Source organism: Plantactinospora sp. GCM10030261, assembly GCF_042666615.1.
GTDB lineage: Bacteria > Actinomycetota > Actinomycetes > Mycobacteriales > Micromonosporaceae > KBS50.
Map to the genome: position 1 here is coordinate 1 of NZ_JBHTDD010000028.1, position 87,498 is coordinate 87,498.

Sequence of the window (87,498 nt, forward strand, 5' to 3'; positions counted from 1 at the left end):
GACTGACGACCATCTGCCCTAGATCGACGGGAAGGGTGGGGTGGGGGGTGGGGAGGGGAGGGAGGGTGGGTTACCACGCGAAGCCGGCGGCGTACGGGACGAAGGCCAGCACCTGCTGACCGCTGGTGTTGGGGTGGAAGTAGTCCCAACCGGAGAGCTGGCCGAGCGTGAACGGGTAGTTGAACACCGCGTTGTTGTCGAAGTCGCAGTACGGGCCGTACGCGGCGCAGGCCTGCGCGAGCTGGGTGTTGTAGTCGATGACCCGCTGCCGGACCCGGGTGCGTCGGTCTACATCGGACTGGCTGGTGGAGGTGGGGTTGGCCAGCATCGACTGGCAGATGCCGAACAGCGACCAGGCGGTCCGGGCGCTGCCGCTGCCCTTACCGACGGCCCAGAGGCGCTGGATGTCCGGCACGCTGATGAGGTACACCCGGGCGTTGGGGAGCCCGGACTTGAGCCGGTTGAGCGCGGCGTCGATGTTGGCTCGGTAGGTGCTCACCGGCGTCATGCTCGACTCCGAGCTGGTGCAGGCGTCGTTGGCGCCGATCAGGATCGTGACGTACCCGACGCCCTGGCTGACGGCAGTGCCGGCCTGCCCGTACATGTCGGCGGACTTGGCGCCGCTGCGGGCGTCGTTGTAGTTGCGTCCGTTGATCGCCGGGTTGACCGCACGGATCCGCAGGTAATGGCTGTTGACCGAGGAGTAGTCGCCGGTGCTGAAGGACCGGGAGGTGCAGTCGACGTACCAGCCGCAGGCGTTGAAGCCGCGGGTGATGGAGTCGCCCAGGCTGGCCATCGAGGCCGGCGGTGGGCCGGGATCGGCGGCCGCCGCGGGGGCGGCGCCGACGAGCGTGGCGGTGGCGGTGAGGACGACGGTGGTGGCGAGCGTGGCGAGGGTGACCAGCGCGCGGCGGAGGTGGGTCATGGGGACCTCCGAACAGGAGGGACGGGTGTCCGCCGATAATATCGATGACGATCGCTGTTAACAATCGCCGGGCGGCGTCACGGCCGCGTTGCGTCACGGGGGCGGGGCGGCGCATCTTATCGAGCCGGATCGACCGTCACAACTGTGACAGCAAGAGTCATCTGAGAAATATTTTCGTAACGGCAATGTATTGAAGATCGTCGTAAAGCTGGGAATACTCTCTCTCACTCGGCGGGCACCCCCGGCTTCGCCGAACGGGCGTGTCCACCCCCGGCACGTCCCCTCCACCCCCCAATGGGAGGCTCTGCATGAGACCCACGAGGTCCACGCTCCGTCGTCTTGCCGTCGTCGCGGCCGCTGGCGCCATGGTGGCCGGCACCCTGGCCGGCGCTCCCGCCCAGGCGGCGGCCCCGACCGCGTCCCCCGACGCGGCGGCGACGCTCGCCGAGAAACTCGGTGCCCGCTCCGCGGGTTCGTACGCCGGTGCCGACGGCAAGATGGTGGTCACCGTGACCGACGCCGCGGCGGCCCGCCAGGTCCGCGCCGCCGGCGCTACCCCCAAGCTGGTGTCCCGTGGCGCGACGAAGCTCCGCGACGCCATGACGTTCCTCGACGCCAACGCCAAGGTGCCGGGCACCGCGTGGTGGACCGACCCGACGACCAACCAGGTCGTCGTCGCCGTCGACAGCACCGTGACCGGCGCCAAGCTGGCCAAGGTCAAGGCAGCTGTCAACCGGCTCGGCGGCACCGTCCGCATGGAGTCGGAGGCCGGCGTGCTGAGCACCAGGATCTCCGGTGGCCAGGCGATCTACGCCGGTGGCGGCGGGCGCTGCTCGCTCGGCTTCAACGTGCGCAGCGGCAGCACCTACTACCTGCTGACCGCGGGGCACTGCACCAACATCGCCTCGACCTGGTACACCAACTCGAGCCAGACCACCGTGCTGGGCACCCGGGCCGGCAGCAGCTTCCCCGGCAACGACTACGGCATCATCCGGTACACGGGCAGCGTGTCCCACCCGGGTAACGTCTACCTCTACAACGGCAGCTACCGGGACATCACCGGGGCCGGCAACGCGTACGTCAACCAGTCCGTCCAGCGCAGCGGCAGCACCACCGGGCTGCGCAGCGGCTCGGTCACCGCGACAAACGCCACGGTGAACTACGCCGAGGGTTCGGTCTACGGCCTGATCCGCACCAACGTCTGCGCCGAGCCGGGCGACAGCGGAGGCTCCCTGTTCAGCGGCAGCACGGCGCTCGGCCTCACCTCCGGCGGCAGCGGCAACTGCTCCTGGGGCGGCACAACGTACTTCCAGCCCGTCACCGAGGCGCTCAGCGTCTACGGGGTGAGCGTCTACTGACGAAGAGGGCCCCTCCTGCCGCCTCCGTGCGGGAGGTGCCCCGCTCGACAACGGTTCCGGGTGACGGCGCCGGCGGTCCTCCGCCGGCGCCGTCACCGTCTCGTTGACCGGGACCGGCCAGGCCGCCGAGGAACTGGCCCGGACGCCGGAGCCCGTGCCGCCCACCGAGCGGTCAGCGGCCGACGGCGAGCCGCGGGTGCGGCAGCTGCCGCCGGTCGAGGAGCCGTGACCGGACCGCGCCGACAGCCGCCCTGCCCGTACCGGAGGCGATAACAAGGGGTCCTTCCTCGGCTGACAGAATGCGGAGCAGTCGTACCATGTGAGGAGCCCTTGTCGTGATCCGTACCCATGACGCCGGAAGCCTGCGCGCGACGGACGCCGGCACCTCGGTGACCCTCGCCGGATGGGTGGCCCGCCGGCGTGATCACGGCGGGGTGATCTTCGTCGACCTGCGGGACGCCTCGGGCGTGGTGCAGGTGGTGTTCCGCGAGGAGGACGCGCACGCGCTGCGCAACGAGTTCTGCGTGCGGGTCACCGGCGAGGTGACCCGCCGCCCCGCGGGCAACGAGAACCCGGACCTGCCGACCGGCGAGATCGAGGTCACGGCGAGCGCGCTGGAGGTGCTGTCCGAGGCCGCGCCGCTGCCGCTGCCGATCGACGACCAGGTCGAGGCCGGGGACGACATCCGGCTCCGGTACCGCTATCTGGACCTGCGCCGCTCCGGCCCGGCGAACGCCGTGCGGCTGCGGTCGCGGGCCAACCAGCTCGCCCGGGGGGCGCTGCACGCCCGCGACTTCCTGGAGATCGAGACGCCGACGCTCACCCGGTCCACCCCGGAGGGTGCCCGCGACTTCCTGGTCCCCGTGCGGTTGCAGCCCGGCAGCTGGTACGCGCTGCCGCAGTCACCCCAGCTGTTCAAGCAGCTGCTGATGGTCGGCGGCATGGAGCGGTACTACCAGATCGCCCGCTGCTACCGGGACGAGGACTTCCGGGCCGACCGGCAGCCGGAGTTCACCCAGCTCGACATCGAGATGTCGTTCGTCACCGAGGACGACGTGATCGAGCTTGGCGAGGAGATCGTCGCCGCGCTCTGGTCCGACCTGGCGGGCCACGAGATCCCCCGGCCGATCCCGCGCATCACCTGGCACGACGCCATGGCCCGGTACGGGTCCGACAAGCCCGACCTGCGGTACGGCGTCGAGCTGACCGAGCTGACCGACTACCTGCGTGGCACCGCGTTCCGGGTGTTCGCCGGGGCGATCGACGCGGGTGGCTACGTGGGGGCTGTGGTGATGCCCGGTGGTGCGGCGCAGAGCCGTAAGGAACTGGACGGCTGGCAGGACTGGGCCAAGGCGCGTGGCGCTCGCGGCCTCGCCTACGTGGTGCTGGACGCCGAGACCGGCGACGCCCGCGGGCCGGTGGCCAAGAACCTGTCGGCCGAACATCTGGCCGGCCTGGCCGACGCGGTCGGGGCGAAGCCGGGCGACGCGGTGTTCTTCGCCGCCTCGGCCGAGCGGCGGGAGGCGCAGGAACTGCTCGGCGCGGCCCGGGTGGAGATCGCCAAGCGGGCCGGTCTGGTCGACGAGAGCGCCTGGGCGTTCTGCTGGGTGGTCGACGCGCCGATGTTCGAAAAGACCGACGAGGGTGGCTGGACCGCCGTTCACCACCCCTTCACGTCGCCGAACGACGAGTGGGTCGACCGGTTCGAGGAGGCGCCGGACCGCGCCCTGGCTTACGCGTACGACATCGTCTGCAACGGCAACGAGATCGGCGGCGGCTCCATCCGTATCCACCGGGGTGACGTGCAGCGGCGGGTGTTCGACCTGCTCGGCATCACGCCCGAGGAGGCGAGGGACAAGTTCGGCTTCCTGCTGGAGGCGTTCACGTACGGCCCGCCGCCGCACGGCGGCATCGCATTCGGCTGGGACCGGGTGTGCATGCTGCTCGCCGGCGCTGACTCGATCCGCGAGGTGATCGCGTTTCCGAAGACCCGGGGCGGGTTCGACCCGCTGACCGGGGCGCCGACGCCGATCACCGCCCAGCAGCGGATCGAGGCCGGTATCGACGCCAAACCCAAGCCGCCGGCCACGCCGCACACCGGCACCGCCGGCCCCGCCGCCCCCGTAACGGACCCCACCTGACCCACCAACCTCAACCCCGACGGCTCCTCCTCGGGTTGATCAAGAGATTTGCGTCATAACTCCGGGCGTGTCGAGACGCAAACCTCTTGATCAACCGGGCTCGACGTGTTCGGTGCGCCGGTAGGGTGCCGACGGGAGGGAGGGGCCGGTGACGGTTCTGGTGGTGGGGGGGAGCGGGTACCTCGGTTGGACCACCACCGCCGACGGGGCGGCCCACGTCGCGGCCGGCTCCATCGAGGTGGGCGCCCGGCTGGTGCACCTGTCGTCCGACGCGCTGCACGCCGGGCGGCCGGAGCCGTACGCCGACGACGAGCCGCCCACCCCCGTGCATCCCTACGGCGCCGCCAAGGCGGCGGCCGAGACGGCGGTCCGGCTGGTGGACCCCGGCGCGGTGCTCGTGCGTACCTCGGCGATCATCGGTGACGAGCGAAGCAAACACCTCCAGCTCTGCCTGGCCGCGCTGGACGGCGACGCCGTCCTGTTCAGTGACGAGGTCCGCTGCCCGGTCGCGGTCGACGACCTCGCGGCGGCGGTACGCGAACTGGCGGCCTCCGACCACGCCGGGCCGATCAACGTGGCGGGTCCCGACGCGGTCAGCCGCGTGGAGCTGGGACACCTGGTGGCCCGCCGGTACGGCGTTGACGCCACCCGGTTGCGTAGTACCACGATCGCCGAGGCGGGGCTGGTGCGGCCGGGCGAGGTCCGGCTGGACAGCGCTCGCGCTGTCGGCCTGCTGACCATCCGGCTGCGCGGCGCGGTCGAACTGCTCACTGTCTGATCCACCCGCCGGTTGACCCGGCCACCGGGCGCGGTGCCACCCGGTGGACCGAGATGGGCAGGGCTCCGTTGGCGGTCACAGACAGCGTGAACGACACGGCGGGCCTGTCCGGTGACGCGATTCGTCCTCTTCGCGGTCGATGCCGGCGCGTCAGAAACCCCTATGCACAGCTCTTGTGCAAAGAAATCATGCACAATTATTATGGACTCATGACTGCGAGGAGAGACCGGCAACGGGTCGTGCATCTGAGTCCGGCACAGATCAAGGTGCTCGCGCACCCGCTGCGCGCCCGGCTGCTCGGCGAGTTGCGGACCGACGGGCCGGCCACCGCCACGCGGTTGGCCGAGACGCTGGCCACGAACACCGGCGCCACGAGCTACCACCTGCGCCAACTCGCCGAGGTCGGGCTGGTCCAGGAGGATGTCGACCGGAGTGTCGGCCGGCAACGGTGGTGGCGTGCCGCGCACGACGTCAGCTCCTGGCGGTCCACCGGGTTCGACGACGACCCGGACGCCAGCGCCGCGTCCGACTGGCTGCAGACCTACCAGCTACGCCAGCTGGTCGAGCGGGCCGAGGCGTGGATCGCCGCCCAGCACAGCGAGCCGCCGCGCTGGCGGGAGGCGGCCCAGCTCAACGACATGATCCTGCGGCTGTCGGCCGACGACCTCCGCGACCTCAACGAGGAACTCACAGCCGTGGTGGAGCGGTTCCGCGGTAGGGAACCGTCGACGGCCGTCGACGTGCGCACCGTCCAGGTCTACTACCTCACCGTTCCACGCCCCGGAGGCGACCGGTGACCGCGCTGTCGGTACGCCAGATCCGGTTCCGCTACCTGGCCCTGCACGGGTTGCGTTGGTTGCCGACGGGCCTCAGCATCCCGGTCGGTGTGCTGCTGATGGGCGAGCGTGGGCTGTCGCTCGCCCAGATCGGCATGGTCATCGCCATGCAGGGAATCGTCGTACTGGCCCTCGAACTGCCCACCGGTGGCCTGGCCGACGCGCTGGGCCGAAAGCCCGTGCTGCTCGCTGCCGCGACCGCGTCCGTCGCCGCGCTGGTGCTGTTCTCGGTGGCCGACTCGATGGCCCTGTTCGTGGTCGTCTACCTGCTACAGGGCGTCTTCCGGGCGCTCGACAGCGGACCGCTCGACTCGTGGTTTGTGGACTCGACACTGGCCGTCGACCCGGGCGCCGATATCGAACGCGGCCTGGGCGCTGCCGGAGCTGTCACCGGACTGGCCATCGCCGGCGGAGCGTTGCTCAGCGGGGGACTGGTGGCCCTCGGTCCGATCGGGCCGGCCAGTGCGCTCACCGTACCGGTCCTGCTGGCCGCGGGGCTGCAGGGCGTCGGCCTGCTGGTGCTCGCCGTCCTGTTGGTGGAGGAGCGGCCGGCGCGCGGGGTCAACGCCCTGCGTGCGTCGGTCCGCGACGCCCCGCGGGCCATCGTCGGAGCCCTCGGGCTGCTGCGCCGCTCCCGGGTGCTGCTCGCGCTGGTCTCGGTCGAGCTGTTCTGGGGCTTCGGCATGGTGACCTTCGAGACCCTGCTGCCGGTGCGGCTCGCCGAGGTGACCGGTGGTTCCGACGCCGCGGCCGCCCTGCTCGGTCCGGCCGGTGCGGCGGCCTGGCTCGCCTCGGCGGCCGGCGCCGCGGTGGCACCGGCGCTGGGCCGGCGCGTCGGGGCGGCACCAGCCGCCGCGGCCCTCCGGGTGGCACAGGGCGGCACGGTGGTCGGGATGGGCCTGCTGGCGGGTCCGGCGGGGGTGCTCACCGCCTATCTGGCCTGCTATGTCACGCACGGTGCCTCGAATCCGTTGCACCAGGGGCTGCTGCACCGGCAGGTGGATGGTCCGCACCGGACCAGCGTGTTGTCGTTGAACTCGATGGCGGCACAACCGGCCGGCGCGCTGGGCGGGGTGGTGTTGACCGCGCTCGCTGGGGGCACCAGCGTCAGTACCGCGATGATCGTCGGGGCGGTGGTGCTCGCCGTGGCCGCGCCGCTGTACCTGCCCGCCTGGTTCGCCGGCAGGCAGGCGCCGGCGGACAGGAAGGAAGGCCCGCTCGTGCGTGCCGAGAGGTGACAGGCGACCCGTCCACTACCGGAGGCTGATCGAGCTGCGCGGGATGATCTCGGTGAACCCGAGCCGCTCGTACAGCCGGGCGGCCCGCGGATTGTGCGTGTAGACACCGAGCGCGACCCGATCGAACCGGGTGAACAGGGCGCGGCTCATCCCCACCGTGAGGGCCGCGCCGAGGCCCCGGCCGCGCAGTTCCGGGTCGACGGCGAGACCGGCGAGGAAGCCCACGTCCCCCCGCGGTCCATGGTGGAGATTGACGGAACGTGGCGTTGGGTACATCCGGGCCGACACTGGCTCTCACCTCGACGGAGGACTGACATGCTCGCCATCGCCGCGGCGATCGTATTCGGATTCGCTCTCCTGATCGACCTGTTCAACACCGACCTCGGCGCGCCGGACCTGTTCAACTGGCACACCCTCGTGCTGATCGGCCTGTTGCTGCTCGCGCTCTACCTGGGCGGGGTCGGTCGCGGCCCCGGTGGTGGCGGTGGGGGTGGCGGCCGCTGGTACCGGGGTCGACGGCCGGGGCGCGGCTGACCTCCTCGGCCACCACGACCCGGTCGAGGTGCCGCGTGCGGCGGGACCCGGTCGCCCCCTGGGCACCGGCTCGCCGCGCGCGGCCATTGGCGCGTTCTCGGCCGTACGAACCGGGCCGGTAATCTCGTTCCGATGGACTCCGACGCCCTGTTTCCTCTCGCCGAGCCCGGCGGCGTGCGTGGCACGCCGTCCGGGCCGTCGGGCGTCGACGGACTCTCGACGGCCGGCCCCGATTCGCCGCTTCCGGTGCGGATGCGTCCGCTCACCCTGGACGAGCTGGTGGGCCAGGAACACCTCTTGGCTCCGGGCGCACCCCTGCGTCAGCTGGTAACCGGTTCGGCACCCATGTCGGTCATTCTCTGGGGCCCGCCGGGGAGTGGCAAGACCACCATCGCGCATCTGGTGGCCGGGGCGACCGAGCGTGAGTTCGTGGCCATGTCGGCGCTGTCGGCGGGAGTGAAGGACGTCCGGGGGGTGATCGACGCCGCTCGGCGCCGCCGCCGGGCGGGTGGCTCGCCGACCGTGCTGTTCATCGACGAGGTGCACCGGTTCAGCAAGACCCAGCAGGACTCGCTGCTCGCCGCGGTGGAGGACCGGACCGTGACGCTGTTGGCGGCAACGACCGAAAACCCGTACTTCTCGGTCATCTCCCCGCTGCTGTCCCGCTGCGTGTTGCTCACGCTGCAACCGCTCGGCGAGGACGCGGTGCGGGGGCTGCTCCGTCGCGCGGTCGCCGACGACCGCGGTCTCGGCGGGGCGGTGACGCTCACGCCGGACGCGGAGGACCATCTGGTACGCCTCGCCGGCGGTGACGTGCGCAAGGCGCTGACCGCGCTGGAGGCGGCGGCCGGCTCGGCGTCGGCGCGGGGCAACTCCACGATCGACCTGGCGGTCGCGGAGCAGGCGGTTGATGTCGCCGCCGTCCGTTACGACCGGGCCGGCGACGCACACTACGACGTGACCAGCGCGTTCATCAAAAGTATGCGTGGCTCGGACGTGGACGCCGCGTTGCACTGGTTGGCCCGGATGCTGGTCGCCGGCGAGGACGCCAGGTTCATCGCCCGCCGGATCGTCATCTTCGCCAGCGAGGACATCGGGATGGCGGATCCGACCGCCCTCGGCGTGGCCACCGCGGCCGCCCACGCGATCGAGTACGTCGGGCTGCCGGAGGCACAACTCAACCTTGCCCAGGCGGTGATCCACATGGCGACCGCGCCCAAGTCCAACTCGGCGACCGTGGCGATCGGAGCGGCGATCGCTGATGTCCGGGCCGGCCGTGGGGGAATGGTGCCGGCGGCGCTACGGGACGGTCACTATCCGGGCTCCAGGGGCCTCGGTCACGGTCGGGGCTACCGTTATCCGCATGACGACCAGCGGGGCGTGTTGACCCAGCAGTACCCGCCGGACGACCTGGTGGGTGTCGACTACTACCGGCCGAGCGACCATGGCGCCGAGCGCGCGGTGGCTGGCCGCCTGCCATTGTTGCGGGGGATCATCCGGGGCGCGCCGGCGCCCGGGCGGGACGGTCGAGCCGGCGCCGACCGTCGGCCCGGCGCCAGCGACCGGGTTGGAGCCGACGGCAGCCGCCGAGCGCGTGCCGGCGACGGGACCGGCACCGGTGCCACAGTCGGTGGCGACCGGGAGCCGGACAGTGGCAGTCGGGCGGACGTCCCGTCGACGAACGACGTCTCGCCGACGAACACCGCGGACCGCGTAGCGGTCGACGAGGGCGGCAACGCCGCCCCGGGGGAGGATCAGCAGTGACACGGCGTGCCGATCGGCCGGATGACGGCGCTGAGGAACGGCGGAACCCGGGCAAGGGACGTCGGTGGGGTCGTGGGCGGGCCGAGCAACCCGGCGCGGACGAGGTCCCGGGCGAGGAACTCGGCTGGATCGACGACCTACGGACGGCACGACGACAGCGTGGCGACCTTGGACCGGGCGGCGACGGCGGTGACCCCGGCCGCGCCGCGCCGAGTGGTCGGGATGAGCACGCGGCCCGACATGGTGGTGGGGACGAGCACGCGGCCCGGCACGGTGGTGGGGACGAGCACGCGGCCCGGCACGGTGGTGGGGACGAGCACGCGGCCCGGCACGGTGGTGGGGACGAGCACGCGGCCCGGCACGGTGGTCGGGACGAGCACGCGGCCCGGCACGGCACGGCTGGGGAGGGGCGTACCCGCCCGCCCGCGCCGCCCCCGGGCCGGCGCCCGCACTCGCAGGGCAATGAGAATCGACCCGTCGACGCCGCCCGGCCACCACATCCGGTGCCGCCCCCCGCCGCCCCGCCGGCTCCCCGTGGATCGGTTCCCGTGGGCCGGCCGGGCGGCCCGCCCGGTCGCGGTGCGGGCCCTCCCGATCACCGGTCGATGGACGACACCACCTCGGTTTTCGGTCAACCCGATCCGCGGTCCGGCCGGCCCGGCGTCGATCCCCGGGTCGGTCGTCCCGGCTCCGCACCTCGGCCCGGCGTCGATCCCCGGGCCGGCCGGCCGGGCGGGCCGGACCGATCGCCTCCCGGGTCCGGACGTCCCGCGTCCGGTGCCCCCGTCGGCCCGGTGCCTCCCCAGCGTCCGGCGCGCGCGATGCCGCCCGATGCTGATCGCGCGGCTCCGCATCCCGGTACGAATCGGGGCGGGCCGCGTGACAGCGGTCCCGACATGCCGCCCGGCCGGGTAGCGCCACCCGGCGCGGGGCGGGGTGCGCCGCATGATGGCCGGGGCGGGCCGCGGGACGGTGGCCGGCCCACCCCGCCCGGCGCCGGACGAGCTGTTCCGCCCGGAGGTGTGCCGCCCAGCCCTCGCTCGGTGTCGGAGGGTCCCAACCGTCCGGTTTCTGGTGGTCCCAGCCGTCCGGTTTCCGGTGGGCCGGTGCGTCCGGCGCCGCCGGCGGGCCCGGTGTCCGGGGGGGCGGCGGGTCCGGTTTCCGGGGGGCCGACCCATCCGGTGCCCGGGGGGCCGGCGCGTGCGGCCGGGGGGCCGGTGCGTCCGGTGTCGGGCGGGCCCACGAACCCGGGCTGGTCGGCGCCACCTCGCCAGCCAGGCGCTCCGGCGGGCGCCCAGGTGGGCCCGGATGGAACTCCTCGGGCCCCGCGCGGCGCCCCCGGCCCGGGCCGTCCGGGTCACCCCGGTCCCGGCCAGCCCGGGGGCCGCGCGGCGGTGCCGCTCGCGCCGCCCGGCCCGCCGCGTTCCGGCCCGCCCACCGCGCCGTCCGGCCCGCCCACCGCGCCGTCCGGCCCGCCCACCGCGCCGTCCGGCCCGCCCACCGCGCCGTCCGGCCCGCCCGCCGCGGCGGCCGCGGTGCCGGTCCGGCCCAGCTCCGGTCCGGTGTCCGGGGGACCGGCGCCGGTCGGGTCCGCACGGGTCCGCCCGGGCGCGGTCGCGTCCCCGGAGGGGGAGCCGGGCGCCCCGCCGACGTCTCCCGGACCGGACGGGCGCAGCCGCCCGCTGTCGGCCGGGGTGGACGCGGTCCGTGGCGCGCCGTCCGAACTACGCCACCAGATGCGCACCCGGCGGCGGCTCCGGCTGGGCGTCCTGATGCTGGTCAGCCTCCTGCTGTTGGCCGCGCTGCCGGTCTACTTCGGTATTCGTGCCAATGCCAACGACCCGGTGTTCGACTCGCTCGACGAGCTGGCCGTGCCGGGCTGGGGCGCCATCGCTTCGGAGGACGCGGTGAGCGGCAACCGGTGGTGCTGGATCGACTGCCGGCTCCGGGAACGCACCAGCCAGTCGGAACGGGAGCCCGACGAGACCAACCAGGTGTACGTGGTCGCCCTGTCGGACGCCGGCTGGCGGCCGTGGCAGGCCCCGTTGTGCCCGGAGGCCCAGGTGGAGGGGCACTACAGCTGCTGGAAGCGCGACGAGTTGACCCTCGATCTGTGGGTCCGCAAGCCGACGTGTGCGGTGCCCACCCCGACGGATGTGCCGCTCGACGGGCAGGTGCAGCCGCCTCCGGCCGCCGGCCCCGACTGCGTCGGTTCGCAGGTTTCGATCAAGGTGCGAAACGCCGTCGATGACGACCGGACCAGACCGCAGCCGACCACCGACCCGTCGCTCACCGGCGTCGACCCGGATCCCCTTCTCACTGACGATCCACTCCAGGATCTGACACCAAGCCCGTCGTGAGGCCGCCGCCCATCACGGACGGTAGGGTCTGCACGTTGACGCCGGCGTGCCCCGCGCCATCGAAGCGAGACGGTCCGCGTATCCGGCCGCCTCAGGTGGGGTACCAGGGTTCGCGACCGATGGTTGGCTGAGGAGGACACGGGTGAGTGGTGGAGAGATCGCGGCTCTGGTCGCGGCGGGTGCGTTCCTGATGCTGGTGCTCGTCCTGGCGGTGCCGATCCTGCGGCTGCGGCACACGGTGGACGCGGCGACCCGGGCGATCAACGAGGTCAACGAGCGGACCGGCCCGTTGCTGGGAAACGTGAACACGACGATCGGCAACGTGAACACGGCTTTGGAGCAGGTGCACACGTCGCTGGACGGGGTGAACCTGCAGCTCGCCAAGATCGACACGATGACCGCGCACGCGCAGAACGTCACCGCCAACGTCGCCAACCTGGCCACCGTGGTCTCCGCCGCCGCGGCGAACCCGCTCGTGAAGGTCGCCTCCTTCGGCTATGGCCTGCGGAAGGCGGCCTCCGCGCGCCGGCGCGCGGACACTGAGCGCGAGGTGCGTACGGAGCTCAAGCAGCGCCGGCGGGCCCGTCGCCGGGACCGCTGACCCGCCGCCGCCACCCGGTGTGGAACGAGGAAGGATGAGGCCATGAGGCGGTTGCTGTGGTTGGGGATCGGGCTCGCCGTGGGCGCGCTTGTGGTACGGAAGGCGGCCCGGACCGCGCAGGCGTACACGCCGGCCGGCATCGCGAGTACGGCGGCGGAATCCATTGGCGGACTCGCCGAGTCGCTGCGTAGTTTCGTGGAGGACGTGCGGGACGGCATGGCCGAGCGGGAGCAGGAGATCCACGAGGCGTTCGCCGACGGCGTCCTGTACGAAGACCAGTTTGCCGACGCGCGGCGACCCGCCGTGCTCGACGACGACGAGCGGTACCCGGAGGAAGGCATCCGATGAGAACGGCGGAGATCAAGCGACGGTTCCTGGCGCATTTCGAGGCGGCTGGTCACGCCGTGGTGCCGTCCGCTCCGCTGCCCGCGATCGCCGACCCGAACCTGCTGTTCATCCCGGCGGGCATGGTTCCGTTCGTGCCGTACTTCCTCGGCCAGCAGACGCCGCCGTTCCAGCGGGCGGTAAGCGTGCAGAAGTGTGTCCGGACCCCGGACATCGACGAGGTCGGCAAGACCAGCCGGCACGGCACGTTCTTCCAGATGAACGGCAACTTCTCGTTCGGTGACTACTTCAAGGCCGGCGCCATCCCGCTGGCCTGGGAGCTGAGTACGAAGCCGGCCGCCGAGGGCGGCTTCGGGCTTGACCCGGAGCGGGTCTGGCCGACGGTCTATCTGGACGACGACGAGGCGTACGAGATCTGGAAGTCGGTCGGCGTGCCGGCGGAGCGGATCGTCCGCCGGGGCAAGAAGGACAACTTCTGGCACATGGGCATTCCCGGGCCGGCCGGTCCGTGCTCGGAGCTGTTCTACGACCGCGGCCCGGAGTACGGCAGGGACGGCGGGCCGGAGGTCGACGAGGATCGCTACCTGGAGTACTGGAACCTCGTCTTCATGCAGTACGACATCGCCGATGTCCGGAGCAAGGAGGAGTTCCGGATCGTCGGCGACCTGCCCGCGAAGAACATCGACACGGGCATGGGCCTGGAGCGGATCGCCGCCATTCTGCAAGGCGTCGACAACCTGTACGAGATCGACGAGGTCCGTCCGATCCTGGATCGGGCGGCGGAGCTGACCGGCAAGCGGTACGGCGTCAACTCGGGTCACGCGGCCACCGAGTCGCATCCGGACGACGTGCGGCTGCGGGTGGTGGCCGACCACGTGCGGACCGCGCTGATGTTGATCGGCGACGGGGTGACCCCGAGCAACGAGGGTCGCGGCTACGTGCTGCGCCGGATCATGCGGCGGGCCATCCGGGCGATGCGGCTGATGGGCTACCAGGACCGGGCGCTGCCCGAACTGCTGCCGGTGGCCCGGGACTGCATGTCGCCGTCGTACCCGGAACTGGCGACCGACTTCGCGCGGATCTCGCAGTACGCCTACGCGGAGGAGGACGCGTTCCTGTCCACGCTGCGCGCGGGGACCACGATCCTGGACACGGCGATCAGCGAGTCGAAGGCGGCCGGCACCACGAGCCTTTCCGGTGAACGGGCGTTCCAGCTGCACGACACCTACGGCTTCCCGATCGACCTGACCCTGGAGATCGCGGCGGAGCAGGGCCTCCAGGTCGACCAGGAGGGCTTCCGCCGGTTGATGGCCGACCAGCGGGCCCGGGCGAAGGCCGACGCGCAGGCGCGCAAGTCCGGCCACGTGGACACCTCGGCGTACCGGTCGGCGCTGGACGCCGGGGGGCCGGTGGAGTTCACCGGATACAGCGAGGTCAGCCGGGAGTCGCGGGTCCGCACGCTGCTGTCCGGCGGCGGTTCGGTGCCGGCGGCGGGCGAGGGGGAACTGGTCGAGCTGGTGCTCGACGCCACCCCGTTCTACGCCGAGGGCGGTGGCCAGCAGCCCGACCACGGCCTGATCACGGTCGGCGGGGGGCAGGTCGAGGTGCTCGACGTGCAGCAACCGATCCCGGGTCTGATCGTGCACAAGGCACGGGTCGTCCGGGGCGAGGTGCGCAGCGGGGAGACCGGGTACGCCGAGATCGACGCCAGCCGTCGGCGGGCCATCTCCCGGTCGCACACCGCCACCCACCTCGTGCACCAGACGATGCGTAACTTCCTCGGTGCGTCGGCGACCCAGGCGGGCTCGCTGAACGCGCCGGGCCGGCTGCGGTTCGACTTCAACACCCCGACCGGGGTGGCGCCCAGCGTGCTGCACGACGTCGAGCAGCAGATCAACGAGGTGCTGCTGGACGACCTGGAGGTGCACGCGTTCATCACCAGCCAGGAGGAGGCGCGCCGGCTGGGTGCCATGGCGTTGTTCGGGGAGAAGTACGGTGACCAGGTCCGGGTGGTGGAGGTTGGGGACTACGCCCGCGAGCTGTGCGGCGGTACGCACGTCAGCCGCTCCGGTCAGCTCGGCCTCGTGAAGATCCTCTCCGAGTCGTCGATCGGTTCCGGGGTGCGCCGCGTCGAGGCGTTGGTCGGCATCGACGCGTTCGGCTTCCTGGCCCGCGAGCACCTGCTGGTGTCCCGGCTGGCCGAGCTGTACCGGGTGCCGACCGACCAGGTCGCGGATCGGGTCGAGCAAACCGTGACGCAGCTGCGCGACGCCGAGAAGGAGCTGGAGAAGCTGCGCGCGCAGCTCGTCCTGGGCGGGGCGGGCACGCTCGCCGCCCAGGCCCGGGACGTGCGCGGGATCGCGTACGTCGGCACCGAGGCGCCGGAGGGTGCTGGTGGTAACGACGTGCGGACCCTGGCCCAGGAGATCCGGGGCAAGATCGACCCGGCGCGGCCGGCCGTGGTGGCGGTGGCGGCCCGGTCCGGTGGCAAGGCGTCGATGGTGGTCGCGGTCAACGCGGCGGCCCGGTCCCGCGGCCTGTCCGCCGCCGACCTGGTCAAGGGCGCCTTTTCCGGCCGGGGTGGCGGCAACGCAGACCTCGCGCAGGGCGGTGGCCTGCCGGCGGCCGAGGCGGGGAACCTGCTGGCCGCTGTCGAGCGCGCCGTTGGCGAAGCGTGATCAACCGGTGACTGTTCGGGAGGGCCTCGGTTGACGGGGGACGGGTCGGTCGTGTTTCCTCGACGACGATCCGCCCCCCTCGGAGGTAACGGTCCCGGATGAGTGAGTTCCCGCGTGGCGTCCGTCTCGGGGTCGACGTCGGCCAGGTTCGGGTCGGTGTGGCGCGCTCCGATCCGAGTGGGTTCCTGGCGACCCCGTTGGTGACCCTGGCCCGTGATCTGGGGACCGGGGCGGATCTGCCCACGGATATCACCGAGCTGGTCCGGCTGGCGGCCGAGCACGAGGCGGTGGAGGTGGTGGTCGGCCTGCCGATCAACCTGGCCGGCCGGCACGGGCCCGCCGCCGCGAACGTCATGGCGTACGTCGAGCGGCTCACCTCGGCCATATCGCCCATACCGGTACGGCTTACGGACGAGAGGATGTCGACGGTCGTCGCGTCTCGTAGGCTGTCCGAGCGGGGCGTCCGGGGACGCCGGCAGCGGGCGGTCGTCGATCAGGCGGCCGCGGTGGAGATCCTGCAGAGCTGGCTCGACGCGCAGCGGAGGCGGACAACATGATCGACGAGCTGGATCTCGCGTTCGACGAGCGGAGCGAGAAGGGCCGACATCGCCGCGGCTACGTGGAGAAGCGCAAGGGTGGCAAGGGCCGCCGGAGCGGTCGCGGCAAGACGGTCGCGGCGCTGCTGCTGACGCTGGTCCTGCTCGGGGGCCTGGCCGGCGGCGCGTGGCTCGGCATCGACCGGATCCAGGGCTTGTTCACCACCCCCGACTACCCGGGTCCGGGCACCGGCGAGGCGATCGTCCAGATCAACGACGGCGACACCATCACCGACGTGGGCAACACCCTGGTCCGGGCGGACGTGGTGAAGAGCGCCAAGGCGTACGTCAAGGCGGCCGAGGACAACTCGCGGGCCAAGAACATCGGCGCGGGCACCTACAAGGTGCGCAAGCAGATGAAGGCGGCGGACGTGGTCGCGTTGCTGTTGGACCCGAAGACCCGGATCGTCAACGGGGTCACCATCCCGGAGGGGCGCACCGCCAAGCAGACCTACGACCTGCTGTCCAAGCACACCAAGATCCCGGCGGCCGAGTTCGAGGCGGCGGCCAAGGATCCGGAGGCGCTCGGCGTACCGGAATTCTGGTTCACCCGCACCGACGGCAAGAGGGTCACCAAGTCGATCGAGGGTTTCCTCTTCCCGGACACCTACGAGTTCCCGCCGAACACGACGGCCGACGGCATCCTCCGGATCATGGTCAAGAACTTCCTGGACCAGACCGCCGCGATGAAGTTCGTCGAGACGGTGGAGAGCCAGCGCGGCGGGATCTCGCCGTACGAGGTGCTGATCGTGGCCTCGATGGCGCAGGCCGAGGCGGGTAAGCCCGAGGACCTCGGCAAGGTCGCCAAGGTGGCCTACAACCGGATCTACAGCGGCAACTTCCCGTGTTCCTGCCTGGAGTTCGACGTGTCGGTCAACTACTACTGGGAGTTGACCGGCAAGCCGACAAAGGCGTCCAAGGACATGACGACGGCCGAGATCCGCGATCCGAAGAACCCGTACTCCACGCACGCCAACCCCGGCCTGACCCCGACGCCGATCAACAACCCCGGCAAGCTGGCGCTGGAGGGCGCCATGTCGCCGCCGGACGGCAAGTGGTTGTTCTTCGTGGCCGTCGACAAGCAGGGGACCACCAAGTTCGCCGAGACAAACGCCGAGCACGACCGCAACGTGCAGGAGGCCAGAGAGAACGGCGTGCTCTGAGGTGCCGGACGTCGACGTGGTGGTCGCGCGCCGCGCCGCGGTGCTCGGCAAGCCGGTCGGCCACTCGCTCTCCCCGGTGATCCACAACGCCGGTTACCGGGCGGCCGGGTTGACCGGTTGGTCGTACACGGCCATCGAGTGCGCGGAGGACGAGCTGCCGGGCCTGGTGGCCGGCCTGGGCCCGGAGTGGGCCGGGTTGTCGCTGACCATGCCGCTCAAGGAGGCGGCGCTGTCGGTGGCCGCGGTCGTGGCGCCGGTGGCGGCCGTCGTGGGCGCCGCCAACACACTGGTACGCCGGCCGGACGGCACCTGGTACGCGGACAACACCGACGTCGAGGGCATGGTCCGGGTGCTCACCGACGTGGGCGTGCCGGCCGGTGCCTCGATCACCGTGCTCGGGGCGGGCGGCACCGCCCGGGCCGCCCTCGCGGCGGCGGCCCGGCTGGGCGCGGACCAGGTCACCGTGGTGGCCCGGCGCGCCGCCGCGGTCGCCGACCTGCGGCCGGTGGCCGAGAAACTCGATCTGCCGCTTACCGGTGCCGCCTGGGCAGACGCGGCCGGTCACCTGGGCGTGGACGTGGTGATCTCCACGGTGCCCAAGGGGGTGGCCGACCCGCTCGCGGTGGCTGACTGGGGGTCCGGGACGGTGCTGTTCGACGCGCTGTACGACCCGTGGCCGACCCCGCTGGCGGCTGCCGCGGCAGCGGCGGGGTGCCGGGTCATCTCCGGCCTCGACCTGCTGCTGGCCCAGGCGGTCGGCCAGTTCGAGTTGTTCACCGGCGTGCCGGCGCCGGTCTCCGCGATGTCGACCGCGCTCCGGCAGGAAAGGGCCCTTACCTCAGGCTCCTAACCTTGGACGAGTCGTCGGCATGGCTATCCGCGGTGTCAGCGGCCGTCCGTCCGGTCGCCGCGCGGAGGCGCCGACCGCCGCGCGTCGGTCGGTTCGGCGGCGGGCGTCGGTTCGGCGGGCTCGATCGCGGCACTCGCTTCCGGCAGGTCGGTCGAGTTGTTGGCCCGGGCCCGCAGCCGGCCGTACCAGGCCGGCGTCGAATCCGGGTCGAACAGCCGGGCCACCACGATATCGGTGGACGAGTGGGCGATTATCGACAGAGCGACGGTCAACGCGACCAGGTGGAACACCTCGTCGCCGGCGGGGATGCCGGCCTGCAGGACCAGGAGACCGTAGACCACCGAGGCGAAGCCCTTGGGACCGAACCACATCGCGGCGAACTGCTCGGTGCGCGACAGCCTCGACCGCAGGAACGAGATGGCGAGCGCCAGCGGTCGGGCGACGAACAGCGCGAGCACCGCGAACAGCCAGCCCGGCCAGGCGATCTCGCCGAGGAACTGGAAGGAGATCAGCGCGCCGAAGACCAGCAGGGCGGCAAGCTTGAACAGCTCGGCGATCAGCTCCCCGAAGTGCTCGAAGCTCTTTCGTTGCCGCTCGCCGAAGGTGGCCACGGTGATGCCGGCGGCGAACGCGGCGAGGAACAGATTGGCGTGGGTGACCTGGCCCAGCGCCAGCACCAGCAGTCCGATCGCCATGGCGTTGAGCGGCTCGTACTGGGTGGAGGCGGAGAAGAACCGGCTCTTCTCCAAGCGGAGAGCCAACCATGGCACACCGACTCCGATCACCACACCGAGCAGCAGTTCCCAGCCGAGTTCCCCGAGGTGCAGGTCGTCGGAGCCGGCGGCCACCGCCAGGAACAGGATGACGAACGGCAGCGCCAGCCCGTCGTTGACGCCCGATTCGACGTTGAGCAGGTGGCGTAGCCGGTGCGGCACCCGGTCGTTGCCCACCAGGGCCGACGCGAAGACCGGATCGGTGGGGGCCAGCACCGCGCCCACCAGCAGCGCCTCCGGCCAGTCGAGCCCGGCCACGTAGTGGGCCAGCAGAGCGGTGATGGCCAGCGTGAGCGGGAGCCCCCAGCCGAGGGCCCGGCCGGGCAGCCGCCACGCCGACCGCAGGTCGCTCCAGCCGACCCGCATGCCGTCGGTGAACAGCACCGCGAACAGCGCCAGCTCGGCGAGCGTGGCGACGATCGGGGCGTCCGCGGTGATCTCCAGCACGCCTGTCGTCTCCGGACCCAGTACGAAGCCGGCGACCAGGAACACCACGGCGGTGGAGAGGATGGTGCGGTGGGCGAGGCTGGACACGAGCACCGCCAGCAGCAGCACGGCGGCGAACGCGAACAACAGCATGAGGCACCTCCGGGCAGCGTCAACGGTCGCCGACCAGACTTCCCGGCACCCCGCAGAGAGGGTACGCACCCGGCGGTCGGCCCGCAGCATCGAGGTGCGTGGTGGTAGCAGGGGCCTTTCCGTCGGAGGCGATAGCAGCCAGCCGTTCCCTCCGTGACAGACTGACCACCGTGTTGCGCTGGTTGACCGCAGGTGAGTCGCACGGCCCGGCCCTCGTCGCCGTGCTCGACGGTGTCCCCGCCGGGATCGTGGTGACAAGCGAGGATCTGGTCCGGGAACTGGCCCGCCGGCGGCTCGGTTACGGCCGGGGCGCCCGGATGTCGTTCGAACGGGACGAGGTCGAGGTGGTCGGCGGTGTCCGGCACGGCGTGACCCTGGGCAGCCCGGTGGCCGTCCGGGTCGGCAACTCCGAGTGGCCGAAGTGGCGGACCGTGATGGCCCCCGACCCGGTCGACGCTGACGAACTGGCCGGCCAGGCGCGCAACGCGCCGCTGACCCGCCCCCGGCCGGGGCACGCCGACCTGGCCGGCATGCAGAAGTACGGGCACACCGATGCCCGCCCGATCCTGGAACGGGCAAGCGCCCGGGAGACGGCCGCCCGGGTGGCGGTCGGCACGGTGGCGCGGGCACTGCTCCGGCAGGCGCTCGGTGTGGAAATCGTCTCGCACGTGGTCGAGCTGGGCTCGGTGGCGGCCAAGCCGGGCCTCCAACCGCGACCCGAGGACTCCGAACGGGTGGACGCCGATCTGTTGCGCTGCCTCGACCCGGAGGCGAGCGCCCGGATGGTGGCCGAGGTGGATGCCGCGAAGAAGGACGCCGACACGTTGGGCGGCGTCGTCGAGGTGCTCGCCTACGGCGTACCCCCGGGTCTGGGTAGTCATGTGCAGTGGGACCGCAAGCTGGACGCGCGCCTGGCGGCGGCGTTGATGTCCATCCAGGCGATAAAGGGTGTGGAGATCGGCGACGCGTTCACCCAGGCCCGCTCCCGTGGCTCGGTGGCGCACGACGAGATCGTCCCCACCGCGACCGGGGTGCGCCGGCTCAGCGACCGGGCCGGCGGGCTGGAGGGCGGCATCACCACGGGTGAGCCGCTGCGGGTACGCGCGGCCATGAAGCCGATCTCGTCGCTGAACCGGGCGTTGTCCACGGTGGACGTGTCGACCGGCGAGCCGGCGACCGCCATCAACCAGCGGTCCGATGTGTGTGCCGTGCCGGCGGCGGCCGTGGTGGCCGAGGCGATGGTGGCGCTGGTGCTGGCCGAGGCGGCCACCGAGAAGTTCGGCGGTGACTCGGTCGCCGAGTTGCGCCGCAACGTGGCGGCGTACCTGGACCACCTGGTGATCCGCTGATGGGGCCGGTCTGCGTGCTGGTCGGGGCACCCGGCGCCGGTAAGAGCACCGTCGGCGCTCTGGTGGCCGCGGCACTAGGCGTGGAGTTCCGGGACACCGACTCCGCGATCGAGGCGACGGCCGGCAAGCCGATCCCGGAGATCTTCGTCGACGAGGGCGAGGAGCATTTCCGGGCCCTGGAGCGGGCGGCGGTGGCCGGCGCGCTCGACACGTTCGACGGGGTGCTGGCGCTCGGCGGGGGTGCGATCCTGGCAGCCGAGAACCGGGCCGCGCTGGCCGGCCAGCCGGTGGTGTACCTGTCGGTGGGTCTGACCGACGCGCTGCGCCGGGTGGGTCTCGGCGCGGGTCGACCACTGCTGGCGATCAACCCGCGCGCCACCCTGCGTCACCTCATGGAGCAGCGCCGCCCGCTGTACGAGGAGGTGGCCGCCGCCACCGTGGTCACCGACGACCGCTCGGCCGAGGAGGTCGCGGCGGAGGTCGTCGACGTGGTCACAGCCTGGTCAGCGCGTCGGCCAGCGCCCGAGGCTCGCTGAGCATCGGCCAATGGCCGGTGGGCAGCCCGACGAGGTGGGCGCCGGCCATGGTGGCGAAGAACGGGTGACCCTCCGCGATCAACTGTTCCACCACCGGCACCGGGAAGGTGCAGGCGATCAACGTGGTCGGCACCGGCCGGCCACCGGTGAGCCGGACCGGATCGGTGGCCGCCCTCAGCGGGTGCGGGGTGGCGCGTTCGCGCAGCAGCCGAAGTGCCGATCCGTCCAGCCCGGCGAGCGACTCCGGGTCGTCGGCCGGATTCCAGTCCGGCGGCGGCAGCAGGTGTCCGTCGCCGATCAACGTGCGTAGCCGCCGCTGCTCCTCCGGTGGATAGGTGTCGAACTGGGCCGTCCCGTCCGGCAACGCCCCGCTGTCCACATAGACGACGCGGCTGATCCGTTCGGGGATCCGATCGGCGGCCTGGGTGACCGGCATTCCGCCCCCGGAGTGGCCGACCAGCACCACGTCTCGCAGGTCGGCGTCCTCGAGGTGGCGGACGATGTCGGCCGTGTGCGTGTCCAGGCCGACCTCGGGGGTGGCCAGGTCGGCGCGGTCAGCCACGCCGGTGAGGGTCAACGGGTGCGCCTCGTGCCCGGCGGTCCGCAGGGCGTCGGTGACGTCCTGCCAGGCCCAGGCGCCCAGCCAGAAGCCGGGTACGAGTACGAAGGTGGTCATGAGGTCTCCGTTCAGTCGGGATCGAGCCTATGGTTGAATCCGGACGGTTCCCGCCCGGATAAGGAGAGTCGCCTGTGTCACATCCCGCGGGTCGAGTGCTCGGGCTGCTGGAACTCCTCCAAGCTCACCCGCGACTCGGGGGCGCCGAACTGGCCCGCCGGCTCGGCGTCGACGAGCGAACCGTCCGGCGCTACGCCACCACCCTGGCCGAGCTGGGCATCCCGGTCGTGGCACAGCGTGGGCGGTATGGCGGATACCGGCTGCGACCCGGCTACAAGCTCCCACCGCTGATGCTCACCGACGACGAGGCGGTGGCCGTGACGCTCGGGCTGGTCGCGGCCGAGCGGTTCGGCCTGGGGACCGGGGCACCGGCCACCACGACGGCCCTCGCGAAGATCCAGCGGGTGCTGCCGGCGTCCCTTGCCGACCGGCTGACGGGACTCCGGCAGAGTCTCGGCTTCCTCCGCGACCCGCCGCGCGAGGTGGCCGGCACGCACAGCACGACGCTGCTCGTCCTCGGCAGCGCGGTACGCGACCGGCGCCGGGTGAGCATCGACTACCGCTCCTGGCGCGGTGAGCAGAGCAGCCGGGAACTCGACCCGTACGGCCTGGTCTTCCACGCCGGACGGTGGTACGTCACCGGCCACGACCACCGCCGCGGCGACCTCCGGACGTTCCGGTTGGACCGGATCGCCGACGTCCGGACGGGCGCCGCGACCTTCCCCGCACCCGTCGACTTCGACCCGGTGGCGCACGTGACGCGCTCGCTGGCCGAGGTCCCGTACGCGTACGAGGTCGAGGTGTTGCTGGAGACGGAGCTGGCGCGGGCCCGACGGCGGCTGCCGGCAGACCTGGTCGAGTTGACCGAGACCCCGGACGGGATCCTGCTGCGGGGCCGGGCGGAACGGCTGGACGGGATGGCCACGATGCTCGCCGGACTGGGCTGGCCGTTCACGGTCGTACGGCCGGACGAGCTGCGGGTCGCGGTTGCCGAGCACGCCGCGCGCCTGGCCGCGTGGTCGGGGCGGACGTCGGGTACGGTGACGGAGTCGGAGCCGGATCGACCCGGGAGGTGAGAGCAATCAACGGATCAGGCCGGGTGCTCCCGCCCTCCCGCCGGACGGCTCAGCCGGGGTAGCGGATCGCGGCGAGCGCCCGTCGGCGCCCCGGAAGGAATCCCCGTGTCTGCCCCACCCGCACCTCCGTCGTACCCCCGGATCGTCGCCGCGCTGCGCGCCGCCGGCTGCGTCTTCGCCGAGGACGAGGCGCGACTGCTGCTCAACGCCGCCGCCGATCCGGCCGAGCTGACCCGCCTGGTGGACCGGCGGGTCGCCGGCCTGCCGCTGGAGCACGTGCTCGGCTGGGCCGAGTTCTGCGGCCTCCGGATATCCGTCGATCCGGGGGTTTTCGTGCCCCGGCGGCGGACCGAGTTCCTGGTCCAGCGGGCGGCCGCGGTGGCCCGCCCCGGTGACGTCGTGGTCGACCTGTGTTGCGGTTCCGGCGCGATCGGCGCCGCGCTCGCCGCGGCGGTCGGTCCGATCGAGCTGTACGCCGGGGAGGTCGATCCGATCGCGGTGCCGTGCGCCCGGCGCAACCTCGCGCCGGTCGGTGGCCGGGTCTTCCAGGGCGACCTGTACGAGTCGCTGCCCGTGGCGCTGCGCCGCCGGGTGGCGGTGCTGGTGGCCAACGTGCCGTACGTCCCGACCACGGCGGTCGGTCTGATGCCGCCGGAGGCCCGGCTGCACGAGGCGCCGGTGGCGCTGGACGGCGGCGCCGACGGGCTGGCGGTGCTGCGCCGGGTGGCCGCGGCGGCGCCCCGGTGGCTGGCGCCCGGCGGTCATCTCCTCGTCGAGATCGGCGCCGAACAGGTCGCCGCCGCGGTGGCGGCGTTCGCCGGTGCCGGCCTGGAGCCGTCGCCGGTCACGTCCGAGGAGTACGAGGCGACGGTGCTGGTCGGCGCCCGTCCGCCGGAAACGCGTTGATCCGACCTGCGCGGAAGCGCTGTGACCGGCCCGCGCGGAAGCGCTGTGACCGGCCCGCGTGGAAGCGCCGTGACCGGCCTGCGTGCAAGCGCCCTGGATCGGTCGTCGGCTCGTTGTGGCGGAGCCTCCCACGCGGAACGCGACACCGGCCCCTTCCCTAGACTGTGCCGGTGATGACGCGGATTGCGGTGCGTGGCGACCGGCCGTACCAGGTGCTCGTCGGGCGGGACCTGCCGGACGCGCTGCCGGAGCTGCTGCCGGGCGCGGACCGGGTGGCGGTGCTGTACGCGGGACCGCTCGCGGCGACCGCGACGGCGCTTGTCGACCGGTTGGCCGCCGCCGGCCGCCGGCCGCTCCCGATCGAGGTGCCGGACGCCGAGGCGGGCAAGTCGATCGAGGTGGCGGCCGGGTGCTGGGACCGGTTGGGTGCGGCGGGCTTCACCCGTACCGACGCGGTGGTCGGGGTGGGTGGCGGCGCCGCGACCGACGTGGCCGGCTTCGTGGCGGCCTGCTGGCTGCGCGGCGTGCGCTGGGTGCCGGTGGCGACGTCGCTGCTCGGCATGGTGGACGCCGCGGTCGGCGGCAAGACCGGGATCAACACGGCCGCCGGCAAGAACCTGGTCGGCGCCTTCCACCCGCCGGCCGGCGTGCTCTGCGACCTCGCCGCCCTGGACGGTCTGCCGCCGGTCGACCTGGCGGCCGGGCTGGCCGAAGTGGTGAAGTGCGGCTTCATCGCCGATCCGGTGATCCTGGACCTGGTGGAGCGGGACCCGGCGGCCGCCACCGACCCGGCCGGTCCGGTGCTGCGGGAACTGGTGGAGCGCGCGATCCAGGTGAAGGCGGACGTGGTCTCTGGTGACCTGCGCGAGGCGGGCCGCCGGGAGATCCTCAACTACGGTCACACGCTGGGTCACGCCATCGAGAAGGTGGAGGGCTACCGGTGGCGGCACGGGCACGCGGTCGCCGTCGGATTGATCTACGCGGGCGCGCTGGGCCGGTTGGCCGGTCGGCTCGACGCGGCCACCGCCGAGCGGCACCGGACCACGCTTACCGCCCTCGGGCTGCCCACCGGATACCGTGCCGACGCCTGGCCGCAGTTGCTGGACGCGATGCGGGTGGACAAGAAGGCCCGGGGCGACCGGCTGCGGTTCGTGGTGCTGGACGGGCTCGCCCGCACCGGCATTCTGGACGCCGACCCGGACGATGACCTGCTCAGCGCCGCGTACCGGGAGGTCGCCCGAACATGAGGGTGTACGTGTTGAACGGGCCCAACCTCGGCCGGCTGGGCACCCGGCAGGTCGACGTGTACGGCCGGACCAGCTACGCCGATCTTGTCGAACTGTGCGAGTCGACGGGTCGGGAGCTGGGACTGGACGTGGCCGTCCGGCAGACCGACGTGGAACACGAAATGCTCGGCTGGCTGCACGCCGCGGCGGACGAGGGCGTCGCGGTCGTGCTCAACCCGGGGGCCTGGTCGCATTACTCGTACGCGGTCCGGGACGCCTGCGCGATGCTGCGCGGGCCGCTGGTCGAGGTGCACATCTCGAACATCCACGCCCGGGAGGAGTTCCGGCACCACTCGGTGATTTCGGCCGTGGCCACCGGGGTGATCTGCGGGCTGGGCGTCGACGGCTACCGGCTCGCGCTGCGCCACCTCGCCGACCGGTAGACTTGCCGCGTCTGTGGCGTCAATTGAAGATCAAGGCAGGACATGGCCTCCACCAACGACCTCAAGAACGGTCTGGTTCTCAACCTCGACGGCGAGCTGTGGACCGTCGTCGAGTTCCAGCACGTGAAGCCCGGCAAGGGCGGCGCGTTCGTGCGCACCACGCTGAAGAACGTGTTGTCCGGCAAGGTGGTCGACAAGACCTTCAACGCGGGCACCAAGGTCGACACGGCCACCGTCGACAAGCGGACCATGCAGTACCTGTACGCCGATGGCGAGGACTACGTCTTCATGGATCTGCAGACGTACGACCAGATCTCGGTCCCCGGGGGGACCGTGGGTGAGGCCGCCAACTACCTGCTGCCCGAGGCGGAGGCCACCGTGGCCACCCACGAGGAGGTGCCGCTCTACATCGAGCTGCCCACCAGCGTGGTGCTCGAGGTGACGTACACCGAACCCGGTCTGCAGGGTGACCGCTCGACCGGCGGCAACAAGCCGGCGACCGTGGAAACCGGCGCCACCGTTCAGGTGCCGCTGTTCATCACCACCGGCGAGAAGATCAAGGTCGACACCCGCGACGGCCGTTACCTCGGCCGCGCCTGATGGCCGAGGGCCCCAAGCAGCAGATGCCGGCGCGCCGCAAGGCGCGTAAGCGGGCACTGGACGTGCTCTTCGAGGCCGACCTGCGGGACCGCCGGCCGACCGAGGTGCTGACCGGCTACCTGGAGCGGATCGAGCGACCCCATCCGGAGCACATGGGTTACGCGGTCGGCCTGGTCGAGGGCGTGGCGGGGCACCTGGACCGGATCGACGAGTTGATCGCCAGCTACGCCGAGGGCTGGACGCTGGACCGGATGCCGGTCGTGGACCGCAACCTGGCCCGGATCGCCGTGTACGAACTGTTGTACGTCGACGAAATCGACGACCCGGTGGCGATCAGCGAGGCGGTCGAACTGGCCCGGCAGATGTCCACCGACGACTCGCCCCGTTTCCTCAACGGCCTGCTCGGCCGGATCGCCGAATACGCCACCCGCTGACCCCACCCCATCCGGCCCGCCCGCGCCCCGCTCGCTCGCGTTGATCAAGAGATCCGCGTCATGATCAGCTCGAATTCTGACGCAGATCTCTTGATCAACGCGAGGATGGCGCGGGCGCACACCGAGGGGCCCCGGGCGGATGCCCGGGGCCCCTCGGTATGCGGTGGGTCAGGACGCGAACAGTGCCCGCGGGTCGGCGACCAGCACGCCGTGCTCGGTCAGCCGCTCGATCAGGCCGGACGGTGAGGCGTCGTACACGATCGCCAGCGCCCGCAGGTCGTCGGCGCGGATGGAGAGCACTCGGCCGTTGTAGTCCCCGCGCTGCTGCTGGATCGCCCGGGCGTAGCGGGCCACGTAGGCCAGTTCCTCCGAGGCGTCGTCGTACAGCCGCTCCAGGTCCAGAACGATCTTGTTGGTGGGCTCGTGCCGGATCCCGCTGCCGTCGGGCAGCAGTTCCGAAACCGGCACCCGGTAGAACTCGGCCAACTCGGCGAGGCGGGACACGGTGACGGCGCGGTCGCCGCGCTCGTACGAGCCGACGACGACGGCCTTCCAACGCCCGTTCGACTTCTCCTCCACGCCCTGCAGGGACAGGCCCTGCTGCTGGCGGATGGAGCGCAGGCGGGCGCCCAACGACTTGGCGTACTCAGACGGCATGCGGTCACTCCCAGTGCTGGCTCGGGGGTCGCCCCAGCGGTTCGCTACGGAGCGTGACGGTACGGGGATTGCGACACGCGGTCAAGTGCTGGCAACCGGCCCGCTCGTTTCCGGCGCCGGCCGATCCGGGCAAATCGCCGAGCTGAGCAGGAGATCAGTGATCTGCGTCCGACCGACGGGCCGGGTGTGGCGGAAAGGCCGATCCGCACTGGTAACGTGACGCACGAGCCCGGCCTGGCACTGTGACCAGGTCGTTTCCGACATCCTTTAACGACCCGTCCCGTGAGGCGGGGAAGGAGGTCCGACGTGGCCTACCCACAGGCCGCCCGGGAACCGGTGGCGTCGCCACCGTCCGTGAAGGTGATCCTCGCCAGCGCCGACCTCGCGCGCGTGGTGGACCGGATAGCCCACCAGATACTCGAGAAGACCCAGGGCGCCGCGGACACGGTGCTGCTCGGCATTCCCACCCGGGGCGTGCCGCTGGCCCGCCGGTTGGCCGCCCGGATCGCCGCGTTCGAGGATGTCGAGCTGCCGGTCGGTGTCCTCGACGTCACCCTCTACCGCGACGATCTGCGCCGGCACGCCACCCGGGCGGTCGGCCCGACCGAGGTGCCGGTCGGCGGTATCGACGGCAGGCGGGTGATCCTCGTCGACGACGTGCTGTTCTCCGGCCGTACCGTGCGGGCCGCGTTGGACGCGCTTAACGACCTGGGCCGGCCCGCCTCCGTGCAACTCGCCGTACTTGTCGACCGCGGCCACCGGGAGTTACCGATCCGCGCCGACTACGTGGGGAAGAACATCCCCACCGCGCTGGCCGAGAGCGTCCGGGTGACGCTCGCCGAGACTGACGGCACCGACGAGGTACGGCTGCACGCCGGCCCGCCGTCCAGGCCGCCGTCGACGTCGCCGTCCGCCCCGGCCGCCGCCCGCCCGGGAGAGAAGCGATGATCAAACATCTGCTCAGTGGCGCCGACCTCGACGCCGGCACCGCCACCCTGATCCTGGACACCGCCGCCGGGATGGCAAGCGTCAGTGGCCGGGAGGTGAAGAAGCTGCCCGCGCTGCGCGGCCGGACCGTGGTGAACCTGTTCTACGAGGACTCGACCCGGACCCGGATCTCCTTCGAGGCGGCCGCCAAGCGGCTCTCCGCCGATGTGATCAACTTCTCGGCGAAGGGTTCCAGCGTCTCGAAGGGGGAGAGCCTCAAGGACACCGCGTTGACCCTCCAGGCGATGGGGGCCGACGCGGTCGTCGTCCGGCACCCGGCCTCCGGCGCCCCGCACCGGCTGGCCACCTGGGTCTCCGGCAGCGTGGTGAACGCCGGCGACGGCACCCACGAGCACCCGACCCAGGCGCTGCTCGACGCGTACACCATGCGGTCCCGGCTGGGCCGGGTCGACGGCCTGCACGTGGCGGTGGTGGGGGACGTGCTGCACAGCCGGGTGGCCCGGTCGAACGTGCTGCTGCTGGCCACCCTCGGTGCCAAGATCACGCTGGTCGGCCCGCCCACCCTGATCCCGGTCGACATCGCGGCCGCGCTCGCGCCGGGCACCGACGTGTCGTACGACCTGGACGCCGTGCTGCCCAGCGCGGACGTGGTGATGATGTTGCGGGTGCAGCGGGAACGGATGGCCGCGTCGTACTTCCCGTCGGCGCGCGAGTACGCCCGCCGCTACGGGCTGGACGGACCCCGGCTGCGCCGGCTGCCGGAGCACGCCATCGTCATGCATCCGGGCCCGATGAACCGGGGCATGGAGATCGCCCCGGAGGTCGCCGACTCGCCCCGCTCCACAATCGTCGAACAGGTCGCCAACGGGGTCTCCGTGCGGATGGCCGTTCTTTACCTGCTGCTGGGGGGAACCACCTCATGACCACGTACCTGATCAAGGGTGTCAGCGTGCTCGGGGCCGAACCGACCGACCTGCTGGTCCGCGACGGCGTCATCGCGGAGGCCGGTCCCCGGCTCGACGTGGCCGCCGCCCGGGCGGTCGACGCGGCCGGCCTGGTGGCCCTGCCCGGCCTCGTCGACCTGCACACCCACCTGCGCGAACCGGGTCGCGAGGACGCCGAGACGGTGGAGTCCGGCTCCCGGGCCGCGGCGCTGGGCGGCTACACGGCGGTGTGCGCCATGGCCAACACCAGCCCGGTCGCCGACACGGCGGGCGTGGTGGAGCAGGTGTGGCGGCTGGGCCGGGAGGCCGGCCTGGTGGACGTGCAGCCGATCGGCGCGGTCACCGTCGGGCTGGCCGGCGAACGCCTCGCCGAACTGGGGGCGATGGCCGACTCGGCGGCCCGGGTGCGGATCTTCTCCGACGACGGGCACTGCGTGGCCGACCCGCGGCTGATGCGCCGGGCGCTGGAGTACGTGAAGGCGTTCGACGGGGTGATCGCCCAGCACGCCGAGGAGCCCCGGCTCACCGAGGGCGCCCAGATGCACGAGGGCGAGGTCGCCACCCGGCTCGGGCTGACCGGCTGGCCGGCGGTGGCCGAGGAGGCGATCATCGCCCGGGACGTGCTGCTCGCCGAGCACGTCGGCAGCCGGCTGCACGTCTGCCACGTCTCCACGGCCGGCAGTGTCGACGTGCTGCGGCACGCGAAGGCGCGCGGGGTTCGGGTTACGGCCGAGGTCACCCCGCACCACCTGCTGCTGACCGACCGGCGGGCCGAGTCGTACGACCCGGTTTTCAAGGTCAACCCGCCGCTGCGGACCGACGCCGACGTGGCCGCCCTGCGCGACGCCCTGGTCGAGGGTGTCATCGATGTCGTCGCCACCGACCACGCCCCGCACGCCCTGGAGGACAAGGAGTGCGAGTGGGGGTATGCCCGCCCGGGGATGCTCGGGCTGGAGACGGCGCTCTCCGTGACGCTGGAGGTGTTCGGCCCGCGCTGGGATCTGATCGCCGAGCGGATGTCCCGCACCCCGGCCCGGATCGCCGGTCTGACCGAGCACGGGCACGACCCCGCCCCCGGCCGGCACGCCACGTTCACCCTGGTGGACCCGGCGGCGGTACGCCGCGTCGAGCCGGGTGAGCTGGCCAGCCGCAGCCGCAACACCCCGTACGCGGGGATGACACTGCCCGGCCGGGTGGTCGCCACGTTCCTGCGCGGCGAGCCGACGGTCCTTGACGGAAAGGCGGTCCGGTGAGCGCGAGGAGTGAGCTTGCGAGCCCCGCAGTCGCGAACGAAAGGTGGGCCCGCTGATGCGGCGGCGACCGGCGCTCCTGGTGCTGGAGGACGGCCGGACATTCACCGGCGAGGCGTACGGCAGCGTCGGGGAGACGTTCGGCGAGGCGGTGTTCAGCACCGGGATGACCGGCTACCAGGAGACGCTCACCGACCCGTCGTACCACCGGCAGGTCGTGGTGCAGACGGCGCCGCACATCGGCAACACCGGCGTCAACGCCGAGGACGACGAGTCCGGCCGGATCTGGGTGGCCGGGTACGTGGTCCGCGACCCGGCCCGGATCAGCTCCAACTGGCGCGCCACGGGCGCGTTGGAGGACCGGCTGGCGGCCGAGGGTGTGGTCGGCGTGTGTGGGGTGGACACCCGGGCCCTGACCCGGCACCTGCGCGAGCGGGGCGCCATGCGGGTCGGGGTGTCCAGCCTGGACGACGACCCGAAGGCGCTGCTCGACAAGGTGCGCGGCACCCCGTCGATGGTCGGTGCCGACCTGTCCGGCGAGGTGACCACGCCCGAGCCGTACACGGTGCCGGCTGAGGGTGAGCACCGGTACACGGTGGCCGCCCTGGACCTGGGCATCAAACGGAACGTGCCGCGCCGGCTGGCCGCCCGCGGCGTCACCACCCATGTGCTGCCGGCGTCCAGCACCATGGCGGACGTGCTGGCCACCGGGGCGGACGCGGTGTTCTTCTCACCCGGCCCGGGTGACCCGGCCACCGCCGACCGTCCGGTGGAACTGGCTCGCGAGGTGATGCGGCGGCGGATCCCACTGTTCGGCATCTGTTTCGGCAGTCAGATCCTCGGCCGGGCGCTCGGGTTCGGCACCTACAAGCTGGGCTACGGGCATCGCGGCATCAACCAGCCGGTGCTCGACCGGGCCACCGGCAAGGTCGAGGTGACCAGCCACAACCACGGCTTCGCGGTGGCCTGGCCGGAGACGGCCCCCGGGGCGGTGGTGCCCGACCGGGTGGTCGACACCGAGTTCGGCGGCGTTCGGGTCAGTCACGTCTGCCTCAACGACAACGTGGTCGAGGGGCTGCGCGCGGTGGACGTGCCGGCGTTCACCGTGCAGTACCACCCGGAGGCGGCGGCCGGTCCGCACGACGCCGACTACCTGTTCGACCGGTTCGCGGAACTCATCGAGGGTGGTGGCCATGCCTAAGCGGACCGACCTGAAGCACGTCCTGGTGATCGGCTCGGGGCCGATCGTCATCGGTCAGGCCTGCGAGTTCGACTACTCCGGCACCCAGGCGTGCCGGGTGCTGCGCGCCGAGGGGCTGCGGGTCAGCCTGGTCAACTCCAACCCGGCAACGATCATGACCGATCCGGAGTTCGCCGACGCCACGTACGTCGAGCCGATCACGCCGGAATTCGTCGAGCTGGTGATCGCCAGGGAGCGTCCGGACGCGCTGCTGCCCACGCTGGGCGGCCAGACGGCGTTGAACACGGCGGTGGCGCTGCACGAGGCCGGCGTGCTGGACAAGTACGGGGTGGAGCTGATCGGCGCCGACATCGAGGCCATCCGCCGGGGCGAGGACCGGCAGTTGTTCAAGGAGATCGTGGTCCGGGCGGGCCGCCGGATCGGGCTGCCCGACCCCGAGGGCCTGGTCCCGCGCTCGCGGGTCTGCCACTCGATGGAGGAGATCCGCGACACGGTCGCCGAGGTAGGGCTGCCGGTGGTGGTCCGGCCGTCGTTCACCATGGGCGGGCTCGGCTCCGGCATGGCACACACCGACGAGGACCTGGACCGGATCGCCGGAACCGGGTTGGCGGCCAGCCCGGTGCACGAGGTGCTGATCGAGGAGAGCGTGCTCGGCTGGAAGGAGTACGAACTCGAACTCATGCGGGACCGGCACGACAACGTCGTGGTGGTCTGCTCCATCGAGAACCTCGACCCGATGGGGGTGCACACCGGCGACAGCGTGACCGTCGCGCCGGCCATGACGCTCACCGACCGGGAGTACCAGGGGCTGCGTGACCTGGGCATCGCGGTGCTGCGTGAGGTGGGGGTGGACACCGGCGGCTGCAACATCCAGTTCGCGGTGAACCCGGCCGACGGCCGGATCGTGGTGATCGAGATGAACCCCCGGGTGTCCCGGTCGTCGGCGCTGGCGTCGAAGGCCACCGGCTTCCCGATCGCCAAGATCGCGGCCCGGTTGGCGATCGGCTACACGCTCGACGAGATCCCCAACGACATCACCGCGCTCACCCCGGCGGCGTTCGAGCCGACCCTGGACTACGTGGTGGTCAAGATCCCCCGGTTCGCGTTCGAGAAGTTCCCCGGCGCCGACCCGGAGCTGACCACCACGATGAAGTCGGTGGGCGAGGCGATGGCGCTGGGCCGCAACTTCACCGAGGCGCTGAACAAGGCGATGCGGTCGATGGAGACCCGGGGCGCCGGATTCTGGACCGTCGCCGATCCGGCCGGGGCCACCCGGGAGAACACCCTCGCGGCGCTGCGCACCCCGCACGACGGCCGGCTGTACACGGTGGAGCGGGCGCTGCGGCTGGGCGCGAGCGTCGCCGAGGTGGTCGAGGCGTCCGGCGGGATCGACAGGTGGTTCGTCGACCAGATCGCCGGGCTGGTCGAGCTGCGCGCCGGGATCGTCGGCGCCGCGGTGCTTGACGAGGATCTGCTGCGCCGGGCCAAGCGGGCCGGCCTCTCCGACCGCCAGGTGGCCGCGCTGCGTCCGGAACTGGCCGGCGAGGACGGGGTACGGGCGCTGCGGCACCGGATCGGCCTGCGCCCGGTGTACAAGACCGTGGACACCTGCGCCGCCGAGTTCGCCGCCAGCACGCCGTACCACTACTCGTCGTACGACTCCGAGACCGAGGTGGCGCCGTCGGCGCGGCCGAAGGTGCTGATCCTCGGCTCCGGGCCGAACCGGATCGGGCAGGGCATCGAGTTCGACTACTCGTGCGTGCACGCCGTCCAGGCACTGCGCGCGGCCGGCCTGGAGACGGTAATGGTGAACTGCAACCCGGAGACCGTCTCCACCGACTACGACACCGCCGACCGGCTCTACTTCGAGCCGCTGAGTTTCGAGGACGTGTTGGAGGTCTGGCACGCCGAGGACAGCTCCGGTCGAGCCGCCGGCGGGCCCGGCGTGGTTGGGGCGGTCGTGCAACTGGGCGGGCAGACGCCGCTCGGACTGGCGCAACGTCTCAAGGACGCCGGCGTACCGGTGGTGGGCACCTCGCCGGAGTCCATCCACCTGGCGGAGGACCGCGGCGCGTTCGGCGCGGTGCTGGCCCGCGCCGGGCTGCGCGCGCCGGCACACGGCACCGCCACCTCGTACGAGGAGGCAAAGGCGATCGCCGGGGAGATCGGTTACCCGGTGCTGGTGCGGCCGTCGTACGTGCTGGGCGGCCGGGGCATGGAGATCGTCTACGACGACGCCACGCTGCGTGGCTACATCGACCGCGCGACCGACATCTCGCCGGACCATCCGGTGCTGGTGGACCGGTTCCTGGACGACGCCATCGAGATTGACGTGGACGCGCTGTGCGACGCCGACGGCGAGGTGTTCCTGGGCGGCGTCATGGAGCACATCGAGGAGGCCGGTATCCACTCCGGCGACTCCTCCTGCGCGCTGCCACCGATCACCCTGGTCGACCCGCACCTGGCCGAGGTCCGCCGGTACACCGAGGAGATCGCCCGTGGCATCGGCGTACGCGGGCTGCTGAACGTGCAGTACGCCCTCAAGGACGACGTGCTCTATGTGCTGGAGGCCAATCCGCGGGCGTCCCGGACCGTACCGTTCGTGTCCAAGGCGACGGCGGTGCCGCTGGCCAAGGCGGCGGCCCGGATCATGCTGGGCGCCACCGTAGCCGAGCTGCGGGCAGAGGGGCTGCTGCCGAGCACCGGCGACGGCGGGACGCTGCCCGACTCCGCGCCGATCGCGGTGAAGGAGGCGGTGCTGCCGTTCACCCGGTTCCGTACCCCGGCCGGCAAGGGGGTGGACACGCTGCTCGGCCCGGAGATGAAGTCCACCGGTGAGGTGATGGGGATCGACCCGGCGTTCGGCAACGCGTTCGCCAAGTCGCAGGCGGCCGCGTACGGGTCGTTGCCCACCGGCGGCACGATCTTCGTGTCGGTGGCCAACCGGGACAAGCGGGCGATGATCTTCCCGGTGAAGCGGCTGGCCGATCTGGGCTTCTCGATCGTGGCGACCACCGGCACCGGCGCGGTGCTGCGCCGGCACGGCATCTCCTGCCAGCTCATCCGCAAGCACTACGAGGAGGAGGGGCAGGGGCCGGACGCGGTGTCGATGATCCTCGGCGGCGACGTCGCGCTGGTCATCAACACCCCGCAGGGTTCGGGGGCCAGTGCCCGCTCGGACGGGTACGAGATCCGCAGCGCCGCGGTGACCGCCGACATCCCGTGCGTCACGACGGTGCCCGGAGCGGCGGCGGCGGTGATGGGCATCGAGGCGCGGATCCGGGGTGACATGTCGGTCCGCCCGCTCCAGGAACTCCACGCCGCCCTCCGCGAGGCCCGATGACCCCCCGGCCACCCCCCTCCCGTGTTGATCAAGAGCTTTGCGTCATCGAGGCGGCCGTTCGGTGACGCGAACCTCTTGATCAACAGAGGGAGGGGTGGGGTGGAACGGGATGGAGGTTTGTGGTGGTGATGTTTGAGCGGGTGGTCCGGGCTGGGTTGTTCCGGGTGGGTGGGGGGGATCCGGAGGCGGCGCATGAATGGACCTTGGCTCGGCTGACGGCACTGTCCCGACGGCCGGCCGCGCTGGCCGTGGTACGTGCCGTGTGCTCCGTCCGCGCGCCGCGCACCGTGTTCGGGGTCGACTTCCCGAACCCGGTGGGCCTGGCCGCCGGAATGGACAAGGACGGGGTGGCGCTGCCGGCCTGGCCGGCGCTCGGGTTCGGTTTCGTCGAGGTGGGCACCGTCACCGCCCGTCCGCAGCCCGGCAACCCACGGCCCCGGTTGTTCCGGCTGCCGGCCAGCACGGCGGTGATCAACCGGATGGGCTTCAACAACGCCGGCGCCGAGGCGCTGGCCGCCCGGCTGGCCGCGCTGCCCCGCCCACTCAGCGTGCCGCTGGGCATCTCGCTGGGCAAGTCCAAGGTCACCCCGCTGGACCAGGCCGTGGCGGACTACCTGGCCTCCTACCGGGCGCTGCGGGCGTACGGCGACTACTTCGCGGTAAACGTCTCCTCGCCCAACACGCCGGGGCTGCGGTCGTTGCAGGACCGGGCGCACCTGGACGCACTGCTCGGTGAGCTGGTGGGGGAGCGGCCGATCCTGGTCAAGATCGCTCCGGATCTGACCGACGCGGCGATCGCCGACCTGCTCGAGGTCTGTCTCGACCGGGGGGCGGCCGGGATCATCGCCACCAACACCACGCTCGGGCGGGACGGGCTGGCCCCGGCCGATCGGGCCGTCGCCGCCGAGGCGGGCGGGCTGTCCGGCCGGCCGCTGGCGGGGCGGGCGCGGGACGTGGTCGCCTTCGTCCACCGGGAGACCGGCGGCCGGCTGCCGGTGATCGGTGTCGGTGGACTGCTCGACGCCGGTGACGCGCGCCGGATGTTCGACGCGGGTGCCAGCCTCGTCCAGCTCTACACCGGCTTCGTCTACCGGGGTCCGGCGCTGGTCCGGGCCATCGCCCGGACGGCCGCGACGGCGCCCGACGGCGCGGCCCCTGACGGGCCGGCGTGATCGACGGTTGCGGTGTGACCGGCGTCCGGGCGCACCGGGAGGCCGGCGTTGACAAGGGACCCCTTCCAGGCGAGAAGCGATAGCAAGGGGCCCTTCCTTACGAGGAGGAGCGGCGTGACGCCCGAGGAGATCCTGGCCACCGACCAGACGCACGTCTGGCACCCGTACGCACCGATGCCGGCCGGCCGACCGCCGTATCTGGTGGAGAGCGCCCGTGGCGTCCGGCTTCGGCTGTCCGACGGGCGGGACCTGGTGGATGGCATGTCGTCCTGGTGGGCGGCCGTGCACGGCTATCGGCATCCGGTGCTGGACGCGGCGGTGGCCGACCAGGTGGGCCGGATGAGCCATGTGATGTTCGGCGGGCTGACCCACGAGCCGGCGGTCCGGCTGGCCCGCACGCTCGTGGAGGTGACGCCGCCGGGGCTGGACCACGTGTTCCTCTGTGACTCGGGATCGGTAAGCGTCGAGGTGGCGATCAAGATGTGCCTCCAGTACCAGCGCGGCCGGGGCCGGCCGGAGCGGCGCCGGCTCGGCACCTGGCGGGGCGGTTACCACGGGGACACGTTCCACCCGATGAGCGTCTGCGACCCGGAGGGTGGCATGCACCATCTGTGGGGCGACGTGCTGCCCCGGCAGGTGTTCACCACGGCGCCGCCGGCCGGCTTCGACGCGCCGGTGGATCCGGCGTACGAGGCGGCGCTCGCGGACGCGGTGCGGCGGCACGCGGCCGAGTTGGCCGCGGTGATCGTGGAGCCGGTGGTGCAGGGTGCCGGCGGGATGCGGTTCCACAATCCGCACTACCTGCGCGTGTTGCGTGAGGTCACCAGCCGGCACGGGGTATTACTCATTTTCGACGAGATCGCTACTGGATTCGGTCGCACCGGCACGCTGTTCGCCGCCGAGCACGCCGGGGTCACCCCGGACGTGATGTGCGTCGGCAAGGCTCTCACCGGCGGCTACCTGACCCTCGGCGCGGCGCTGTGCACCCCCGAGGTGGCGCGCGGCATCTCGGCCACCGGGGTGCTGGCGCACGGGCCGACGTTCATGGGCAACCCGCTCGCCTGCGCGGTGGCGAACGCCTCGATCGGGCTGCTGCGCGACGGGGACTGGGCGGCCGAGGTGCGGCGGATCGAGGCGGGGTTGCGGGCCGGGCTGGCGCCGCTGGCGGGCGCCGCGGGGGTGGCCGACGTCCGGGTGCTGGGCGCCATCGGGGTGGTCCAGCTCGACCACGAGGTGGACGTCGCCGCCGCGACCGAGGCGGCGGTGGACCACGGGGTGTGGCTGCGGCCGTTCCGCGACCTGGTCTACACCATGCCGCCGTACGTCACGAGCGACGCGGACCTGGCCCGGATCGCGGCGGCGGTGGGGGCGGCGGCCGCGGCCGGCTGAGCGCGACGACGCCGGGGAGCGGGACCAATCACACGACCGGGAACGGAACAACCGACCGACCGGGAACGGACGAACCGTGCCCGACCCGACCGGGAACCAGGAGGAGTGGATGGAGAGCTTCGGGACACGGCTGCATGCCGCCATGGGTGAGCGGGGACCGCTGTGTGTGGGCATCGACCCGCACGCCGCGTTGTTGCGTCGCTGGGGGTTGCCGGACGACGTGGCGGGGCTGGCCCGGTTCTGCGCCACGGTGGTCGAGGCGATCGCAGACCGGGTGGCGGTGGTAAAGCCGCAATCCGCCTTTTTCGAGCGTTTCGGGTCAGAAGGCATCGCAATACTTGAGTCAACTATCCGACAGTTGCGCTCGGCGGGTGCGCTTGTGCTCCTGGACGTGAAGCGTGGCGACATCGGATCCACCGTGGCCGCGTACGCCTCGGCATATCTAGATCCATCTAGCTCGCTGTGCGTCGACGCGGTGACGGCGAGCCCGTATCTCGGCGTGCGGTCGCTGGCGCCGATGTTCACCACCGCCGCCGAGCACGGCGCCGGCGTCTTCGTGCTCGCGCTGACCTCCAACCCGGAGGGAGCCGAGGTTCAGCACGCCCGGTCCGCCGACGGACGCACCGTCGCGCAGCTCGTCATCGACGAGATATCGCAGCTCAACGCGGGTGTGGAGCCGCTCGGCAACTTCGGTCTGGTGGTCGGGGCGACGATCGGAGACACCGGGCACGACCTGTCCCGGGTGAACGGTCCGCTGCTCGCACCGGGGCTCGGCGCCCAGGGCGGGAGTGCCGAAGATCTCCGTACGGTCTTCGGTGACCGGCTCGCCACCGTGCTGCCCGCGTACTCCCGGGAGGTGCTCGCGGCGGGTCCGGAGCCGGCCGCGCTGCGCGCGGCGGCGGACCGGGTGTTGGCCGAATGCCGTGCCGTCCTCGGCCGGCTGGCTGAGTGACCGATCGGTCACACGGGAGCGCTCCAGGCGTGCCCACGTTGCCGATTCGTTCGTTGAACGCTAGTTTTCCCCGCGCTGGGAACCAAATACCCCTTGGTTCACGGCCACACCACGTTTCACAGCAGCGGCGGGACGTTCCGCCCGTCGCGATAGGGACCTGAGGAGAACTGGTGCCGCTCCCGTCATTGACCCCAGAGCAGCGCGCTGCAGCGCTCGCCAAGGCCGCGGAGATCCGCAAGGCCCGCGCTGAGCTGAAGGAGCAGCTCAAGCAGGGCAAGACCACCCTCGCCGCCGTCCTTGACCGGGCGGAGTCGGACGATGTCGTCGGCAAGCTGAAGGTCTCGGCCGTCCTGCAGGCCATGCCGGGCATCGGCAAGATCCGGGCGACACAGATCATGGAGAAGCTCAAGATCGCCGACAGCCGCCGCCTGCGTGGCCTCGGCGAACAGCAGCGTAAGGCACTGCTTGCGGAGTTCGCTGCGAACTAGTTCGCCGCACCGTGTAGAAACAAGCAGTGAGCATGGATGACGACGCGCGCCCGGCAGCCCGTCTCACTGTCCTGTCCGGCCCCTCCGGGGTCGGCAAGGACAGCGTGATCGAGCTGATCCGGGCGCGCTCGCCCTGGGTCTGGCTGTCGGTCTCGGTGACCACCCGCAGGATGCGGGACTACGAGGTCGACGGCGTCCACTACTACTTCGTCGACCGGCCCGAGTTCGAGCGGATGATCGCCTCCGGGCAGCTGCTCGAGTGGGCCGAGTTCGCCGGCAACCTCTACGGCACGCCGCGCGGGCCGGTCGAGGCGCACCTGCGTCGGGGCGAACCCGTGCTGCTGAAGATCGACCTGCAGGGTGCCCGGCAGGTCCGGCAGGCGATGCCCGAGGCGCAGCTGGTATTCCTCGCCCCGCCCAGCGTCGAGGAACTCAAGCGGCGGTTGATCGGCCGGGGCACGGACGACGACGAGACGATCCGGCGACGGCTCGCCCACGCCGACGAGGAACTCGCCGCGGAGAGCGAGTTCGACGTGACGGTGGTCAACGACTATGTCGAGCGGGCCGCCGACGAGCTGGTAGGCTTGCTCGGTTATTCCTTTCTGACCCCGGCGCAGCCGCGGTCCAGCGGCTGACCGACACCAACCACGGTCCTCCGGGGTTTGTGACATCAGACCGCGGTCTTCGCGGCGTGAGAGACACAGAGGTTGTTTTTCGTGGGATCCATCGCCAACCCCGAGGGCATCACCAACCCCCCGATCGACGAGCTGCTGGAGAAGACCTCCTCGAAGTACGCGCTTGTCATCTTCGCGGCCAAGCGCGCCCGTCAGGTCAACGCCTACTACAGCCAGCTCGGTGAGGGCCTGCTGGAGTACGTCGGCCCGCTGGTGGAGACCACGCCGCAGGAGAAGCCGTTGTCGATCGCGATGCGCGAGATCAACGCGGGCCTGCTCACCGCCGAGCCGACCGACCAGCCGTAGTTCGACCGCGCGGAGATGACGACCCGGGTTGTCCTCGGCGTCGGTGGCGGGATCGCCGCGTACAAGGCGTGTGAACTGCTCCGGCTGCTCACCGAGTCGGGCCATTCGGTGCGGGTCGTGCCGACCGCCTCGGCCCTGCGTTTCGTCGGTGCGCCGACCTGGGCCGCGCTGTCCGGGCAGCCGGTGGCCGACGACGTCTGGGCTGACGTGCACGAGGTGCCGCACGTCCGACTCGGTCAGCAGGCCGACCTCGTGGTGGTCGCCCCGGCGACCGCCGACCTGCTGGCCCGGGCGGCCCACGGCCTGGCCGACGACCTGCTCACCAACACGCTGCTGACCGCCCGCTGTCCGGTGCTGCTCGCCCCGGCCATGCACACCGAGATGTGGGAGCACCCGGCCACCAGGCAGAACGTGACCACCCTGCGGGAGCGCGGGGTGCTGGTCCTGGAACCGGCGAGCGGCCGGTTGACCGGTGCCGACACCGGCAAGGGTCGACTGCCCGATCCGGCCGAGATCTTCGCCGTCGCCCGCCGGCTGCTGGCCCGGGGCGCCGCCGCGCCGCCGGACCTGGCCGGCCGGCACGTCGTGGTGACCGCGGGTGGCACCCGCGAGCCCCTCGACCCTGTCCGCTACCTGGGCAACCGATCCTCCGGCAAGCAGGGGTACGCGTTCGCCCGGAGCGCCGCCGCCCGTGGTGCCCGGGTGACGCTGATCGCGGCGAACGTCGCCCTGGCCGACCCGGCCGGCGTGGACCTGGTGCGGGTGGGGACCACCGAGGAGCTGCGCAAGGCCACCCTGGAGGCGGCCGACACCGCCGACGCGGTGGTGATGGCCGCGGCGCCGGCGGACTTCCGGCCGGCGGTGTACGCGCCAGAAAAGATCAAGAAAGCCGGTGACGGGTCGGCGCCGACGATCGACCTGGTCACCAACCCGGACATCGCGGCCGAGCTCGGCGAGCGTCGCAGATCCGACCAGGTGCTTGTGGCATTCGCCGCCGAGACGAGCGACGCCGAGGCGAACGCGCGGGCTAAGCTGACCCGCAAGAAGGCGGACCTCATCGTGGTCAACGTGGTGGGTGCCGACCGGGTGTTCGGTGCGGAGACCAACGCGGCGACGGTGCTGGGCGCGGACGGATCCCGGGTGGACCTACCCGAGCAGGCCAAGGAGGATCTCGCCGACCGGGTGTGGGACCTGGTCGTTGACCGGTTACCCGCCTGACGCCCCGACCGCGCAGCGCCGCCGGTCCGACATTCGAGGGAGCCTCCCGCGAGGCTAGCGTGGCGGTGGCTAGACTGCCGCGCAACCAGTTTCAACCATGAGGAGCGCCGTGGCACGCCGCCTGTTTACGTCCGAGTCGGTCACGGAAGGCCACCCGGACAAAATCGCCGACCAGATCAGTGACGGAATCCTGGATGCCCTGCTGGCGCAGGATCCGCGGAGCCGGGTGGCGGTGGAGACACTGATCACCACCGGCCAGGTGCACGTCGCCGGCGAGGTGACGACCAAGGCGTACGCCGACATCCCGACGATCGTGCGGGAGACCATCCTGGGGATCGGCTACGACTCGTCGAAGAAGGGTTTCGACGGGGCGTCCTGTGGCGTCAGCGTGTCGATCGGGGCGCAGTCGCCGGACATCGCGCAGGGTGTGGACAGCGCCATCGAGCTGCGTAGCGGTTCGTCGGAGAGCGCGCTGGACGCGCAGGGCGCCGGTGACCAGGGCATGATGTTCGGCTTCGCCTGCTCGGAGACGCCGGAGCTGATGCCGCTGCCGATCGCGTTGGCGCACCGGCTGGCCCGGCGGCTGTCCGCGGTACGCAAGGACGGCACGGTGCCCTACCTGCGGCCGGACGGCAAGACCCAGGTGACCATCGAGTACGACGGCCTGCGGCCGGTGCGGCTGAACACCGTCGTCGTGTCGTCGCAGCACGCCGCGGACATCTCCCTGGAGTCGCTGCTCACGCCGGACGTGCGGGAGCACGTGATCGCGCCCGAGCTGGAGGGCCTGGGCCTGGACACCGAGGGTTACCGGCTGCTTGTCAACCCGACCGGCCGGTTCGAGATCGGTGGCCCGATGGGCGACGCCGGTCTCACCGGGCGGAAGATCATCGTGGACACCTACGGCGGGTACGCCCGGCACGGCGGCGGCGCCTTCTCCGGCAAGGACCCGTCGAAGGTGGACCGGTCGGCGGCGTACGCGATGCGGTGGGTCGCCAAGAACGTGGTGGCCGCCGGGCTGGCCGAGCGGTGCGAGGCGCAGGTCGCGTACGCGATCGGCAAGGCGCACCCGGTGAGCCTGTTCGTGGAGACGTTCGGCACCGAGAACGTGCCGGTGGACCGGATCGAGAAGGCGATCGGCGAGGTGTTCGACCTGCGGCCGGCGGCGATCATCCGCGACCTGAACCTGACCCGGCCGATCTACCAGCAGACCGCGGCGTACGGCCACTTCGGCCGGGAACTGCCGGACCTGACCTGGGAGAGCACCGACCGCGCCGCCGACCTGAAGTCGGCTGCGGGAGCCTGACCAGCGGTACGCGAGACGACCGGCAGCCCGCCGACGGGCTGCCGGTCGCTCGTGTCTGCGTGGACGTACCGCTGGCGCACCTGGACCGTCCGTTCGACTATCTGGTCCCGACGGAGTACGACGAGACGGCCCGGCCCGGCACCCGGGTGAAGGTCCGGTTCTCCGGCCAACTGGTCGACGGGTGGGTGCTGGAGCGGGTCGCCGAGTCGGCGCACGGCGGGCGGCTGGCGTACCTGCAGCGGCTGGTGTCCCCGGAACCGGTGCTGGCCCCGGAGATCGTCCGGCTGGCCCGCGCGGTGGCGGACCGGTACGCGGGTGGTCTCGCCGATGTGCTGCGGCTGGCCGTCCCACCCCGGCACGCCAAGGTCGAGAAGGAAGGCGACGCCGGGGACGCCCTCGGCACCGGTGACGGTCGACCGACTGCGGCCGGCGGGCCGGACACGGCTGGCGGGACAGCGGCCGGCGGGCCGGACACGGCCGACGACGGGTGGCGCCCGTACCCGACGGGTCCCGCGTTCCTGCAGGCGTTGCGGGACGGGCGCTCGCCTCGAGCGGTGTGGTCGGCGCTGGCCGGCGAGGACTGGGCCGCCCGGATCGCCGCGGCGATCGGTGCCACCGCGCGGTCCGGTCGTGGTGCGGTCGCCGTGGTCGCCGACGCCCGTGACCTCGACCGCCTCGACGCCGCGGTCACCGCCGAGCTGGGTGCCGGCCGGCACGTCGCGCTCTCCGCGGCGCTCGGCCCGGCCAAGCGATACCGCGCCTTCCTCGCCGCCCGGCGCGGCCGGGTACCGGTCGTGATCGGCACCCGGGCCGCGATGTTCGCCCCGGTGTCCCGGCTCGGCCTGGTCGCCATCTGGGACGACGGTGACGATCTGCACGGCGAGCCACGGGCGCCGTATCCGCACGCCCGCGAGGTGCTGCTCACCCGGGCCCAGCAGGCCGACACCGCCGTCCTGGTCGGCGGGTACGCCCGCACCGGTGAGGCGCAACTGCTTGTGGAAACCGGGTGGGCGCGGGAGATCGTGGCGGACCGGGTGACCATCCGGGCGCGGACCCCGCGGGTCGTGCCGATCGGGGATGATCCGCAGTTGGCCCGGGATCCGGCGGCCGAGTCGGCACGGCTGCCGAGCATCGCCTGGGAGGCGGCCCGCGCGGCGCTCGGCGTGGACGCCCCGGTGCTGGTGCAGGTGCCCCGGCGCGGTTACCTGCCGTCGGTGTCCTGCGCCACCTGCCGTACCCCGGCCCGGTGTGCCACCTGTCAGGGCCCGCTCGCGCTGGGGTCCGCCCGCGCGGTGCCGGCCTGCCGGTGGTGCGGGCGACCCGCGGCCGCGTACGCCTGTCCGGTGTGCGGGGGACGGCGGTTGCGGGCCGCGGTGACCGGCGCCCGGCGGACCGCCGAGGAACTGGGCCGGGCCTTTCCCGGTGCCCCGGTGCGCACCTCCGGCCGGGACGAGGTGCTGAGCGCGGTGCCCGCGCAGGCCGCGCTGGTGGTGGCCACCCCGGGGGCCGAACCGGTGGCGGACGGGGGCTATGGGGCGGTGCTGCTGCTGGACACCTGGGCCCTGCTCACCCGCGCCGACCTGCGGGCCAGCGAGGAGGCGCTGCGCCGGTGGATGGCCGCGGCGGCGCTGGCCCGGCCGGGCGAGACCGGGGGTCGGGTGGTCGTGGTGGCCGACGGTGGGCTCGCGGCGGTGCAGGCGTTACTGCGCTGGGACGCGGCCTGGTTCGCCGCCCGGGAGCTGGCCGAGCGGCGCGCGCTCGGCTTCCCGCCGGCGGTGCGGATGGCCAGCGTTACCGGCGTCCCGGCGGCGGTGGCCGATCTGTTGACCGAGGCTCGGCTGCCGGCCGGGGTGGAACAGCTCGGGCCGGTGCCGGCGGGGGAGGGACAGGAACGGATGCTGCTGCGAACGGCCCGCTCCGGTGCCGTCGAGCTGGCCAGGGCGCTGCACGCCGCGGCCGGTGTCCGATCGGCCCGCAAGGCGAACCAGCCGGTCCGGATCCAGGTGGACCCGCACGAGCTGTTCTGATCGGGCACCGGCCCGAACCGTGGTTGATCAAGACCTTCGCGTCACCGACAGGCGCCGTTCCTGACGCACGACTCTTGATCAACCGGCGGGTGGTCCGTGGGTGACCGGCGGGCCCGGGCGCGGTCCGTGCGGTCCGTAGACTGGTACGGCAGCCCGACCCCGTGTGAAGGAGCTACCCCGAGTGACCGTCCAGCCCATCCGCCTCTTCGGTGACCCGGTGCTGCGCACGCCGGCCGAGCCGGTCGTCGACTTCGACGCCGAACTGCGCCGGTTGGTGGCCGACCTGACCGAGACCATGCGGGAGCAGAACGGCGCGGGGCTGGCGGCGCCGCAGCTCGGAGTGGGGCTGCGGGTCTTCGCCTTCGACGTCGACGACGTGGTGGGGCACCTGGTCAACCCGGTGCTGGACTTCCCCGACGCCGAGGAGCAGGACGGCCCCGAGGGCTGCCTGTCCATTCCCGGGCTGTACTTCGACACCAAGCGGCGGCAGAACGTGGTGGCCAAGGGTTTCACGATGCATGGCGACCCGCTGCAGATCGTCGGCACCGGCATGCTGGCCCGGTGCGTCCAGCACGAGACCGACCACCTGGACGGGGTGCTCTTCATCGACCGGCTGGACCCGGCGGGGCGCAAGGCGGCCATGAAGGCGATCCGGCAGGCCGAATGGTACGACCAGGCCGCGCCGCCGGTGGTCAAGGTCAGCCCGCACGCGGCCGGGAACCCGTTCGGGCTCGGTCGGTGACCCGGATGCGCCTGCTTTTCGCCGGTACGCCGGCCGTGGCGGTGCCCGCCCTGGACGCGATCGCCGCCTCCGGCCACGACCTGCTGGCCGTGGTGACCCGACCCGACGCCCCGGCCGGCCGGGGCCGTGGCCTGTCCCGGTCGCCGGTCGGCACCTGGGCGGACGAGCGTGGCATCGAGGTGCTCACCCCGCGGCGACCGAAGGAGCCGGACTTCCTGGCCCGACTTGCCGAACTGGCGCCGGACTGCGTCCCGGTGGTCGCGTACGGCGCGTTGGTGCCGCCGGCCGCGCTGGAGATTCCCCGGCACGGGTGGATCAACCTGCACTTCTCGTTGCTGCCGGCCTGGCGGGGCGCGGCGCCGGTGCAGCACGCGGTGCTGCACGGTGACGAGATCACCGGGGCCAGCGTGTTTCAGCTTGAGCAGGGGCTGGACACCGGGCCGGTGTTCGGCACGTTGACCGACGAGATCCGCCCCACCGACACGTCCGGCGACCTGCTGCACCGGCTGGCCGAGTCGGGTGCCGGCCTGCTCGTGGCGGTGCTCGACGCGATCGCCGCCGGCACCGCCCGGGCCGAGCCGCAGCCGGCCGACGGGGTGTCGCTGGCACCGAAGCTGACCGTCGAGGACGCCCGCGTCGACTGGACGGAGCCGGCGTTCGCGGTGGACCGCCGGGTGCGTGCCTGCACCCCGGCTCCGGGGGCGTGGACGACCTTCCGTGACGACCGGGTCAAGTTGGGTCCGGTACGGCCGGTGGCCAACGGTCCGGACCTGGCACCGGGTGTGGTGCGGGTGGAGCGGGACGGGGTGCTGGTCGGCACCGCGACCACCCCGGTCGCGCTGGGTGAGGTGCGGGCGGCGGGTAAGCGGGCGATGCCGGCGGCGGACTGGGCGCGCGGCGTGCGGGTCGGTGCCGGCGAGGTGCTCGCGTGACGCCGGATCGGCCGGTTCGCGGCCGGGCCGAGGGTGGGGCACGGCCGGATCGGCCGGTTCGCGGCCGGGCCGAGGGTGGGGCACGGCCGGTTCGCGGCCGGGCCGACGTCGGGGCGCGACCGGAGCGGGAGCGCCCCGGCCGGCGGCCCGGAAGGCCACCCGTGGATCACGCTCGGCGGGCCGCGTACGACGCCGTGGCCGCCACCCACCGCGACGACGCGTACGCCAACCTGGTGCTGCCGGGTCTGCTTACTGAGCGAGGGCTGCACGGTCGGGACGCCGCGTTCGCCACGGAGCTGACCTACGGCACGTTGCGCACCCGGGGGACGCTGGACGCGGTGATCGCGGCGGCGGCCGGTCGGGACGTCGACCGGATCGACCCGCCCGCCCGCGACGCCCTCCGGCTCGGTGTCTACCAACTGCTGTACACCCGAGTGCCGGCGCACGCGGCGGTCTCGGCCACCGTCGACCTGGTGCACGCGGTGGCGCCCGGTGCGGTCGGCTTCGCCAACGCGGTCCTGCGCCGCACGGCGGAGCAGGATCTCGACGCCTGGGTCGCCGAGGTGGCGCCCTCGGCGGACGACGATCCGCTGGGTCACCTGTCGGTCGCGTACAGCCACCCGCGCTGGATCGTCCGGGCCTTCTCCGACGCCCTCGGTGGCGACCTGACCGAGATGACCCGATTGCTGATCGAGGACAACGAGCGCCCGCCGGTGCATCTCGCGGTCCGTCCCGGCCGGGCCGACGCGGTCGAACTGGCCGAGGAGGTGGGCGGCGCGCCCGGCGCCTTCTCGCCGTACGCGGTCTATCTGGCCGGCGGCGCTCCCGGCGACCTGGCGGCCGTGGCCGACGGGCGGGCGCACGTGCAGGACGAGGGCTCGCAACTGGTGGCCGTGGCGCTTGCCGACGCGCCACTGACCGGGACGGACACCCGGTGGCTGGACCTGTGTGCTGGTCCGGGCGGCAAGGCGGGCCTGCTCGGCGCGCTGGCTGCCGCGCGCGGCGCCGAGGTGACCGCCGTCGAGGTGGCCGAGCACCGGGCGCGGTTGGTGTCCAACGCGGTGCGCGGCCTGCCGGTGACGGTGTTGACGACCGACGGGCGATCGGTGGGTGCCGATCCGGACCTGCCGGCGGGCGGCTTCGACCGGGTGCTCGTCGATGCCCCGTGCACCGGGCTCGGCGCGTTGCGCCGCCGCCCCGAGTCCCGCTGGCGCCGGCAGCCGTCGGACCTGCCGCCGCTGACCCGGTTGCAGCGGGAACTGCTCGGTGCCGCGCTGCGCGCGGTGCGGCCGGGTGGCCTGGTCGCCTATGTCACCTGTTCACCGCACACGGTGGAGACCCATGTGACGGTCACCGAGGCGGCCCGGCGGTCCGACGTACCGGTGGATTTCGTGGACGCGCGGACCCTGCTGCCGGCCGGGATGCCGGGCCTGGGCGACGGGCCCACCGTGCAGTTGTGGCCGCACCGGCACGGCACCGACGCGATGTTCCTGGCCGTCCTGCGGCGCGGCGGGTCCGGCTGACCGGCGCCTGGCGCCTGGCGCCTGGCGCCGATTCCAACGGCGTGGGGGGAGGGCGCGGCTGGGTGTGGTGTGCAGGGGCGTGGTGGCGAGGGCGCGGCTGGGTGTGGTGTGCAGGGGCGCGGCTGGGTGTGGTGCGGAGGGCGCGGCTCGGCGTCAGGCGGCGGGCAGCAGCGTCGGTCCGGCGCCCTGGGCAGACCGGGTGAGGTCCCGGTCGCTGACCCAGAGGAAGCACTGCACGCCGCGTTCGCCAAGCGCCCACGCCGCCGCGTCCGGTCGGTAGATGATCGAGCCGACCCGGACCCCGATCTCGTTGTTGTCCGGTAGCCCGGCGAACGTGGCGACCGTGCTCATGCAACTGCGGTGGATGCGCTCCCGGTTCCGTTCGAACACCTCGTACGTCGAGTCGGGTGCCCGGTGGATGCCCGCGAACTCGGCCCGATGTGGGGCGTCGCACGACACCGGCTCCATAAAGTTGATCTCGTTGCCGATCAACTTCGGCTGGAAACAGCCGTGCGCGAGCGGGGACGGACCCATCAGCGCGCCGCGCAGCGACGCGGTGCGCACCACCGCCGTGTCGTCGTCGAGGCTGCGGGTCTCCTGGAGGTCGCAGCGGTACCAGCGGGCGCCGGCGGTCCACGCCTCGGCCCGGGGCAGGATCAGCGCGATGGCCAGCCGGCCGATCCGCCAGTCGGCGCCCACCACCTCCCGCGCGGCCCGGTCACATTCCTGGTACGCGGCCCGCACCGGAGCCGACCCGGGCGCGGGCGGCGTGCCGGTGGCCCGGCCGTCGCCGTCGAACTCACCGACGTGGACGGTCTCGGCGCGGTGCGGGCGTCCACAGTCCACGGGCTGGAAGGTGGCGACCGAGTCGTCGCGGACCTGCGGGTGGCAGGTGTTGGAGATGGGTGTCCAGACCTTCGGGGTGTCCAGCGGTGCCCAGTCGTCGATGAGGTTGGCGTCCACTCCGGCGGGTGTGCTGCAGCCGGTGAGCGTCACCGTCACCACCGCGACCGCCACGAGCGTGATCCCGCCGAACCAGCGTCGCACCCTGTCAGCCCTCCCCGGGACATCGATGGTCGCAGTCCCGCAAGCCGCGCCGTACCGTACGGGACGGCCCGAGCAGCAGATGCTACCCGCGAGTCGGCATCGGCGGCAGGGGACGGTCACCCATGCCGCCGGGGGTGGGGGTCCGGGCGCACCGGGGTGCCTCGGCGCGCCGGGGGTCGACGTCGTTCGTACACTGGCGCCGTGGTCGCACCGATCGTCGCTCCCAGTATTCTCGCCGCCGACTTCGCCCGGCTGGCCGACGAGGCCAGGGCCGTGGAGTCCACGGCCGACTGGCTGCACGTCGACGTGATGGACAATCACTTCGTGCCGAACCTGACCATCGGGCTGCCGGTGGTGCAGAGCCTGCTCGCGGCGACGTCGCTGCCGTTCGACGTGCACCTGATGATCGACGACCCGCGCCGCTGGGCTCCCGGCTACGCCGACGCGGGCGCGTACAACGTGACGTTCCACGCCGAGGCCTGCGCGGACCCGGTGGCCCTGGCCAAGGACCTGCGTTCGGCGGGCGCCAAGGCGGGACTGGCGATCGACCGGGACACGCCGATCGAGCCGTACCTTGACCTGTTGCCGAGTTTCGACACCCTGCTGATCATGACGATCAAGGCGGGTTTCGGCGGCCAGCGGTTCGTTCCCGAACTGCTCGACAAGGTGCGCACCGCGCGCAGACATGCCGACGCGGGTCACCTGGAGCTGCGGATCGAGGTGGACGGCGGGATCGGCGCCGACACCATCGAGCAGGCCGCCGCCGCGGGCGCGGACGCGTTCGTGGCCGGGACCGCGGTCTACGGCGCCGAGGATCCCGCGGCCGCCGTGCGCGAGCTGCGCCGGCTCGCCGAGCGCGCCGGGTAGGTCGGGCCGTGACCGTGGAGCCCTCGACGGCGCAGCCACGCGAGGTGATCCTGGTCGTCGACGACGACGAGGACATTGCCCGGTTCGTGGCGTTCAACCTGCGGCTGCACGGTTTCGACGTGGAACACGCCCACGACGGCCAGGAGGCGCTGGAGATGATCGGCCGCCGTCGCCCGGACCTCGCCGTGGTGGACCTGATGATGCCCCGGATGGATGGCCTGGAACTGACCCGGCGGCTGCGGGCGGACCCGATGACCGCGGTGCTTCCGGTGATCATGTTGACCGCCCGGGGGATGACCGCCGACAAGGTTCAGGGGCTGACCACCGGTGCGGACGACTATCTGGTGAAGCCGTTCGACACGGCGGAGCTGGTGGCTCGGGTGATTTCCACGCTGCGGCGCAACAAGGAGTTCCGGGAGGTCTCGCCACTGACCGGGCTGCCCGGCAACAGCCGGATCCGGCGGGAGATCAGCGACCGGGTGCGCGGCGGGGTGGACTACGCGGTCGGCTACATCGACATCGACCGGTTCAAGAGCGTCAACGACCGGTACGGCTTCGTCCGCGGCGACGAGTTCATCAGCGCGCTGGCCCGCAGCCTGCACCGCGCCGTGGTGTCGGTGGCGCTGCCGCCGGCGTTCCTCGGTCACATCGGCGGGGACGATTTCGTCATCGTCTGCGCGCCCGAGCAGGTCCGACCGCTCACCGAGCGCGCGGTTGTCGACTTCGAGCGGGCGGCCGACGAGCTGTACGACCCCGAGGACCGGGAACGCGGGTACGTCGAGCTGAAGGACCGTCGGGGCAACCTGCAACGGGCCGCGCTGGTGACGCTGTCGATCGGGGTGGCGCTCTCCACCGCCGAGCGGCGGTTCACCGATCCGCTGGAGGTGATCGCGGTGGCCTCGGACATGAAGAGCGTGGCGAAGGGTCAGCCCGGCTCGTACGTCGCGGTCGACCGTCGGCGCTCCGGAGCCTGACCCGCTCGGTGACCCGCCCGCTGGTCCCTGGCGCGCTGACCCGTTGGATGATCCCACCCGTTGTCCCCCGACGCGCTGACCCGGCACGGGTCGTTCGGACGGGTTGACCCGCCGCTGGTCTTCTGACGTGCTGACCCGCCGCCGGTCGATCATGGTCGTCGTTCCCCGTCCCCGAGGCCCGCGGCCTGCGGTGATGTCCATGATCGCCAGGTCGGGCGGGAGCGGTGGGGTTGTGACTTGGATCGCGCGAAGGGCGCGGGTGTCGGTCGATCGTGTAAGACTTTCCGGGTACCCACCACGCGCTGGCGGGACTCGGTGAAATTCCGAACCGGCGGTGATCCACGGCTCCGGCCGAGGTGAGCCCGCGACCCGGGCGGCTTGTCCGTCCGGTGGACCCGGTGTGACTCCGGGGCCGACGGTTGGGGGCGGCGATGCCGCGCCTAGACAGTCCGGATGGGAGACAGCGCGGGACGGATGGGGCCACGGCGCGCGTCCGCGTGCCCGCCGGTCCTCGTCCGGGGTCGGCCGTGCCGTCCCCTGGACGGTTCGCCGCCCTGCGTCGGCCCCGCGCCCACTCCCGACCCGCCCGCGCCCGAGACGGCGAGCGGAGGCGAGGTCGGCATGGCGAGCGTCCCGACCGGCGACGCGATGCGTCGCGCCATCTCCCTCGCCGCCCGTGGGCTCGGCACCACCAGCCCCAATCCGGTCGTCGGGTGCGTCCTGCTGGACACCGCCGGCGAGATCGTCGGCGAGGGTTTCCACGCGTACGCGGGAGGTCCGCACGCCGAGGTCGTGGCGCTGGCCCAGGCCGGCGAGCGGGCCCGGGGCGGCACGGCGGTGGTCACCCTGGAGCCCTGCGACCACACCGGGCGGACCGGCCCGTGCAGCGCCGCGCTGGTCCACGCCGGCGTGCGCCGGGTGGTGATCGCCGTGGCCGACCCGGACCCGGTGGCCGCCGGGGGCGCCGACACACTCCGCGCCGCCGGGGTCGAGGTCGTCTTCGGGCCGTACGCCGCCGAGGCGGAGGCCGGCAACATCGTCTGGCTGACCGCCGTGCGGCGGCAGCGGCCCTACCTGGTCTGGAAGTACGCCGCGACCCTGGACGGTAGGTCGGCCGCGGCGGACGGCACCAGCATGTGGATCACGTCCGAGGCGGCCCGGAGCGACGTCCACGCGTTGCGCGGCGCCGTCGACGCGGTGCTGGTCGGGGTGGGCACGGTGCTCGCCGACGACCCCCGGTTGACGGTCCGTGACATAGGGGACGGGTCGCTGGCCGTCCGGCAGCCGCTGCGGGTGGTGGTGGACAGCGCGGGGCGTACCCCCACCGACGCCCGGGTCCGCGACGCCGCCGCCACCACCTGGATCGCCACCACCGCGGCGGTCGGCTCGGGCCCCGACGGCCGGGTCGACCTGGCCCGGCTGCTGACCGAGTTGTACCGCCGGGGTGTGCGGTCCGCGCTGCTGGAGGGCGGGCCCCGGCTGGCCGGCGCGTTCCTGGCCGCCGGGCTGGTCGACCGGGTGGTCGGATATCTCGCCCCGCGCCTGCTGGGCGCGGGCCCGGCAGCGCTGGAGGACGCCGGGGTGGGCACCATCGCCGAGGCCATCGACCTCGAACTCGCCGACGCGGAGCGCGTCGGTCCAGACCTTAAGATCGTCGCTTATCCCCGGCAGAGGGAGGATTGACCATGTTCACCGGCATCGTCGAGGAAATGGGGCAGGTCGTCCGGTTGATCGATCCGGACCGTGACGCGGCGCTGCTCACGATCCACGGCCCGGTGGTGGCCGCGGACGCCCGGCACGGGGACTCCATCGCCGTCAACGGCGTCTGTCTGACCGTCGTCGACACCGACGGGCCGGTATTCACGGCCGACGTGATGGGGGAGACGTTGCGTCGTTCGGCGCTCGGCGCCCTGCGTGCGGGTGACCCGGTCAACCTGGAACGGGCCGCGACCCTGGGCAGCCGGTTGGGCGGCCACCTGGTGCAGGGCCATGTGGACGGCGTCGGCGAACTGCTCGACCGGTCCGACGAGGGGCACTGGGAGTCGGTCCGGTTCGCGGTGCCCGAGGGGCTCGACCGGTACCTGGTCGAGAAGGGTTCGATCACCGTCGACGGGGTGTCGCTGACGGTGACCGCCGTCGGCCCGGACTGGTTCTCGGTCGGGTTGATCCCCACCACCCTCAAGCTCACCACCCTGGGCCAGCGCCGGGTCGGCGACCGGGTCAACCTGGAGGTCGACGTGATCGCCAAGTACGTCGAGCGGCTGCTCGGTGCCCGGGCGGGGGAGCACTGATGGACGCCCTGCACTGGCTGCTCGACGCCCGCCTGCAGATCGCCGGCTCCCCGGTGCTGTGGCGCGAGGTGATCGGCAACGCCTTCGGGCTGACCTCGGCGATTCTCGGCATGCGGCGCGTCGTGTGGGCGTGGCCCGTCGGGATCGCCGGCAACGCCCTGCTGTTCACCGTATTCCTGGGCGGCGCCTTCGCCACCCCGCAGCACGTGGACCTCTACGGCCAGGCCGGCCGCCAGGTCTTCTTCTTCGCGGTCAGCCTGTACGGCTGGTGGTGTTGGTCCCGGACCCGGCGACTGGGCAGCGATCCGGACCACGCCGCGGTCACCCCCCGCTGGGCCACCGGTCGGGAGCGGCTGACGCTGCTGGTGGCGGCCCTGGTGGGCACCGCTGTCGGGTACCCGGTGCTCGCCGCGCTGGGCTCCTGGGGGCCGCTGCCGGACGCCTGGATCCTCGTCGGCAGCCTGCTCGCCACGTACGGCATGGCCCGGGGTTGGGTGGAGTTCTGGCTGATCTGGATCGCGGTGGACGCGGTTGGGGTACCACTGCTGCTGCGTGGCGGGTTCTACCCGTCGGCCGCGATGTACCTGATCTACGGGTTCTTCTGCGTCTGGGGCTTCGCCAGTTGGTGGCGTACCTCGTCCGCCGTCCGGCAGCGGGCCGGGCGGCTTCCCTCGACCTACTCGGAGGCTGTCGCATGACCACATTTGGCACGATCGAGCAGGCGGTGGCCGATGTCGCCGCGGGTCGCCCGGTCATCGTGGTGGACGACGAGGGTCGGGAGAACGAGGGAGACCTGTTCTTCGCCGCCGAGCTGGCCACCCCGGAACTTGTCGCCTTCACCATGACCGAGTGCCGGGGCCTGCTCTGCGTACCGATGACGGACGAGGCGCTGAACCGGCTGAACCTGGGCGACATGGTCAGCCTCAACACCGAACGGCACCACACCGCGTTCACCGTCTCGGTCGACGCCCGCGACGGCGTCGACACCGGCATCTCCGCCGCCGACCGGGCCCGCACCATCTCGTTGCTCGCCGCGGCGGGAACCCGGCCGGACGACCTGGCCCGGCCGGGGCACGTGTTCCCGCTGCGCGCCAAGCCCGGCGGGGTGCTGCGTCGCGCCGGGCACACCGAGGCGGCCGTCGACCTCGCCCGGCTGGCGGGGCTCGCTCCGGTCGGCGTGATCTGCGAGATCGTCAACGACGACGGCACCATGGCCCGGGTGCCGGAGCTGACGCTGTTCGCCGAGAAGCACGGCTTCACGATGATCAGCATTGCCGACCTGATCGCGTACCGGCGGCGCACCGAGACACAGGTCGAGCGGATGGCGGAGGTGCGGCTACCGACCGACTTCGGCCTCTTCCGGGCGTACGGGTACCGTGCGGCGTACGACCCGGCGGAGCACATCGCGCTTGTGTACGGCGACCTCGGGGACGGGCTCGACGTGCTGGTCCGGGTGCACTCCGAGTGCCTCACTGGGGACGTGTTCGGCTCCCTGCGCTGTGACTGCGGTCCGCAGCTGCACGCGGCGCTGAACCGGGTGGCCGCCGAGGGGCGGGGCGTGGTGCTCTACCTGCGCGGGCACGAGGGACGGGGGATCGGCCTGCTGCACAAGCTCCAGGCGTACCAGCTCCAGGACCTGGGTCGGGACACCGTGGACGCCAACCTCGACCTGGGGTTGCCGGCCGACGCGCGGGACTACGGCACCGGCGCGCAGATCCTCGCCGACCTGGGCATCCGGTCGATGCGCCTGCTGACCAACAACCCGGCGAAGCGGGCGGGGTTGGAAGGGTACGGCCTGACCGTGTCCGGTCGCGAGCCGATGCCGGTGCGCGCGCACCCGGAGAACGTCCGCTACCTGCGGACCAAGCGGGACCGGATGGGGCACCTGCTGGACGAGTTGGACGAACTGATCGAGGAGACGGGCTGACGGTGGCGGGTTTCGGGGAGCCGGGTGTCGACGCGGTCGACGGCTCGGGACTGGTGGTGGGTGTGGTGGCGGCTCGCTGGCACGGCGAGCTGACCGACCACATGCTGGACCGGGCGGTCGCGGCCGCCCGGACGTGCGGGGCCGCGGACGTGGTGGTGGCCCGGGTCGCCGGGTCGGTGGAGCTGCCGGTGGTGGCACAGGCGCTGGCCCGCCGGTGTGACGTGGTGGTGGCGCTCGGCGTGGTGGTGCGCGGGGCGACGGCCCACTTCGACTACGTCTGCCGGTCGGTAACCGACGGGCTGACCCGGGTCGCGCTGGACAGCGGCAAGCCGGTGGCGCACGGCGTGCTCACCGTGAACACGATCGAGCAGGCCCGGGACCGGGCCGGCTTGCCCGGATCGGCGGAGGACAAGGGGTGGTCGGCCACCGTGGCGGCGGTCGAGGCGGCGCTGGCGATCCGCGAGGTGTCGTCGGCCGCCAGCCGCCCGGTCGGCTTCCGGTAGGGCCGATTCCCGCCAGCGCTCGGGACCCCCGGCGGGCAGGCTTGTGACATGCCGACGACGAGCCTGTCCTTCCTGGTCCACGCCATCCCCGCGCCGGTGCTCGACGAGGTGCGGGCCACCGGCCGGGACGTCTCCGCACATCCGGTGGTGCGGATTCCCGCCGATGGCGGCGAGCCGCTGCGCTGCTGCCTGCGCGACGCGGGGCCGGGGGAGGAGTTGCTGCTGTTCGGTTACGAGCCGCCGTTGCCGCCGTCGCCGTATCGGGAGATCGGCGCCGTGTTCGCGCACGCCCGACGGTGTGACGGTCCGGAGGGCACCGGCTACCCGGCCGCGTGGCGCGGCCGGGACCAGGTGCTCCGGGCGTACGACCGGCGTGGCTGGATCGTCGGGTCGAGCGTGCACGACGGTCGGGATCCGGAGGCGGCGATCACCGACCTGTTCGCCGATCCGTCCGTCACGCTCGTGCACAGCCGCAACGTCGGCCACGGCTGCTTCATGTTCGCCGTCACCCGGTCCGAGCCGGCAGCACGCTAGCGGCGGGGCCCGATCAGTGGTCGACAGTTACCACGATCTTGCCGAACTGGGCGTTGGACTCCAGATACCGGTGCGCCTCGACGATGTCGGACAGGTCGAAGACCCGGTCCACCACCGGCGCGAGGGCGCCACCGCGCAGCCCGGAGGTCACGAACGCCGCCGCGCGGCGTAGCCGGTCCGGATCCGTGGTGATCTCGTACAGGGTGTACCCGCGCAGGTTCAGCCCTCGCCGCATCGCATCGACAAGCGGAAACGGCGTGTCCCCTCCGCCGAGGGCGCCATAGAGGCACAGCGTGCCGCCCGGCGCGACGGCGGAGCTGAGGCGCGCCGTTCCCGGCCCGGCGACGGCATCGAAGACGAACTCGGCACCGCGGCCGCCGGTGGCGGCGTGGACCCGGTCGACGACGTCCTCCTCGTCGGTGACGATGACGTCCGCCGCGCCCGCCTTGAGCAGCAGGTCGCGTTTGGTGGTGGTGCGGGTGGTGGCGATCGGGGTGGCCCCGATCCGGTTGGCGATCTGGATGGCAGCCAGCCCGACGCTGCTGGACGCGGCGGTGAGCAGAACCGTGTCGCCGGGCCGCAGGCCGCCCATGTCGAGCAGCGCGCCGTAGGCGGTGACGTACGGCATCCACACGGCCGCGCCGGTGACGGCGTCCACCCAGTCGGGGCGGGGAAGCACGGCGGCGGCGGGCACGATCGCCCGTTCCGCGTACACCCCGTAGTCGTTCTGGGAGAAGGCCGGGACCACGCTTACCGGGTCACCCGCCCGGAGGTCGGTCACCCCGTCACCCACCGCCTCCAGCACACCGGCGGCCTCGGTGCCGAGGCTGGTGGGGAAGGCGCGGACCGGCTCGATGTAGTAGCCGCCGCGGAACATCGCCTCGGCCCGGTTCAGCCCGATCGCCTCGATCCGGACCCGGACCTCGCCCGGTCCGGGTTCGCCGACGGTCGCCTCCTCGACCCGGAGCACTTCGGGTCCGCCGAGTTCGTGAAACCGTACGACCCTGCTCATCAACAACCGCCCTTCGACAACGGCATCCCGGGTGGCGCCGGCGCGCCACCCGGACCTCAGTGAAGCCTTAAGTACGATCGTTGTCAAACTACGATGGATGTCGAACCTAATCGGCTGTCGTACCATGGCCTCGGCTACGAGGGGAGAAGAGCCGATGGCGGCTGTCCGCACCGGGGCGCTGGACCGCGTACCGCCGCACCCCGATGTGCGCGACGTCACGCTGCAACAGGTGCTCGAAGCCCTCGTGGATCCCGTGCGTCGGGGCATCGTGGCCCAGCTGTACACGGCCGGGCAGGACATCAAGTGCGGCGCCTTCGACATGCCGGTGAGCAAGTCGACAGGTACCCACCACTTCCGGGTGCTGCGCGAGGCCGGGCTGATCCGCCAGTACTACGTGGGCACGTCGCGGATGAACGCGCTGCGCCGGGCCGACGTGGAGGCGGCCTTCCCCGGCCTGCTGGCCGCCCTGTTCGGTGCCGGGGGCGGGTCGGCGGGGTCGCGCTGACCGGGTCCCGCCGAGCGGTGACCAGGTCGAGCCGGCGGGCCAGGCCCGCCGTCGCCGCTGCTGGCGGCCGGCACGGCTCCGGTGGTGGCCGGCACGGCTCCGGCGGGCCGGCCGTGGGACGGCCCCGGCCCGGCGCGGGCAAGCCGGCCGGCGGCTGCGACAATCACCAACCGTGAAGACGTTCGAGGAGCTGTTCGCCGAGCTGGCGGCGAAGGCCGCCGCCGGTACCCCCGGCTCGGCGACCGTCGCCGCCCTGGAGCGCGGCGTGCACGCCATCGGCAAGAAGGTCGTCGAGGAGGCGGCCGAGTCCTGGATGGCGGCCGAGCACGAGGGCCCGGAGCGGGCCGCCGAGGAGATCTCCCAACTGCTCTACCAGGCCCAGGTGCTGATGCTGGCCACCGGGCTCAAACTGGAGGACGTCTACCGACATCTGTGAGTGCCCCGTCGCGACTGATACTCATCTCGTCGAAGCCCAAGGAGCACCACTGATGCTGCGCATCGCCGTACCCAACAAGGGAACCCTGGCCGACCCCGCCGCCCAGATGCTGCGCGAGGCCGGCTACCGGCAGCGGCCGGACGGCCGGGACCTGGTCTGCCGGGACGAGCCGAACGACGTCGAGTTCTTCTACCTGCGCCCCAAGGACATCGCCACCTATGTCGGCTCCGGCGATCTCGACCTCGGCATCACCGGCCGGGATCTGCTGGTCGACGCCGGTGGCGCGGCCGAGGAAGTCCTCGATCTCGACTTTGGGGCGGCCACGTTCCGGTTCGCCGCCCGGCCCGAGACGCTGTCCTCGATCGAGGAGATCGACGGCCGCCGGGTGGCCACCGCGTACCCCGGGGTGGTGACCCGCCACCTGGCCGAGCGCCGGCTCACCGCCGAGGTGATCCGGCTCGACGGCGCGGTGGAGAACGCCATCCGGCTCGGCGTCGCGGACGTCATCGCCGATGTCGTATCGACCGGTGCCACGTTGCGCCAGGCCGGGCTCGTGGTGGTCGGCGAACCGATCCTGCGGTCGTCGGCCGTGCTGATCCGCCCGGCGGCGGCGCCGGCGAACGGCCGGGTGGCCCAGCTCGAACGCCGGCTGCAGGGCGTGCTTGTCGCCCGCCGGTACGTGATGCTCGCCTACGACGTGCGGGCCGACCTGTTGGATCGGGCTAGTGCCCTCACCCCGGGGATCGAGTCGCCGACCATCTCGCCGCTGCACCGGGAGGGCTGGGTCGCGGTGGAGGCGATGGTGCTGCGTGACGAGGTGCACCGGATCATGGACGAACTGTACGAGCTGGGGGCGCGGGCGATCCTGGTCACCAACATCCACGCCTGCCGGCTGTGAGCAGCGGACGGCGGGGTGCGGCCTGCGCGACAGTTCTTGGTGGCCGGGTGGCAGACTGAAGCGGTGAGCGAAACCGACGTCGTCCGGCTGCGGCCGTACCGGATCCGCGTGGTCGCCTGGATCTCGGCGGCCGCCCTGCTGGTGCTGTTCAGCCTGATCGCCACCTCGCTGCACGGGCCGACCGGGCAGGGGCAGGGCACGTTCCAGCGCGGTGACCAGGCGGCCATGGTCGGCCTCGGTGTCCTGGCCGCGCTCGCCTGCCTGTTGTTCACCCGGCCGCGGGTCGAGGCTGACGCGCGCGGCCTGCGGGTCCGCAACCTGGTCGGCTCGTACGACCTGCCCTGGGAGGTGGTCCGCGCGGTGCGGTTCAACCGGGGGACGCCATGGGCCACCCTGGAGCTGTACGACGACGACACGCTGCCGATGCTGGCGGTGCAGGCGGCGGACAAGGAGCGGGCGGTGGCCGGGGTGCGGTCGCTGCGGACATTGCACGAGCGGCACCGCGCCGACGCGCTCTGACCCACCCCGCGCCGTACCCTTCGGCGATCTTGCACGTGGGGCTGCCGTTTCGCGCCTGGGGTCCGTTGTTCCCGGACCGAAGACGCACGTCACCCAGTCCTCCTGGGGGGACGCCTCGCGGGTGGAAGCGGTCGGGTCCGCTCACCGGCCCGATCGCGTGGGATGGGAGCGTGTTGGGACTCGCCGCGCGGCTGTTTCGCGGACGAGTATCCGGCCTGGTAGCATCGTCGTGTCGACCATGTCGTCGGCCGCCGAAAAGCGGGCGGACGACCATAAAGCGGAGCGCCTGCTCCCACCCGTCTCGCCCTTCGGCGGCCGGGTCCGGTCACCGGCTCGGGCATCCGCCCATGCCGGGGTGCGGCAGCGCACCAGACCGGTCGAGCGGGCCCTGGCATGCGCCGGGGCCTTCTGCTTTCCGGGTCGGTTCCCGCCGGGGGAGCCACCGGGGTCACGTCCTTATCGAGCAACCGAGGAGGCCCCATCAGCGTCGAACCACGCGTCAACGATCAGATCCGGGCACGCGAGGTCCGTCTGGTCGGTCCAGAGGGTGAGCAGGTGGGCATCGTCCCGCTGGAGCGCGCCCTGCAACTGGCCGCGGACGTCGACCTGGACCTGGTCGAGGTCGCGCCGATGGCCCGCCCGCCCGTGTGCAAGCTCATGGACTTCGGCAAGTTCAAGTACGAGAGCGCACTGAAGGCGCGCGAGGCGCGGCGTAACCAGCAGCAGACCGTCATCAAGGAAATGAAGCTCCGGCCGAAGATCGACCCGCACGATTACGAGACCAAGAAGGGTCACGTGGTGCGGTTCCTCAAGGCGGGCGACAAGGTCAAGGTGACGATCATGTTCCGCGGTCGGGAGCAGAGCCGCCCCGAGCTGGGTTACCGGCTCCTGCGCCGGCTCGAGTCCGAGATCTCGGAGCTGGGGTACGTCGAGGCCGCCCCGAAGCAGGACGGCCGTAACATGATCATGGTTTTGGCTCCGCATCGGGCCACCAAGGCTGCCGCCACGGCGGCTCGCACCGGTGGACCTCGGGAGCGCGAGGCGGGCGCCGCCGAGGCGCCCCCGGCCGAGGCGGCCGGACCCGCCGGGACCACCGGCGAGTAACAGGGGAGAGACGTTTCACATGCCGAAGATGAAGAGCCACACGGGTATGGGCAAGCGCGTCCGGGTGACCGGGCGCGGCAAGGTCGTGTCCCAGCAGGCCGGGATGCGCCACAACCTGGAGAAGAAGCCCTCCACCCGGACCCGCCGCCTGGCCGGCACGGTCGAGGTGGCCAAGGCTGACGTCAAGCGCATCAAGAAGCTGCTGGGCCGCTGACGCGCGCCACCTGAACGAAAGAAGGAGTTGAGATGGCACGCGTCAAGCGGGCTGTGAACGCCCAGAAGAAGCGCCGCACCATGCTGGAGTCCGCCAGCGGCTACCGCGGTCAGCGCTCCCGCCTCTACCGCAAGGCCAAGGAGCAGGTGCTGCACTCGATGCAGTACGCCTACCGGGACCGTCGCGACCGCAAGGGCGACTTCCGGCAGCTCTGGATCACCCGGATCAACGCGGGTGCCCGGGCCAACGGGCTGACCTACAACCGGCTGATCCAGGGCCTGCGGCTGGCCGGCGTCGAGGTGGACCGCAAGATCCTGGCGGACCTGGCGGTCAACGACGCCACCGCGTTCGCCGCGATCGTCGAGGTCGCCAAGGCCGCGGTGGCGGCCGAGGGCACCGGCGGCGCGAAGGCCGCCTGATCGGCAGGCGTCAGCTCAGCGAGGCGCCCCCCGGGCCGGACCGCCGGCCGGGAGGGCGCCTCGTTGACGTACCGGACGGGCGGCTCGCCGGCGGGTCCGGCGCACTGTTCACGCCGCGTACCCCCCGGGTCGTCGCCGCCCGGCGGCTGCGTCGCCGCCGGGACCGGGAGGCGTCCGGCCGCTTTCTCGCCGAGGGTCCGCAGGCGGTACGCGAGGCGCTGGACCGCCCCGGAACGGTGGTCGAGCTCTTCGGCGTCCCGGCCGCTCTCGACCGGTACGCCGAGCTGACCGGTGCCGCCGTCCGGGTCGGGGTGCCGGTTTCGCCGGTGACCGACGAGGCGTTGGCGGCGCTCACCGAGACGGTCGCGCCGCAGGGTCTGGTCGCGGTCTGCCGGCACCTCGACGTCCCGCTCGACGAGGCACTCGCCGACCCGCCCCGCCTGGTGGTGGTGCTCGCCGAGATCCGTGACCCGGGCAACGCCGGCACCGTGCTGCGCACCGCCGACGCGGCCGGCGCCGGTGCGGTGGTGTTCGCCGGCGCGGCCGTCGACCCGTACAACGGCAAGTGTGTGCGGGCCTCCGCGGGCAGCGTCTTCCACGTCGACCTGGCCCGGGCGGCCGATCCGGCGGAGGCGGTGACCCGGGTCCGGGCGGCGGGACTGACGGTCCTGGCCGCCTCCGGGTACGGCGAGACCGACCTGGACGACCTGGCCGACGCCGGCCGGCTGGGCCGACCCACCGCGTGGCTGTTCGGTTCGGAGGCACACGGTCTGCCCGAGTCGCTGGCCGCCGCGGCCGACGCCCGGGTCCGGGTGCCGCTGCACGGCCGCGCGGAGAGCCTCAACCTGGCCGCCGCCGCGGCCGTCTGCCTGTACGCTTCCGCCAGGGCGCTGCACCGCGAGCGCGAGGAGTGAGCCGGTTTGGCGAGCCCCGCAGTCGTGAGCATCAGCCGGCGCCGCGAGCGCGAGCGCGAGAAGTGAATACACTTCACGACGCCGTCGCCGAGGCGGCCACCGCCGCGAGGAGTGCCCGTACGCCATGACCTACCGCAACGATCCGTACGACCCGAAGCAGGTCGCCCTGCTGGATCCGGACGCTCTCACCGCCGCGGTCAGCGCGGCCCGGCAGGCGTTCGCCGCCGCCGTCGATCCGGACGAACTGTCGAGGCTGCGGTCGGCCCACCTTGGTGACCGGGCGCCGGTGTCGCTGGCCCGACGGGAGATCGGTGCGCTGCCTCCGGCGGCCAAGTCGGACGCCGGCAAGCGGGTGAACGAGGCGCGCCGGGAGATCGAGGCGGAGTACGCCGCTCGGCGCGAGGACATTGACCGGCGGCACGCCGAGCGGGTGCTCGCCGAGGAACGGGTCGACGTCACACTGCCCTACGATCGTCGTCCGCGCGGCGCCCGGCACCCGTTGACCACGCTGATGGAACGTATCGGTGACGAGTTCGTCGGCATGGGCTACGAGATCGCCGAGGGGCCCGAGGTCGAGTTGGAATGGACCAACTTCGACGCGTTGAACATCCCGCCGGACCATCCGGCGCGCGGTTTGATGGACACCTTCCACGTGGCCGCCCCGGACGGGAGCGCCGATTCGGGACTGGTGCTGCGCACCCACACCTCGCCGGTGCAGGCCCGCACGATGCTGACCCGACAGCCGCCGATCTATGTGGTCTGCCCGGGTCGGGTGTACCGCACGGATGAACTGGACGCCACCCACAGCCCGGTGTTCCACCAGGTCGAGGGCCTGGTGGTGGACCGGGGCATCACGATGGCGCACCTGCGCGGCACGCTGGAGCATTTCGCCCGCGCGATGTTCGGTGCCGACGCGCGGGTGCGCTGGCGGCCACACTACTTCCCGTTCACCGAGCCGTCGGCCGAGTTCGACGTCTGGTTCCCGGCCCACCGGGACGGTCCACAGTGGGTGGAGTGGGGCGGCTGCGGCATGGTCAACCCTCGGGTGCTGCGGGCCTGCGGGATCGACCCGGAGGTCTATTCGGGGTTCGCCTTCGGCATGGGCGTCGACCGGACCCTCATGATCCGGCACGGGGTGAGCGACATGCGGGACCTTTTCGAGGGCGACGTGCGGTTCACCCGCGCGTTCGGCGTCGAGGGCTGACGGCACGCGCGGACTGGCTACGAGAACGGTGATGGTGAACTGATGCGGATTACCCTGTCCTGGCTGCGTGAGTACGTCGACCTGCCCGCCGACGTGGCACCGGCGGACCTGGAGCGGGCTCTGATCGAGCTGGGGCTCGAGGTTGAGTCCATCGTGGACCCGTCGACGACGGTCACCGGGCCGTTGGTGGTCGGCGAGGTACGGGAGGTCGAGGAGCTGACCGGCTTCAAGAAGCCGATCCGGTTCTGCCGCGTCGACGTGGGCGGCGCCAACGGCACCGGCGAGCCGCAGGAGATCGTCTGCGGGGCGACCAACTTCGCCCCCGGTGACCGGGTGGTGGTGGTGCTGCCCGGCGCGGTGCTGCCCGGCAACTTCGCCATCGGCGCCCGCCGGACATACGGCCGGCCGTCCAACGGGATGATCTGCTCGGCTCGGGAACTGGGCCTGGGGGACGACCACGCGGGCATCATGGTGCTGCCGGCGGACACCGTGGCGAAGCCCGGTGACGACGCCCGTCCGGTGATCGGCCTGGACGACGTGGTCGTGGAACTGGAGGTCACCCCGGACCGAGGGTACGCGTTGTCGGTGCGCGGCATCGCCCGCGAGTTGTCGCACGCGTTCGGGGTGCCGTTCCGCGACCCCGGCCTGGCACCGGCTCCCGGCGCGACAGCCGAGCCGGCGTACCCGATCGAGATTCGCGACCCGGCCGGCTGCGACCGCTTCACCGCCCGGCTGGTGCGCGGCGTTGACCCGGCCGCGCCGACCCCGGACTGGATGAGCCGGCGGTTGACCGCCGCCGGCATCCGGAGCATCTCGCTGCCGGTGGACATCACCAACTACCTGATGGTCGAACTCGGCAACCCGATGCACGTCTTCGACGCCGATCGGCTGGCCGGCGCCCTGGTGATCCGTCGGGCGGTGCCGGGGGAGCGGCTGACCACGCTGGACGGGGTGGCCCGCACCCTGGACGCCGAGGACCTGGTGATCTGCGACGCGGGGCTGCCCAGCCCGCTGGCCGGGGACGGTGCCGGAACGCCGATCTCGCTCGCCGGGGTGATGGGCGGCGAGAGCAGCGAGGTGCGGCCGGGCACCACGAACGTGCTGTTCGAGGCGGCACATTTCGACCCGGTGACGGTGGGCCGCGGTGCGCGCCGGCACCGGCTGTTCAGCGAGGGCGCCAAGCGCTGGGAGCGCGGCGTCGACCCGGCGCTGCCGCTTGTCGCCCTGAACCGGGCGGTCGAACTGCTCACCCGGTACGCAGGTGGGACCGCCGGGGACGGCATCACCGACCTCAACCAGGTCCACCCGCGTACGCCGGTCATCATGCCGGCCGACCTGCCGTCCCGGCTGGTGGGTGTGGACTACCCGCCGGCCCGGGTGGCGGCGTTGCTGGAGCAGGTGGGCTGTCACGTCGCGGTGGGTCTCGACCGGCTCACCGAGGACCCCGGGACGCTCGCCGAGGCCGCCGGTGCCGGTGGTACGGCACTCGCGGTGACCCCGCCGACCTGGCGGTCCGACCTCACCGACCCGGCCGATCTGGTCGAGGAGGTGGTGCGGCTGGACGGGTACGCGACGGTGCCGGCGGTGCTGCCGCTGGCGCCGCCGGGTCGAGGTCTGACCGTCGACCAGCGTCGCCGCCGGGCGGTGGCGCGGGCGCTCGCCGAGAACGGGTACATCGAGGTGCTCAGCTATCCGTTCGTGGCGCCGGGACTGTCCGACGCGCTCGGGCTGCCGGCCGACGATCCGCGTCGCCGGGCGGTGCGGTTGGCCAACCCGCTCGCCGACACCGAACCGCTGCTGCGTACGACGTTGCTCGGCACGCTGCTCGGCGCGTTGCGGCGCAACCTGGGCCGCGGTCACCGCGACCTGGCGCTGTTCGAGATGGGTACAGTGTTCGAGCCGCGTCCCGACGCTGGCCGGCCGCCGGCGATGGGGGTGGCGGATCGGCCCACCGACGCCGAGTTCGCCGCCGCCGACGCCTCGGTGCCGCACCAGCCGCGGCATGTCGCCGTGGTGCTGGCCGGCCAGGCCGAGCCGGCCGGTTGGTGGGGCGAGGGCCGCCCGGCCGGCTGGGCGGACGCGGTGGAGGCGGCCCGGATCACCGTGGCGGCGGCCGGGATCCCGGCCGACCGGATCGTGGTGCGGGCCTCGGAGCGGGCGCCGTGGCATCCCGGCCGCTGCGCCGAACTGCGGGTGGACGACGTCGTCGTCGGGTACGCGGGGGAGCTGCACCCACGGATGCTTACCGCGTTGGAGCTGCCCCGCCGGGTCAGCGCGATGGAGCTGGATTTCGATGCCCTGCCCGCCGCCCCGGTGGTGCCGGCGCCGCGGGTCTCCGGTTTCCCACCCGCGTTGATCGACGTGGCGCTGGTGGTCGGCGAGGAGGTGTCCGCCGAGGAGCTGCGCCGTACCCTCGCCGACAGCGCCGGTGACCTGCTGGAGTCGATCCGCCTGTTCGACGTCTACACCTCGCCGCAGCTCGGTGCGGGACGCCGGTCGCTGGCCTTCAACCTGGTCTTCCGGGCGCCGGACCGGACGTTGACCGCCGAGGAGGCGGTGGCCGCCCGGGATGCCGCGGTGGCGGTGGCGGCCGAGCGGCACGGCGCGGTGCTGCGCGGCGCGTGAGGTGACGCTGGCTCGGTTGGATGTGCGCCATGGCGAGGCCTGATCCGAGGCTTTGGTGCTGGAGGTGGGATGGTGGCTACTGACGCTGTCACGCCGACATGGATGCACGAATTGGTGACCGCCGAGCAGTACGACTCGTGGTCCGCCGAGCAGTGCGCCGGCATCGAGATCGTGGATGCGATCTGGATCCGGCCAGCGGGAGATACCGCGAGGCGGACGTTTACACCGGCGTGGTGCGCGCCCTGGCGCCGTTCCCGGCGACGATCGACCTAACCAAGATCTAGCGCGCCTGGGGTGCAAGGAGGGGCCCCTTCCTATCGCTTCTCGCATAGGAAAGGGCCCTCTTAACATTCGCGGCCGTCGGCGGGGCGTTCCGCCGCCGGTCAGGCGGCCTCGCGCGCCTCGGCCGGGGACCGGTCGGCCGGCTCGCCGCGCGGCGGGATGGCGTCGGCCCGGTCCGGGTCGATCCGCCACAGCGAGCCGTCGGCCGCCGACTGGGCGATCACCAGCATCGACACCAGCGCCGACCTGATCTGGAACTCCTCGTACGCCGGGCCCAGGTCGGAGAGTTCGACGAGCAGCGACGCGCTGCCCCGGATGCCGTACGCGTTGCGGGCGATGCCCTCGTAGTCGCCGCCCGGGTACTGGCTGACGTTGGCGCCGAGGGTGCGGGTGAGGGCCTCGTGGTTCAGCACCGCCAACTGCCTGCCCCGGTCGACCGCCCGCTCACTCACCGTGGGGTTGGTGGGCCAGAGAATCGACGCGGTGATCTGCCGGCCGTCGGGGGAGATATACCGGCCCTGCATGTGGTAGTCGACCACGATGTCCGGCCTGGTCTGTAGCCACAGCCGCTGGATCGCCGCCGCCTCGGGCACCGGGTTGTCCGCCGGCGCGACCGCCGGGTCGTGGTAGCGGTTGATGTCGTAGCCCTGACCCGCCTGGCCGTACTCGGGATCGGCGTCCGGGTCGTAGTTGTAGCGCCAGTCGCGGGCGTGACCGTCGGGGTTGGCCCGGACCACGATGTCGAGGGTGATCCGGTCGCGCAACCACCGGTGCCAGGCTGTGTTCGGTACGCCGAGACCCCACAGCGCGCGGAGCGCCGCCGGGGTGCCGAGCGGCTCGTTGCCGTGCTGCTGGGTGACGTACAAGATCTTGGTGGGGCCGTGGCCCAGGGTGGCCCGCTTGATCGGCCGGCCCTCGTTTGTCGTACCGATGCTGCTGATTCTGACCTTGCCGGCGCTGGCTCGGGCGACCCGGTCCAGCTCGCGGGCGAGCTGCTCGTTGCTGATGTCACCACCCAGCCGGCCGGTCGGGCCGGTGGCGGTCAGGGCGGCGGGGTTCGGCGCCGGTGGTGCGGCGGAGTCTGGTGCGGCGACCCCCGGCGCGGCCTGGGCCGGCGCGGTGAGCAACGCTCCCGCGAGCACGGCGCTCGTGGTCGCGGCGGCAAGCGTACGAATTCTGGACAAGGTTCCTCCTCGTCGATCCCGCTTGAGCACCTCACCTTAGGGTCGTGAACGTTTTCCGCAACTCGACAGCGGCCGGCCGCCGGCCGCGTCGACATCACGACATCCTGTCGATCTGGTCCAGGATGGACCGGTCAGTGATCTTCTTGTCGTCGGCGAGCAGCAGCACCTTGCTCAACACCACGCTTGTCGCCCGGTCATCGTCAGCGAAGGGTAGGAACAGCCGGTCGTGCGGCCGGCCGGCGAAGCCGGCAGGGACGACGCACAGGTGGCCACCTGGCTCCAGGTGGATGCTGCCGCTGCCCAGGTGTACCCGGTACGTGGCTCGGGTGCCCTCGATCCGTGCCACCCGTCCGTCCACTGTCACCCCCGGCAGGCCCAGATCGGCGACGAGGGCGCCGAGTAGCGCGGCGCGGCTCTCGGCGCCGGCATCCGACCACCATCCACCGTCGACATATCCGACCGAGACGGCAAGGTCGAGGTCCCGCATCACCTCGGAGAACGGCACGGGTGGCACCTCGGACAGCGGCACCCGGTCGGTGCCGGCGAGAAAGTACGCCGAACCCAACAGCACCGAATCCATCGCCCAGTAGCCATGGAAGCTCGCGTCGAGGCAGGCCGTGAGGTCGCCGGCGGGTCGGCACGCCTGGTAGGCGTCCTCCGGACCGAGTCGGGCCCAGCCGCGGCCGGACAGCAGGGCCCCGGCGATCGATCCATCCACCTCGCGGTCGGCGAACCGCCGGGAGTGGTCGTGGCTCGTCAGCTCGGCGGGCGTGAGCAGGTACAGCTCTCGGAACGCCTGCTTGACCGGTTGTCGCACCCGGCGGGCCACGAGTTCCCGCTGCCAGACGGCCAGGACACCGGCGTGGAACAGGTGCCAGGGATGTGCCGCGTTGACGGGCCCGGTGACCGGTCGCGCGGCGCCGGCCAGATCCACCAGGGCGAGCGTGTCGGGATCGAGCAGGCCGAGGTGGCCGGACGCGATGTCCCGCCAGATCAGGCCGGGCAGCATGGCCCGTCCGGCGGGCAGGGTCAGCAGCCGACGTAGTTCGTCGGGTTCGACGGGGCGCCCGGTGGACACGAGCGGCTCCACCAGGTTGGCACGCATCCGGCGGGCCTGGTCCCGCAGTGTCTCCTGGGTCTCCCGCAGCCTGTGGTACGCGGGGTCGGCGCGGACGGCGTTCGGAACGCTCCTCAGGTGGCGCCCGTTTCGGGAGACCACGATCCGGTCGGTGTTCAGGTCCAGGTGGGCCCGGTAGTCGCCGATCTCCACCGGTCCGGAGTCGGCTCGGCTCCGGTCGGCCAGCCGGGACTCCATGTCCCACTCCAGTCGGCCGGCGTCGGGATATCCGGAGATCTGTGCCAGGTGGGTGAGTGCGGCGCGAACGGCGTCGGCGTGGCTGAAGCGGCGGTTGGGTCCGAGCTTCGGGCCCCGTCTGCCGATGACTCGAAGCGTCACGTACCGATCGAGCGCCGTCTCGCCACCGTCGAGCGGCAGCAGGCCGAGGGCCCGGATGCCGTTCAGCGCGTTGTGCTTCACCCGCTTGCGCACCGCCGCGACGTTCCAACCGAGCCGGGCTTCGATCACCTCGAGCCGGTCGTCGGTGGCCGGCCGGACGTATCCGGTCGGAACCGCCCGCAGGTGCCCGAAGAGGTCGCGGGCCTGGGCGGGATCGCAGTGGTCAAGCGCCGCGTCGATGTCGGTGACGTCCCAGGCGCCCACCTCCGGATCCGGTGACCGGCGAGGGCCGTCCGTGAGCAACCGGAGCACCGCGACGGTGTCCGGCACGCCGAGCGCGGGAAGCAGCGATTCGGCGTCACCGGCGGTGAGCCGCAGCGCGAGGGCGACCCGTCGAGCATCCAGGGGGCGGCCGGTCAGCCACGCCGCCAGCTCCACACGTTCCGGTGGGGTGAGCACCGCGCGACCGAGTTGCTCGACGAGGTCCCGGGTGCCGATGTTGCCCGGCCGGTCCCTGCCTGCCCTGCCCCAGATGTCCAGGGCTCGCTGGACGAAGCGTAACCCGCGAGGAATGAGCACCCCGGGGACCGGTCGCGTCCGGTGCGGACCGGGCGTGGTCAGCTCCCAGATCCGGCGCTCCAGGTGGTCGCGCACGGCCTCGGTGCAGGCCAGCCCCGCCACCGGTGGCTGGTACTGACCGAGTTCCGGCTGATCCCGGCCGAAGAAGGCGTAGCCGAGGTAGCGATCCTCGGTGAACAGGGCATCCAGGATCGCGTCGTCCAGCGCGCCGGACCGATGGAGCGCGTCGACGAGCCGGGCCACGGTCCCCCGGTCGGCCGCCGGGTGCCCGGCGTTCGACGGGTCGAGCACCAGCCGGCGTAGCCGGTTGACGCGCAGTGGGGAGTCGGGCAGGGACAACGCCCGTTCGAGGTCGCTCCCGAGAATCGCCACCGCTCAGCCCCCCACGAGCGGGGTGAGTCGCAGGAAGACCACCGGCTCTCCGGGTCGAGTCATGATCGACCCGTCAAGCGACTCGACCTGCCGCCCGCCGACCAGGATGGTGACCGTGCCCCGCGTGAAGGCACGTAGCGCGAGCTCCACCTCCGCCGCCACGGCCGGCGCCACCTCGGCCGGCGGATCCCCGCCGGTCGGGGAACGGACGACGCCGACCGCCGCCATCTCCTGGATCTCCCTGTCGGTCAGGAACGGCCGCCGGGCCGCCTCCGGCCGCGACCGGCCGGCCGCGACCTCGCGGAGCCGTTCCTCGACGGCCAGCCGGATCAGCTCCCGGGCGGTCAGGGTCTGGTCAGCAAGCTCGATCAGCAGGTCGGGGAGGGGGGCGGCGGGCGAACCGGGCATCCGGGTGCGAAGGGTCAGCTCAGGCACGCCGGGGATGGTAGATCAACGCTCCGACAGTCCGGGCCGCCATCGTCGCTGCATTGTCATGCGTCGCCAAGTATGAGTTTGCGATGAGCCGCGCCTCCCTGTTAGTCTCTGCTGCATAGTCATGCGGAGGTGAGTATGGGTATCAGGGTTGCGGTGGCCGGAGCGAGCGGGTACGCGGGAGGCGAACTGCTCCGCCTGATCGCCGGGCACCCCGAGTTCGACCTGGTGGCCGCCACCGCCCAGCGCAGCGCCGGCCGGCCGGTGTCATCCGTACACCCGCAGCTCACCGGCCTCGACCTGGTCTTCGAGGCGACCGAACCGACCGCCCTGGGCGCCGCGGACCTGGTGTTCCTGGCGCTGCCGCACGGTGAGTCGGCGGCGGTGGCCGGCACGCTGCCGCCGTCCGTGAAGATCGTGGATCTCGGCGCGGACCACCGGCTGACCGATCCGGCGGCCTGGCGGCGGTACTACCCCGGTGAGCACGCCGGCGCGTGGACCTACGGCCTGCCGGAACTGCCCGGCCAACGGGCGGCGATCGCCGCCGCCGACCGGGTGGCCGCCACCGGGTGCTACGCGGCCGCGACCATCCTCGCCCTCGCCCCGCTGATCGCCGCCGGCGCCGCCGCGCCGGCCGACGTGGTGGTGGTCGCCGCCTCCGGCACCTCCGGTGCCGGTCGGGAGGCGAAGCCGCACCTGCTGGGCAGCGAGGTGATGGGCGACCTGACGCCCTACAAGGTGGGCACCCACCAGCACGTACCGGAGATCAAGCAGGCCACCGGCGCGACCGGACTGTCGTTCACCCCGGTGCTCGCGCCGATGCCGCGCGGCATCCTCGCCACCGTCACCGCCACGCCGACCGGCGCGGCCACCGACCCCCGCGCGATCCTCGGCGCGGCGTACGCGGACAGCCCGCTGGTGCACGTGCTGCCCGAGGGAGCCTGGCCGCACACCGCCGCGACGCTCGGCTCCGCCGCCTGCCACCTGCAGGCGACCGTGGACGCGGACTCCGGCCGGCTGATCGTGGTCAGCGCGCTGGACAACCTCGGCAAGGGGGCCGCCGGCCAGGCGGTGCAGTGCGCCAACCTGATGCTCGGGCTGCCGGAGACCGCCGGCCTGCCGGTGTACGGAGTGGCGCCATGAGCGTCACCGCGCCCCGGGGCTTCCGGGCGGCCGGCGTCGCGGCCGGGCTGAAGGCCGGTGCGCCGGACGTCGCCCTGGTGGTCAACGACGGACCGGACGCCACCGCCGCCGGCGTGTTCACCGCCAACCGGGTCAAGGCCGCGCCGGTGCTGTGGACCCAGCAGGTGGTCCGCGGCGGAGTGGTGCGCGCCGTGGTGCTCAACTCCGGTGGCGCGAACGCGTGCACCGGCCCCGCCGGCTTCCAGGACACCCACACCACCGCCGAGTACGCCGCCAGCACGCTGACCAGCCGCAACGCCCGGCTGCTGATCGGCGCCGGCGAGGTGGCCGTCTGCTCCACCGGGCTGATCGGGGAACGGCTGCCGATGGATCGGCTGCTGCCCGGCGTCCGGGCCGCCGCCCGTGTCCTGGCCCGGGACGGCGGCGCGACGGCCGCCGAAGCGATCATGACGACCGACACCCGGCCCAAGACGAGCGTGGTGGCCGGCACCGGGTGGACGGTGGGTGGGATGGCCAAGGGCGCCGGCATGCTGGCGCCCGCGCTGGCCACCATGCTGTGCGTGCTGACCACGGACGCGGTGGCCGGGTCCGACGCGCTCGACGAGGCGCTGCGGGCCGCCTGCCGGGTCACCTTCGACCGGGTCGACTCCGACGGCTGCCTGTCCACAAACGACACGGTGTTGCTGCTGGCCAGCGGGGCGTCCGGAATCCAACCCGATCAGGCCGAGCTGACCGCCGCGGTCACCGCGGCCTGCCACGATCTGGCCCAGCAACTGGTCGCCGACGCGGAGGGCGCCACCAAGCAGATCGCCATCGACGTGGTCGGCGCGGCCGACGAGGACGACGCGGTCGAGGTGGGTCGGGCGGTCGCCCGCAACAACCTGGTCAAGACGGCGCTGTTCGGCAACGACCCGAACTGGGGCCGGATCCTGGCCGCGGTCGGCACCACTGGCGCGACGTTCGAGCCGGACGGGATCGACGTGGCGGTCAACGGGGTGCTGGTCTGCCGGGCCGGCGCCGCGGCCGAGGACCGGAGCAAGGTCGACCTCACCGGACGCCATGTCACGATCCGCGTCGACCTGCACGCCGGTGATGCCGCCGCCACCGTCTGGACCAACGACCTGTCGCACGGGTACGTCCACGAGAACTCGGCGTACTCGACATGAGCGAGACGGTGCTCTCCCGCGACCTGACCCGGGCCCAGGCGAAGGCGGCGACCCTCATCGAGGCACTGCCGTGGCTGGCCCGGTTCGCCGGCTCGACCGTCGTCGTCAAGTATGGCGGCCACGCGATGACCGACCCCGAGCTGCGGCGTGCGTTCGCCGCCGACATGGTGTTCCTGCGGTACGCGGGCCTGCGCCCGGTTGTGGTGCACGGGGGCGGCCCGCAGGTCAGCGCGATGCTGGACCGGCTGGGCATCGCCTCCGAGTTCCGGGGCGGCCTGCGGGTCACCACGCCGGAGGCGATGGACGTGGTGCGGATGGTGCTGGTCGGTCAGGTCGGTCGGGAGCTGGTCGGGATGGTCAACGAGCACGGCCCGTTCGCGGTCGGGCTGTCTGGTGAGGACGCCCGGCTGTTCACCGCTCGCCGCCGGCCGGCCATCGTGGACGGGGAACCGGTCGACGTGGGCCAGGTCGGTGACGTGGCGGAGGTCGACGCCTCGGCGGTCGCCGATCTGATTTGCGCGGGCCGGATCCCGGTCATCTCCACCGTGGCTCCGGACGCCGACGGCGTGCTGCACAACGTGAACGCGGACACCGCGGCGGCCGCGCTCGCCGTCGCGCTCGGGGCCCGCAAGCTTGTGGTGCTGACCGATGTGTCCGGCCTGTACGCCGACTGGCCGGACACCGACAGCCTGGTCTCCGAGATCACCGCGGACGAGTTGGCCGGCCTGCTGCCGCGGTTGGCGGCCGGGATGGTGCCCAAGATGGAGGCGTGCCTACGCGCGGTGCGTGGCGGGGTGCCGGCCGCGCACGTGGTCGACGGCCGGGTCGCCCACTCGACGTTGCTCGAGGTCTTCACCTCGGAGGGATTCGGAACGATGGTGCGTCAGTGAGAGCGCGAGGAGTGAGCCGGGTTTGCGAGCCCCGCAGTCGCGAACGGATGGTGGCTCGGAGAGCGCGAGGAGTGAGCCGGGTTTGCGAGACGTGCCCCAGCGCCAGTCGCGAACGGATGGTGGAACGGTGAGTGAGCTGGTCGACCGCTGGTCACAGGCCATGATGGACAACTACGGGACACCGCCGCTGGCCCTGGTCCGCGGCGACGGCGCGGTGGTGGTGGACGACTCCGGTCGGGAGTATCTCGACCTGCTCGGCGGGATCGCCGTGAACGCCCTGGGGCACGCCCACCCGGCGGTGGTGTCCGCCGTGTCGCGCCAGGTCGCCACCCTCGGTCACGTGTCGAATCTGTATGTCGCCGAACCGCCGGTGGCCCTCGCCGAGTTGCTGCTCGCCCTGGCCGGTCGGACGGGCCGGGTGTTCTTCGCCAACTCCGGTGCCGAGGCCAACGAGGCCGCGATCAAGCTGTCCCGGCTCACCGGGCGGACCGGCCTGGTGGCCACCCATGGCGGGTTCCACGGCCGGACGATGGGAGCCTTGGCGCTTACCGGTCAGCCGACCAAGGCCGATCCGTTCCGGCCGCTGCCGGGCGAGGTCACCCATGTGCCGTACGGCGATGTGGCCGCCCTCGACGCCGCGGTGACCGGCGACACCGCCATGGTGATCCTGGAGCCGATCCAGGGTGAGAACGGGGTGGTCGTCCCGCCGCCCGGTTACCTCGCCGCGGCCCGGGAGATCACCGCTCGGCACGGCGCACTGCTGGCGCTGGACGAGGTGCAGACCGGTATCGGACGGACCGGGTACTGGTTCGCCCACCAGGCCGACGGGATCTCCCCGGACATAGTCACCCTGGCCAAGGGACTGGGCGGCGGCCTGCCGATCGGTGCCTGCCTGGCGTTCGGCCCGGCGGCCGGACTCTTCGGTCCGGGCCTGCACGGCACCACCTTCGGCGGCAATCCGGTGAGCTGCGCGGCGGCCCTCGCGGTCGTGTCCACCATCGCGGGGGAGGGCCTGCTCGACCACGTCAAGCGGGTCGGTGAACGGCTGCGGCGGGGAATCGAGGCGCTGCGGCATCCGCTTGTCGACCAGGTACGCGGTGCCGGCCTGCTGATCGGCGTGGTGCTCACCGCGCCGGTGGCCGGTGCGGTCGCTGGCGCGCTGCGGGACGCCGGATTCCTGGTGAACCCCGTGCAGCCGGCCGCGCTGCGGTTGGCTCCGCCGCTGATCCTCGCCGCCGAGCAGGTGGACGCCTTCCTGGCGGCGTTGCCGGCCGCGCTGGACGCGGCGTCCCCCGCTGACGACAGCACCGCCGGAGCGGCCGACCCCGACGTCGCCGGAGGCACCGCCGACACCGAGCCGACCGGGCAGGAGCTTTCCGCATGATCCGCCACCTGCTCCGCGACGACGACCTCAGCCCGGCCGAGCAGGCCGAGGTGCTCGACCTGGCCGGCCGGATGAAGGCCGACCGGTTCGGCTTCCAGCCGCTGGCCGGGCCGCGGTCGGTCGCCGTGCTGTTCGACAAGCCCAGCCTGCGTACCCGCACCTCGTTCGACGTCGGAATCACCGAACTGGGCGGTCATCCGGTGGTGGTGGACACCCAGGTCACCCACTTCGGTCGGGGTGAGTCGCTGGCCGACGCCGGGCGGGTGCTGTCCCGCTACGTCACCGCGATCGTGCTGCGCACCCACGCCGACGACCGGATCGCCGAACTGGCCGCCGGTGCGACCGTGCCGGTGATCAACGGGCTCACCGACGGCTACCACCCGTGCCAACTGCTGGCCGATCTGCTCACGGTGCGGGAGCGGTGCGGTGACACCGCCGGCCGGATCCTCACCTACCTGGGGGACGCGGCCAACAACATGGCGCACTCCTATCTGCTCGCCGGGGCGACCGCCGGCATGCATGTCCGGGTGGCGGGGCCGTCCGGGTACGACCCGTCGCCCGTGGTGGTGGCCCGGGCCGCCGAGATCGCCGCGTGGACCGGTGGCTCGGTCGAGGTGCTCCGCGACCCGATCGAGGCGGCCGACGGCGCGCACGCCGTCGCGACCGACACGTGGACCTCGATGAACCAGGAGGGTGACGGGCGGGACCGGGTCACCCCGTTCCTGCCGTACCAGGTGAACAAGGACCTGCTCGCGGTGGCGGCGCCGGACGCGATCGTGCTGCACTGCCTGCCGGCGCACCGTGGCGAGGAGATCACCGACGAGGTGCTCGACGGGCCGCACAGCGCGGTGTTCGACCAGGCGGAGAACCGGTTGCACGCGCAGAAGGCGCTGCTGGTCTGGCTGCTGGAGGCGTCCCGGTCGCAGCGGCGTGGCGAGGTGTCGGCGTGACCGGCCCGTTGACCCGGGCGGCCCGGCATGCCCGGATCGTCGAGCTGATCCGGGACAAGGCGATCCACTCCCAGTCCGAGCTGGTCGACCTGCTCTCCGGGGACGGCGTGCAGGTCACCCAGGCCACCCTGTCCCGGGATCTGAAGGAACTCGGCGCGGTGACGGTCCGCGGCGGCGACGGCCGGCCGGTGTACCTGATCCCCGAGGACGGGCAGCGGCCGCTGCGCGACGCCGAGTCGGCGCCGGCCCGGCTGATCCGGCTGCTGCGCGAGCTGCTCACCGAGACGGACGCCAGCGGCAACACGGCCGTGTTGCGTACCCCACCGGGCGCGGCGCAGTTCCTGGCCAGCGCGTTGGACCGGGCGGGGCTACCGGAGGTCGTCGGCACCATCGCCGGCGACGACACCATTTTCGTCGTGGCCCGCGAGGCCGTCGGCGGCGCGGCGCTTGCGGAGAAGCTCTCCGCCTGGGCCGCCCGCGAGGACATTGTCGAAGGGAGCACCACATCATGAGCGAGCGGGTCGTGCTGGCGTACTCCGGGGGTTTGGACACCTCGGTCGCCATTCCCTACCTGGCCGAGCAGACCGGCGCCGAGGTGATCGCGGTGGCGATCGACGTCGGCCAGGGCGGCGAGGATCTGGAGGTCATCCGGCAGCGTGCCCTGGACTGCGGCGCCGCGGAGTCGGTGGTGGTGGACGGGCGCGAGGAGTTCGCGGCGGACTACTGCCTGCCGGCGATCCGGGCGAACGCGCTCTACATGGACCGCTACCCGCTGGTGTCGGCGCTGTCCCGGCCGCTGATCGTGAAGCATCTGGTAGCCGCCGCCCGGGCCTACGGCGGCACCATCGTGTCGCACGGGTGCACCGGCAAGGGCAACGACCAGGTGCGGTTCGAGGCCGGGCTGGCGGCGCTCGCTCCCGATCTGCGGGTGATCGCCCCGGCCCGGGACTACGCCTGGAGCCGGGACAAGGCGATCGCGTTCGCCGAGGAGAAGGGTCTGCCGATCGACGTGACGACCAAGTCGCCGTACTCGATCGACCAGAACCTGTGGGGCCGGGCGGTGGAGACCGGGTTCCTGGAGGACATCTGGAACCCGCCGACCGAGGAGCTGTACGCGTACACCGCCGACCCGGCGGCCGAACGCGACCCTGACGAGGTGGTCGTCACCTTCGACAGCGGGGTGCCGGTGGCGGTCGACGGGGAGACGGTCACCCCGTACCAGGCGGTCGCGGAACTCAACCGGCGGGCCGGTGCGCAGGGCGTCGGTCGGCTCGACATGGTGGAGGACCGGCTGGTCGGCATCAAGAGCCGCGAGGTGTACGAGGCGCCTGGCGCGATCGCCCTGATCACCGCCCACCAGGAGCTGGAGGCGGTGACGGTGGAGCGGGACGCCGCGCGGTTCAAGCGGGGCGTGGACCAGCGCTGGGGTGAGCTGGTCTATGACGGGTTGTGGTTCTCGCCGTTGAAGAACGCGCTTGACGCGTTCATCGCGGACACCCAGCGGTACGTCAGCGGGGAGGTGCGGCTCACCCTGCACGGCGGTCGGGCCACCGTTACCGGCCGGCGGTCCGAGGCGAGCCTGTACGACTTCGGGATGGCGACCTACGACACCGGGGACACCTTCGACCAGTCTCTCGCCAAGGGCTTCGTGCAGCTGTGGGGCCTGCCCAGCAAGATGGCCGCGGCCCGGGACGCGCGGCTGGAATCGTGAGCGCCAGAATAGGTGGGGTGGACGACAAGAGCCTGACGGAGAACAGTGCCGCGACCAACCGGACCAGCCTGTGGGGCGGTCGGTTCGCCGGTGGCCCGGCGGAGGCCCTGGCCCGGCTCTCGGTGAGTGTCCAGTTCGACTGGCGGCTGGCGCCGTACGACATCGCCGGCTCCCGGGCGCACGCCCGGGTGCTGGCCCGGGCCGGGCTGCTCGATCCGGACGAACTGGGTCGGATCCTGGCGGCGCTGGACGACCTGGAGGCGGCCTGCGCCTCCGGGGCGTTCCGCCCGACCGTGGACGACGAGGACGTGCACACGGCGCTGGAGCGTGGTCTGCTGGAACGCCTGGGCGCCCTCGGCGGCAAGCTGCGTGCCGGCCGGTCCCGCAACGACCAGGTCGCCACCGACCTGCGGCTCTATCTGCGGGACCACGCCCGTGGCGTGGCCGCCCGGCTGGTGGAACTGGCCGAGGCGCTTGTGGACCAGGCGGGCGCGCACGTGGAGACGCCGGCGCCCGGGATGACGCATGTGCAGCACGCGCAGCCGGTCACCTTCGGGCACTGGCTGCTGGCCCACGTCCAGCCGCTGCTGCGGGATCTGGAGCGGCTGCGGGACTGGGACCACCGGACGGCGGTGAGCCCGCTCGGCGCCGGGGCGCTCGCCGGGTCGGGCCTGCCGCTGGATCCGGGGGCGGTGGCCAAGGAGCTGGGCTTCCGGGAGTCGTTCGCCAACTCGATGGACGCGGTCGCCGACCGGGACTTCGTGGCGGAGTTCCTGTTCGTCACGGCCCTGGTCGGCGTGCACCTGTCCCGGCTCGGCGAGGAGGTGGTGCTCTGGACGTCGCACGAGTTCGGCTGGGTCGAACTGGACGACTCGTTCGCCACCGGATCGTCGATCATGCCGCAGAAGAAGAACGCGGACATCGCCGAGCTGGCCCGGGGCAAGTCGGGTCGGCTGGTGGGTGGCCTGATGAACGTGCTCACCATGCTCAAGGGCCTGCCGTTGACGTACGACCGGGACATGCAGGAGGACAAGGAGCCGGCGTTCGACGCGGTGGACACGCTGGAACTGCTGCTGCCGGCGCTGGCCGGGATGATCTCCACGATGACGGTCCGGGTGGACCGGCTGGTCGCGGCGGCGCCGGTGGGTTTCTCGCTGGCCACCGAGGTGGCTGACTGGCTGGTCCGCAAGGGTGTGCCGTTCCGCGACGCGCACGAGATCACCGGTCGGCTGGTGGCGCTCTGCGCGGCCCGCGACTGTGCCCTGGACGAGGTCTCCGACGACGATCTCCGGCTGGTCAGCGAGCACCTGGACCCCGACGTACGCGGGGTGTTGTCGGTGCGGTCGGCGCTGGCCGCCCGGATCACGCCCGGCTCGACCGGGCCGGGGCCGGTTGCCGACCAACTCGCCTTGGCGGCCGAGGCCCTGCGCGGCTGGCGGTCCTGGGCGGCCGAGTCGGTGGTGCCGCGCTGAGCGGACGCCGCGAAGCGGACACCGGCCGCCGGTCGGGTGCGCGCGGCACGGACCTCCACGGCGGGCACATCCGGTAGGCCACGGGCGACGCCGGACGCCGGCCCCAAGCATCGGGTACGGCGCGTCCCGGTCGATGCCTCGCGAGGCGGTACGTGGCGCCGGGGCGGCTGTCACGTCTCGGCCCGGGGCGCGGTCCGGGTGTCCTATGGTCGGCCCATGCGGGGGATGCGACGGGTTGCCGTCGCACTGGTCGCCGGCGGACTGCTCGGCGTACCGGTGCCGGCGTACGGACACTCCGAACAGTCTGGACAGTCGGTGCGGGTGGACCCGGTCGGGTACGCCGACCGGCAAGCTGGACAGTCCGGGCGGAAGACCTCCACTGTGCCCACCACGCCGGCCGTACCCTGTCCGCAGCCGCGGCCAGCGGTGGCCCGGCCGCCCCGGGCCGTCCCGCCGCCGGACAATCCCGCCGACCGGGCGGTCGGCGGCGCGGCGCTGGCCACCCCCGGGCTCGCCACCCCGGCCGGCGCCGCCGGTCCGCCGCCGGTCAGCGCCACCTCCTGGCTGGTCGCCGACCTGGACAGCGGCGCCGTCGTGGGCGGCTGCGACCCGCACCAGTACGCGACTCCGGCGAGCGTGCAGAAGCTGCTGCTGATCGAGACGATGTTGTCCAAACTAGACCCCACCCGGGTGGTCGAGGTGACGGCCGACGACATGGCGTTCGAGCCGGGCAGCTCGGCGGTCGGTCTGGTGGCGGGCGGCCGGTACACCGTCGAGACGCTGTGGCTGGGGTTGCTGCTCAACTCGGGCAACGACGCGGCGAACGTCCTGGCCCGGATCGGCGGCGGTGCCGACGGGCTGCCCGGCGGGCTGGCCGCGATGAACGCGGAGGCACGCCGGCTCGGCGCGTACCAGACGCACGCCGTCACACCGTCCGGATTGGACGGACCGGGCCAGTTCACCAGCGCCTACGACCTGGCATTGATCGCCCGGGGCTGCTTCGCTCGGGAAGACTTCCGCCGGTACGTGGCCACCCGCACCGCCGACATTCCGGCGGCGCCGCCCCGCTCCCCGAAGGGCTTCCGGATCACCAACGACAACCAGTTGCTGTTCCGCTATCCGGGGGCGCTGGGCGGCAAGACCGGCTACACCGACCTGGCTCGACACACGTTCGTCGGCGCCGCCGAACGCGACGGTCGCCGGCTGGTGGTCACCCTGGTCGGTGCCGAGGCGGCCCCGCAGCGCGGCTGGGAACAGGCGGCGACGCTGCTCGACTGGGGGTTCGGCACGCCACGGGACGCCCGGGTCGGGGAGCTGGTGACGCCCGCCCAGCCCACTCCGACGACTGGCACCGCCGCCCCGTCCGCCGTGGCCGGAGCGGACGCGGCCCCCGGGTCCGGCGGTGTCTCCTGGGGTCCGCGCACCGGCGTCATCGGGTTGGCGCTGGCCGGATCCGTCGCGGTGCCGCTGCTGGTCCGCCAGCGCCTGGTGCGCCGACGGCGTCGGGCGGGGTGACGGGGACGGGCCGGATCGCGACGCCGTGCGTCACGACGTGGCCGCTGCCGTCTCGCGATGGCGGACCTCGGGATGGGCGGCCACGTACCCGGCCAGGGTGCCGTCGCGGACCGCGTGCAGCATCGCCATCGACTCGGCGCTCATCAGCTCGTACGACACGCCATTGATCGTCGTCGGGTTGTAGGTGCCCCGGTTGGTCCTGAGCACGATCTGGTCCTTGGCCGCCACCCCGCGCAGCGTGAACAGGAAGTCGTCGACAGGCACGCCCTGGGTGTCGAGGATGAAGGCCCGGCCGGCCGCCTTGATCACCCGGTCCAGCTTGCCGAGATCGGTGACCACCCCGGCGCTGGTGGCCTTCCTGACCATCGCCTTGATCAGCTGTTGTTGGTGGCGCTGCCGGTCGTAGTCGGTGTTCGGCAGGCCGTACCGGATGCGGGCGTAGTCGAGGGCGAGTTCGGCGGGCATGGACCGGCAGCCCTTCTCGTGCACGACGACGCGGGCCCCGGCCGGAACGTTGTACACCTTCTTCGTCCGTTCGTTGAACGAGACGCGCACCAGCTTGCCGGTGCGGTCCCGGGCCAGGTGGATCGAACTGGCCCGTTGGTCGACGCACATGTCGACCCCGCCCAACTCGCGGACCACCGCCTGGAAGCCCTGGAAGTCGATGAGGGCGGCGCCGTTGAAGACGATCCCGGTCTGCGCCTTCAGGGTCTTCGACAGCAGCTTGAAGCCTCGGGCCCGTTTCTCCAGTTCGGTCCCGGCGCCCTGGTAACCCGCGCCGAAAGCTTCGTTGATCTTTCCGGTTCCGCCGCCGTGGCCGCTCCCGTCAGTGGGGATGGGCACCCGCCAGTCGCGCGGGATCGAGATCAGGTAGGCCTGGTCGTGGGTGGCCGGGATGTGCGCTATCAGGATCGTGTCCGCCCGCGCACCGGCACTCCAGCCGGGCCGCACGTCGATGCCGACCAGCAGGAGGTTGATCGGGCCGTCGATGGTGCGGGCAACCCGTTGTGTCGGACCCTCGTCGAGCAGCGTGACCTGGGCGATGTTCGCGGTGGCCCGATCGATGAGCACCTCGGTGGCGACCAACGCCGCGCCGCTGCCCGTCGTCAGGACGGCGCCGATGGCCACGACGATCCGGGCCCAGCGCGGCGCCCGCCGCCGGCCACCTGTTGCCCGCGAGGCCGTCGTCGCGCGGTTTCCGCCGTCATGAATTCTCACGTCCCCCATGACGGCGTCCGGGGGTCGGCACGTTGCATCATCGAGGGAGCCGTCCGACGCGTCCGTTTTGCGTGCCCGGCGCCGAGCGGGTTTGCTGGTGTCGTGGACTACTCGTGGCTCACCGCGCCCGCCGCGCGGATCCCGGACACCGCCCGGTCACTGCTCGGCTGGGAGGTCACCGCCAACGGCGTACGCATCCGGCTGACCGAGCTGGAGGCGTACGCCGGCACCGGCGCGGACCCGGCGTCGCACGCGCATCGCGGCCCGACGCCGCGTACCGGCGTGATGTTCGGACCCGCCGGCACCGCGTACGCCTACTTCGTGTTCGGTGCCCACTGGTGCTTCAACATCGTCTGTGGGGCGGACGGTGAGGCGGCGGCGGTGCTCATGCGGGCCGGCGAGGTGGTCGATGGCCTGGCCCTGGCCCGGGAACGGCGTGGCGGCGTCCGGGACCGGGACCTGGCCCGCGGCCCCGCGCGGCTCGGCATGGCGCTCGGCGTCGGCGCCGAGGCGAACGGAACGTCGATGGTGGACGGCAGCGGCCCGTTGCTGCTGACGCCGCCCGCCCGGCCGGTGCCGCCGGCCTCGGTGTCCGCCGGGCCGCGGGTGGGCGTGGCCGCCGCGCACGACGTGCCGTGGCGGTTCTGGATCACCGGGGACCCGACGGTCAGCGCCTACCGCCGGCACGTCCCCCGAACCAGGTCCCGGGTAACGCCGGCCAGCCGCCCACGCTGACCTATGTTCACCGCCCCAGAAACCCCAGGACCTCCGTCGGCGTCAGTCCGGCCTGGCGAATGATCGAGGCGAGCGTGCCCGTTTGATGGTGCCGTGCTGCGGCACGACCACCACCTTGCGGAGCGGCAGATCGGCTAACGCAGGGCTCACGCGGCTCTGCCAACCTGAAAGGAGGTCACGAGCGGTGTCGCCTCGATGGTCGGTTGACTCACCTCGTCGAGGTACGCCTCAACCGCCTCGCGGAGGTTGGCGAGTGCCTCGTCCAGCGTGAGCCCTTGGCTGGCGACATCCAACTCCAGACACCGGGCGACATACCAGTCTTCCTCCTGGTGTACGGCCGCGGTGAAGGTCCGAATCATCAAGCTCTCCTGCGGTGGGTGGGGCTGTTTCATCGTACGACCCGGGGCGGCGCCGTCCGCTGACCTGCGCGTCGGTTGTCCGCGGTCGTTCTACCCCGCGTACCGTTCGTGGACCGGTGGATTCGCGCCGGCGCCGGCTGGGCAATGGCAGGCTACGGCCCGGGTGCCCGCCGCGAGCGACGACGACCGGGTGGGATGAGGAGACGACAGCGGTGCAGACATGGATGCAGCTGGCCCTGGTCGGCGTTCTGGTGATCGCCAACGCGGCCTTCGCCGGCAGCGAAATGGCCCTGGTCTCGTTGCGGGAGAGCCAACTCCAGCGGCTGGAACGGACGAGCCGCGCCGGCCGGGTGCTGGCCCGGCTCGCGAAGGACCCGAACCGGTTCCTCGCCACCATCCAGATCGGGATCACCCTCGCCGGCTTCCTCGCCTCGGCCGCCGCGGCGGTGTCACTGGCTCGGCCGCTGGTGCCGCTGCTCGGCTTCCTCGGCGGGGCGGCCCAACCGGCCGCCGTGGTGTTGGTCACGCTGGTGCTGACCTACGTGACCCTGGTCTTCGGTGAGCTGGCGCCCAAGCGGATCGCCATGCAGCGCGCCGAGCGGTGGGCGCTGGTGGTGGCCCGGCCGCTGGACATGCTGGCCAGCCTGACCCGACCCGCGGTGTGGTTGCTGGGCAAGACCACCGACCTGGTGGTGCGGATCTTCGGCGTCGACCCGGGGCAGCAGAAGGACGAGATCAGCCCGGACGAACTGCGGGAGATCGTGTCCGGGCATCATGGCCTGACCGTCGAACAGCAGACGATCATCGCCGGTGCCGTGGAGATCGCCGACCGGCAGTTGCGAGCCGTGCTCGTACCCCGGCTCGAGGTCTTCTGCCTGGACAGCGGGACGTCCGCCGAGGCCGCCCGGATCGTGCTGGCCGCGTCCGGCAACTCCCGGGCACCGGTGGTGCGGCACGGCATGCTGGACGACGCGGTGGGCGTGGTCCACCTGCGTGACCTGGTCGGCGTACCGGACGACCGGCCGATCGACGATGTCGCCCGGCCGCCGATGCTGTTGCCCGACTCGCTGCCGGTGGTGGAGGCGCTGCGCCAGTTCAAGGCGGAACGGCAGCACATCGCGCTGGTGGTGGACGAGCGTGGATCCGTCGACGGGATTGTGACCCTGGAGGACGTGCTCGAGGAGATCGTCGGCGAGATCTACGACGAGACCGACCGGGATGTTCGCGGGGTTCGCGCCGAACCGGACGGTGTGCTGCTGCTGCCGGGAACGTTCCCGGTGCACGACCTGACCGACATAGGCGTCGAGGTGCCCGGTCGGCCGGAGGGGGACTACACCACCGTGGCCGGCCTGATCCTCGCGGTGCTGGGTCGGATCCCCACGGAACCCGGCGAGGCGGTCACCATCGACGACTGGTCGATGGAGGTCGCGGAGGTGAGCCGGCACGCCATATCCCGGGTGCGGGTGCGCCCCGTCGAGAAGCGCGCGGAGGACCGGACCCTCGACGCCGCCGGATCGGAGCGGTAGCCGGTCGTGACTAATCCGGCGGGTCGGTCCGCTCCGGTGGCGGCTCGGCCGGGCCGCTGGCTGGGTCGACCGGGCCGGTGGCTGCCGGGTCCGTCGGGTTGGTTGCTGGGTCGATGGCCGCCGGGCCGGTGCCTGCCGGGCCGGCCGGCGGAGCAGGCGCCGGAGGGAGCACGGGGCGGCGCGCGGCCGCCGAGACGTCCGCGACGATCTCGGTGTAGTCCGGGCCGTAACTGTCCGGCTCGACCACCCGTAGCACGAGGCAGAAGTCGCGGTCCGTGCCGTACCGGCGGGCGAGTTGCCGGTGGTCGCGGGCCAGCAGCCGGGCGGCCGCGAGGTTCGCCAGCGCGGTCTGGCCGACGATCAGGAAGACCGGGCGCCCGCCGGCTGGGCCGGCCACCCGGGCGATCAGCGCGTAGTCGGCCACCCCGCGGTCGCGGTGGTAGGTCTGGCCACCGACCTCGATCTGGCCGGGGCCGGGGCCGGTTCCGAAGCTGACTCCTGGCAGGAGCGCCCGCAGGTGGGCCGCGGTGCGCGGGTTGGCGCTCGGTCCGCCGACGCAGAACTCGGCGAGTTGCCCGACCCGGTGCGGATCGGTGTCGGCGAGGGACAGGTCGGCCCGACCGCCGCAGTCGTTGATGATCGACGCCACCTCGACCGCGGCGGCGACATCCTGCCGGTGCACGCTCAGCGGGTTCCGGGACGAGAAGTGTCGCGCGAGCAGCAGCAGGCACACCGCTTGCGGCCGGATGCCGAAGAAGGCCCGCATCCGGGCCCGCCGGTGGTAGCGGAGCATCCGCTGACCGGTCCAGACGGCCACCCCGGCCAGTACGCTCGACGCGAGGTTGACCAGGAGATCCTGCATCGGTCAGCCGCCGAGCGGCGGGTCCGACGGGACGTTCTGGAGACGGACCTGGCCGCGGGCCACCAGTCGGGTGGTGTCGTCGGTGATCTCCACCTGCCACAACTGCTGGGTGCGCCCGCGGTGGATCGGCGTGGCGACGGCGGTGAGTTTTCCGTCGCGGACGGCGCGGAGAAAGTCGGTCTGGTTGCTCACCCCGACCACGACGCCCTTGTCGCCGTACCACAGCGCGGCCCCGAAGCTGGCTGCCGTCTCCACCACCGAGGCGTGCACGCCGCCGTGCAGGATGCCGTACGGCTGGTGCAGCTCCGGCCGGACCTGCCAGTGCACGACGACCCGGTCCGGGGTGGTCTCCTCGAATTCCAGGCCCAGCAACGCGACGAAACCGCCGGTCATCTCCGGCTCCCGCACGACGGATCCTCCCTAGGTCGATCTTCCGGCGGTCAGCGTAGCCACCCGGCACCCGAAACCGGGTACGGGCGTGGCCTGGCGATGGGGGAGAATGCCAACCGTGACCGACAGTGCCCTTTCCTCGCAAGCGCCGGCCGTCGACGCTGGGCTGCTCGATGACCTCCGCTGGCGGGGTCTGATCTACGACTCCACCGACCCCGATGAACTCGGCCGGCTGCTGGCCGGCGACCCGGTCACGTTCTATGTCGGTTTCGACCCGACCGCCGCGAGCCTGCACGTCGGCAGCCTGGTGCAGGTGCTCACCGCCCGCCGCCTCCAGCGGGCCGGGCATCGGCCGCTGCTGCTGGTCGGCGGCGCCACCGGGCAGATCGGTGATCCGAAGGAGGCCGGGGAGCGGAGCATGAACGCGCCCGAGGTGGTGGCCGGTTGGGTGGAGCGGATCCGGGACCAGTTGGCGCCCTTCGTCTCGTACACCGGGGTCAACGCGGCCAAGCTGGTGAACAACCTGGACTGGACCGGTGAGCTGTCGGTGGTGGAGTTTCTCCGCGACGTCGGGAAGCACTTCCCGGTAAACCGGATGCTGGCCCGCGAGGTGGTGAAGGCCCGGTTGGAGAGCGGCATCAGCTTCACCGAGTTCAGTTACCAGCTCATCCAGGCCAACGACTACTTCGAGCTGCACCGGCGCGAGGGGTGCGTCCTTCAGTTCGGCGGTTCCGACCAGTGGGGCAACATCACCGCCGGGGTGGACTACGTGCGGCGGCGCGGGGCGGGTCCGGTGCAGGCCTTCGTCACACCGCTGGTGACGAAGGCCGACGGGACCAAGTTCGGCAAGACGGAGGGCGGGACGGTCTGGCTCGACCCGGCGATGACCAGCCCGTACGCCTTCTACCAGTTCTGGATCAATGCGGACGATCGGGACGCCGGCCGCTACCTGCGGTACTTCAGCTTCCGGTCCCGGGCGGAGATCGAGGAGTTGGAGCGGGCGACGATCGAGCGGCCGGCGGCCCGGCTCGCCCAGCGGGCGCTCGCCGAGGAGTTGACGGCGCTGGTGCACGGCGAGCAGGAGGCGCGCGAGGCGGTCGCGGCCAGCCAGGCTTTGTTCGGGCGGGGTTCGCTTGACGAACTGTCCGCGGCCACCCTGCGCGCCGCGCTCGCCGAGGCCGGTCTGGTACGCCTTGCCGACCTGCCGCCGGTGGCCAGCCTGCTCAAGGAGACCGGTTTGGTGGGCAGCCTCAACGAGGCACGTCGGGCGATCACCGAGGGTGGCGCGTACGTGAACAACGAGCGGGTTTCCGACGTGGAGGCCACCGTCTCCCCGGAGGCGCTGCTGCATGGTCGGTTCCTGGTCCTGCGTCGGGGAAAGCGGACGTTCGCCGGGGTCGAACTCACGCGGTGAGCGCGGTCGGCCGGCCGGCCCACCGCCCGTGGCCGGCTCCGCCCGTGGCCGGCTCCGCCCGTGGCCGGCTCCGCCCGTGGCCGGCTCCGCCGGCGGCCGGGTGTGACCGGGAACGCGCCCGCTCGGTTTGACGCTTGATCGACCGAGCGCGTAGGTTTTGCCGTGCCCGAGGGGCCGGAGACAAGCCGGTGTGAACAGCGCCGGATCAGGCAACGAAGGGCAGCCGACAGCCGTCGGCTGGCGCGAGCCAGCGGAGGGCTCCAGCGGCCGATCGACGCGGTAGATCGCTCGATTTGGCGGTTCGGAGAGCCTCGGGTAAGGTTGTCGGTCGGCAGGGAGCCGGGCGAGCGGCGGAGCGATCCGCAGCGGCCGGTCTGCCGAATCCTACGATCATCGGCCACGGCTATCGCCATGTCCGTGGTGGATCGGGGTTGGCGGAGTTCGGCTCCGCCGGGTCAAATCGGGATGAACTCGGTTTGACACGGCGAAAACGGCCGAGTAACGTCGGAGAAGTGCCAAGCGGGAAACCGTAAGGCGGACAACTGAGATGCCTCATCGGGGCTGCTGCTTGTGTGGTGGTTCTTGGTGGTGTGTGGTTGTTCTTTGAGAACTCAACAGGGTGCTTTGTGAT

85 protein-coding genes and 1 pseudogene are annotated in these 87,498 nt (G+C 72.4%); 70 read left to right on the forward strand and 16 right to left on the reverse strand.

The window, feature by feature from the left end; genetic code table 11:
* Positions 1–70: 70 nt before the first annotated feature.
* A complete protein-coding gene (locus ACFQUZ_RS26055; protein WP_377446687.1) occupies positions 71–925 on the reverse strand; it encodes a GDSL-type esterase/lipase family protein in 855 nt (284 codons plus the stop codon).
* A gap of 308 nt (positions 926–1,233) precedes the next feature.
* Here ACFQUZ_RS26055 and ACFQUZ_RS26060 point away from each other — a divergent pair, with 308 nt between their 5' ends.
* The 6 genes from ACFQUZ_RS26060 (at position 1,234) to ACFQUZ_RS26085 (ending at position 7,276) form a co-directional block, all read left to right on the forward strand.
* The gene (locus ACFQUZ_RS26060) at positions 1,234–2,283 is read left to right on the forward strand and encodes a S1 family peptidase (RefSeq protein ID WP_377446688.1); all 1,050 of its coding nucleotides are present in this window, start codon (positions 1,234–1,236) and stop codon (positions 2,281–2,283) included.
* Between the two features lie 103 nt (positions 2,284–2,386).
* Positions 2,387–2,512, forward strand: a complete 126-nt coding sequence (locus tag ACFQUZ_RS26065) for a hypothetical protein (RefSeq protein WP_377446690.1) — start codon at positions 2,387–2,389, stop codon at positions 2,510–2,512.
* Positions 2,513–2,618: 106 nt separating this feature from the next.
* Entirely contained in the window at positions 2,619–4,424 is a 1,806-nt protein-coding gene (aspS, locus tag ACFQUZ_RS26070) for an aspartate--tRNA ligase (protein WP_377446691.1), read from the forward strand.
* A 148-nt stretch (positions 4,425–4,572) separates the two neighbouring features.
* Complete coding sequence (locus ACFQUZ_RS26075) at positions 4,573–5,202, forward strand: sugar nucleotide-binding protein (protein WP_377446692.1); 630 nt, start codon at positions 4,573–4,575, stop codon at positions 5,200–5,202.
* A gap of 209 nt (positions 5,203–5,411) precedes the next feature.
* The gene (locus tag ACFQUZ_RS26080; RefSeq protein WP_377446693.1) at positions 5,412–5,999 is read left to right on the forward strand and encodes a helix-turn-helix domain-containing protein; all 588 of its coding nucleotides are present in this window, start codon (positions 5,412–5,414) and stop codon (positions 5,997–5,999) included.
* Entirely contained in the window at positions 5,996–7,276 is a 1,281-nt protein-coding gene (locus ACFQUZ_RS26085; RefSeq protein WP_377446694.1) for an MFS transporter, read from the forward strand. The genes ACFQUZ_RS26080 and ACFQUZ_RS26085 overlap by 4 nt, the downstream gene beginning before the upstream one ends.
* 15 nt (positions 7,277–7,291) lie before the next feature.
* On the opposite strand, the gene ACFQUZ_RS26090 is transcribed toward ACFQUZ_RS26085, so the two are convergent.
* Positions 7,292–7,552, reverse strand: a complete 261-nt coding sequence (locus ACFQUZ_RS26090; protein ID WP_377446695.1) for a GNAT family N-acetyltransferase — start codon at positions 7,550–7,552, stop codon at positions 7,292–7,294.
* A 39-nt stretch (positions 7,553–7,591) separates the two neighbouring features.
* Here ACFQUZ_RS26090 and ACFQUZ_RS26095 point away from each other — a divergent pair, with 39 nt between their 5' ends.
* Entirely contained in the window at positions 7,592–7,810 is a 219-nt protein-coding gene (locus ACFQUZ_RS26095; RefSeq protein WP_377446696.1) for a hypothetical protein, read from the forward strand.
* Positions 7,811–7,942: 132 nt separating this feature from the next.
* Positions 7,943–9,574, forward strand: a complete 1,632-nt coding sequence (locus ACFQUZ_RS26100) for a replication-associated recombination protein A (RefSeq protein ID WP_377446697.1) — start codon at positions 7,943–7,945, stop codon at positions 9,572–9,574.
* Between the two features lie 137 nt (positions 9,575–9,711).
* Here ACFQUZ_RS26100 and ACFQUZ_RS26105 read toward each other — a convergent pair whose 3' ends face one another.
* Both ACFQUZ_RS26105 and ACFQUZ_RS26110 read right to left on the reverse strand, forming a co-directional pair.
* The gene (locus ACFQUZ_RS26105) at positions 9,712–9,954 is read right to left on the reverse strand and encodes a hypothetical protein (RefSeq protein ID WP_377446699.1); all 243 of its coding nucleotides are present in this window, start codon (positions 9,952–9,954) and stop codon (positions 9,712–9,714) included.
* Positions 9,955–10,931: 977 nt separating this feature from the next.
* The gene (locus ACFQUZ_RS26110) at positions 10,932–11,318 is read right to left on the reverse strand and encodes a hypothetical protein (protein WP_377446701.1); all 387 of its coding nucleotides are present in this window, start codon (positions 11,316–11,318) and stop codon (positions 10,932–10,934) included.
* Between ACFQUZ_RS26110 and ACFQUZ_RS26115 the strand changes: the two genes are divergently transcribed.
* The 7 genes from ACFQUZ_RS26115 to ACFQUZ_RS26145 all read left to right on the forward strand — a co-directional run bounded on the left by ACFQUZ_RS26115 (position 11,311) and on the right by ACFQUZ_RS26145 (position 18,167).
* The gene (locus tag ACFQUZ_RS26115) at positions 11,311–11,934 is read left to right on the forward strand and encodes a hypothetical protein (protein ID WP_377446703.1); all 624 of its coding nucleotides are present in this window, start codon (positions 11,311–11,313) and stop codon (positions 11,932–11,934) included. The genes ACFQUZ_RS26110 and ACFQUZ_RS26115 overlap by 8 nt on opposite strands.
* A 142-nt stretch (positions 11,935–12,076) precedes the next feature.
* Entirely contained in the window at positions 12,077–12,535 is a 459-nt protein-coding gene (locus ACFQUZ_RS26120; protein ID WP_377446704.1) for a DUF948 domain-containing protein, read from the forward strand.
* Positions 12,536–12,577: 42 nt separating this feature from the next.
* Positions 12,578–12,883 (forward strand): hypothetical protein, encoded by a 306-nt coding sequence (locus ACFQUZ_RS26125; RefSeq protein ID WP_377446706.1) that lies wholly within the window; start codon positions 12,578–12,580, stop codon positions 12,881–12,883.
* On the forward strand, positions 12,880–15,558 hold the full coding sequence (gene alaS / locus ACFQUZ_RS26130) for an alanine--tRNA ligase (RefSeq protein ID WP_377446708.1): 2,679 nt from the start codon (positions 12,880–12,882) through the stop codon (positions 15,556–15,558). The genes ACFQUZ_RS26125 and alaS overlap by 4 nt, the downstream gene beginning before the upstream one ends.
* A 98-nt stretch (positions 15,559–15,656) precedes the next feature.
* On the forward strand, positions 15,657–16,115 hold the full coding sequence (gene ruvX, locus ACFQUZ_RS26135) for a Holliday junction resolvase RuvX (RefSeq protein ID WP_377446710.1): 459 nt from the start codon (positions 15,657–15,659) through the stop codon (positions 16,113–16,115).
* Positions 16,112–17,317 carry an endolytic transglycosylase MltG gene (mltG, locus tag ACFQUZ_RS26140; RefSeq protein WP_377446711.1) on the forward strand — a complete coding sequence of 402 codons (1,206 nt, stop codon included), beginning with the start codon at positions 16,112–16,114 and terminating at the stop codon, positions 17,315–17,317. The genes ruvX and mltG overlap by 4 nt, the downstream gene beginning before the upstream one ends.
* Before the next feature lies 1 nt (position 17,318).
* Positions 17,319–18,167 (forward strand): shikimate dehydrogenase, encoded by an 849-nt coding sequence (locus tag ACFQUZ_RS26145; protein WP_377446713.1) that lies wholly within the window; start codon positions 17,319–17,321, stop codon positions 18,165–18,167.
* 35 nt (positions 18,168–18,202) lie between these two features.
* Here ACFQUZ_RS26145 and ACFQUZ_RS26150 read toward each other — a convergent pair whose 3' ends face one another.
* Complete coding sequence (locus tag ACFQUZ_RS26150; RefSeq protein ID WP_377446715.1) at positions 18,203–19,519, reverse strand: cation:proton antiporter; 1,317 nt, start codon at positions 19,517–19,519, stop codon at positions 18,203–18,205.
* A gap of 170 nt (positions 19,520–19,689) precedes the next feature.
* Here ACFQUZ_RS26150 and aroC point away from each other — a divergent pair, with 170 nt between their 5' ends.
* Together aroC and ACFQUZ_RS26160 are read left to right on the forward strand one after the other, a co-directional pair.
* Positions 19,690–20,868, forward strand: a complete 1,179-nt coding sequence (gene aroC / locus ACFQUZ_RS26155; RefSeq protein WP_377446716.1) for a chorismate synthase — start codon at positions 19,690–19,692, stop codon at positions 20,866–20,868.
* Positions 20,868–21,404, forward strand: a complete 537-nt coding sequence (locus ACFQUZ_RS26160) for a shikimate kinase (RefSeq protein WP_377446718.1) — start codon at positions 20,868–20,870, stop codon at positions 21,402–21,404. The genes aroC and ACFQUZ_RS26160 overlap by 1 nt, the downstream gene beginning before the upstream one ends.
* Here the strand turns inward: ACFQUZ_RS26160 and ACFQUZ_RS26165 are convergent.
* Positions 21,361–22,080: an alpha/beta fold hydrolase gene (locus ACFQUZ_RS26165; RefSeq protein ID WP_377446719.1), complete on the reverse strand. Its 720-nt coding sequence runs from the start codon at positions 22,078–22,080 to the stop codon at positions 21,361–21,363. The two genes, ACFQUZ_RS26160 and ACFQUZ_RS26165, sit on opposite strands and share 44 nt — an antisense overlap.
* A 74-nt stretch (positions 22,081–22,154) precedes the next feature.
* On the opposite strand from ACFQUZ_RS26165, the gene ACFQUZ_RS26170 reads away from it, so the two are divergent.
* The 6 genes from ACFQUZ_RS26170 (at position 22,155) to nusB (ending at position 26,765) form a co-directional block, all read left to right on the forward strand.
* Positions 22,155–23,156: a helix-turn-helix transcriptional regulator gene (locus ACFQUZ_RS26170; RefSeq protein WP_377446721.1), complete on the forward strand. Its 1,002-nt coding sequence runs from the start codon at positions 22,155–22,157 to the stop codon at positions 23,154–23,156.
* Positions 23,157–23,261: 105 nt separating this feature from the next.
* Positions 23,262–24,062: a putative protein N(5)-glutamine methyltransferase gene (locus ACFQUZ_RS26175; RefSeq protein ID WP_377446723.1), complete on the forward strand. Its 801-nt coding sequence runs from the start codon at positions 23,262–23,264 to the stop codon at positions 24,060–24,062.
* A gap of 164 nt (positions 24,063–24,226) precedes the next feature.
* Positions 24,227–25,309 (forward strand): 3-dehydroquinate synthase, encoded by a 1,083-nt coding sequence (gene aroB, locus ACFQUZ_RS26180; RefSeq protein WP_377446725.1) that lies wholly within the window; start codon positions 24,227–24,229, stop codon positions 25,307–25,309.
* Positions 25,306–25,731, forward strand: coding sequence for a type II 3-dehydroquinate dehydratase (gene aroQ / locus ACFQUZ_RS26185; RefSeq protein ID WP_377446727.1), 426 nt, complete (start codon positions 25,306–25,308; stop codon positions 25,729–25,731). Before aroB ends, aroQ begins: the two co-directional genes overlap by 4 nt.
* A gap of 42 nt (positions 25,732–25,773) precedes the next feature.
* The gene (gene efp / locus ACFQUZ_RS26190; RefSeq protein ID WP_377446729.1) at positions 25,774–26,331 is read left to right on the forward strand and encodes an elongation factor P; all 558 of its coding nucleotides are present in this window, start codon (positions 25,774–25,776) and stop codon (positions 26,329–26,331) included.
* Between the two features lie 23 nt (positions 26,332–26,354).
* Positions 26,355–26,765: a transcription antitermination factor NusB gene (gene nusB / locus ACFQUZ_RS26195; protein ID WP_377446845.1), complete on the forward strand. Its 411-nt coding sequence runs from the start codon at positions 26,355–26,357 to the stop codon at positions 26,763–26,765.
* Between the two features lie 168 nt (positions 26,766–26,933).
* Here the strand turns inward: nusB and ACFQUZ_RS26200 are convergent, their stop codons facing one another.
* Complete coding sequence (locus ACFQUZ_RS26200) at positions 26,934–27,422, reverse strand: transcriptional regulator (RefSeq protein WP_377446731.1); 489 nt, start codon at positions 27,420–27,422, stop codon at positions 26,934–26,936.
* A gap of 306 nt (positions 27,423–27,728) precedes the next feature.
* Here ACFQUZ_RS26200 and pyrR point away from each other — a divergent pair, with 306 nt between their 5' ends.
* From pyrR to ACFQUZ_RS26285, 17 genes are all read left to right on the forward strand, one after another.
* A complete protein-coding gene (pyrR, locus tag ACFQUZ_RS26205; RefSeq protein WP_377446733.1) occupies positions 27,729–28,370 on the forward strand; it encodes a bifunctional pyr operon transcriptional regulator/uracil phosphoribosyltransferase PyrR in 642 nt (213 codons plus the stop codon).
* A complete protein-coding gene (locus ACFQUZ_RS26210) occupies positions 28,367–29,293 on the forward strand; it encodes an aspartate carbamoyltransferase catalytic subunit (protein ID WP_377446735.1) in 927 nt (308 codons plus the stop codon). The genes pyrR and ACFQUZ_RS26210 overlap by 4 nt, the downstream gene beginning before the upstream one ends.
* Positions 29,290–30,567, forward strand: coding sequence for a dihydroorotase (locus ACFQUZ_RS26215; RefSeq protein WP_377446737.1), 1,278 nt, complete (start codon positions 29,290–29,292; stop codon positions 30,565–30,567). Before ACFQUZ_RS26210 ends, ACFQUZ_RS26215 begins: the two co-directional genes overlap by 4 nt.
* Positions 30,568–30,622: 55 nt before the next feature.
* Positions 30,623–31,765, forward strand: coding sequence for a glutamine-hydrolyzing carbamoyl-phosphate synthase small subunit (gene carA / locus ACFQUZ_RS26220; protein WP_377446739.1), 1,143 nt, complete (start codon positions 30,623–30,625; stop codon positions 31,763–31,765).
* Complete coding sequence (gene carB, locus ACFQUZ_RS26225) at positions 31,758–35,108, forward strand: carbamoyl-phosphate synthase large subunit (RefSeq protein WP_377446741.1); 3,351 nt, start codon at positions 31,758–31,760, stop codon at positions 35,106–35,108. The genes carA and carB overlap by 8 nt, the downstream gene beginning before the upstream one ends.
* A gap of 125 nt (positions 35,109–35,233) precedes the next feature.
* Positions 35,234–36,280 carry a quinone-dependent dihydroorotate dehydrogenase gene (locus tag ACFQUZ_RS26230; protein ID WP_377446848.1) on the forward strand — a complete coding sequence of 349 codons (1,047 nt, stop codon included), beginning with the start codon at positions 35,234–35,236 and terminating at the stop codon, positions 36,278–36,280.
* Positions 36,281–36,394: 114 nt separating this feature from the next.
* On the forward strand, positions 36,395–37,669 hold the full coding sequence (locus ACFQUZ_RS26235; RefSeq protein WP_377446743.1) for an adenosylmethionine--8-amino-7-oxononanoate transaminase: 1,275 nt from the start codon (positions 36,395–36,397) through the stop codon (positions 37,667–37,669).
* Between the two features lie 109 nt (positions 37,670–37,778).
* Positions 37,779–38,621 carry an orotidine-5'-phosphate decarboxylase gene (pyrF, locus tag ACFQUZ_RS26240; RefSeq protein ID WP_377446851.1) on the forward strand — a complete coding sequence of 281 codons (843 nt, stop codon included), beginning with the start codon at positions 37,779–37,781 and terminating at the stop codon, positions 38,619–38,621.
* 170 nt (positions 38,622–38,791) lie between these two features.
* A complete protein-coding gene (gene mihF / locus ACFQUZ_RS26245) occupies positions 38,792–39,109 on the forward strand; it encodes an integration host factor, actinobacterial type (RefSeq protein WP_377446745.1) in 318 nt (105 codons plus the stop codon).
* A 32-nt stretch (positions 39,110–39,141) separates the two neighbouring features.
* Positions 39,142–39,744, forward strand: coding sequence for a guanylate kinase (gmk, locus tag ACFQUZ_RS26250; RefSeq protein ID WP_377446747.1), 603 nt, complete (start codon positions 39,142–39,144; stop codon positions 39,742–39,744).
* Positions 39,745–39,825: 81 nt separating this feature from the next.
* Positions 39,826–40,089: a DNA-directed RNA polymerase subunit omega gene (gene rpoZ, locus ACFQUZ_RS26255; protein WP_091462737.1), complete on the forward strand. Its 264-nt coding sequence runs from the start codon at positions 39,826–39,828 to the stop codon at positions 40,087–40,089.
* A gap of 15 nt (positions 40,090–40,104) precedes the next feature.
* Positions 40,105–41,307: a bifunctional phosphopantothenoylcysteine decarboxylase/phosphopantothenate--cysteine ligase CoaBC gene (gene coaBC / locus ACFQUZ_RS26260; RefSeq protein WP_377446750.1), complete on the forward strand. Its 1,203-nt coding sequence runs from the start codon at positions 40,105–40,107 to the stop codon at positions 41,305–41,307.
* Between the two features lie 109 nt (positions 41,308–41,416).
* On the forward strand, positions 41,417–42,610 hold the full coding sequence (gene metK, locus ACFQUZ_RS26265; RefSeq protein ID WP_377446752.1) for a methionine adenosyltransferase: 1,194 nt from the start codon (positions 41,417–41,419) through the stop codon (positions 42,608–42,610).
* Positions 42,611–42,669: 59 nt separating this feature from the next.
* Positions 42,670–44,637 carry a primosomal protein N' gene (locus tag ACFQUZ_RS26270; RefSeq protein WP_377446754.1) on the forward strand — a complete coding sequence of 656 codons (1,968 nt, stop codon included), beginning with the start codon at positions 42,670–42,672 and terminating at the stop codon, positions 44,635–44,637.
* Between the two features lie 181 nt (positions 44,638–44,818).
* On the forward strand, positions 44,819–45,379 hold the full coding sequence (gene def / locus ACFQUZ_RS26275; RefSeq protein WP_377446756.1) for a peptide deformylase: 561 nt from the start codon (positions 44,819–44,821) through the stop codon (positions 45,377–45,379).
* 5 nt (positions 45,380–45,384) lie between these two features.
* Positions 45,385–46,311 (forward strand): methionyl-tRNA formyltransferase, encoded by a 927-nt coding sequence (fmt, locus tag ACFQUZ_RS26280; protein ID WP_377446758.1) that lies wholly within the window; start codon positions 45,385–45,387, stop codon positions 46,309–46,311.
* Positions 46,308–47,834, forward strand: coding sequence for an RsmB/NOP family class I SAM-dependent RNA methyltransferase (locus ACFQUZ_RS26285; RefSeq protein WP_377446760.1), 1,527 nt, complete (start codon positions 46,308–46,310; stop codon positions 47,832–47,834). Before fmt ends, ACFQUZ_RS26285 begins: the two co-directional genes overlap by 4 nt.
* A 153-nt stretch (positions 47,835–47,987) precedes the next feature.
* Here ACFQUZ_RS26285 and ACFQUZ_RS26290 read toward each other — a convergent pair whose 3' ends face one another.
* Entirely contained in the window at positions 47,988–48,881 is an 894-nt protein-coding gene (locus ACFQUZ_RS26290) for a septum formation family protein (protein ID WP_377446762.1), read from the reverse strand.
* Positions 48,882–49,082: 201 nt separating this feature from the next.
* On the opposite strand from ACFQUZ_RS26290, the gene rpe reads away from it, so the two are divergent.
* From rpe to ACFQUZ_RS26330, 8 genes are all read left to right on the forward strand, one after another.
* Positions 49,083–49,748 (forward strand): ribulose-phosphate 3-epimerase, encoded by a 666-nt coding sequence (rpe, locus tag ACFQUZ_RS26295; RefSeq protein ID WP_377446763.1) that lies wholly within the window; start codon positions 49,083–49,085, stop codon positions 49,746–49,748.
* An 8-nt stretch (positions 49,749–49,756) separates the two neighbouring features.
* Positions 49,757–50,722 (forward strand): response regulator, encoded by a 966-nt coding sequence (locus ACFQUZ_RS26300; protein WP_377446765.1) that lies wholly within the window; start codon positions 49,757–49,759, stop codon positions 50,720–50,722.
* A gap of 621 nt (positions 50,723–51,343) precedes the next feature.
* Positions 51,344–52,405, forward strand: a complete 1,062-nt coding sequence (gene ribD, locus ACFQUZ_RS26305) for a bifunctional diaminohydroxyphosphoribosylaminopyrimidine deaminase/5-amino-6-(5-phosphoribosylamino)uracil reductase RibD (protein ID WP_377446767.1) — start codon at positions 51,344–51,346, stop codon at positions 52,403–52,405.
* Between the two features lie 2 nt (positions 52,406–52,407).
* Positions 52,408–53,013, forward strand: a complete 606-nt coding sequence (locus tag ACFQUZ_RS26310; RefSeq protein ID WP_377446769.1) for a riboflavin synthase — start codon at positions 52,408–52,410, stop codon at positions 53,011–53,013.
* Positions 53,013–53,711, forward strand: a complete 699-nt coding sequence (gene pnuC / locus ACFQUZ_RS26315; protein ID WP_377446771.1) for a nicotinamide riboside transporter PnuC — start codon at positions 53,013–53,015, stop codon at positions 53,709–53,711. Before ACFQUZ_RS26310 ends, pnuC begins: the two co-directional genes overlap by 1 nt.
* On the forward strand, positions 53,708–54,940 hold the full coding sequence (locus ACFQUZ_RS26320; protein WP_377446773.1) for a bifunctional 3,4-dihydroxy-2-butanone-4-phosphate synthase/GTP cyclohydrolase II: 1,233 nt from the start codon (positions 53,708–53,710) through the stop codon (positions 54,938–54,940). Before pnuC ends, ACFQUZ_RS26320 begins: the two co-directional genes overlap by 4 nt.
* A gap of 2 nt (positions 54,941–54,942) precedes the next feature.
* On the forward strand, positions 54,943–55,443 hold the full coding sequence (ribH, locus tag ACFQUZ_RS26325) for a 6,7-dimethyl-8-ribityllumazine synthase (RefSeq protein WP_377446775.1): 501 nt from the start codon (positions 54,943–54,945) through the stop codon (positions 55,441–55,443).
* Positions 55,444–55,491: 48 nt separating this feature from the next.
* The gene (locus tag ACFQUZ_RS26330; RefSeq protein WP_377446777.1) at positions 55,492–55,977 is read left to right on the forward strand and encodes a DUF1203 domain-containing protein; all 486 of its coding nucleotides are present in this window, start codon (positions 55,492–55,494) and stop codon (positions 55,975–55,977) included.
* 13 nt (positions 55,978–55,990) lie between these two features.
* Here ACFQUZ_RS26330 and ACFQUZ_RS26335 read toward each other — a convergent pair whose 3' ends face one another.
* Complete coding sequence (locus ACFQUZ_RS26335; protein ID WP_377446779.1) at positions 55,991–56,989, reverse strand: zinc-dependent alcohol dehydrogenase family protein; 999 nt, start codon at positions 56,987–56,989, stop codon at positions 55,991–55,993.
* Between the two features lie 154 nt (positions 56,990–57,143).
* On the opposite strand from ACFQUZ_RS26335, the gene ACFQUZ_RS26340 reads away from it, so the two are divergent.
* The 10 genes from ACFQUZ_RS26340 (at position 57,144) to pheT (ending at position 65,827) form a co-directional block, all read left to right on the forward strand.
* Positions 57,144–57,494: an ArsR/SmtB family transcription factor gene (locus ACFQUZ_RS26340; RefSeq protein WP_377446781.1), complete on the forward strand. Its 351-nt coding sequence runs from the start codon at positions 57,144–57,146 to the stop codon at positions 57,492–57,494.
* A gap of 172 nt (positions 57,495–57,666) precedes the next feature.
* Positions 57,667–57,930: a phosphoribosyl-ATP diphosphatase gene (locus ACFQUZ_RS26345; RefSeq protein ID WP_377446784.1), complete on the forward strand. Its 264-nt coding sequence runs from the start codon at positions 57,667–57,669 to the stop codon at positions 57,928–57,930.
* Between the two features lie 52 nt (positions 57,931–57,982).
* The gene (gene hisG, locus ACFQUZ_RS26350) at positions 57,983–58,828 is read left to right on the forward strand and encodes an ATP phosphoribosyltransferase (RefSeq protein WP_377446787.1); all 846 of its coding nucleotides are present in this window, start codon (positions 57,983–57,985) and stop codon (positions 58,826–58,828) included.
* Between the two features lie 63 nt (positions 58,829–58,891).
* Positions 58,892–59,347, forward strand: a complete 456-nt coding sequence (locus tag ACFQUZ_RS26355) for a PH domain-containing protein (protein WP_377446790.1) — start codon at positions 58,892–58,894, stop codon at positions 59,345–59,347.
* Between the two features lie 480 nt (positions 59,348–59,827).
* On the forward strand, positions 59,828–60,451 hold the full coding sequence (infC, locus tag ACFQUZ_RS26360) for a translation initiation factor IF-3 (protein ID WP_377446854.1): 624 nt from the start codon (positions 59,828–59,830) through the stop codon (positions 60,449–60,451).
* A gap of 19 nt (positions 60,452–60,470) precedes the next feature.
* A complete protein-coding gene (rpmI, locus tag ACFQUZ_RS26365) occupies positions 60,471–60,665 on the forward strand; it encodes a 50S ribosomal protein L35 (protein ID WP_377446793.1) in 195 nt (64 codons plus the stop codon).
* Between the two features lie 32 nt (positions 60,666–60,697).
* Positions 60,698–61,084 carry a 50S ribosomal protein L20 gene (gene rplT / locus ACFQUZ_RS26370; RefSeq protein WP_377446796.1) on the forward strand — a complete coding sequence of 129 codons (387 nt, stop codon included), beginning with the start codon at positions 60,698–60,700 and terminating at the stop codon, positions 61,082–61,084.
* Between the two features lie 104 nt (positions 61,085–61,188).
* Positions 61,189–61,998 carry a TrmH family RNA methyltransferase gene (locus ACFQUZ_RS26375; protein ID WP_377446855.1) on the forward strand — a complete coding sequence of 270 codons (810 nt, stop codon included), beginning with the start codon at positions 61,189–61,191 and terminating at the stop codon, positions 61,996–61,998.
* A 124-nt stretch (positions 61,999–62,122) separates the two neighbouring features.
* A complete protein-coding gene (gene pheS / locus ACFQUZ_RS26380; protein WP_377446799.1) occupies positions 62,123–63,202 on the forward strand; it encodes a phenylalanine--tRNA ligase subunit alpha in 1,080 nt (359 codons plus the stop codon).
* A gap of 42 nt (positions 63,203–63,244) precedes the next feature.
* Positions 63,245–65,827 carry a phenylalanine--tRNA ligase subunit beta gene (gene pheT / locus ACFQUZ_RS26385; RefSeq protein ID WP_377446802.1) on the forward strand — a complete coding sequence of 861 codons (2,583 nt, stop codon included), beginning with the start codon at positions 63,245–63,247 and terminating at the stop codon, positions 65,825–65,827.
* 383 nt (positions 65,828–66,210) lie between these two features.
* Here the strand turns inward: pheT and ACFQUZ_RS26390 are convergent, their stop codons facing one another.
* The 3 genes from ACFQUZ_RS26390 to ACFQUZ_RS26400 form a co-directional block, all read right to left on the reverse strand.
* Positions 66,211–67,293 (reverse strand): M14 family zinc carboxypeptidase, encoded by a 1,083-nt coding sequence (locus ACFQUZ_RS26390; RefSeq protein ID WP_377446804.1) that lies wholly within the window; start codon positions 67,291–67,293, stop codon positions 66,211–66,213.
* Positions 67,294–67,387: 94 nt separating this feature from the next.
* On the reverse strand, positions 67,388–69,700 hold the full coding sequence (locus ACFQUZ_RS26395; protein ID WP_377446807.1) for a DUF4132 domain-containing protein: 2,313 nt from the start codon (positions 69,698–69,700) through the stop codon (positions 67,388–67,390).
* Between the two features lie 3 nt (positions 69,701–69,703).
* The gene (locus ACFQUZ_RS26400; protein WP_377446809.1) at positions 69,704–70,135 is read right to left on the reverse strand and encodes a hypothetical protein; all 432 of its coding nucleotides are present in this window, start codon (positions 70,133–70,135) and stop codon (positions 69,704–69,706) included.
* 135 nt (positions 70,136–70,270) lie between these two features.
* On the opposite strand from ACFQUZ_RS26400, the gene argC reads away from it, so the two are divergent.
* The 9 genes and pseudogenes from argC (at position 70,271) to ACFQUZ_RS26445 (ending at position 80,363) form a co-directional block, all read left to right on the forward strand.
* Complete coding sequence (argC, locus tag ACFQUZ_RS26405) at positions 70,271–71,275, forward strand: N-acetyl-gamma-glutamyl-phosphate reductase (RefSeq protein ID WP_377446812.1); 1,005 nt, start codon at positions 70,271–70,273, stop codon at positions 71,273–71,275.
* Positions 71,272–72,441, forward strand: coding sequence for a bifunctional glutamate N-acetyltransferase/amino-acid acetyltransferase ArgJ (gene argJ, locus ACFQUZ_RS26410; RefSeq protein WP_377446814.1), 1,170 nt, complete (start codon positions 71,272–71,274; stop codon positions 72,439–72,441). Before argC ends, argJ begins: the two co-directional genes overlap by 4 nt.
* Entirely contained in the window at positions 72,438–73,331 is an 894-nt protein-coding gene (gene argB / locus ACFQUZ_RS26415) for an acetylglutamate kinase (protein ID WP_377446816.1), read from the forward strand. The genes argJ and argB overlap by 4 nt, the downstream gene beginning before the upstream one ends.
* 127 nt (positions 73,332–73,458) lie before the next feature.
* Positions 73,459–74,701: pseudogene (locus ACFQUZ_RS26420) on the forward strand (acetylornithine transaminase); the annotation flags it as partial.
* A 10-nt stretch (positions 74,702–74,711) separates the two neighbouring features.
* Positions 74,712–75,665: an ornithine carbamoyltransferase gene (argF, locus tag ACFQUZ_RS26425; protein ID WP_377446819.1), complete on the forward strand. Its 954-nt coding sequence runs from the start codon at positions 74,712–74,714 to the stop codon at positions 75,663–75,665.
* Positions 75,662–76,177 (forward strand): arginine repressor, encoded by a 516-nt coding sequence (locus tag ACFQUZ_RS26430; protein ID WP_377446821.1) that lies wholly within the window; start codon positions 75,662–75,664, stop codon positions 76,175–76,177. The genes argF and ACFQUZ_RS26430 overlap by 4 nt, the downstream gene beginning before the upstream one ends.
* On the forward strand, positions 76,174–77,376 hold the full coding sequence (locus ACFQUZ_RS26435; protein ID WP_377446824.1) for an argininosuccinate synthase: 1,203 nt from the start codon (positions 76,174–76,176) through the stop codon (positions 77,374–77,376). Before ACFQUZ_RS26430 ends, ACFQUZ_RS26435 begins: the two co-directional genes overlap by 4 nt.
* Before the next feature lie 8 nt (positions 77,377–77,384).
* On the forward strand, positions 77,385–78,848 hold the full coding sequence (gene argH / locus ACFQUZ_RS26440) for an argininosuccinate lyase (protein ID WP_377446857.1): 1,464 nt from the start codon (positions 77,385–77,387) through the stop codon (positions 78,846–78,848).
* Between the two features lie 216 nt (positions 78,849–79,064).
* Complete coding sequence (locus tag ACFQUZ_RS26445; protein ID WP_377446827.1) at positions 79,065–80,363, forward strand: D-alanyl-D-alanine carboxypeptidase family protein; 1,299 nt, start codon at positions 79,065–79,067, stop codon at positions 80,361–80,363.
* A gap of 30 nt (positions 80,364–80,393) precedes the next feature.
* Here ACFQUZ_RS26445 and ACFQUZ_RS26450 read toward each other — a convergent pair whose 3' ends face one another.
* Positions 80,394–81,581, reverse strand: coding sequence for an LCP family protein (locus ACFQUZ_RS26450; protein WP_377446830.1), 1,188 nt, complete (start codon positions 81,579–81,581; stop codon positions 80,394–80,396).
* Between the two features lie 102 nt (positions 81,582–81,683).
* Between ACFQUZ_RS26450 and ACFQUZ_RS26455 the strand changes: the two genes are divergently transcribed.
* Positions 81,684–82,316 carry a DNA-3-methyladenine glycosylase gene (locus tag ACFQUZ_RS26455; protein ID WP_377446833.1) on the forward strand — a complete coding sequence of 211 codons (633 nt, stop codon included), beginning with the start codon at positions 81,684–81,686 and terminating at the stop codon, positions 82,314–82,316.
* Positions 82,317–82,462: 146 nt separating this feature from the next.
* On the opposite strand, the gene ACFQUZ_RS26460 is transcribed toward ACFQUZ_RS26455, so the two are convergent.
* The gene (locus tag ACFQUZ_RS26460) at positions 82,463–82,675 is read right to left on the reverse strand and encodes a type II toxin-antitoxin system HicB family antitoxin (protein WP_377446837.1); all 213 of its coding nucleotides are present in this window, start codon (positions 82,673–82,675) and stop codon (positions 82,463–82,465) included.
* A 224-nt stretch (positions 82,676–82,899) separates the two neighbouring features.
* Here ACFQUZ_RS26460 and ACFQUZ_RS26465 point away from each other — a divergent pair, with 224 nt between their 5' ends.
* The gene (locus tag ACFQUZ_RS26465; protein ID WP_377446859.1) at positions 82,900–84,201 is read left to right on the forward strand and encodes a hemolysin family protein; all 1,302 of its coding nucleotides are present in this window, start codon (positions 82,900–82,902) and stop codon (positions 84,199–84,201) included.
* A 10-nt stretch (positions 84,202–84,211) separates the two neighbouring features.
* On the opposite strand, the gene ACFQUZ_RS26470 is transcribed toward ACFQUZ_RS26465, so the two are convergent.
* Together ACFQUZ_RS26470 and ACFQUZ_RS26475 are read right to left on the reverse strand one after the other, a co-directional pair.
* Positions 84,212–85,063: a hypothetical protein gene (locus ACFQUZ_RS26470; RefSeq protein ID WP_377446840.1), complete on the reverse strand. Its 852-nt coding sequence runs from the start codon at positions 85,061–85,063 to the stop codon at positions 84,212–84,214.
* Positions 85,064–85,066: 3 nt separating this feature from the next.
* The gene (locus tag ACFQUZ_RS26475; RefSeq protein ID WP_377446862.1) at positions 85,067–85,456 is read right to left on the reverse strand and encodes a PaaI family thioesterase; all 390 of its coding nucleotides are present in this window, start codon (positions 85,454–85,456) and stop codon (positions 85,067–85,069) included.
* A gap of 106 nt (positions 85,457–85,562) precedes the next feature.
* Between ACFQUZ_RS26475 and tyrS the strand changes: the two genes are divergently transcribed.
* Positions 85,563–86,867, forward strand: coding sequence for a tyrosine--tRNA ligase (gene tyrS / locus ACFQUZ_RS26480; protein ID WP_377446842.1), 1,305 nt, complete (start codon positions 85,563–85,565; stop codon positions 86,865–86,867).
* Positions 86,868–87,498: the final 631 nt, after the last annotated feature.

What these genes read in the sequence shown, in the direction of transcription:
- carB (WP_377446741.1), top strand. Translation starts at nt 31,758, where the DNA reads ATGCCTAAGCGGACCGACCTGAAGCACGTCCTGGTGATCGGCTCGGGG.
- ACFQUZ_RS26080 (WP_377446693.1), top strand. Translation starts at nt 5,412, where the DNA reads ATGACTGCGAGGAGAGACCGGCAACGGGTCGTGCATCTGAGTCCGGCA.
- pyrF (WP_377446851.1), top strand. Translation starts at nt 37,779, where the DNA reads ATGGAGAGCTTCGGGACACGGCTGCATGCCGCCATGGGTGAGCGGGGA.
- gmk (WP_377446747.1), top strand. Translation starts at nt 39,142, where the DNA reads ATGGATGACGACGCGCGCCCGGCAGCCCGTCTCACTGTCCTGTCCGGC.
- ACFQUZ_RS26125 (WP_377446706.1), top strand. Translation starts at nt 12,578, where the DNA reads ATGAGGCGGTTGCTGTGGTTGGGGATCGGGCTCGCCGTGGGCGCGCTT.
- ACFQUZ_RS26465 (WP_377446859.1), top strand. Translation starts at nt 82,900, where the DNA reads ATGCAGCTGGCCCTGGTCGGCGTTCTGGTGATCGCCAACGCGGCCTTC.
- ACFQUZ_RS26210 (WP_377446735.1), top strand. Translation starts at nt 28,367, where the DNA reads ATGATCAAACATCTGCTCAGTGGCGCCGACCTCGACGCCGGCACCGCC.
- coaBC (WP_377446750.1), top strand. Translation starts at nt 40,105, where the DNA reads ATGACGACCCGGGTTGTCCTCGGCGTCGGTGGCGGGATCGCCGCGTAC.
- ACFQUZ_RS26475 (WP_377446862.1), bottom strand. Translation starts at nt 85,456, where the DNA reads ATGACCGGCGGTTTCGTCGCGTTGCTGGGCCTGGAATTCGAGGAGACC.
- pheS (WP_377446799.1), top strand. Translation starts at nt 62,123, where the DNA reads ATGACCTACCGCAACGATCCGTACGACCCGAAGCAGGTCGCCCTGCTG.
- ACFQUZ_RS26200 (WP_377446731.1), bottom strand. Translation starts at nt 27,422, where the DNA reads ATGCCGTCTGAGTACGCCAAGTCGTTGGGCGCCCGCCTGCGCTCCATC.
- mltG (WP_377446711.1), top strand. Translation starts at nt 16,112, where the DNA reads ATGATCGACGAGCTGGATCTCGCGTTCGACGAGCGGAGCGAGAAGGGC.
- ACFQUZ_RS26435 (WP_377446824.1), top strand. Translation starts at nt 76,174, where the DNA reads ATGAGCGAGCGGGTCGTGCTGGCGTACTCCGGGGGTTTGGACACCTCG.
- hisG (WP_377446787.1), top strand. Translation starts at nt 57,983, where the DNA reads ATGCTGCGCATCGCCGTACCCAACAAGGGAACCCTGGCCGACCCCGCC.
- argC (WP_377446812.1), top strand. Translation starts at nt 70,271, where the DNA reads ATGGGTATCAGGGTTGCGGTGGCCGGAGCGAGCGGGTACGCGGGAGGC.
- rplT (WP_377446796.1), top strand. Translation starts at nt 60,698, where the DNA reads ATGGCACGCGTCAAGCGGGCTGTGAACGCCCAGAAGAAGCGCCGCACC.
- ACFQUZ_RS26115 (WP_377446703.1), top strand. Translation starts at nt 11,311, where the DNA reads ATGCGCACCCGGCGGCGGCTCCGGCTGGGCGTCCTGATGCTGGTCAGC.
- ACFQUZ_RS26150 (WP_377446715.1), bottom strand. Translation starts at nt 19,519, where the DNA reads ATGCTGTTGTTCGCGTTCGCCGCCGTGCTGCTGCTGGCGGTGCTCGTG.
- carA (WP_377446739.1), top strand. Translation starts at nt 30,623, where the DNA reads ATGCGGCGGCGACCGGCGCTCCTGGTGCTGGAGGACGGCCGGACATTC.
- rpmI (WP_377446793.1), top strand. Translation starts at nt 60,471, where the DNA reads ATGCCGAAGATGAAGAGCCACACGGGTATGGGCAAGCGCGTCCGGGTG.
- ACFQUZ_RS26330 (WP_377446777.1), top strand. Translation starts at nt 55,492, where the DNA reads ATGCCGACGACGAGCCTGTCCTTCCTGGTCCACGCCATCCCCGCGCCG.
- ACFQUZ_RS26460 (WP_377446837.1), bottom strand. Translation starts at nt 82,675, where the DNA reads ATGATTCGGACCTTCACCGCGGCCGTACACCAGGAGGAAGACTGGTAT.
- alaS (WP_377446708.1), top strand. Translation starts at nt 12,880, where the DNA reads ATGAGAACGGCGGAGATCAAGCGACGGTTCCTGGCGCATTTCGAGGCG.
- argB (WP_377446816.1), top strand. Translation starts at nt 72,438, where the DNA reads ATGAGCGAGACGGTGCTCTCCCGCGACCTGACCCGGGCCCAGGCGAAG.
- ACFQUZ_RS26095 (WP_377446696.1), top strand. Translation starts at nt 7,592, where the DNA reads ATGCTCGCCATCGCCGCGGCGATCGTATTCGGATTCGCTCTCCTGATC.
- ACFQUZ_RS26090 (WP_377446695.1), bottom strand. Translation starts at nt 7,552, where the DNA reads ATGTACCCAACGCCACGTTCCGTCAATCTCCACCATGGACCGCGGGGG.
- ACFQUZ_RS26340 (WP_377446781.1), top strand. Translation starts at nt 57,144, where the DNA reads ATGGCGGCTGTCCGCACCGGGGCGCTGGACCGCGTACCGCCGCACCCC.
- tyrS (WP_377446842.1), top strand. Translation starts at nt 85,563, where the DNA reads ATGCCAACCGTGACCGACAGTGCCCTTTCCTCGCAAGCGCCGGCCGTC.
- argF (WP_377446819.1), top strand. Translation starts at nt 74,712, where the DNA reads ATGATCCGCCACCTGCTCCGCGACGACGACCTCAGCCCGGCCGAGCAG.
- efp (WP_377446729.1), top strand. Translation starts at nt 25,774, where the DNA reads ATGGCCTCCACCAACGACCTCAAGAACGGTCTGGTTCTCAACCTCGAC.
- ACFQUZ_RS26320 (WP_377446773.1), top strand. Translation starts at nt 53,708, where the DNA reads ATGACCACATTTGGCACGATCGAGCAGGCGGTGGCCGATGTCGCCGCG.
- fmt (WP_377446758.1), top strand. Translation starts at nt 45,385, where the DNA reads ATGCGCCTGCTTTTCGCCGGTACGCCGGCCGTGGCGGTGCCCGCCCTG.
- ACFQUZ_RS26215 (WP_377446737.1), top strand. Translation starts at nt 29,290, where the DNA reads ATGACCACGTACCTGATCAAGGGTGTCAGCGTGCTCGGGGCCGAACCG.
- ACFQUZ_RS26060 (WP_377446688.1), top strand. Translation starts at nt 1,234, where the DNA reads ATGAGACCCACGAGGTCCACGCTCCGTCGTCTTGCCGTCGTCGCGGCC.
- ACFQUZ_RS26335 (WP_377446779.1), bottom strand. Translation starts at nt 56,989, where the DNA reads ATGAGCAGGGTCGTACGGTTTCACGAACTCGGCGGACCCGAAGTGCTC.
- ACFQUZ_RS26100 (WP_377446697.1), top strand. Translation starts at nt 7,943, where the DNA reads ATGGACTCCGACGCCCTGTTTCCTCTCGCCGAGCCCGGCGGCGTGCGT.
- ACFQUZ_RS26310 (WP_377446769.1), top strand. Translation starts at nt 52,408, where the DNA reads ATGTTCACCGGCATCGTCGAGGAAATGGGGCAGGTCGTCCGGTTGATC.
- ACFQUZ_RS26165 (WP_377446719.1), bottom strand. Translation starts at nt 22,080, where the DNA reads ATGACCACCTTCGTACTCGTACCCGGCTTCTGGCTGGGCGCCTGGGCC.
- ACFQUZ_RS26160 (WP_377446718.1), top strand. Translation starts at nt 20,868, where the DNA reads ATGGGGCCGGTCTGCGTGCTGGTCGGGGCACCCGGCGCCGGTAAGAGC.
- ACFQUZ_RS26055 (WP_377446687.1), bottom strand. Translation starts at nt 925, where the DNA reads ATGACCCACCTCCGCCGCGCGCTGGTCACCCTCGCCACGCTCGCCACC.
- ACFQUZ_RS26470 (WP_377446840.1), bottom strand. Translation starts at nt 85,063, where the DNA reads ATGCAGGATCTCCTGGTCAACCTCGCGTCGAGCGTACTGGCCGGGGTG.
- ACFQUZ_RS26445 (WP_377446827.1), top strand. Translation starts at nt 79,065, where the DNA reads ATGCGGGGGATGCGACGGGTTGCCGTCGCACTGGTCGCCGGCGGACTG.
- ruvX (WP_377446710.1), top strand. Translation starts at nt 15,657, where the DNA reads ATGAGTGAGTTCCCGCGTGGCGTCCGTCTCGGGGTCGACGTCGGCCAG.
- nusB (WP_377446845.1), top strand. Translation starts at nt 26,355, where the DNA reads ATGCCGGCGCGCCGCAAGGCGCGTAAGCGGGCACTGGACGTGCTCTTC.
- pheT (WP_377446802.1), top strand. Translation starts at nt 63,245, where the DNA reads ATGCGGATTACCCTGTCCTGGCTGCGTGAGTACGTCGACCTGCCCGCC.
- ribD (WP_377446767.1), top strand. Translation starts at nt 51,344, where the DNA reads ATGGCGAGCGTCCCGACCGGCGACGCGATGCGTCGCGCCATCTCCCTC.
- argJ (WP_377446814.1), top strand. Translation starts at nt 71,272, where the DNA reads ATGAGCGTCACCGCGCCCCGGGGCTTCCGGGCGGCCGGCGTCGCGGCC.
- pnuC (WP_377446771.1), top strand. Translation starts at nt 53,013, where the DNA reads ATGGACGCCCTGCACTGGCTGCTCGACGCCCGCCTGCAGATCGCCGGC.
- aroQ (WP_377446727.1), top strand. Translation starts at nt 25,306, where the DNA reads ATGAGGGTGTACGTGTTGAACGGGCCCAACCTCGGCCGGCTGGGCACC.